The sequence below is a fragment of the Promicromonospora sp. CA-289599 genome, from assembly GCF_050936155.1.
Lineage (GTDB): Bacteria > Actinomycetota > Actinomycetes > Actinomycetales > Cellulomonadaceae > Promicromonospora.
Genome location: NZ_JBNJNI010000001.1, coordinates 343428 through 458770 on the forward strand (window position 1 = coordinate 343428; position 115343 = coordinate 458770).

At 70.1% G+C, this 115343-nt stretch carries 95 protein-coding genes and 4 pseudogenes (2 of these 99 cut by a window edge); 37 read left to right on the forward strand and 62 right to left on the reverse strand.

The window, feature by feature from the left end; translation table 11 throughout:
- The 4 genes from ACQEVI_RS01475 to dut all read right to left on the reverse strand — a co-directional run.
- A protein-coding gene (locus ACQEVI_RS01475; RefSeq protein ID WP_432893935.1) for a DUF3159 domain-containing protein crosses the window boundary here: on the reverse strand, positions 1–240 show its start. It extends 522 nt beyond the left edge of the window; the window shows 240 of its 762 coding nt (coding positions 1–240); its start codon is at positions 238–240; its stop codon lies off the left edge, out of view.
- A 43-nt stretch (positions 241–283) separates the two neighbouring features.
- On the reverse strand, positions 284–664 hold the full coding sequence (locus ACQEVI_RS01480; protein ID WP_377225539.1) for an OB-fold nucleic acid binding domain-containing protein: 381 nt from the start codon (positions 662–664) through the stop codon (positions 284–286).
- Positions 665–688: 24 nt separating this feature from the next.
- Positions 689–1414 carry a DUF3710 domain-containing protein gene (locus ACQEVI_RS01485; protein ID WP_357502420.1) on the reverse strand — a complete coding sequence of 242 codons (726 nt, stop codon included), beginning with the start codon at positions 1412–1414 and terminating at the stop codon, positions 689–691.
- 140 nt (positions 1415–1554) lie between these two features.
- Positions 1555–2031 carry a dUTP diphosphatase gene (gene dut / locus ACQEVI_RS01490; protein ID WP_432893938.1) on the reverse strand — a complete coding sequence of 159 codons (477 nt, stop codon included), beginning with the start codon at positions 2029–2031 and terminating at the stop codon, positions 1555–1557.
- Positions 2032–2163: 132 nt separating this feature from the next.
- Here dut and ACQEVI_RS01495 point away from each other — a divergent pair, with 132 nt between their 5' ends.
- Entirely contained in the window at positions 2164–2610 is a 447-nt protein-coding gene (locus ACQEVI_RS01495) for a DUF3093 domain-containing protein (RefSeq protein WP_432893940.1), read from the forward strand.
- 76 nt (positions 2611–2686) lie between these two features.
- Here the strand turns inward: ACQEVI_RS01495 and ACQEVI_RS01500 are convergent, their stop codons facing one another.
- Positions 2687–2986: a DUF4193 domain-containing protein gene (locus ACQEVI_RS01500; protein WP_116675819.1), complete on the reverse strand. Its 300-nt coding sequence runs from the start codon at positions 2984–2986 to the stop codon at positions 2687–2689.
- A gap of 308 nt (positions 2987–3294) precedes the next feature.
- On the reverse strand, positions 3295–4158 hold the full coding sequence (locus ACQEVI_RS01505) for an inositol monophosphatase family protein (protein WP_432893942.1): 864 nt from the start codon (positions 4156–4158) through the stop codon (positions 3295–3297).
- A 121-nt stretch (positions 4159–4279) separates the two neighbouring features.
- On the opposite strand from ACQEVI_RS01505, the gene sepH reads away from it, so the two are divergent.
- Positions 4280–5449 carry a septation protein SepH gene (gene sepH / locus ACQEVI_RS01510; RefSeq protein ID WP_432893944.1) on the forward strand — a complete coding sequence of 390 codons (1170 nt, stop codon included), beginning with the start codon at positions 4280–4282 and terminating at the stop codon, positions 5447–5449.
- Positions 5450–5468: 19 nt separating this feature from the next.
- On the opposite strand, the gene ACQEVI_RS01515 is transcribed toward sepH, so the two are convergent.
- The 5 genes from ACQEVI_RS01515 to ACQEVI_RS01535 form a co-directional block, all read right to left on the reverse strand.
- Positions 5469–6275: a hypothetical protein gene (locus tag ACQEVI_RS01515; RefSeq protein WP_432893946.1), complete on the reverse strand. Its 807-nt coding sequence runs from the start codon at positions 6273–6275 to the stop codon at positions 5469–5471.
- Positions 6272–7141 (reverse strand): transporter substrate-binding domain-containing protein, encoded by an 870-nt coding sequence (locus tag ACQEVI_RS01520; protein ID WP_432893948.1) that lies wholly within the window; start codon positions 7139–7141, stop codon positions 6272–6274. Before ACQEVI_RS01520 ends, ACQEVI_RS01515 begins: the two co-directional genes overlap by 4 nt.
- Before the next feature lie 89 nt (positions 7142–7230).
- Positions 7231–7872 (reverse strand): thymidine kinase, encoded by a 642-nt coding sequence (locus tag ACQEVI_RS01525; RefSeq protein ID WP_432893950.1) that lies wholly within the window; start codon positions 7870–7872, stop codon positions 7231–7233.
- 23 nt (positions 7873–7895) lie between these two features.
- Complete coding sequence (locus ACQEVI_RS01530) at positions 7896–9089, reverse strand: alkaline phosphatase family protein (RefSeq protein WP_432893952.1); 1194 nt, start codon at positions 9087–9089, stop codon at positions 7896–7898.
- Positions 9086–9670: a DUF5998 family protein gene (locus ACQEVI_RS01535; RefSeq protein WP_432905749.1), complete on the reverse strand. Its 585-nt coding sequence runs from the start codon at positions 9668–9670 to the stop codon at positions 9086–9088. Before ACQEVI_RS01535 ends, ACQEVI_RS01530 begins: the two co-directional genes overlap by 4 nt.
- A 69-nt stretch (positions 9671–9739) precedes the next feature.
- Here ACQEVI_RS01535 and ACQEVI_RS01540 point away from each other — a divergent pair, with 69 nt between their 5' ends.
- Complete coding sequence (locus ACQEVI_RS01540) at positions 9740–12514, forward strand: GNAT family N-acetyltransferase (protein ID WP_432893954.1); 2775 nt, start codon at positions 9740–9742, stop codon at positions 12512–12514.
- 43 nt (positions 12515–12557) lie between these two features.
- Here the strand turns inward: ACQEVI_RS01540 and ACQEVI_RS01545 are convergent, their stop codons facing one another.
- Positions 12558–13013, reverse strand: a complete 456-nt coding sequence (locus ACQEVI_RS01545) for a hypothetical protein (protein ID WP_432893956.1) — start codon at positions 13011–13013, stop codon at positions 12558–12560.
- Between the two features lie 190 nt (positions 13014–13203).
- On the opposite strand from ACQEVI_RS01545, the gene ACQEVI_RS01550 reads away from it, so the two are divergent.
- The 3 genes from ACQEVI_RS01550 (at position 13204) to ACQEVI_RS01560 (ending at position 17418) form a co-directional block, all read left to right on the forward strand.
- The gene (locus ACQEVI_RS01550) at positions 13204–15681 is read left to right on the forward strand and encodes a DNA gyrase/topoisomerase IV subunit A (RefSeq protein WP_432893958.1); all 2478 of its coding nucleotides are present in this window, start codon (positions 13204–13206) and stop codon (positions 15679–15681) included.
- A 90-nt stretch (positions 15682–15771) separates the two neighbouring features.
- Positions 15772–16155, forward strand: coding sequence for a YciI family protein (locus ACQEVI_RS01555; protein ID WP_432893960.1), 384 nt, complete (start codon positions 15772–15774; stop codon positions 16153–16155).
- 12 nt (positions 16156–16167) lie between these two features.
- On the forward strand, positions 16168–17418 hold the full coding sequence (locus ACQEVI_RS01560) for a DUF6596 domain-containing protein (RefSeq protein ID WP_432893962.1): 1251 nt from the start codon (positions 16168–16170) through the stop codon (positions 17416–17418).
- Between the two features lie 88 nt (positions 17419–17506).
- Here the strand turns inward: ACQEVI_RS01560 and ACQEVI_RS01565 are convergent, their stop codons facing one another.
- Positions 17507–19306, reverse strand: a complete 1800-nt coding sequence (locus tag ACQEVI_RS01565; protein WP_432893964.1) for an HNH endonuclease — start codon at positions 19304–19306, stop codon at positions 17507–17509.
- Between the two features lie 197 nt (positions 19307–19503).
- Here ACQEVI_RS01565 and ACQEVI_RS01570 point away from each other — a divergent pair, with 197 nt between their 5' ends.
- Together ACQEVI_RS01570 and ACQEVI_RS01575 are read left to right on the forward strand one after the other, a co-directional pair.
- Positions 19504–19953: a GNAT family N-acetyltransferase gene (locus tag ACQEVI_RS01570; RefSeq protein WP_432893966.1), complete on the forward strand. Its 450-nt coding sequence runs from the start codon at positions 19504–19506 to the stop codon at positions 19951–19953.
- Positions 19950–20477, forward strand: coding sequence for an O-acetyl-ADP-ribose deacetylase (locus tag ACQEVI_RS01575; protein ID WP_432893968.1), 528 nt, complete (start codon positions 19950–19952; stop codon positions 20475–20477). Before ACQEVI_RS01570 ends, ACQEVI_RS01575 begins: the two co-directional genes overlap by 4 nt.
- A gap of 33 nt (positions 20478–20510) precedes the next feature.
- On the opposite strand, the gene ACQEVI_RS01580 is transcribed toward ACQEVI_RS01575, so the two are convergent.
- From ACQEVI_RS01580 to ACQEVI_RS01590, 3 genes are read right to left on the reverse strand one after another with little or no spacing between them, the layout of a single operon-like run.
- On the reverse strand, positions 20511–21200 hold the full coding sequence (locus ACQEVI_RS01580) for an HAD hydrolase-like protein (protein ID WP_432893970.1): 690 nt from the start codon (positions 21198–21200) through the stop codon (positions 20511–20513).
- A gap of 20 nt (positions 21201–21220) precedes the next feature.
- Positions 21221–22786 (reverse strand): multicopper oxidase family protein, encoded by a 1566-nt coding sequence (locus tag ACQEVI_RS01585; protein WP_432893972.1) that lies wholly within the window; start codon positions 22784–22786, stop codon positions 21221–21223.
- Positions 22783–23196 carry a hypothetical protein gene (locus ACQEVI_RS01590; protein ID WP_432893974.1) on the reverse strand — a complete coding sequence of 138 codons (414 nt, stop codon included), beginning with the start codon at positions 23194–23196 and terminating at the stop codon, positions 22783–22785. Before ACQEVI_RS01590 ends, ACQEVI_RS01585 begins: the two co-directional genes overlap by 4 nt.
- Positions 23197–23342: 146 nt before the next feature.
- On the opposite strand from ACQEVI_RS01590, the gene ACQEVI_RS01595 reads away from it, so the two are divergent.
- Both ACQEVI_RS01595 and ACQEVI_RS01600 read left to right on the forward strand, forming a co-directional pair.
- Positions 23343–24497, forward strand: coding sequence for a sensor histidine kinase (locus tag ACQEVI_RS01595; RefSeq protein WP_432893976.1), 1155 nt, complete (start codon positions 23343–23345; stop codon positions 24495–24497).
- A gap of 8 nt (positions 24498–24505) precedes the next feature.
- Positions 24506–25159: a response regulator transcription factor gene (locus tag ACQEVI_RS01600; protein WP_432905752.1), complete on the forward strand. Its 654-nt coding sequence runs from the start codon at positions 24506–24508 to the stop codon at positions 25157–25159.
- Positions 25160–25207: 48 nt separating this feature from the next.
- Here ACQEVI_RS01600 and fgd read toward each other — a convergent pair whose 3' ends face one another.
- Entirely contained in the window at positions 25208–26209 is a 1002-nt protein-coding gene (gene fgd, locus ACQEVI_RS01605; RefSeq protein ID WP_432893978.1) for a glucose-6-phosphate dehydrogenase (coenzyme-F420), read from the reverse strand.
- 216 nt (positions 26210–26425) lie between these two features.
- Between fgd and ACQEVI_RS01610 the strand changes: the two genes are divergently transcribed.
- Both ACQEVI_RS01610 and ACQEVI_RS01615 read left to right on the forward strand, forming a co-directional pair.
- A complete protein-coding gene (locus ACQEVI_RS01610; RefSeq protein WP_432893980.1) occupies positions 26426–27952 on the forward strand; it encodes a WXG100 family type VII secretion target in 1527 nt (508 codons plus the stop codon).
- Positions 27953–27979: 27 nt separating this feature from the next.
- Positions 27980–28576, forward strand: coding sequence for a hypothetical protein (locus ACQEVI_RS01615; protein WP_432893982.1), 597 nt, complete (start codon positions 27980–27982; stop codon positions 28574–28576).
- 6 nt (positions 28577–28582) lie between these two features.
- On the opposite strand, the gene ACQEVI_RS01620 is transcribed toward ACQEVI_RS01615, so the two are convergent.
- The 4 genes from ACQEVI_RS01620 to ACQEVI_RS01635 are packed head-to-tail and all read right to left on the reverse strand — an operon-like array spanning position 28583 to position 33940.
- Positions 28583–29530 (reverse strand): hydroxymethylglutaryl-CoA lyase, encoded by a 948-nt coding sequence (locus tag ACQEVI_RS01620; RefSeq protein WP_432893984.1) that lies wholly within the window; start codon positions 29528–29530, stop codon positions 28583–28585.
- Positions 29523–31463, reverse strand: coding sequence for a biotin carboxylase N-terminal domain-containing protein (locus ACQEVI_RS01625; protein WP_432905755.1), 1941 nt, complete (start codon positions 31461–31463; stop codon positions 29523–29525). Before ACQEVI_RS01625 ends, ACQEVI_RS01620 begins: the two co-directional genes overlap by 8 nt.
- Before the next feature lie 5 nt (positions 31464–31468).
- Positions 31469–33046, reverse strand: coding sequence for a carboxyl transferase domain-containing protein (locus tag ACQEVI_RS01630; RefSeq protein ID WP_432893986.1), 1578 nt, complete (start codon positions 33044–33046; stop codon positions 31469–31471).
- A 57-nt stretch (positions 33047–33103) separates the two neighbouring features.
- A complete protein-coding gene (locus ACQEVI_RS01635) occupies positions 33104–33940 on the reverse strand; it encodes a helix-turn-helix domain-containing protein (RefSeq protein WP_432893988.1) in 837 nt (278 codons plus the stop codon).
- 92 nt (positions 33941–34032) lie between these two features.
- Here ACQEVI_RS01635 and melA point away from each other — a divergent pair, with 92 nt between their 5' ends.
- On the forward strand, positions 34033–35451 hold the full coding sequence (gene melA / locus ACQEVI_RS01640) for an alpha-galactosidase (protein ID WP_432893990.1): 1419 nt from the start codon (positions 34033–34035) through the stop codon (positions 35449–35451).
- Between the two features lie 9 nt (positions 35452–35460).
- A complete protein-coding gene (locus ACQEVI_RS01645) occupies positions 35461–36078 on the forward strand; it encodes a TetR family transcriptional regulator (protein ID WP_432893992.1) in 618 nt (205 codons plus the stop codon).
- 61 nt (positions 36079–36139) lie between these two features.
- On the opposite strand, the gene ACQEVI_RS01650 is transcribed toward ACQEVI_RS01645, so the two are convergent.
- Positions 36140–37318, reverse strand: a complete 1179-nt coding sequence (locus ACQEVI_RS01650) for an acyl-CoA dehydrogenase family protein (RefSeq protein ID WP_432893994.1) — start codon at positions 37316–37318, stop codon at positions 36140–36142.
- A gap of 57 nt (positions 37319–37375) precedes the next feature.
- Between ACQEVI_RS01650 and ACQEVI_RS01655 the strand changes: the two genes are divergently transcribed.
- Together ACQEVI_RS01655 and ACQEVI_RS01660 are read left to right on the forward strand one after the other, a co-directional pair.
- Positions 37376–38170: an enoyl-CoA hydratase-related protein gene (locus ACQEVI_RS01655; RefSeq protein WP_432893996.1), complete on the forward strand. Its 795-nt coding sequence runs from the start codon at positions 37376–37378 to the stop codon at positions 38168–38170.
- 42 nt (positions 38171–38212) lie between these two features.
- Entirely contained in the window at positions 38213–39025 is an 813-nt protein-coding gene (locus ACQEVI_RS01660; RefSeq protein ID WP_432893998.1) for a TrmH family RNA methyltransferase, read from the forward strand.
- A 25-nt stretch (positions 39026–39050) separates the two neighbouring features.
- Here ACQEVI_RS01660 and ACQEVI_RS01665 read toward each other — a convergent pair whose 3' ends face one another.
- From ACQEVI_RS01665 to ACQEVI_RS01695, 7 genes are all read right to left on the reverse strand, one after another.
- Positions 39051–40178 (reverse strand): GNAT family N-acetyltransferase, encoded by a 1128-nt coding sequence (locus tag ACQEVI_RS01665; protein WP_432894000.1) that lies wholly within the window; start codon positions 40176–40178, stop codon positions 39051–39053.
- 8 nt (positions 40179–40186) lie between these two features.
- Positions 40187–41335 (reverse strand): GNAT family N-acetyltransferase, encoded by a 1149-nt coding sequence (locus ACQEVI_RS01670; RefSeq protein ID WP_432894002.1) that lies wholly within the window; start codon positions 41333–41335, stop codon positions 40187–40189.
- Between the two features lie 51 nt (positions 41336–41386).
- Complete coding sequence (locus ACQEVI_RS01675) at positions 41387–42199, reverse strand: DUF554 domain-containing protein (protein ID WP_432894004.1); 813 nt, start codon at positions 42197–42199, stop codon at positions 41387–41389.
- Between the two features lie 9 nt (positions 42200–42208).
- Entirely contained in the window at positions 42209–43351 is a 1143-nt protein-coding gene (locus tag ACQEVI_RS01680; protein ID WP_432894006.1) for a serine hydrolase domain-containing protein, read from the reverse strand.
- 109 nt (positions 43352–43460) lie between these two features.
- Positions 43461–44240: an SDR family NAD(P)-dependent oxidoreductase gene (locus tag ACQEVI_RS01685; protein WP_432894008.1), complete on the reverse strand. Its 780-nt coding sequence runs from the start codon at positions 44238–44240 to the stop codon at positions 43461–43463.
- Between the two features lie 34 nt (positions 44241–44274).
- The gene (locus ACQEVI_RS01690; RefSeq protein ID WP_432894010.1) at positions 44275–44625 is read right to left on the reverse strand and encodes a HepT-like ribonuclease domain-containing protein; all 351 of its coding nucleotides are present in this window, start codon (positions 44623–44625) and stop codon (positions 44275–44277) included.
- Positions 44622–45059, reverse strand: coding sequence for a helix-turn-helix domain-containing protein (locus ACQEVI_RS01695; protein WP_432894012.1), 438 nt, complete (start codon positions 45057–45059; stop codon positions 44622–44624). The genes ACQEVI_RS01690 and ACQEVI_RS01695 overlap by 4 nt, the downstream gene beginning before the upstream one ends.
- A gap of 178 nt (positions 45060–45237) precedes the next feature.
- On the opposite strand from ACQEVI_RS01695, the gene metH reads away from it, so the two are divergent.
- A complete protein-coding gene (metH, locus tag ACQEVI_RS01700) occupies positions 45238–48765 on the forward strand; it encodes a methionine synthase (RefSeq protein ID WP_432905758.1) in 3528 nt (1175 codons plus the stop codon).
- A gap of 787 nt (positions 48766–49552) precedes the next feature.
- Positions 49553–50377, forward strand: a complete 825-nt coding sequence (locus ACQEVI_RS01705; RefSeq protein WP_432894014.1) for a transposase family protein — start codon at positions 49553–49555, stop codon at positions 50375–50377.
- Here the strand turns inward: ACQEVI_RS01705 and ACQEVI_RS01710 are convergent.
- The 7 genes and pseudogenes from ACQEVI_RS01710 to ACQEVI_RS01740 form a co-directional block, all read right to left on the reverse strand.
- Entirely contained in the window at positions 50359–51102 is a 744-nt protein-coding gene (locus ACQEVI_RS01710; RefSeq protein ID WP_432894016.1) for a hypothetical protein, read from the reverse strand. The two genes, ACQEVI_RS01705 and ACQEVI_RS01710, sit on opposite strands and share 19 nt — an antisense overlap.
- A 253-nt stretch (positions 51103–51355) precedes the next feature.
- Positions 51356–51547, reverse strand: coding sequence for a LuxR C-terminal-related transcriptional regulator (locus tag ACQEVI_RS01715; protein ID WP_432894018.1), 192 nt, complete (start codon positions 51545–51547; stop codon positions 51356–51358).
- Positions 51547–52026, reverse strand: a complete 480-nt coding sequence (locus ACQEVI_RS01720) for a response regulator (protein WP_432905761.1) — start codon at positions 52024–52026, stop codon at positions 51547–51549. Before ACQEVI_RS01720 ends, ACQEVI_RS01715 begins: the two co-directional genes overlap by 1 nt.
- A 5-nt stretch (positions 52027–52031) precedes the next feature.
- Positions 52032–52604, reverse strand: a complete 573-nt coding sequence (locus ACQEVI_RS01725) for a sensor histidine kinase (protein WP_432894020.1) — start codon at positions 52602–52604, stop codon at positions 52032–52034.
- Between the two features lie 189 nt (positions 52605–52793).
- Positions 52794–53261: pseudogene (locus ACQEVI_RS01730) on the reverse strand (transposase); the annotation flags it as partial.
- 240 nt (positions 53262–53501) lie between these two features.
- The gene (locus ACQEVI_RS01735) at positions 53502–54182 is read right to left on the reverse strand and encodes a hypothetical protein (protein WP_432894022.1); all 681 of its coding nucleotides are present in this window, start codon (positions 54180–54182) and stop codon (positions 53502–53504) included.
- A gap of 413 nt (positions 54183–54595) precedes the next feature.
- Positions 54596–55846, reverse strand: a complete 1251-nt coding sequence (locus tag ACQEVI_RS01740) for a M20 metallopeptidase family protein (RefSeq protein WP_432894024.1) — start codon at positions 55844–55846, stop codon at positions 54596–54598.
- Positions 55847–56023: 177 nt separating this feature from the next.
- On the opposite strand from ACQEVI_RS01740, the gene ACQEVI_RS01745 reads away from it, so the two are divergent.
- The 4 genes from ACQEVI_RS01745 (at position 56024) to ACQEVI_RS01760 (ending at position 60730) form a co-directional block, all read left to right on the forward strand.
- On the forward strand, positions 56024–57058 hold the full coding sequence (locus tag ACQEVI_RS01745) for a hypothetical protein (protein ID WP_432894026.1): 1035 nt from the start codon (positions 56024–56026) through the stop codon (positions 57056–57058).
- A 163-nt stretch (positions 57059–57221) separates the two neighbouring features.
- Complete coding sequence (locus ACQEVI_RS01750; protein ID WP_432894028.1) at positions 57222–58571, forward strand: hypothetical protein; 1350 nt, start codon at positions 57222–57224, stop codon at positions 58569–58571.
- Positions 58572–58585: 14 nt separating this feature from the next.
- Positions 58586–59443: a phosphotransferase family protein gene (locus tag ACQEVI_RS01755; RefSeq protein WP_432894030.1), complete on the forward strand. Its 858-nt coding sequence runs from the start codon at positions 58586–58588 to the stop codon at positions 59441–59443.
- 144 nt (positions 59444–59587) lie between these two features.
- Positions 59588–60730 (forward strand): HAD family hydrolase, encoded by a 1143-nt coding sequence (locus tag ACQEVI_RS01760; protein ID WP_432894032.1) that lies wholly within the window; start codon positions 59588–59590, stop codon positions 60728–60730.
- 129 nt (positions 60731–60859) lie between these two features.
- Here the strand turns inward: ACQEVI_RS01760 and ACQEVI_RS01765 are convergent, their stop codons facing one another.
- The 4 genes from ACQEVI_RS01765 to ACQEVI_RS01780 all read right to left on the reverse strand — a co-directional run bounded on the left by ACQEVI_RS01765 (position 60860) and on the right by ACQEVI_RS01780 (position 72741).
- Positions 60860–61300 carry a hypothetical protein gene (locus ACQEVI_RS01765; protein ID WP_432894034.1) on the reverse strand — a complete coding sequence of 147 codons (441 nt, stop codon included), beginning with the start codon at positions 61298–61300 and terminating at the stop codon, positions 60860–60862.
- A gap of 107 nt (positions 61301–61407) precedes the next feature.
- Positions 61408–61851 carry a DUF4262 domain-containing protein gene (locus ACQEVI_RS01770; protein WP_432894036.1) on the reverse strand — a complete coding sequence of 148 codons (444 nt, stop codon included), beginning with the start codon at positions 61849–61851 and terminating at the stop codon, positions 61408–61410.
- A 115-nt stretch (positions 61852–61966) separates the two neighbouring features.
- Complete coding sequence (locus ACQEVI_RS01775; protein ID WP_432894038.1) at positions 61967–68923, reverse strand: RHS repeat-associated core domain-containing protein; 6957 nt, start codon at positions 68921–68923, stop codon at positions 61967–61969.
- Between the two features lie 62 nt (positions 68924–68985).
- The gene (locus ACQEVI_RS01780) at positions 68986–72741 is read right to left on the reverse strand and encodes a LamG-like jellyroll fold domain-containing protein (protein ID WP_432894040.1); all 3756 of its coding nucleotides are present in this window, start codon (positions 72739–72741) and stop codon (positions 68986–68988) included.
- A gap of 66 nt (positions 72742–72807) precedes the next feature.
- On the opposite strand from ACQEVI_RS01780, the gene ACQEVI_RS01785 reads away from it, so the two are divergent.
- Entirely contained in the window at positions 72808–73650 is an 843-nt protein-coding gene (locus ACQEVI_RS01785) for a GIY-YIG nuclease family protein (RefSeq protein ID WP_432894042.1), read from the forward strand.
- Positions 73651–73976: 326 nt separating this feature from the next.
- On the opposite strand, the gene ACQEVI_RS01790 is transcribed toward ACQEVI_RS01785, so the two are convergent.
- A complete protein-coding gene (locus ACQEVI_RS01790) occupies positions 73977–74672 on the reverse strand; it encodes a hypothetical protein (protein ID WP_432894044.1) in 696 nt (231 codons plus the stop codon).
- Between the two features lie 42 nt (positions 74673–74714).
- Positions 74715–74906, reverse strand: a complete 192-nt coding sequence (locus tag ACQEVI_RS01795; protein WP_432894046.1) for a hypothetical protein — start codon at positions 74904–74906, stop codon at positions 74715–74717.
- A gap of 42 nt (positions 74907–74948) precedes the next feature.
- On the opposite strand from ACQEVI_RS01795, the gene ACQEVI_RS01800 reads away from it, so the two are divergent.
- The 3 genes from ACQEVI_RS01800 to ACQEVI_RS01810 are packed head-to-tail and all read left to right on the forward strand — an operon-like array spanning position 74949 to position 76632.
- Positions 74949–75626 carry a TetR/AcrR family transcriptional regulator gene (locus tag ACQEVI_RS01800; RefSeq protein ID WP_432894048.1) on the forward strand — a complete coding sequence of 226 codons (678 nt, stop codon included), beginning with the start codon at positions 74949–74951 and terminating at the stop codon, positions 75624–75626.
- Complete coding sequence (locus ACQEVI_RS01805; protein WP_432894050.1) at positions 75623–76444, forward strand: class I SAM-dependent methyltransferase; 822 nt, start codon at positions 75623–75625, stop codon at positions 76442–76444. Before ACQEVI_RS01800 ends, ACQEVI_RS01805 begins: the two co-directional genes overlap by 4 nt.
- Positions 76445–76455: 11 nt before the next feature.
- Complete coding sequence (locus tag ACQEVI_RS01810; RefSeq protein WP_432906154.1) at positions 76456–76632, forward strand: hypothetical protein; 177 nt, start codon at positions 76456–76458, stop codon at positions 76630–76632.
- Positions 76633–76827: 195 nt separating this feature from the next.
- Here the strand turns inward: ACQEVI_RS01810 and ACQEVI_RS01815 are convergent.
- A pseudogene (locus ACQEVI_RS01815) lies at positions 76828–77049 on the reverse strand (GNAT family N-acetyltransferase); the annotation flags it as partial.
- Complete coding sequence (locus ACQEVI_RS01820; RefSeq protein WP_432894052.1) at positions 76974–77486, reverse strand: CGNR zinc finger domain-containing protein; 513 nt, start codon at positions 77484–77486, stop codon at positions 76974–76976. The pseudogene ACQEVI_RS01815 and the gene ACQEVI_RS01820, both read right to left, overlap by 76 nt.
- Before the next feature lie 84 nt (positions 77487–77570).
- On the opposite strand from ACQEVI_RS01820, the gene ACQEVI_RS01825 reads away from it, so the two are divergent.
- Positions 77571–78440, forward strand: a complete 870-nt coding sequence (locus tag ACQEVI_RS01825; RefSeq protein WP_432894054.1) for an alpha/beta fold hydrolase — start codon at positions 77571–77573, stop codon at positions 78438–78440.
- A gap of 66 nt (positions 78441–78506) precedes the next feature.
- Here ACQEVI_RS01825 and ACQEVI_RS01830 read toward each other — a convergent pair whose 3' ends face one another.
- A complete protein-coding gene (locus tag ACQEVI_RS01830; protein WP_432894056.1) occupies positions 78507–79151 on the reverse strand; it encodes a TetR/AcrR family transcriptional regulator in 645 nt (214 codons plus the stop codon).
- 90 nt (positions 79152–79241) lie between these two features.
- Between ACQEVI_RS01830 and ACQEVI_RS01835 the strand changes: the two genes are divergently transcribed.
- The 8 genes from ACQEVI_RS01835 to ACQEVI_RS01870 all read left to right on the forward strand — a co-directional run bounded on the left by ACQEVI_RS01835 (position 79242) and on the right by ACQEVI_RS01870 (position 92218).
- Positions 79242–80201 carry a ketopantoate reductase family protein gene (locus ACQEVI_RS01835; RefSeq protein WP_432894058.1) on the forward strand — a complete coding sequence of 320 codons (960 nt, stop codon included), beginning with the start codon at positions 79242–79244 and terminating at the stop codon, positions 80199–80201.
- A gap of 293 nt (positions 80202–80494) precedes the next feature.
- A complete protein-coding gene (locus ACQEVI_RS01840; RefSeq protein ID WP_432894060.1) occupies positions 80495–81235 on the forward strand; it encodes a DUF899 family protein in 741 nt (246 codons plus the stop codon).
- 49 nt (positions 81236–81284) lie between these two features.
- Positions 81285–82187, forward strand: a complete 903-nt coding sequence (locus ACQEVI_RS01845; protein WP_432894062.1) for a helix-turn-helix transcriptional regulator — start codon at positions 81285–81287, stop codon at positions 82185–82187.
- Positions 82188–82409: 222 nt separating this feature from the next.
- Positions 82410–83546: an MFS transporter gene (locus ACQEVI_RS01850; protein ID WP_432894064.1), complete on the forward strand. Its 1137-nt coding sequence runs from the start codon at positions 82410–82412 to the stop codon at positions 83544–83546.
- Positions 83547–83586: 40 nt separating this feature from the next.
- Entirely contained in the window at positions 83587–84963 is a 1377-nt protein-coding gene (locus ACQEVI_RS01855; RefSeq protein WP_432894066.1) for an NAD-dependent succinate-semialdehyde dehydrogenase, read from the forward strand.
- Positions 84964–85128: 165 nt separating this feature from the next.
- Positions 85129–90912, forward strand: coding sequence for a hypothetical protein (locus ACQEVI_RS01860; RefSeq protein ID WP_432894068.1), 5784 nt, complete (start codon positions 85129–85131; stop codon positions 90910–90912).
- A gap of 89 nt (positions 90913–91001) precedes the next feature.
- Complete coding sequence (locus ACQEVI_RS01865; RefSeq protein WP_432894070.1) at positions 91002–91358, forward strand: hypothetical protein; 357 nt, start codon at positions 91002–91004, stop codon at positions 91356–91358.
- A gap of 59 nt (positions 91359–91417) precedes the next feature.
- Entirely contained in the window at positions 91418–92218 is an 801-nt protein-coding gene (locus ACQEVI_RS01870; RefSeq protein ID WP_432894072.1) for a hypothetical protein, read from the forward strand.
- Positions 92219–92260: 42 nt separating this feature from the next.
- On the opposite strand, the gene ACQEVI_RS01875 is transcribed toward ACQEVI_RS01870, so the two are convergent.
- Together ACQEVI_RS01875 and ACQEVI_RS01880 are read right to left on the reverse strand one after the other, a co-directional pair.
- Positions 92261–92812, reverse strand: coding sequence for a hypothetical protein (locus ACQEVI_RS01875; protein ID WP_432894074.1), 552 nt, complete (start codon positions 92810–92812; stop codon positions 92261–92263).
- Positions 92809–95406: a hypothetical protein gene (locus tag ACQEVI_RS01880; protein WP_432894076.1), complete on the reverse strand. Its 2598-nt coding sequence runs from the start codon at positions 95404–95406 to the stop codon at positions 92809–92811. The genes ACQEVI_RS01875 and ACQEVI_RS01880 overlap by 4 nt, the downstream gene beginning before the upstream one ends.
- Before the next feature lie 232 nt (positions 95407–95638).
- On the opposite strand from ACQEVI_RS01880, the gene ACQEVI_RS01885 reads away from it, so the two are divergent.
- Positions 95639–96610: a hypothetical protein gene (locus tag ACQEVI_RS01885; protein ID WP_432894078.1), complete on the forward strand. Its 972-nt coding sequence runs from the start codon at positions 95639–95641 to the stop codon at positions 96608–96610.
- 48 nt (positions 96611–96658) lie between these two features.
- Here the strand turns inward: ACQEVI_RS01885 and ACQEVI_RS01890 are convergent, their stop codons facing one another.
- The 11 genes and pseudogenes from ACQEVI_RS01890 to ACQEVI_RS01940 all read right to left on the reverse strand — a co-directional run bounded on the left by ACQEVI_RS01890 (position 96659) and on the right by ACQEVI_RS01940 (position 109144).
- Positions 96659–99028, reverse strand: a complete 2370-nt coding sequence (locus tag ACQEVI_RS01890; RefSeq protein ID WP_432905763.1) for a carbohydrate-binding protein — start codon at positions 99026–99028, stop codon at positions 96659–96661.
- Positions 99029–99031: 3 nt separating this feature from the next.
- Positions 99032–100522, reverse strand: a pseudogene (locus tag ACQEVI_RS01895) (glycoside hydrolase domain-containing protein); the annotation flags it as partial.
- Positions 100523–101356 (reverse strand): annotated as a pseudogene (locus ACQEVI_RS01900) (hypothetical protein); the annotation flags it as partial. It lies immediately after the preceding pseudogene.
- Positions 101357–101384: 28 nt separating this feature from the next.
- A complete protein-coding gene (locus tag ACQEVI_RS01905) occupies positions 101385–102467 on the reverse strand; it encodes a COG1470 family protein (RefSeq protein ID WP_432894080.1) in 1083 nt (360 codons plus the stop codon).
- 86 nt (positions 102468–102553) lie between these two features.
- A complete protein-coding gene (locus tag ACQEVI_RS01910; RefSeq protein WP_432894082.1) occupies positions 102554–103165 on the reverse strand; it encodes a hypothetical protein in 612 nt (203 codons plus the stop codon).
- Between the two features lie 71 nt (positions 103166–103236).
- Entirely contained in the window at positions 103237–105876 is a 2640-nt protein-coding gene (locus ACQEVI_RS01915; RefSeq protein WP_432894084.1) for a fibronectin type III domain-containing protein, read from the reverse strand.
- A 291-nt stretch (positions 105877–106167) separates the two neighbouring features.
- Complete coding sequence (locus tag ACQEVI_RS01920; RefSeq protein ID WP_432894086.1) at positions 106168–106809, reverse strand: hypothetical protein; 642 nt, start codon at positions 106807–106809, stop codon at positions 106168–106170.
- A 99-nt stretch (positions 106810–106908) separates the two neighbouring features.
- Entirely contained in the window at positions 106909–107124 is a 216-nt protein-coding gene (locus ACQEVI_RS01925) for a helix-turn-helix domain-containing protein (RefSeq protein WP_432894088.1), read from the reverse strand.
- Positions 107124–107621 carry a DUF2975 domain-containing protein gene (locus ACQEVI_RS01930; RefSeq protein WP_432894090.1) on the reverse strand — a complete coding sequence of 166 codons (498 nt, stop codon included), beginning with the start codon at positions 107619–107621 and terminating at the stop codon, positions 107124–107126. Before ACQEVI_RS01930 ends, ACQEVI_RS01925 begins: the two co-directional genes overlap by 1 nt.
- A 114-nt stretch (positions 107622–107735) precedes the next feature.
- Complete coding sequence (locus ACQEVI_RS01935) at positions 107736–108164, reverse strand: hypothetical protein (protein WP_432894092.1); 429 nt, start codon at positions 108162–108164, stop codon at positions 107736–107738.
- A 122-nt stretch (positions 108165–108286) separates the two neighbouring features.
- Positions 108287–109144 carry an SDR family NAD(P)-dependent oxidoreductase gene (locus ACQEVI_RS01940; protein WP_432894094.1) on the reverse strand — a complete coding sequence of 286 codons (858 nt, stop codon included), beginning with the start codon at positions 109142–109144 and terminating at the stop codon, positions 108287–108289.
- A gap of 59 nt (positions 109145–109203) precedes the next feature.
- On the opposite strand from ACQEVI_RS01940, the gene ACQEVI_RS01945 reads away from it, so the two are divergent.
- Positions 109204–109878 carry a TetR family transcriptional regulator gene (locus tag ACQEVI_RS01945; RefSeq protein WP_432894096.1) on the forward strand — a complete coding sequence of 225 codons (675 nt, stop codon included), beginning with the start codon at positions 109204–109206 and terminating at the stop codon, positions 109876–109878.
- 25 nt (positions 109879–109903) lie between these two features.
- On the opposite strand, the gene ACQEVI_RS01950 is transcribed toward ACQEVI_RS01945, so the two are convergent.
- The 4 genes from ACQEVI_RS01950 to ACQEVI_RS01965 form a co-directional block, all read right to left on the reverse strand.
- Entirely contained in the window at positions 109904–110695 is a 792-nt protein-coding gene (locus ACQEVI_RS01950; protein WP_432894098.1) for a YdcF family protein, read from the reverse strand.
- A 35-nt stretch (positions 110696–110730) separates the two neighbouring features.
- Positions 110731–112458 carry a carbohydrate-binding protein gene (locus ACQEVI_RS01955; protein ID WP_432894100.1) on the reverse strand — a complete coding sequence of 576 codons (1728 nt, stop codon included), beginning with the start codon at positions 112456–112458 and terminating at the stop codon, positions 110731–110733.
- A gap of 123 nt (positions 112459–112581) precedes the next feature.
- Complete coding sequence (locus ACQEVI_RS01960) at positions 112582–113400, reverse strand: LacI family DNA-binding transcriptional regulator (RefSeq protein WP_432894102.1); 819 nt, start codon at positions 113398–113400, stop codon at positions 112582–112584.
- Positions 113397–115343, reverse strand: partial view of a GDSL-type esterase/lipase family protein gene (locus ACQEVI_RS01965; protein ID WP_432894104.1) — the 3' portion only. It continues 1659 nt past the right edge of the window; the window shows 1947 of its 3606 coding nt (coding positions 1660–3606); the start codon falls outside the window, past its right edge — the gene reads right to left on this strand; the stop codon is at positions 113397–113399. Before ACQEVI_RS01965 ends, ACQEVI_RS01960 begins: the two co-directional genes overlap by 4 nt.

The window sequence follows — 115343 nt, forward strand, 5'->3', positions numbered from 1 at the left end:
GACGACCGACGCGACGAGCGGGATCATCAGGTTCGGGGTGAAGATCACGAACGCGACCACGAACACCAGGCCGGGCAGCACCGCCTCCACCAGGCCGCGCACACCGCCGATGGCCTGGGCCGCCGAGAACTCCTCGCCGGTGAGGGCGCGCATGCCGCGCGCGGGTGCCTGGTCGGGCTGCTGCTGCTCGGACTCCTGCTCGGACTGCTGGGGCACGTCGGGACGTGCGGGTTCGCTCATGGGGCTCATTCTGCCGTGCTCGCCGGGGTGCTGATCGCCCCGGTCACTCACCGGGCCGGGGCCGCAGCTCGTAGCGCGGGTTGAACATGGTGCGCCGCCCGTCGACGTCGCACACCATGCCCTCGACGCGGATGCGCCGGCCCGGCTCGATGCCGTCGATGGTCCGCCGGCCGAGCCAGACGAGGTCCAGCGCGCCGGAACCGTCGAACAGCTCGGCCTCGACGGTGGGCACACCCTCCCGCGGCCGCAGGACCACCGAGCGCAGGACACCGGCCACCTTGCCGCGGGACCGGACCGGCACGGACGCGACCGCCGCGCAGCCCACGTTCCGGGAGGCGTCCGCACGCTCCTCGATGTCGCGGACCTGCTCGTTGGAGGCCAGCGACTCCGCTATGCGGGACGCGAGGCTCGAGCGCAGAGACATCAGTGGTTCACCTCGTCACCAGTCTCATCCGATCTGCGTGATCTCGGGGCCACGGCGCAGCGGGTCGAAGTCAGACATCTGCGGTACCGCGCCCTCCGGCCCGGCAGCGGGTGCTGCCTGCTCCGCACCATCCTTGCGTGCGGACTTCGGCAGCGCCAGGGGCAGCAGGTCACGAGGCGGTCGCGGGCTCTGGTCGCGCACCACGACGATGTTCGCGAACACCGACTCGAGCGCCTTGGCCGCCTCGGCGTCCAGGGCGGCCTTGCCCGCGAGCACACCGCGGATGAACCAGCGCGGCCCGTCCACCCCGATGAACCGCGCGGGACGCTGCCCGGCCTGACCGTCCGGACCCTTCACGGGCATCCGGACCAGCAGCTCGCGCCCGAACACACCGGGCACGTCGTCGACGATCCCGCCCTGCCCGCTCACGGACTGTGCGATCTCGTGCCGGATCTCGTCCCAGATGCCCTCGGTGCGCGGCGCGGCGAACGCCTGGATCTGGAGGTTCGACCCCTCCAGCGCGGCCGTCACCCCCGTCACCTTCTGCGTCTTCTTGTCGATCTCCATGCGGAGCTCGAGACCCGGCATCACCGGCAGCCAGATGGCGCCGAGGTCGACGCGAGGACCCATCTCCCCCACCTGCGACCGGTCGAAGGGTCCGTGCGGCCGCTTCTGCTGCTCGGCCTCCACCGACGCCCACTCGACCGGTGCGGGCTCATTCGCCGTGCCTCGTCGGCTGAACAGACCCACAGCCACGCTCCTTCGTAGTTCGTCGTCCTGCGTGCGCGATCGATTGCGGCACACAGCAGCGTTATCCGCTCGTTACTTACAGACTAGACCCGTTCGGGGCGGTACCGGTACGGAAGTCGGGACGGCTCGGGAGCCGGCGTTCAGCGCCCCGCGAAACCGCCGCTGGAGCCGAAGCCACCCTCGCCCCGGTGCGAGCCCGGAAGCGTCTCGGCGGGCAGGAACCGCGCCCGCTCGACCTTCTGGATGACGAGCTGCGCCACGCGGTCGCCACGCACCAGCTTCACGGCCTCGGTGACGTCGGTGTTGAGCAGCGTCACCTTGATCTCGCCGCGGTAGCCCGCGTCGACGGTCCCGGGGGCGTTCACGATGGTGACACCGTGCTTCGTGGCCAGTCCCGACCGGGGGTGCACGAACGCCGCGTAGCCGTCCGGCAGGGCGATCGAGACGCCGGTGGGTACCAGCACCCGGCCCTGCGGCGGGATCTCGACGTCGATGGTGGTCACCAGGTCAGCGCCGGCGTCGCCGGGGTGCGCGTAGGAGGGGACGGGAACGTCGTCGAGCAGGCGGATGAGCACGTCTACCGTGCTGTCGTCGCCGCTTGGCACTGGGGTGGGCACGCCGGAAGAGTACGCCACCTCGGCGCGCACCGCCGCAAGAGGGGCCGGTTGGCGCTCCGGCAGTTCTCGCGCGGTGCTGCGGCAGTGCTCGGGCAGTGCTCGGGCAGTGCTCGGGGCTGGGATGATGTCCTCATGACGGCGACCACCCTCACCTTCCACGAGCGTCTTCTGCCCGGTCCCGGTGGCTGGCTCGGCACGGTCGGTCTGGGCGCCATCGCGGCGATCGCGCTGTGGCCGGTGCACGCGACGGCGGCGATCGTCGTCGGGCTGCTGGTGTGCCTGGGATCGGCGACCGCCCTGGCCGCCACGGCGCCCGTCGTGGAGGTGTCCGACGGCGTCCTGCGGGCCGGCAGCGCCCGGATCCCGGTCGCCCTGCTCGGCCCCGCCCAGGCCCTGGACGTCGCCGCGATGCGGCACGAGCTGGGCCCCGGTCTCGACGGGCGCGCGTACGTCTGCCTGCGCGCATGGGCCCGGACCGGGGTGCGGGTCGCCCTCGACGACCCGGCGGACCCCACCCCCTACTGGCTCATCTCGACACGGCGGCCGCAGCTGCTCGTGGAGGCGCTGGGAACCGCCTGAGCCCGGACACGACGAAGGCTGCCACGCACTTGCATGACAGCCCGGTCGTGTCGTCAGTGCCGAACGCCTGGTGGAATCAGGCGGCGCACTCCGTGCAGATCATCTGGCCGGCCTTCTCGTAGGCCAGCTGACTGCGGTGGTGCACGAGGAAGCAGCTGGAGCACGTGAACTCGTCCGCCTGTCGCGGCAGCACGCGAACGGCGAGCTCCTCGCCGGACAGGTCGGCCCCCGGGAGCTCGAAGCCCTCGGCAGCCTCGGTCTCGTCCTCGTCCACAACGCCCGAGGACTTGTCGGAGCGACGAGCCTGCAGCTCCTGGATCGAATCCTGCTCGACATCCTCATCGGTCTTACGTGGGGCGTCGTAGTCAGTTGCCATGTGGTGTTCTCCGTCGGTAGTGGTCGCGCCGGAAGGTTTCGGGTCATCCGGGTTCGACGCCGCCCCGGCCGGGTCACCGCAAGCGCCGTCGAACGGCGTCCGTTGCGGGTGTACGCGCTGATAATGCACACGGCCCCGGATTTGTTCCCGAGTCGGCCCACGGATTGTGCACCATTTCGCATCGGTGCGCTACATCTGTCGGTGTAACCCCGGTCACGTATGCTCTGACCTGCGTCGATATACCGATTTTTGCCTTTGGAGCCGGTTCAGCCGACACATCTCCCCGCGATACCGGGCCAGGAAAAGGATCACCCGATCTCGGGCGAGCTCGCACCATCTGCGTCGGCCGCCTCGAGGAGCTCGGCCAGCTGTGCGACAAGCTCGGCCGGACCCGCCACCGTCATGGCGCTGGTGGCCGGCTCGCCGCGCAGCCCCGTCACGACCGCACCCGCCTCGGTGGCCACCACTGCCCCGGCCGCCATGTCCCACGGGTTGAGCCCACGCTCGTAGTACAGGTCGAGCGAGCCGTCCGCCAGGAGGCAGAGGTCGATGGCGGCCGAGCCGAGCCGTCGGATGTCCCGGATCTTCGGCAGCACCTGCGCCAGCACCTGCGCCTGGTGGGACCGGCGGGCGGCGTCGTACCCGAAGCCCGTGCCGACCAGGGATGCGCCCAGCGACGTAGGGGCACCCGCCCGGATCGGCTCGCCGTCGCGGGTCGCGCCCTCGCCGAGCCCCGCCGACCACGTGCGGCCGTCGGCCACGCTGTGCACGCAGCCGGCCAGGACCGTCCACGAGGCGGGTTCCGGCGGGCCTGCCACCACAGCCACCGACACGGCCCAGGAGGCGACCCCGTAGAGGTAGTTCACGGTGCCGTCGATCGGGTCGAGCACCCACGTGAGGCCGCTCGTGCCCGCCACGTCGTCGCCCTCCTCGCCCAGGATCGCGTCGTCGGGCCGCTCGGCGGCGATCATCTCGCGCAGCAGGTCCTCCGAGGCGCGGTCCATGACGGTCACCGGGTCGACGTCGCTCGACTTGGTGGCCGCGACGACCACGCGTTCCGGTCTACCCTCACGGACCAGGGCACCGGCAGCTGTCGCGAGGCGGACGGCGAGGTCGCGGAGGGCGGTGACGGTGACGCCGTCGGGCAGCTCGGGCAGTGCGGGTGAGATCACGCACCCATCCTGCCGCACCTGCCCGGCGGCCGACTATCCGGCGGCGCACCGACGCGCCTGCGCCGCTGGGCCGCCCTGCGGTGGCAGGCTCGGCCCACAGGACTACCCCGGGAGGACTGGCATGGACGAGCTGGAGCTGGTACGGCTGCACGAGGACGGTGAACGACTCGTCCTTGCTGCGCGCGACGGCGCCCAGAGCACCCTGCCCATCACCGACGCCCTGCGTGCCGCGATCCGCGGAGACCGCCCACGAACCGAGTCGATCCGCGCCCAGGAGGCGTCTTCGCTGCGTCCCCGCGAGATCCAGGAGCGCCTGCGCGCGGGCGAGACGTGCGAGATGCTCGCCGAGGCCTCCGGCCTGCCGATCGAGCACGTGCGGCGCTTCGAGTACGCCGTCCTCTCCGAGCGGGAGCACTCGATCGCGCGTGTGCGGGCCAAGTCCGTCCTGACGGACGACGGCGGCGCCACGACCCTGGGCGAGATCGCCGACGACCGGCTCCGCTCGCGCGGCGTGCGGCCCGCCGACGCCCGGTGGACCGCTACCCGCGAGGGCACCCACCCGTGGACCGTGCAGGTCGAGTTCGAGGCCGCCGACCGCCCCCGCCTGGCCCGCTGGTCCCTGGAGCCGCGCGGCGGCTTCGTGACGGCGCTCGACGACGAGGCGCGCTGGCTGGGCCTCCCGGAGGAGGACGAGCGCCCGGCCATCGCCGGGGTGTCGCCCCTGCCGCCGCACCGGAGCAACCACCCGTCGTCCCGGTCGACGCCGCCCGATCAGGACGACACCGACCTGCTGCTCGACAACCTGTCGGAGCGGCGGGGGCAGCGGCCCGCCCGCAGACTCACCCCGGACAACGACCTGCCGGACATGATGGAGCTCGACCTCGACGGCCCTGCCGGCACGGACGGCCCCGACGGGCCGCCGGCCGAGGAGCCCGAGCCGGACCTGGAGCCCTCTGCCGCCGTGGTGGACATCGGTGCGCGGCGCGGCGGGTCCCGCCCCCGCATGCCCTCGCCTCTCGTGCCGGACTCCCCCGCCGACCTCGAGTGGGAGGGGCCCAGCCAGTGGGAGATCGAGGCGCCGCGGCCCGGCCCGGGGCACGGGTCTGACGCCGGTCCGGCGGCGGAGGCCCCGCCCGCCGACCACCCCGCGCCCCCGGCCGAGCCGGAGCCGGTCCCGGAGAAGCCCCCGGCCGAGCAGTCCAAGCGCCCGACGGCGAAGCGCGGCCGCAAGTCGCGCGCGCAGGTGCCGAGCTGGGACGAGATCGTGTTCGGGTCGCGTCCGGAGGTCTGACGGTCTCGGTGGTGCCGCGTCAGTCGTGCAGCACGGCCCGCGTCACGGTCAGCGACACGCTGCACGCCAGGTCGTCGTGCCGCTGGTCGACCTCGGCCAGGACGTGCACCGCGCTGGTGCCGCCGCCGATCGGGACGTCGACAGGCTTGCCCGACGAGCCCCGGACCGCGACGCGCGGGACGTTGTCGACGACCGGCGTCAGGACGATCTCGGCACCGGCGACGCAGGACCCGGTCGCCGCCGGGTTGTGCAGCACGGGCAGGAACGTGACGTGCCCCCGCTGCGGCGGGTCTCCCGGCAGGCTGATCCGGAGCTGGGTGCAGTCGGCGGCCGGCGCGCCGGTGCCCTCCTCGGTACGGCGCTCACCGTCGACGTAGCAGTCGGTGAGGCCGACGGGAGGGCCCTCGGCGGCGGGCTCCTCGGACACGGCGGTCACCCGGATGTCGCCGGTGACGGGGATCGAGGACGCCGAGGTGTAGTACCACGTCAGGTACGTCGCGGCGGCGAGAATGATGACCAGGCCGGCGACGGTGGACCTCGGCCGCGCGGTGAGGACCGCGGCGAACCGGCTCCCCCAGCCGGGACCGTCGTCGCCGGCGCGGTGGGTCTGGATCTCCTGGACCCCCTGCCGCACGGCGAGGCAGATGCTCACGTAGCTCAGCAGCATCGCCGCGGCGTCGATCGACGACCGGCCGTCCGACGGCTCGAGGACGAACGCGACGACGCAGACCACGCCGCCCGCGACGAAGATGGTGAGGTCCCCGCGCCGGCTGCGCGGCTTCGCGGAGCGTTCGGCCGCGAGCGCCGGGTCGCCGGGTCCGGTCACGGCTCGGCGTCCGGGTCGGGGCACTCGGTGAGGTCCCCGTCGTCGGGCTTGAAGTCCGCCGGGTCGAGGTGGTCGGGGAAGTTGTTCTCGAAGGCCCGCACCCACCAGCCGCTGATCAGCGACTCCAGGATGGCGTCGTTCAGGAACGCGCACAGCTCGGCGTCGCCGTGGTCGATCCCGATGCCGTAGAGCTCGGCGTTGCCGAACTGCTCGTCGGGCAGCACCCGCAGGCCGCCGTACTCCTCGGCATAGCCGTACAGGAGGAGCTGGTCGGTCGAGACAGCGTCGACGGTGCCGTCCAGGAGCTTCTGGGTGCAGACCCCGAACCCCTCCTCCTGGACCGCGACGATGCCCGCGAGGTTCTCGTTCATCTGGCTCCACGACGTGCTGCTCCGGGCCGCGCAGACCTTCTTGCCCGCGAGGTCCGCGGCGGACTCGATGCCGGAGTCCGAGCGGACCAGCACGCCCTGCTTCGTCTTCATGTACGGGCCGGCGAAGGAGATGTCCTCCTTGCGCTCGTCGGTGATCGAGTAGCTCCCGATGACGATGTCGGCGCCGTCCTCGTCCTGCAGCTCTCCCTCGCGCTGTGTGGTGCCGAGGTTCTGCTCGACCACGTTCAGCCCGCAGTAGCTGCCCAGCCACTGGGCGAGGTCGTAGTCGAACCCGCCGCGCGTGGAGTCCGTCTGCTGGAAGTTCAGCCCGGGCTGGTCGCTGTGCATCCCGATGACGACCCGTCCCTGCACGCCGAGGAGCGATGCGCACTCCTCGTGCGTCTCGGACTCGGGGTCCGGGCCGCACCCGCTCGCGACGACGAGCGTCGCCACACACGTGAGTGCGATGAGGGCTCGCCTGCCGGCCGTCGCCATGTGCGACAAAATATCATTTGAGTGATTTGCGGCGCATCAATGAGGTGATTTGTGCGCGCGATCGACGGGTGGTCGGAGGGCCGGACCGATCAGACCCAGAGCGACTCGTCGGCCGAACGCCGCCGTGCGGTGAGCGCCGTCATGCGGCGCATGTGGTGGCGGCGGCACAGCACCTCGTAGGCGACGTCGGCGGACTCGAACGGGCCGACGTCGCCGATCACCACCTGTTCGCCCTCGGTGACCATCGCGCCGTCGACCGTGCGCGCGTTGTGCGTGGCGCGCGCGCCGCACCAGCACAGGGACTGCACCTGGAGCACGTCTATCCGGTCGGCGAGCTCGATGAGCCGGGCGGAGCCGGGGAACAGCCGGGTGCGGAAGTCGGTGGTGATGCCGAACGCGAAGATGTCGATCTCCATCTCGTCGACGAGCCTGGCGAGCTGCTCCACCTGCTCGGGCGAGTAGAACTGCGCCTCGTCGCACACGAGGTAGTCGACCGCCTCGCCGCCGGCGCGCCGGCCGCTGATCTCCACCCAGAAGTCGGTGTCGTCGGTCACCTCGTGGGCGGCGACCTCCAGGCCCAGCCGGCTGGAGACCCTGGCCTCCCCCGCCCGGTCACCACGGCTGAAGATCAGCCCCTCGCGCCCGCGGGCGCGATAGTTGTGGTCCGTCTGAAGGGCGAGGGTGGACTTCCCGGAGTCCATGGTCCCGGAGAAGAAGACGAGCTCGGCCACTGTTCCCTACCTCAGGTCTCGACTCAGGCGACTGCTGTGAGCAGGGGTACGAGCATCTCGTGCGGCGTCAGCGAGCCGTGCACGCCGGGCAGGGCGCGCGCGTTCGCGGAGTGGACGCGCGAGTCGACGACGGTGGCGGCGCCGGTCATCGCGACCACCACGTCCCCGATCGCCGGGAGCACGTGCTCGGCGACCGGCCCGAACCAGCCGCCCGCCACGGCGTCGTCCCGCAGCAGGACGACCGCGTGCTCGCCCAGCCGCTCGGCCCACCGCCGTGCGACGTCCGCCGGGTCGGTGCCCTGGTCGGCGTAGACGTGCAGGGCGCGCGGCTCTCCCCCGACCAGCGCGACGCCGGGGTTCAGCGCCGGGTCGGAGGCGACGTCCCACTGGATGCTCAGGTCGGCCTTGATCTGGCCGTGGTCCGCGGTGACCACCACGAGGGTGCCCCGGGGGACGCTGCGCATCAGCCGGCTCAGCTCGCGGTCCGTGGACTCCAGCGCGTCGCCCCACTGCCACGAGTCCCAGCCGTGGCCGTGCCCCGTCTTGTCGACGTCGCCCTGGTACAGGTAGACGAGGCGCTGCGCCTCACCGGGTTGCCGGAGCGCCGTGACCGTGGCGTCGACGCGCTGCTCGAAGGTCTCGGCGGCGACGTAGGCCGGGCCGCGCAAGGCTGCCTGCGTCATGCCGGACCCAGCGAACTTGCCCGGGCCGGGCGCCGTGACCCGCGTGCCCGCCGCGGCGAGCGCCTCGAAGACCGTGGGCTCGCGCTGCAGGTCGGCCGGGTCGCCGAGCTCCTTCCACTGCACCAGGGACGCCAGCCGGCCGGTCGCCGGGTTGCGCTGCGTGTAGCCGAGCATGCCGGTACGGCCCGGGGCGGTGCCCGTGCCGAGGGTGCTCAGGCCCGCCGCCGTCGTGGAGGGGAAGCTGGACGTGAGCGTCGCGGCGGACTCGTCCCGCTCGCGCAGGAGCCCGCGCAGGAACGGCGCGTGCCCGCCGCGTTCGGCGAGGTTGCGGATCCCGAGCCCGTCGACCAGGACGACGACCACGCGGTCGGCGTCGGGCAGACCGAGGGCCGTGCGACAGCCGGCCGCGGTGAGGCCGGTGGCGGTGGTGAGGTCGTGGCCCAGGGCGCCCGCCACGGCGGGCATGACCGCGGCGAGGCTCGTGGTGTCGTAGGACGGCGCGACCAGGCCGTCAGGGAGGTCCGGTACGGTCACTTCGGCGCGGACGTCGCCCGGGACAGGGCGCGCGCGAAGCCGACGGCGGCGCGGACCGCGGCGTCGCCCTCCGCCTCGCTGGACACGCGGACCACCACGTCGTCGGGCGTGACCTGGCCGGTCAGACCGTGGTCGGCGGTGCAGTTCGGGTCCACGCACGTGGCGGGCTCGAGGTCGACGCGCGACACGGCGCCCCAGCCGATCGCGAGGGTGACCTCACGCGTCGCCGCACGCTTCGGGTACCGCTCCGGGTCCGCGATCACGTGGGTGAGCGCCACGGAGCGGATCTCGCGCACCGGCACGACCTCCGTGGTGGCCGACGCGGATCCGGGCCGCTCCGGATCCTCTCCAGCGTGGTCGTCCACGTGCGCGGTGACCAGGCGGGTCGGCGTCAGCACCAGGACGGTGAGGTGCCTGCGCACCTCCGAGTCGAAGGTGGTCTCCGCCTGCACGAGGTGGGCGACGACCTCCTCGTCGGCTAGTGCGACGGAGAGCACGTCCGCGACGAGCTCCGGGTAGTAGCCGGCCCGGTGCAGATGGGCGGTCAGGTCGTCACGGGCATCGGTAGGGGCATGGGGCACGGTTGGCATCATCCCATCCGTGTCGCGCTCAGGTCCACACGCGCTGCTCCGGTCGTTAGCCTTGGTCCCGTGGACCAGCCAGAACGGGCCGAGCAACGGGTGGGCACCGTCCGCCTGCCGTACTCGACGGAGTATCCGGTCGAGTGGGAGGCCGACGTGGTGCTGCGCGACGGCTCCACGACACACGTGCGCCCCATCCGCCCGGAGGACTCCGACGCGCTCCAGCGCTTCCAGATGGCCCAGTCGGAGCGCTCGACCTATCTCCGGTTCTTCGCCGCGCTGCAGCGCATCCCCGACCGCATGCTCACCCAGCTCGTCACCGTGGACCACGTCAGCCGGGCGGCGCTGGTCGCCGTCCGCCCGGGTACTGCGCAGGAGGCCGAGGACATCGTCGGCGTCACGCGCTACGACGTGATCGACGACCGGCCCGGGCGCCGCACCGCCGAGGTCGCTTTCAACATCGCGGACTCCCTCCAGGGACAGGGTCTCGGCTCGGTGCTGCTGGAGCACATCGCCGCCGCGGCACGCGAGCGGGGTGTGCACCGGTTCATCGCCGAGGTGCTGCCCCAGAACCGGGCGATGCTCGGCGTGTTCCGGGAGGCGGGCTACGCCGTCGAGCAGCACCTGGACGACGGCGTCGTCACCGTCTCCGTGGACCTCGACCCGACCGACCGGTCCCGCGAGGTCATGGCGGACCGCGAGCACCGCACCGAGGCGCGGTCCATGCAGGGGCTGCTCTCGGCCCGGCGCGTGCTGCTGGTCGGCCCGGCGCAGGGCGGCACCGTCGACGAGCTGCTCGCCGCCCGTGTCCGCGAGGCGCACGCCGCCGATCCCGGCGACACCGAGCTGCTCGTACTGGGCGACGACGTGTCCTGGGCGGACCTCGGAAAGGGCGGGCCGGGCGGGGCCGGATCCGGCGAGAACGCCCAGGTCGACCTCGCGATCGTCGCCGCGCCCCCGGACGAGGTGATCGACGCGGTGCGGCACCTGCGCGGCACGGGCGCGCGCGGCGTCGTCGTCCTGTCGGCCGGCTGGGCCGAGACGGGACCCGAGGGTGTGGCCCGCCGCCGCGAGCTGCTGCGCACCGCGCACACCGAGGGCATGCGGGTGGTCGGCCCGGCCAGCTACGGCCTGCTCACGAACGTGCCGGGCGCGAGCCTGCGCGCGAGCCTCGCGCTCACCGCCCCCCGGCCCGGCCGCGTGGGCCTGTTCAGCCAGAGCTCACCCGTCGCCGTCACGGCCGCCGAGACGGTCAAGCGGCGCGGGCTCGGGCTCTCCACGCTCGTCTCGGCGGGGCACCGGGCCGACGTGTCGGGCAACGACGTCATGCAGTACTGGCAGGACGACCCGCACACCGACGTCGCCTGCCTGTACCTCGAGACGCTCGGCAACCCCCGCAAGTTCTCGCGGATCGCCCGGCGCCTGGCGCAGGTCAAGCCCGTGATCGTGGTCGTGGCGGGCCGCCACGGGAGCGTCGTCCCGCCCGGGCACACCGTGCGCGCCACGCGTGCGCCGCGGCGGATGCTCGACGAGGTGCTGCGGCAGTCCGGCGTGATCCGCGCGGAGAACACGCACCAGCTCATGGACGTCGCCCAGGTGCTGGCGCACCAGCCACTCCCCTCCGGCGGCCGGGTGGGGATCCTCGCGAGCTCGCCGTCGCTGGCGGCGCTCGTGGCCGACGCCGTCGCCGCGGCGGGCCTCACCGTCGTCGGGCCGCCGGACCCGCTCTCAGCCAGTGCCCCCGACGACGAGATCGCCGCGGCCGTCGACGCCCTGTACGCGCCCGGCGCGTGCGACGCCGTGGTCGTGGTGTCCGTGCCCGTGGTGCTGCCGCGCACCGACGCGATAGCCCGCGCCGTTGCCGAGGCCGCCGCTCGCACGGGCCGCACCACCGTCGTCAGCGCGCTGGGCCTGCACGGCATGCCCGACGAGCTGGCGGCGAGCACCGACGGCCGCGAGATCCGGATCCCCGCGTTCTCGACGCCCGAGGACGCCGTCTGGGCCCTCGGCGCGGTGGTGCGCTACGCGCAGTGGCGAACCCAGGACCACGGCACGCCGGTGCGGCCCGCACTGCGGGAGGGCATGTCCGACGGCGCCGCGCGGGCCCAGGCGCGCACGCTCGTCGAGGCTCTGCTCGTCGAGGAGCCGGCCGGCGCGGTGCTGGACCAGGCGACCGCCACCGAGCTGCTGGCCTGCTACGGGCTCACCCTGTGGGGCTCACGGAGCGTGCGCACGGCCTCCGACGCGGTCACCGCCGCCGAGGACCTGGGCTGGCCGGTGGCGCTCAAGATCGCCGCACCCGCGCTGCGGCACCGGGCGGACCTGGGCGGCGTGCGCCTCGACATCGCCGACGCCGAGGACCTGCGGGAGGACGCCGAGCGGATGCTCGCGGCGGCGGCGTCCCTGCTCCCGGCGCCCGACCCGATGCTCGAGGTGCAGGCGATGGCACCCGCCGGCGTGGCGTGCGTGGTGCGTTCGGTCGAGGACGAGCTGTTCGGCCCGGTGGTGTCCTTCGGGCTGGCGGGCGACGCCGTCGACCTGCTCGACGACGTGACGCACGGTGTGCCGCCCCTGACCGACGTCGACGTGGCGCGCATGGTGCGCGGCGTCCGCGCGGCCCCGCGCCTGTTCGGCTACCAGGGGGCGCCCGCCGCCGACGTCGCGGCGCTCGAGGACGTGCTGGCGCGGGTCTCCGTCATGGCGGAGGATCTGCCGGAGCTCGCCTCCCTGGAGCTGTACCCCGTGGCGGTCGCGGAGCGCGGCGCGGCGGTGCTGCACGCGACGATCCGCCTGCGGCCGGCGGAGCGCCGGACGGACGCGCCGCGGCGGGCGCTGCCGGGGTAGGTGGTCGCTGCCAGGGTTGGCGGGCGCTGCCGGGTTGGCGGGATCAGCGGATCAGCACCATGCCGACGAGCAGCATCACCGCGAAGCCGACGAGCACCAGGCGCTGCCTGCGGTTCGGGCCAGAGGCGGTAAGGATCGCGGCGACCGCCGGTCCCGTCGCGAGCATCAGCCACGCGCCGGGCGCCGGGGCGACGTTCGCCGACACCGCGGCCACGGCGACGACCACCAGGCCGTGCACCACGCCGAGCCCCAGCCGCATCGAGACGACCACGTGCAGCACGGCGGCGATCACCGCCAGGCCCGCCCACATGGTGATGCCCTCCTCGAGGCAGCCCCACTCCTGCTCCGCGCACTGCCAGGACTGCATCCACCAGGTCACCAGGGCGCCCAGCACCATGACGGGCACCACGCTGAGCCCGGCGACGCCGTAGGCCAGCCCGATGCGGACCAGCCAGCCCGGCAGGGTGGTCGACCTGCTGAGCAGCGGCATTTCGGGCATAGCTGAATAGTGCCAGGTGGAGCGGGGAATGTGCACATGCTCAGCCGATGACCTGGCTGGACGTCCGAACGGTGCTTCCCGGCGTGCTCGCCGGAGTGTGAGCGGCCGGAGTGTCGGCGGCGCGGGGTACCGTTTGCCTGTTCGATCCACCCCCAGATTCCAGCCCCAGATTCCAGGAGCCCCACGAACCATGGCGCGCAAGCCGTCGCAGCCGCTCGACGAGAGCGAGATCCACGAGAAGGTCGTGGACATCGACGTCGCCTCGGAGATGGAGGCCTCGTTCCTCGAGTACGCCTACTCCGTCATCTACTCGCGGGCCCTCCCGGACGCGCGCGACGGCCTCAAGCCGGTCCAGCGCCGCATCCTCTACATGATGTCGGACATGGGGCTGCGCCCCGACCGCGCACACGTGAAGTCGTCGCGTGTGGTGGGCGAGGTGATGGGAAAGCTCCACCCGCACGGTGACGCCCCCATCTACGACGCCCTGGTGCGGCTCGCGCAGAGCTTCTCGCTGCGGCTCCCGCTCGTGGACGGGCACGGCAACTTCGGTTCGCTCGACGACGGTCCCGCCGCGCCCCGGTACACGGAGGCACGCCTTGCGGCGTCGTCGATGGCGATGACCACGGGGCTCGACGAGAACGTCGTGGACTTCGTGCCGAACTACGACAACAAGCTCACCCAGCCCGAGGTGCTGCCCTCCGCGATCCCGAACCTGCTGGTCAACGGCGCGTCCGGCATCGCGGTCGGTATGGCCACGAACATGGCCCCGCACAATCTCGTCGAGGTCGTCGCGGCGGCGCAGCACCTGATCAAGAACCCCGGGGCCACGCTCGAGGACCTGCAGCGGTTCGTCCCGGGCCCGGACCTGCCGACGGGCGGCAAGATCGTCGGCCTCGAGGGTGTGCGCGACGCGTACCGCACGGGTCGCGGCAGCTTCCGCACCCGGGCCACCGCACGGATCGAGAGCGTGACCCCGCGCCGCAAGGGCATCGTCATCACCGAGCTGCCCTACCTGGTGGGCCCGGAGAAGGTGGTCGAGAAGATCGCCGACGGCGTCAAGGCCAAGCGCATCCAGGGCGTCACCAACGTGCAGGACCTCACGGACCGCACGCACGGGATGCGCCTGGTCATCGAGGTCAAGACCGGTTTCGACCCCGACGCCGTGCTGGAGCAGCTGTACCGTGCCACGCCGCTCGAGGACTCGTTCGGCATCAACAACGTGGCCCTCGTCGACGGCCAGCCGCGCACGCTCGGCCTGGTCGAGATGCTGCGGGTCTGGGTGGACCACCGCATCTCGGTGGTCCGGCGCCGGTCGCAGTACCGCCTGGACAAGCGCCTCGAGCGGCTGCACCTGGTGGACGGCCTGCTCGTCGCGATCGTCGACATCGACGAGGTCATCCAGGTGATCCGGTCGTCCGACGACGCCGGCATCGCCCGCGACCGGCTGCGCGAGGTCTTCGACCTGTCCGAGCCCCAGGCGTCGTACATCCTGGACCTCCAGCTGCGCCGGCTGACCAAGTTCTCCCGCATCGAGCTGGAGAAGGAGGCCGAGGAGCTGCGCCGCGAGATCGCCGAGCTGGAGCAGATCCTCGGCGACGAGAAGCTCCTGCGCCGCGTCGTCAGCACCGAGATGAGCGAGGTGGCCAAGACGTACGGCACCCCGCGCCGCACCGTGCTGCTCGACTCCGCCGGCGGCTCCGTCGGCTCGGTGGCCGAGGCCCCGGCGAACGGGCGCAAGAAGACCGTCGAACCCATCGACCTGCAGATCAAGGACCTCCCGACCCGCGTGCTGCTGTCCGCGACGGGCCTGCTGGCCCGCCTCCCGGACGACGTCCCGGTGTCGCGCGAGGGCAACCGTGCGGCGCACGACGCCCTGCGGGGTGACACCGCCGCGACGACCCGGGGTCAGGTCGGTCTGGTGACCTCGGCCGGCCGCATGCTGCGCATCTCCGTGCTCGACCTGCCCTCGCTGCCGCCGACCGACGGCGCGCCGTCGCTGTCCGGCGGTATCCCGGTCAGCGAGCTCGTGGAGCTGGAGCCCGGCGAGACCGTGCGGGCCGTCACCGCGCTCGGCCCGGACGCGCCGACCATCGCCGTCGGCACCGCGCAGGGCATCGTGAAGCGGATAGCGCCGTCGGACGCCCCGGCGAAGGGCGACGAGTGGCCGGTGATCGGGCTCAAGGACGGCGACACCGTGGTGGGCGCCGCGGTCGTGACGGACGACGACGAGCTGGTCTTCGTGGCCGACGACTCGTCGCTGCTGCACTTCCCTGCCTCGTCCGTGCGGCCGCAGGGCCGGGCCGCGGGCGGCATGGCGGGGATCAAGCTGGCCGCGGACCGGAAGGTGGTGTTCTTCGGCGCGGTCCCGGCCGGGGTCGACGCCACGGTGGTGACCGTCGCCGGGGCCGGCGACGCACTGCCGGGGATCGAGCCGGGCGCCGGCAAGGTGACGCCGTTCTCGCTGTACCCGGGCAAGGGGCGTGCGACGGGCGGTGTGCGGTCCCAGCGGCTGCTCAAGGGCGAGGACGGACTCATCCTGGCCTGGGTGGGCGCCACTCCCCCGCGGGCGCTCGGCGCAGGCGGGCAGCCGGTCGAGCTGCCCGAGGTGGACGAACGGCGCGACGGGTCCGGGACCCCGATCGCGGTGCCGATCGCGGTGATCGGCTGACCTGGCGAGAGTAGTTTCGTGGGAGGTGTCGATTCCGGCGCGGCTCGCCCGTCCAAGGCGTGTCAACATCCCACGAACGAGGAGCTCGACATGACCGACACCTGGATGTTCCTGATCCGCGAGTCCGACTGGGACTCGGACGCCTACCTCCCCAAGGACGGCGGTCAGGTCCCGGACCTGTCCGAGGACGAGGACATGGCCGCGCACCAGCGCTTCAGCGAGGCGGTGGCCGAGCTCGGCGCCAAGATCACCGGCAGCAACGCCCTGCAGAACGCCAAGTACGGCGGCTGGGTGGCAGCCGGCAAGGACGGCGCCGAGCCGGTCTACACCGACGCCCCGTTCACCGACACCAACGAGGTCATCACCGGCTACTACGAGGTCGAGTGCGACGAGGCCACCGCGCGCAAGATCGCGGCGCTGGTACCGAGCAGCAACGTCGTCGAGTGGCGCAAGGTCCTGAACTTCGGTTCCTAGGGGCACCCCTCAGTGCCGATCGACCCCGCGGCGTTCCGCACCGCCTGGCCTCAGGTGGTGCGGTCGCTCGCCGTGACGACGCGCAGCCTGGACTCCGGTGAGGAGTACGCCGCGGAGGCGTTCGCGCGGGCCGCGGCCCAGCCCGACGGCGCCATCGACGACCTGGTCGCCTGGTGCGTCCAGGTCGGGCGCCGGACGTGGCTCGACGCGGTGCGGCACCAGACGGTGTTCACGCGGCTCCAGCCCCAGATCGCTCGCCCGGAGGTGGCCGCCGTGGACGTGCCGACCGACCCGGGCGCGCCCGGCGGTGACCTCGACGACCGGCTCGCGCTGCTCTTCGTCGCGTGCGACGACGCGCTCCCCTCCGGCGCACAGCTCGTCCTGGCGATGCGGGTGGTCTGCGGCCTCACCATCCGGCAGATCGCTGCCCACCTCGGCATCGCGGAGGCGACCGCGGCGGCACGGCTCACGCGCGCCAAGTCAGCGCTGGCCAGGGCCCGCGGCGAGTTCGCCGTGCCGGACCGCGCCGCACGGGCCGCACGGCTGCCCGTCGTGCTCGCGTGCGTGGCGGGCCTGTTCACCGTGGGGCAACGGGACGGGATCGAGCCCGCCGACGCCACGCAGGACCCGGCCCGCGACGCGCTGACGCTCGCCGAGGCCCTCGTCGCGGAGTACCCGGACGACCCCGAGGTGCTCGGCCTGCGCGCCGTGTGCCGCCTCGGCCTGGCCAGGCGCCCGGGCCGCGTACGCGACGGCGTCGCGCTCCCGATCGACGAGGTGGACCGTTCGGCGTGGGACCAGCGGCTCCTGTCGGCGGGCCTCGACGACGCCACGGCGGCGACCACCGCCGACGGAACGGATCTCGGGTTTCCGGGCCGCTTCGCGCTGGAGGCCGCGATCTCGGGGGTGCATGCCGCGGCCCGTACGGCGGCGGACACGGACTGGGTCCGGCTGGCTCAGCTCTACGACGCGTTGCTGCGGGTCTGGCCGTCGCCGGCGACCCGGGTCGCGCGCCTCGTCGTGCTCGGCCGGATCGCTCTGCGCGACGGCGGTGCTGGTGCTGGTGTCAGCGCGATCGAGCGTGAGCTCGAGGAGCTGGTCGCCGACGGGCCGCCGTACGCCGCCCGGGATGCGAGCCTCGCCCTCGCCGACCTCGCCCGCCACTCCGGCCGGACCGACGACGCGGCCGCTCGCTACCGCGAGCTGCTGGACGCGATCCCGGCAGGCCCGCTGCGGGAGTTCTGCCGTCGGCACGCCGGGTAGTTGCGAACGCTGGCCCGTGCCGGGTGGGCAGACGCAGGGCTCGCGCGGGTGCGGGGATCGCCCGCCGGCGACGTCAACGCGGGTCTTGTCAGAACGGCGGTTCGTCGGCACCGCTTATGGCACCGGGTTCGGTGGTCCGGTAGGGGCGGGGTAGGTGCTTCCCCGTGAGGGCGCGCAGGGTGAGGTCGTGGCTGGTGTCGGGGTCGATCTCGTCGATCTCGATGTGGGTGTCCAGCACGGTCGGTGGCCGGGTGTGGGTGCGTCCGGTCGGTGTGGTCCAGGTGGTGATCCCGGTCAGGGGGTCGCGGACGACGCCCCAGCCGGCGTGGGTCTTGAGCAGGTGGTGCTTGCGGCACAGGGGTTGCAGGTTCTGTGCGCGGGTCTGCCCGGGAGCACCACCTGTGTTGTTGCTGTCGCGGACGGGGTCGTCGTTCTTGTGGTGGTCGAAGGGTTGGATGTGGTCGAGGTCGCATCCGGTGGCGGCGGTGTCGCACCATCCGAAGGTGCAGGTCTCGTCTCTGGCTTCGACGGCTGCGCGGAGGACTTTGCCGGGTTGGTAGGTAGTGGTGGAGTAGTCGGTCAGGATTCCGGTGACGGGGTCGGTGAGCAGGCGTTGCCAGGTCGCGTCCTGCGCGATGATGCGTGCGGTCTCGGCGGGGATAGGGCCGTACCCGGCGAGGTGTCCAGGTGCGTCGTCCAGGCCGAGCAGGGCGCTGGCGGGGATGGTGACGCGGACCACGGGCCGGGTGGGTGTGACCCGCACCGGCCGCACGATCTCCTGCACGATCTGCTGCACGACGGGTGCCCTGCCGCCGCAGGTGCATACGGGAGAGTCGGCTACGTCAGCTGTCGCGTCAGATGTCGCGTCGCTGATCCCCGTGGTGTCGGTCTCGGTGGGGGTGAGGCGGTCGGCGGGTAGGAGGCGGCCGGTGACGATGCCGGTCAGGGAGTCGGCGCGTAGCTGGCTCAGGGTGCGGTCCTCGCCGGTGGTGTGGCGGAGCTGGTGGGCCATGTCGTCCACGACGCCCCAGACTGCTGCGGCGTCGGTCGCGGGCAGGTAGGCGGACAGCCAGCCCATGTCGTTCTCCGCCCGGTCCACGTGCACGCTACGGCGGGCCGTCTCCGTGTTCGTGGTCTCGGCGGCGCCGTGCCGGTTCTTGGCGAAGGTGAGCATCCGGGCCTGTAGCCATCTCCACGTCCGTCGTGGTGCCTGGGGCAGGAACCGGTTGATGGCTTCGGTGCGTTCGGCCACGGTCAGCTGGGCGGCGGAGCGCAGCAGGGTGTGTGCCTTGCGTGCGTCGATCCGCCCGGCCAGGAGGGCTTGGATGACGGTGGGGTGCTGGGTGCCGGACTCGGCCCGGACCACGACCTCGCTCGCCTCGGGCTCGGTGACCACGAGTTCGTTGGTGACCTGTCCGACCAGCGAGTTGTGTGCCAGCGGGTGACTCTCGCGCGTGGAACGCTCGGCCAGGACACGGGCTTGTATGCCTGCGGACCAGGACTGCAGCCGGCCGGACGCGATCATCAGGTCGCCCAGGGCGTCGTCCGACAGGTCGGCCAGCGGGCCCGTACCCAGCGCGTCACCGGGCACGCCCGGGTCCGCGTGTGCTTCGGGGTGGGGGCCGAGGTTGCCGGCCAGGTCGATCGCCTCGGCCACCACCCGCGCCAGCCTTGGGCCCGGTGCACCCCGCAGTGCCTGCCGCAGGACCTCCTCCGGCCACAGGAACACGGGAATCGTGTCGGGAGGCCAGTCCGGCCCAGGATCCGGCATCTCGTCCGGCCCCGACCCCACACCCGTGTCCGCCCCCTGATCCCAGGCCTGGTGGTCCACAGCAGGCTCGTCCAGGAGCGCGCCGGCCATGCCGTCGTCAGACAGTCCCTCGCGCATGCAGCACACTCCTCACCCGGGTCAAGTAATTTATAAGGCTAACTGTTCACGCCATAGCTGCGGACATACGTTCGACTCTAGCCTCCACCACTGACATCCGCCCGGCCTTCTGCCACCCGCGTAAGAGATGAGGACGTGCGGTCGCGGAGCGCTATTTCCCTCGGCCGGTGTCGGTGACCAGTGGTTGACTCCGGACCATGAACGACGCGACCTACGAGTTCTCCACGGACCCGGCCCGCATCGACGCCGCGCGCGTCCACGAGCTCGTCTCCCGCTACACCTACTGGGCGAAGGACCGCCCGCGCGGTGTGATGGACGCCGCCATCGCGGGCTCCCGGCCCTACGGCGTCTACCGCCGCGACACCGGTGCGCAGGTGGCGTTCGCGCGTGTGGTGACCGACGGCGTGACGTTCGCCTGGCTCGCCGACGTCATCGTGGACCCGGACCTGCGCGGGCAGGGCATCGGCAAACTCCTGGTTGCGGGGGTGGTCGCCGACATCGAGCCGCTGGGCCTGCGCCGCACGCTCCTCGCAACGGCCGACGCCCACGGCCTCTACGAGCAGTTCGGCTGGCGGCCGGTCAACGACGGGTTCAAGTGGATGGAACGCACGGGAACCGGAGCCGTCACACAGGGAGCAGGCGCATGACGATTTCCGTCGAGATCGGTGACCTGACCCGCGTGGAGGCGGATGCGATCGTCAACGCCGCGAACTCCCTGCTGCTGGGCGGCGGCGGGGTCGACGGCGCCATCCACGCCGCCGCCTGGCCACGCCTCCTCGAGGCGTGCCGGCGACTGCGCAACACCACCCACCGGGACGGCCTGGACGTGGGCGACGCCGTCGCGACCCCTGCGTTCGACCTGCCGGCCTCGTGGGTGATCCACACCGTCGGGCCGAACCTGCATCGCGGCCAGGACGATCCGGCCCGGCTCGCGTCGTGCTTCGCCAGCTCGCTCGACGCCGCCGCCGAGCTGGACGCCCGGTCGATCGCCTTCCCTGCGGTGAGCGCGGGTGCCTACGGCTGGCCCGTCACCGACGTCGCACGCATCGCCGTCACGACCTGTCGCACCTGGCTCGCCGAGCATCCGGACGCCAGTCCCCAGGAGGTGCGGTTCGTGGTCCTCGACGAGCGGTCGCGGGACGTGTTCGACGAGGCGCTCGGTGCGGAATGACGACCCGCACACTGGAGTCGGCCGGCGGGCGGGTCAGCTCGTGAGCAGCTTGGCCAGCTCCGCCGGCGTCGCCGCGAGCGCCACGGCGCCGGCGGCCTCCAGCTCGCCGGGTGCCGCGTAGCCCCAGGTGACGCCGATGGTCGGGACGTCGTGGTGGGCGGCGGCGTGCACGTCGTGCTCACGGTCACCCACCATCACCGTCTGCCCGACGTCGGCACCGAGGGCCACCGCGTGGGCCAGCGCGCGCTCCACGACGACCTCCTTGCCCTCCACGAGTCCGACCGCCTCGCCTGCGGCGCCGTGGACACCGTCGAGTCCGCCCTCCAGGTAGCGGTCGAGCCCGAAGTGCTCGACGATCTGCCGCGCGTAGTGCTCCGGCTTGGCAGTAGCGACCAGGAGCGTCACCCCGGCGTCGCGCAGCTCGGTCAGCGCTTCCGGGAAGCCGGGGACGACGGAGTTGTCGAACATGCCGTGCACCTCGAAGTCGCGGCGGTAGGCGGCGATCGCGGCACCGGCGTCGGCGTCGGACAGCCCGATACCGGTCATGCTCGCTCCCAGCGGTGGGCCGACGAACGTCCGTAGGACGGCGTCGGTGGGGACGTCGAGTCCGGCGTCGGCGAACCCGACGCGCAGGGACGCGATGATGCCGGGGGCCGAGTCGGTGAGGGTGCCGTCGAGGTCGAGCAGGACGTGCGTGATGCGGCGCGGGAGGGAGAGGGTCACCTGCCGAGCGTGCCACACGTTCAGTGGTGCCCCGCGTGGGCGTCCGCGTCGTCACTGTCCGCGTCGCTGTGCGCGTCCCCGTGCCCGTCCCCGTGCCCGTCCCCGTGCCCGTCGGGCGGCGTCCCCGCCTCCTGCCCCGGTCCGACGACCACGAACTGCCCCATCATCCCCTCGTCCTCGTGCAGCAGCATGTGGCAGTGGAACATGTAGGGCACCTCGGGGTCCGCGTAGTCGTCGAACCGCATGAGCAGCCGGTAGGTGCGGTTCGGTTCGAGGTACACGGTGTCCTTGGGTCCGGCCAGCTCGGGCGGCGGTGCGTCGCCGTCGACGGACAGGATGCGGAACTGCACGTCGTGCACGTGGAAGCTGTGGGGCATCGGCACGGTGCTGCGCACCTCCCAGATCTCCGTGTCGCCCTCGGTGACGACCTCGTCGATGCGGCCCATGTCCATCCGGCGCCCGTTGATCTGGCGGTCGTCGAGCTCGAACGTGCGCGTCACCTTAGCGGAGTCCTCGTGCAGCGCGTCCCGCGCGGCGTGGACGGACGGCTCCCAGGCCGGCTCCGGTGATGGCGTGAGCTCGTCGGCGGCCCGGAGCTCCAGCACGTCGAACGCGTCGTTGCCGCCCATCGCGAACGGGACGACGACGCCGCCCAGGTCAGCCTCGAACGAGTGCAGGCGTGTGGTCTCGCCCGGCTCCAGCTCGACGACGACCTCGGCGCGCTCGCCGGGGGCGAGCCGTACCTGCTCGAGGGTCACCGGGTCGTCGAGCAGCCCGCCGTCGGTCGCGACGAGCTCCAGGTCCCGGTCCTGGAACCCGAGCTGGTAGGTCCGCGCGGTCGACCCGTTGAGCAGGCGCAGCCGCACGCGCTCGGTGGTGACCTCGTGGTACGCACCCACGGTGCCGTTGGCCAGGACGGTCCCGCCCAGCGTGCCGGGCTCGCTGCCGTCGTCCGAGAGCTCCAGCTGACCGTCGTCGTCGAACACCTTGTCCTGCACGATCACCGGCACGTCGTCGACGCCGTACTCCTGCGGCAGGGCGGCGGCGCGCGAGACGTCGTCGTCCAGGAGGAACATGCCCGCCAGGCCGCGGTAGACGTGCTTCTCCGTGGCGCCGTGCGGGTGCGGGTGGTACCAGAGGCTGGCCGCGGGCTGGTCGATCTCCCAGGTGGGGCGCCAGGTGGCGCCCGGTTCGACCTCCTGGTGCGGCCCACCGTCCATCGCGGCAGGCAGGTGCATGCCGTGCCAGTGCACACTGGTCGGCTCGCCGAGCTCGTTCGTGACCTCGACGGCGACCCGCTCCCCGCGCTCGGCACGCAGCGTCGGCCCGAGATAGGAGCCGTTGAAGCCCCATGTCTCGGTCCGGACGCCCGGCCGGAACTCGGTAGTGCCCTCCTGCGCGGTGAGCTCGAAGACCCGCGTGCCGTCCACCGTCCGTGACGGCGCGAGCGGCGGGACGGCCAGCTCGTTCGTGAACTCCGTCTCGTCGACGGGTGTGACCGAGCCGGGGATCGCGCCGCAGCCGGCGAGCGCGAGGACGAGCACGAGGGCGGCAGGGCCCGCCGCCAGGGCGCCGGCCCGCCTCATCGGCCGGCCCCGCGCAGACGCTGCACGCCGGCCGCGACCAGACCAGCGAGCAGACCCACGAAGGTGTCGACGAGCAGTGCCGGGATCATGGTCCACGCGGGCTCGACGCCCGAGCCGCCGGGCCCGCCGAAGCCGGCGAGCGCCGGGACGAGCTGCCCCAGCGCGACGCCGACGAGCCCGTAGGCCAGGCCGGTCAGCGTGAGGGTGAGCACGGGCCGGGGCACGCGGCCCAGGCCGACGACGCCGATCCACACGGCGGCGGTGGTGCCGATGATCGCGAACGCCCGGGGCGCGCCCGTGCCGAGCACGCCGGTGAGGCCGGTCAGCGGCCAGAGCAGGGCCAGCGCGGAGAGGCCGGCGACCACCGCCCACGGGACGGCGGGCTGCGGGGGAAGGTGCTGAGATGTCATGCCTCGACGGTGCCCGCCGGGGCACCTGTCCCACATCGGCCCTGGATCGTCTCCCGGTGTCGCCCGGAGGCGACACAAACCCTGACTTCGCGGCCGGAGGGCTCCGGGACGATGCCTCAGGGCCAGCCCGTCCGTAGGGTGACGGTGTGTCCGAGAGCCGTCCGTCCGAACCGGGTGCCGCCCCGCGTGCCGTCGACCCGCGCGTCACCGACGTCGTCCTGGCGCTCGCCATGGCCCTGGTGGTCGCCGTGGTCATCGCCGCGGACCCCGCCGCCGTGCGGCACGCGGGCCCCGGGGCGTATCTGTTCGCCGTTGGTTTCGGGGCGCTGGTCCTGCTGCGACGCCGGGTGCCGCGCACCATGCTCGTGATCACGGTGCTCGCCGTGTTCGTCTACTACACGCTCCAGTTCGCGCCGATCGGCATGGCGCTGCCCGCGATCGCGGCGCTGTACTCGGCGGCGGAGATGCGGCGTACCGGCTGGGCCATCGGCGCGGGCACCGCGCTGATCGCGGTCTCGACCTACTACCGGACGGTGGGCAACACCCCCGAGGAGGCCCTGGCGCCGTACGAGCTCGTCACCGACGTCGCGCTGGTCGCGGCGGCGATCGCGCTCGGGGTGGCCGTCCGCCTCTCGCGGGAGGCACGCGGGCACGAGGCGCGCACTGCCGAGCAGCGCCTGCAGGCGGAGCGCCTGCGCATCGCCCGGGACCTGCACGACGTCGTCGGGCACAACCTGTCGGTGATCGCCCTGCACTCCGGCGTGGCCGCGGAGGCCGTCGGCCGGGACGACGACGCGGCCCGGCGCGCGCTCGGGCACGTGCGCGAGGCGACGTCGGGCACGCTGCACGAGCTGCGGTCGACGGTCCGGCTGCTGCGCGGGCCCATGGGCGGGCCCGACTCCGCGCCGACCGGCCTGGCGGGCGTCGACACCCTTGCCGCCTCGGCCCGTGCGGCCGGACTCGTGGTCGAGGTCAGGCTGGACGTACCCGCCGGGACCCTCGACGGAGCCGTCGACGCCGCCGCCTACCGGGTGGTCCAGGAGTCGCTCACCAACGTGCTGCGGCACGCCAAGGCCGGCCGCGTCGTGGTCTCCGCGCGGGCAGCCGGCGGCCGCCTGGTCCTCCGGGTGGCCGACGACGGCCGAGGTGCCGGCCCGGGCCTCGTGCCCGGCACCGGGATCTCCGGCATGCGCGAACGCGTCGCCCTGCTCGGCGGCACCCTCACCACGGACGACGCGCCCGGCGGCGGCTTCGTCGTGGCCGCCGATCTGCCCCTCCGGCTGGAGACGGGAGAAGCATGACCGGCCCACTGATCCGCACGGTCCTGGTGGACGACCAGGAGCTCGTGCGCGCGGGGCTGCGCGCCCTGGCGGAGAGCGAGGGCGACATCGCCGTCGTCGGGGAGGCCGCCGACGGGCAGGCCGGGGTGTCCCGCGTGCGGGAGCTACGGCCCGACGTCGTGCTCATGGACATCCGGATGCCGCGCCTGGACGGCCTGGCCGCGACCCGGGAGATCGTCGCCGATCCTGACCTGGCGGACGTACGGGTGCTGATCCTGACCACGTTCGACGAGGACGAGCACGTCTTCGAGGCGATCCGGTCCGGCGCCGCCGGCTACCTGCTCAAGGACGTCGCGCCGGCCGAGCTGCGCCGCGCCGTCCGCGTGGTCGCGGCGGGCGAGTCGCTGCTCGACCCGGGTGTGACGGCCACCGTGCTGCGCGCGGTCGCGGCCGCCCCGGCGCCCCGGACCGACGACCGCCGGCTCGCCGGGCTCACCGAACGCGAGCGCGAGGTGCTGCAGCAGCTCGGCCGAGGGCTGACGAACGACGAGATCGCCCGCGAGCTCTACCTCAGCCCAGCCACCGCACGCACCTACGTGAGCCGGCTGCTCGCCAAGCTCGGCGCCCGGGACCGTGCGGCGCTGGTGATCCTCGCCTACGAGACGGGGCTCGTGCGGCCCTGAGCCGCACGGGTCTCGTCCGGTCAGGCCGGGGTCAGAGCGCCCTGTAGATCACAGCGCCTTGAGACGCGGCAGCACGTCCTCGCTGAACTGGGTGAGGAACCGCTCCTGGTCCTGGCCGGGACCGTGCACCACGAGGTGGTTCAGGCCGGCGTCGACGTAGGGCTTGATCTGCTCGACGGCCTGCTCCGGGTCGGACGCGACGATCCAGCGCTTCGCCACCTGCTCGATCGGCAGCTCGTCCGCCAGCTGTTCCATCTCGGTGGCCGAGGTGACGCTGTGCTTCTGCTCGGGGGTGAGCGACAGCGGCGCCCAGAACCGGGTGTTCTCCAGCGCGGCGGCCGGGTCGCGGTCGTACGAGATCTTGATCTCGATCATCTTGTCGACCTGCGCGACGTCGCGCTCCGCCTTGGCCGCACCCTCGGCGACCGCGGGCAGCAGCTTCTCCGTGTACAGGTCCATGCCCTTGCCGGAGGTGCAGATGAAGCCGTCGCCCGCGCGCCCGGCGTACCTGGCCACGAGCGGGCCGCCCGCCGCGACGTAGACGGGCACGGGGTTCTCGGGCCGGTCGTAGATCTGGGCGCCGACCAGCTCGAAGTAGTCGCCCTTGAAGTCCACGGAGTCCTCGGTCCAGAGCGCCCGCATGAGCTGCACCGCCTCGCGCAGCCGCGCGAACCGCTCCTTGAACTCGGGCCACTCGCGGCCCGAGACGGCGATCTCGTTCAGGGCCTCGCCCGTCCCGACGCCGAGGATCACGCGGTTCTCGGTCAGCAGCGCCAGGCTCGCGAACGTCTGGGCGATGACGGCGGGGTTGTAGCGGAACGTCGGGGTCAGCACGCTAGTGCCGAGCTGGATGCGCGAGGTGCGCTCCCCCGCCGCGGCGAGCCAGGCGAGGGCCGACGGCGCATGGCCACCCTCGTGCCGCCACGGCAGGAAGTGGTCGGAGACCATCGCGCTGTCCAGTCCCACCTCCTCGGCGCGTACTGCGAGCTCAACCAGCTCGCGCGGCCCGAACTGCTCGGCGGACGCCTTGTACCCAATCTTCAGAGTCACGTCTGAGACCCTACGCTCGATCGCCGACGTACGAGGCCCGTCGTCGCGCACGTCACATCGGGCCTGCTCAGGCGCTCGACCAAGGGCTCAGGCACCATGGGCAGGTCTACCCATGGCGCCCCGGATCGGATCCGGCTACCTTCGGGCTGCCGGGGGCAACCGGCCAAGGGCCTACCGGATCACCGGTATGCGGCGGACCGGCGGAGCGGGGTGACCATGGGCGAGCTGTGGGGCGCGGACATCGCCCAGCTGAGGGCGCTCGCCACCGCCATGCGGGACAACACGCAGACCCTCGAGACGGCACGCGCCCAGGTGGACGCGCTGATGGACGACGTGGACTGGTTCGGCCCCAGCGGCCAGGAGTTCCGCGAGCTGTGGTCGAGCGTGCACCGCGCGAACATGTCTGCGGCGATCGACACGCTCACCGAGGCCGGAGACACGCTGGACCGGAACGCCGACAGCCAGGAGCGCACCAGCGAGGACGCCGGGCTCGCCGGGGCCGGCTCCGGCACGACCGGCACCGGCACCAGCTCAGCGGCGGGCGAAGCTCCGGGTGGTCCCGGCGCCCAGGTCGCCACGGCTCCCCTCACTCCCGAGGAGTACACGGGCCTCTCGACCGCGGAACGCGAGGAGTGGCTGGCGACCGCCACCGACGAGCAGGTCGCCGCCCTCCTGGCCGCGATGGAGGCCCAGGGGCTGTACCCGGGACCGGACGCCGGTCCCGTCGCCAGCGAGCACTGGACCCGGCAGGCGGCCCAAGACGCCGGCATCGACTATCTCGAGTGGGACCCCAGCCAGGGCGCGCAGGCCAACCGCGAGAACATCGAGGCCGTCTACGAGTACTACGCCCAGCTCTACCTCGAGAACCCGGACCTGCAGTGGGCGGGGATGGCGGCGATGATCGGGCCGTCGTTCGCCGCGGGCTTCCAGGACCTGGCCATGTTCCGGGACATCGCACAGGGCTTCGAGGTCGGGGGCGAGGTGCTCCAGCACCTGCCCAACGGACTTCCCCAGGGCGTCCTGATCGAGCAGATCGCCGCGTTGACCGACGAGGACCTGCGCTTCTACGAGACGACCTTCCTGGAGATGCAGCAGGAGATCTTCGCCGACCAGGCTTCCATGCACGCCGCCTACGAGCACGGCGGCCTGGCGGAGATCGAGCGGATGTACGACTCCGGCGCCATCGACGAGGCGACGTACGACTCGTGGGTGGACATCGACTCGGGCGATCCCACGCGCGTCACCGAGGGCAACACCCAGTTCCTGGACCGCGAGCAGAACCAGATCATCGCCGACGACTACGACGAGATGCGGAACCACCCGGTGACCGGCGAGGCGATGACCTACATGATGACTCTCGTCGGTGAGGCGTCGATCCCCGGCACGCAGACGTTCGGCGAGTACAACCCGCTGACGGTCACCGTGGAGACTCCCGGGCCCGAGAACATCGGCATCCCGTTCACCGACGTGTCGTTCGACAACCCCACGCAGGGGTCGGTCTCGGTCAGCACTCCGCTGCCGAACGGCAACATCTCGGATGCCGCGCAGCGCTGGGACTACGTCTCCAACGACACGCTGCCCGCGTACCAGGACCTGATCGCGAACGACCCGGCTCGCGCCGAGGAGATCCTCCGGACCGACGTCTCCGAGCGCATCGAGGGCTACCGGCTCACCAACCCGGACCGGCTCGGCCGCATCGTCGAGGACCTCGCGACGGACTGGAGCGTCGATGTCGACCAGTGACGCCTCGCCTCGTGACAAGGTGGACCAATGTCCGTACGACAGGTGATCCTCGCGGCGGCCACCGTCCTCGCCCTCGCGGCGACGACCGGCTGCACCGTCAGCGTCGGCGGCGGCCGGGACGACGACGGCGCCCAGCTATTCGGAGAGGGGAACAGCATGCAGTGGGACCTGACACAGCCGCTCGAGGCGGAGGCTCTGGGGCTCCCGGAGAACAAGCGGGTGGAGGTCGCCGTGCCCGACGACGCCACCGTCAGCCTGACCCTCCCGACCGGAACATGGTCGGGGCGTACCGAGCAGATGGCGGTGAGCACCCGGCACGGCTACGTGGACTCCGTCGACGTGTTCTGGACCGAGGCCGACGGACAGGCGGCAGCCGACCGGATGGCGGCGGACGCCGGCCTGCTCGGCGTCGACGCCACCAAGGTCGCCGAATGGGCCGAGACCGCGAGGTGGGCCGAGACCGCCGACATCAACCGGTCCCGGACTGACGCCAACTACAACGGCGCGGCCGGTGAGGTGTCCACGGCGATCAAGCCCAGCATGGCCGTGGGCGACGGCCCGGGCACGCCGGTCCGGCTCTGGTACAAGTTCTACGTCCGCGACGTGGTCGAGACGGCAGGCTGAGCAGGGCTAACCCCGCAGTGCCTGCAGTACCCGGCTAGGCGACGGGCGCCCCAGGTGCCCCTCCAGCCAGGTCCCGGTCTCGACCAGGCGCGGCATGGAGACGCCGGTGGTGATCCCGAGCCCGTCGAGCATCCAGAGCAGGTCCTCCGTGGCGAGGTTCCCCGTCGCCGACTCCGCGTACGGGCACCCGCCGAGCCCGCCCGCCGACGTGTCGAACGTCGTCACGCCGTGCCGGAGCGCGGCGGCGACGTTGCCGAGCGCCTGGCCGTAGGTGTCGTGGGCGTGCAGCGCCAGCACGCCGTCCGGCATGCCCGCGGCGTTCAGGGCGTCCAGGAGCGCGACGACGTGCCCCGGCGTCCCGACGCCGATCGTGTCGCCGAGCGAGAGCTGCTCCGCCCCGAGGTCCATGAGCCGCTTGCCCGCCGCGACCACCTGGTCCAGGGGCACGTCGCCCTCCCACGGGTCGCCGAAGCACATCGACACGTAGGCCCGCACGCGCATCCCCGCCGCGCGGGCCCGGGTCATGACCGGCTCGAACATGGCCCACTGCTCGTCCAGGGAACGGTTCAGGTTCCGCCGCGCGAAGGTGTCGGTGGCGCTGGCGAACACGGCGATGTGCCGCAGCCCCAGGTCGTAGGCCCGCTCCAGGCCACGCTCGTTCGGCACCAGCACCGGCAGGTCGCGGGCGCGGTCGCCGAGCCGGTCCACGAGCGCGGCGAGCACCTCCTCCGCGTCGGCCAGCTGGGGCACCCAGCGCGGGTGCACGAGACTCGTGGCCTCGACGTACGGCAGGCCGGCGTCGAGCAGGCGCTCGACCAGGCCCACCTTCACCGCCGCCGGGACCACCGCCTTCTCGTTCTGCAGGCCGTCGCGCGGGCCCACCTCGTAGATGGTCACGCGGTCGGGCAGGCTCGGGTCGGGTACCACCTGGGGGCGCCGGAGCTGCTCAGGCATCGCTCTCCCTCTCCGTCTCAGGGTCCATCTCGAAGAGCACCTGCCGCGCCGCCACCTGGTCGCCGGCGGCTGCCCGGACGCGGACCACGCCGTCCGCCGGCGCCAGGAGCGCCACCTCCATCTTCATCGCCTCCAGCACCCCGAGCGCCTGCCCGGCGACCACCGGGTCGCCGTCCCGCACCTCGACGCGGGCCAGCGTGCCGGGCATCGCGGCGAGCACCACGCCGTCGGACAGCTCGGCCACCGCGACACTCGAGGCACCCGGGCGGACGAACCGGAACGTGTGCCCACGGGTGCTCACCTCGACCGACCGAGGACCGACGTCCACCGTGAACCGCGCGGTCACACCGTCCAGGGCGAGCAGCCCGTCGCCCACGAGCCTGCACGACGTCGGCGGCTCGCCCGCGCGACGCACCTCGCCCCGGGCGGTGCTCACACGGAGCACCGCGTCGTCCAGCTCGACCCAGGTGTCGGCGGGCGGCCCGCCGAGGCGCCACCCGTCTCCGCCGTCGGCTGCCGCAGCCGCCGCGACGGTCCAGGCTGCCGCCGCCATGGCGGACGCCGGGTCCGGGGCGGGCAGCGGGTGGGCGTCCAGCCACGCGGTGTGCACCTCGCCGTCGCGGAACGCGTCCGAGGCCGCGAGCGCCCGCACGAACCCGGTGTTGGTGACCAGGCCGCCGATCGCTGTCGCGTCGAGGGCCGCGACGAGGCCGTGCCGGGCGGCCTCGCGGTCGGCGCCGCGGGCGATGATCTTGCCGACCATGGGGTCGTAGGCGGCGGGGACGACGGTCCGGTCCTCGATGCCGGCCTCGACGCGAACGCCGGTCGAGACCTCCGGCCACCGCACCCGTGTAGCCGTCCCGGCCTGGGGCAGGAACCCGCCGAACGCGTCCTCGGCGTAGATCCGCGCCTCGATCGCGTGGCCGGTGACGGCGACGTCGTCCTGGGCGAAGCCGAGCGGTTCCCCCGCTGCCACGCGGAGCTGCTGCTCGACGAGGTCGAGGCGTTCGCCGCGCACCGTGACGACCTCCTCGGTGACGGGGTGCTCGACCTGAAGACGGGTGTTCATCTCGAGGAACCAAGCGCCGCCCCCATCCACCTCCACCAGGAACTCCGCCGTCCCGACCCCCGTGTACCCGACCTCCCGGGCCAGCCGGACGGCCCACCCGTGCAGCGCGTCGCGCAGGGCCGGGTCGAGGTCGGGTGCGGGAGCCTCCTCCAGGACCTTCTGGTGGCGGCGCTGGGCGGAGCAGTCGCGCTCGTGCAGGTGCAGGACGTTGCCGTGCTCGTCGGCGAGGATCTGCACCTCGACGTGCCTGCCGCGTTCGACGTACCGCTCCAGGAGGACCGTGTCGTCGCCGAACGCGGCGGCGGCCTCGCGGCGGGCGGCGGCGATCGAGGACTCGAGCTCCTCCTGGCTGCGCACGATCCGCATGCCCTTGCCGCCACCGCCTGCGGCGGCCTTCACCAGGAGCGGGAACCCACCGTTGGTCGAGCTTGTCGAGACCCCGGTTCCGGCGGGATCGACCACCGACAGCGCCAGCATCGGCACGCCCGCGGCTTCGGCGATCTTCCGCGAGGTGTCCTTGCGCCCCATGGCGTCCATCGCGTCGGGCGGCGGTCCCACCCAGGTCAGCCCGGCGCCGATGACGGCGCGCGCGAAGTCGGCCTGCTCGGACAGGAACCCGTAGCCGGGGTGGACGGCGTCGGCGCCGGTCTCCTTCGCGGCCGCGAGCAGGGCGGGGATCGACAGGTAGGACTCGGCGGCGGAGGTCGGTCCGATGCGGACGGCGACGTCGGCGGCGCGGGTGTGCGGCGCGGCGACGTCGGCGTCGGAGTAGACGGCGACCGTGCGCAGGCCGAGGCGGCGCGCGGTGTGGATGATCCGCAGGGCGATCTCGCCGCGGTTGGCGATCAGGAGGGTGTTGGGCATGTCGGTCACATCCGGAAGATGCCGTAGGACGGCTCGGCGATCGGGGCGTTCGCGGCGGCGGCCAGGCCGAGCGCGAGGACGCGGCGGGTGTCGGCGGGGTCGATCACGCCGTCGTCCCAGAGGCGGGCGGTGGCGTAGTAGGGGTTGCCCTGGGTCTCGTACTGGGCGCGGATCGGGTCCTTGAACGCCTCGACCTGCTCGGGCGGGGCGTCGGCGAGGTCGCGCTGCACGGTCGCGAGGACCGACGCCGCCTGCTCGCCGCCCATGACGGAGATGCGGGCACCGGGCCACATCCACAGGAACCGGGGGTCGTAGGCGCGGCCGCTCATGCCGTAGTTCCCGGCGCCGAACGAGCCGCCGAGCACCACCGTGAACCGCGGCACCGACGTGCAGGCCACGGCGGTGACGAGCTTGGCGCCGTCCTTGGCGATGCCGCGGTGCTCGTACTCCTTGCCGACCATGAACCCGGCGATGTTCTGCAGGAACACGAGCGGGATGCGCCGCTGGTCGCAGAGCTGCACGAAGTGCGCGCCCTTGAGCGCCGACTCGGAGAACAAGATGCCGTTGTTCGCGATGATCCCGACCTGGTACCCGTCGATGCGGGCGAACGCGCAGACCAGGGTCTCGCCGTACCGGGCCTTGAACTCGGTGAGCTGCGAGCCGTCGACGATGCGGCGGATCACGTCGCGCACGTCGTACGGCGTGCGCGGGTCGGCGGGGACGTCGTAGAGGCCGTCGGGGTCGAGCTCCGGTTCCTCGGGCACCACCCGCTCCAGGCTCGGGGGTCGCGCTGAGCCGGTGGAAGTGCCGGTGGTGGTGCCGATGATCTTGCGGACGATGCGCAGGGCGTGCACGTCGTCGTCGGCCAGGTGGTCCGCGACGCCCGACGTCGTGGTGTGCACCAGTCCCCCGCCGAGCTCCTCCGCCGTGACGATCTCGCCCGTGGCGGCCTGCACCAGGGGCGGCCCGCCGAGGAAGATCGTGCCCTCGTCGCGCACGATGACCGCCTCGTCGCTCATCGCCGGCACGTACGCGCCGCCCGCGGTGCACGAGCCCATGACCGCGGCGACCTGCGGGATCCCCCGGGCGGAGAGGTTGGCCTGGTTGTAGAAGATGCGGCCGAAGTGCTCCCGGTCGGGGAACACCTCGTCCTGCATCGGCAGGTACGCGCCGCCGGAGTCCACCAGGTAGATGCAGGGCAGGTGGTTCTCGGCGGCGACCTGCTGTGCGCGCAGGTGCTTCTTCACCGTCATCGGGTAGTAGGTGCCGCCCTTGACGGTGGCGTCGTTGGCGACGATCACGCACTCGCGCCCCGCGACCCTGCCGATCCCCGTGACGATGCCGGCGCTCGGCACCGCCCACTCGCCGCCGTACATGTCGTAGGCCGCGAGCGCCCCGATCTCCAGGAACGCGGACCCTGGGTCGAGCAGCCGGTCCACGCGGTCGCGGGCGAGCAGCTTGCCGCGGGTCGTGTGCTTCTCGCGCGCCGCGGCCGATCCGCCCTCGCGCACGCGCGCGAGGCGGTCGCGCAGCTGCGCGGTGAGGGTGCGGAGGTCCGTTCCAACGGCGGTGTTGATGGCCACGTGTCGCAGCATAGTCCGCTGGTTAATGATCGTTAACCCCTGGCGCGCGGTTCGGCCTCAGCGGAAGGTGCGGCGGTAGGTGCCCGGGGCCGTGCCGCACACCTGCCGGAAGGTGTCGTAGAAGCTGCTCTGCGCGGCGAACCCGGACGCGTGCGCGATCTCGGCGGTGGTGCGGTCCGAGGTGATGAGCAGCCGTTGCGCCTCCGCGACGCGGCACCGCGCGATGTACGTGCCGACCGTCGTGCCGACTACCCGCTTGAAGAGCGTCATCGCGTGGCTCGGGCTCAGGTGGACGGCGCGGGCCACGTCGGCGGCGGTGATCGGCGACCGGTAGTGCTCGGCCACGAACTGGGCCATCGCGGCGGCACGCCCGGCGGCCCCGGCCCGGGGGTCCGGCGTCGTCCGAACCTCCGTGTCGTCCTGCGCCGCACGGGTCAGGACCCGACGCACGAACGCCTGGGCCTCGAGCATGACGACGGTGCCGTACCCGCCGTCCTGCACGTCGTGACGCCAGCTCTCGAAGAGGGCTGCGACGTCCCGCACCAGGGCGGACGTCGGCACGACGACGGGCCGCGCCCGCAACAGGACCGCCATCTGCTCGGTCGGCAGCGCCCAGCTCAGTACCTCGGTGAGCGGGATGTGCACCCAGGACACGTCGGTCGCGGGCGCGGCGGGCTCCACGAGCTGGTGCGGGGTCCCGCCCCAGAACAGCGCCACCTCGCCCGCCTCCACCCGCAGGAACGAGCCGCCGAAGAGGTACTCGAGCCGGCCCGCGTGCACCAGGTTGAGCTCCAGGTCGTCGTGCCGGTGCGGCCGCAGCATCACCGGCGGCGCGCCCCGCTGCACCCACAAGGCGGGTTCGTTCAGCTCCACCTCGTCGTCCGCGAGCACCATGAGCGGGAGCATAGGGCCGGACCGGAGGATCCCGGAGAGTCGGGCCACGCAGCCGGAGGTGTGACCGCCATCCTCTGACCTAGCGTCGCCGTATGGCTCATTCTCCCAAGATCACCATCATCGGCGCCGGTGGCTTCGTCTTCCCGTTGCGCCTCATCGGCGACCTGCTCAGCTTCCCGGCGCTGCGCGGCGCCACCCTCAGCCTCATGGACCTCGACGCCGGCCGCCTCGACCGGGTGGCGACGGCAACCCGGGAGCTCGTGGCGCACCACGGCCTGCCCACGGTGGTCGAGCAGACCACCGACCGCCGCGAAGCCCTGCGCGACGCCGACTTCGTGATCATCACGTTCCAGGTGGGCGGCGTGGAGTCCTACCGGCACGACGTCGAGATCCCGCGGCGCTACGGCGTCGACCAGCCGGTCGGGGACACCGTCGGCCCGGGCGGCGTCTTCCGGTTCCTGCGTTCCGTGCCTGCCTACCAGGCCATCGCCGCTGATGCCCTCGAGGTGTGCCCGGACGCCCAGTTCATCAACTACGCCAACCCGATGGCCATGGCCACCGCGTACCTCAACGCGCTCGGGCTGCGCACCGTGGGCCTGTGCCACAGCGTGCAGGGGACGACCCGGATGCTCGCGCGCACGCTGGGCGTGCCGTACGACGAGGTGTCCTTCCGCTGCGCCGGCATCAACCACCAGGCGTGGATCGTCGACTTCCGGCGCGGCACCGAGGACCTCTACCCGCGCCTGCGCGAGCTGATGAAAGAGCGCCACCAGCCTGCTCGCGCGGCGTCCGGCCTGCTGTCCGACGACGGCGACCACTCCGCGGAGGCCCTCGCCGCCAGCGACTACGAGGGCGGCAACGAGCAGGTACGCACCTCGCTGATGAACCACTTCGGCTACTTCGAGACGGAGTCCAGCCACCACGCGTCGGAGTACGTGCCGTACTTCCGCAAGGACGACGCCACCACCCTCGAGTACATCCCGGAGCGCTGGGACTACTACGAGATCTGCGCCGCGCACGACGAGCAGGGCGACGTCGACGAGCAGCTCGAACGCCTCAAGGCGGACCTGAGCCCGTCCGTCGAGTACGGGGCGTCCATCGTGAACGCCGTGGTCACCGGGGTACCTGCGGTCGTGTACGGCAATGTGCCCAACGCGGGCCGGGTCATCACCAACCTGCCCGACGACGCCTGCGTCGAGGTGGCCTGCCTGGTCGACGCGGGCGGCGTGCAGCCGACGTCGTTCGGCGACCTGCCGCCCCAGCTCGCGGCGATCAACCGCACGAACACCAACGTGCAGACGCTCGCCGTCCGCGCGGCGCTGACCGGCGACGTCGAGCACGTGCACCACGCCGTCGCGCTGGACCCGCTCACGTCCGCGCACTGCACGCTGGAGCAGATCCGCGCCATGACGGACGAGCTGCTCGCCGCGCACGCGGCGCTGCTGCCGACGGCCCTGACGGGAGCGCTGACGGGACAGCCGGCGGGACAGCTCGCGGAGGCCCGCTCATAGACTGCTCGCGTGACCCCGCGCAGGCAGCAGATCCTGAGCACGGCAGCCGACCTGTTCGCCGCCCGTGGCTTCCACGGCGTCTCCATGGGAGACATCGGGGCGGCCGTGGGCGTCTCCGGCCCCGCCCTGTACAAACACTTCGCGGGCAAGGAGGACATTCTCGGGCAGTGCCTGCTGCACGCCTCCGACCAGCTCCTCGCCGGTGCCCGTGAGCTGCTGTCCGACGGCGGGGCGCGCTCCGCCGTCGGGCAACCAGCGGTTGCTGGTGCCCAGCCCGTCGAGGCTGCCGGGGCCGAGGCCGCGCTGGAGGCCCTGATCGCCAGGCACGCCGACTTCGCGCTCGACAACCCGGCGCTGATCGTCGTGCAGGAGCGGGAGTGGGCCGCGCTCGGGGCCGAGTCGCAGGCGCAGGTCCGCAAGCGCCAGCTCGCCTACGTCGACGTGTGGTGCGACGCACTGGGGCCGCTGCGCCCGGACCTGTCGGCCCCGCAGGCGCGCGCGGCGGTCCAGGCGGCGTTCGGCCTCCTGAACTCGACCCCGCACAGCGCCCGCATCGGCCGCCCCGCCATGCACGCTCTGCTGACAAGCATGGCCCGCTCGGCCCTCCTCCCCACCCGAGACCGTTGAGTGCTGGCCATTTGCGGTCTCGAAACGTTCCGAGACCGCAGATAGCCAGCACTCAACGGGTTTACTCGACCGGGAGGCCCAGGCCTCTCGCTATCAGCATGCGTTGGAGCTCTGAGGTGCCCTCGCCTATCTCCAGGACCTTGGCGTCGCGGTAGAAGCGGGCGATGGGGCCGTCCTCCATGACGCCGTAGCCGCCGAACACCTGCGCCGCGATCCGCGTGGCCGTCACGGCGGACTCCGTGGCGTACAGCTTGGCGACGGACGACGCCCGCCGGAACTCGTCGAGCGGCGCGCCCTCGTCCTTGAGCGCAGCGGCCCGGTAGGTGAGCGCCCGGCTCGCCTGGAGCATCACCTCGATGTCCGCGATCTGGAAGGCGACGCCCTGCTTGCGGCCGATCGGACCACCGAACGTGGGGCGCACGCCGGCGTGCTCCACCGTGAGGTCCAGCATGGCCTGGATGCAGCCGGTGGCCAGGGCCGCGACGGCGACCCGGCCCGTGTTGAGGCAGATCATGAGCTGCTTGAAGCCGTTGCCCCGCTCGCCCAGCAGGTGGGCCTCGGGGACGCGCACGTCCTCGAACCGCAGGGCGTGGGTGTCGACGGCGCGCCAGCTCATCTTGTCGTGCAGGGGCTCGACGACGAACCCCGGGGTGTCGGTCGGGACGATGACGGCGCTGAGCTCCGGCCGGCCGTCGGGCAGGGTGCCCGTGCGCGCCGCGACGGTGCAGACGCTGGTGATCGGGGTGCCGGAGTTGGTGATGAACTGCTTGGCGCCGTTGACGACCCACTCGCCGTCCACAAGCTCGGCGGTGGTGGACATGGCGTTGGCGTCGCTGCCCGCGCCGGGTTCGGTGAGGCCGAAGGCGCCGAGGGTGCGGCCGGCCACGAGGTCCGGCAGCCACCTGTTCTTCTGCTCGTCGGTGCCGTAGGCCAGCAGGGTTCCCACCCCGAGGCCGACGCCGGCCCCGAGCGTGATGCCCACCGACTGGTCCACGCGGCCGATCTCCTCGACGGCGATGCTGAGCCCGGTGAGCCCGAGGTCGGACCCGCCGTATTCCTCAGGGGCGGTCAGGCCGAACAGGCCCAGCTGTCCCATCTGGTGCACCAGCTCGACGGGCAGGCGACTCTCCCTGTCCCAGCGGCCGATGTGGGGCGCGATCTCGCGGTCGGCGAACTCCCGTACCGCGTCCCGGAGCTTGGTGTGCCCCGGGTTCTCTGGTGAGGTATGCATGTTAGGCATGCCACAGAGGTTAACCACCATTAACCTCATCGCGCCAGGCCCACCGGAGGACTTCCTATGCCCGACCAAAGCCAGGTCACCTACGACGTCGTAGCGCTCGACCTGCCGGAAACCCTGCCGGACGACCGGACGGACGACCGGACGGCGTCCTACGCCCGGATCACGCTCGACAGCCCGGAGCGCCGCAACGCCCTCTCGCACGCCCTGCTCGACCAGCTCCGGGCCGCGCTGAACCGTGCCGCGTACGACGACGTCCACGCGGTGGTCCTGGCCGCCGAGGGCCCCGCGTTCTGCTCGGGCGCCGACCTCACCGAGGCGCTGCGCGACGGCATGACCGACTCCGCGCGACGCCTCGCCGAGGTGCTGCGCACGATCCTCGCGCTGCCGAAACCCGTGGTGGCACGCGTGCACGGGCCGGTGCGAGCGGGCGGGATCGGGCTGGTCGCCGCGTGCGACGTCGCGATCAGCGCCGACCACATCACCTACGCCTTCACCGAGGCGCGCCTCGCGCTGGCGCCCGCCGTCATCTCGCTCGCGGTGCTCCCGCGGATGACGCCGCGGGCGGCGTCGCGCACGTTCCTGACCGGTGCGCCGTTCACCGCCGCCGAGGCCGCGGACTGGGGTCTGGTCACCCAGTCGGTCCCGCTGGACACGCTCGACCGGGAGGTCGACGCGGTGCTCGCCGAGCTCGCCGCTGCCGACCCGCAGGGCCTCACCGCCACCAAGGAGCTGCTCAACGCGGACGTGCTCACCCGGTTCGACGGACAAGTGGACCGGGCGGTGACGACGTCCGCGCAGCTGTTCAGCTCCGAGCGCGGGCGGGCCGCGATGGGGCGGCTGCTGCGGCGCTGACCAAGAAACGGCGCTGACCAAGAAACAGTGTTGGATGGGGGCGTGGCCATACGGATCTCCTCGCGCAACGCACGCTTCCAGCAGCTCGAGACGCTGCTCACCAACCGCAACAAGCGGCACCGCGCCGCCGAGTTCATCGTGCAGGGCGTGCGGCCCATCACCATGGCCGTGGAGCACGGCTGGGAGGTCCGCTCGCTCCTGTACGACGCCGAGCGCCACCTCTCGCAGTGGGCCCGGGGCGTGCTCGCGGCCCACCCCCACGTCGAGCACGTCAAGATGGCGCCCGACCTGCTCGCCGAGCTCGCGGAGAAGGACGAGGCCGAGCTGCTCGCCGTCGTCGCGATGCGGCCCGACGACCTGGACCGGATAGAGGCCGGGCCCGACTTCCTCGGGGTCGTGTTCGACCGCCCCACGCAGCCGGGCAACATCGGTGCGGTGATCCGCTCGGCGGACGCGTTCGGGGCCGACTGCGTGATCACGACCGGCCACGCCGCCGACGCCTACGACCCCAAGTCGGTGCGGGCCACCACCGGGTCCTTCTTCGCGACGCCGGTGGTGCGGGCGCCGTCGTCCGCCGAGGTCATGGAGTGGGTGACCGCGCGGCGCGCCGCAGGCCTACCCCTGGTGGTGGTCGCGACCGACGAGCACGGCGACGGCGACATCTCCGGGTACGACCTCACCCAGCCGGTCCTGCTCCTGGTCGGCAGCGAGACGACCGGGCTGACCCGCGCGTGGCTCGACGCGGCGGACGTGACCCTGAGCATCCCGATGACGGGCTCGGCGAGCTCGCTCAACGCGGCGAACGCGGCGACGGTCGTGCTCTACGAGGCCCGCCGCCAGCGCCTCGCGAAGTAGCCCGCGGGTCAGAGCTCTATCGAGGCTAGAGCTCTATCGAATACATGCGGGAGCCCGTCGTCTTGGTGTAGCCGAGGCTCGCGTACAGCCCGTGGGCCCCGCTCGGGTTGGCCGTGTCGACGTCGAGCGCCGCGTACTGCATACCGTCGGCGGCGAACGCCCGCATGCCGGCGGCGAGCGTCGCGAGGGCGATCTTGCGGCCCCGGTAGGCACGGCGCGCGCCGAGCATGTCCGTGTACCCGAACGAGTACCCGCGCACCGCGAAGTCCTCGGTGTACCGGGCGGCGATCTCGTAGCCCACCACCAGCGGCTCTCCGGCCCTCAGGGCCGCGGCGGTGTCGGGGTCGGTGTCGGGCGAGGCGAGCAGGGCGTCGACGTCCGGCGCGTCGTCGACCACGACGAACGACCACTCCGGCGCGAAGCCGGCGCGCTGCTTCCACTGCTCGCGAGTCTGCGGCTGGCTGCCCCAGTGGTCACGGAAGGCGTCGTTGTGCGCCAGGCGGGTGGCCTCGTCCAGGTCGGTGGACCACGGCACGAGCCGCAGCGAGCCGGTCAGGGCGACGTCGGGCACGGGTGCCGCGTCCGGCCCGGTCAGCGGCCGCGCCAGGTCGGAGTAGTAGCGGCGCACGCCGAACCCGGCCCGCTCATAGAGCCGGTGCTTGGACGCGGGCACGTCGTCCTCGGCGAACACGCCGATGCGGCCGGGCACGTCCTTGCCCGACGCCGCGAGCATCTGCCGGGCGCGGCCCGTCCCCCAGGCCAGCAGCTCCCGGCCGATGCCCTCACCGCGGCGGTCGGGGTGCACGCCTCCCCAGCAGAACGCGCGGACCGCCGTCACGTCACCGGGCGGGCTGTCGACCTGGGCCCAGGCGACGAGGGCACCGTCGTCGGCCGGATCGGTGGAGAACCCGAGCAGGGAGTCCGCCGTCATGTCGCGCCAGGCCCCCTCGAAGATCTCCTCGATCTCCTCCAGGGTCTCGACGTACGGCTCGGCGTCGGCCCGGGCGATGAGGTTGCGCAGCGCGAGCCAGGTCGGTGCGTCCTCGCGGGTGGCGGCGCGCCAGGTCAGGCCGCCGGCCGTGGGGATCGTCAGGGTCGCCGGCGCCGCGGCGCGCTCGGCGATCGGGGCGAGGGTCGGGGTCTCGGTGCTCATGGTGGTCCTCACAGTTCGATCGTGTGCAGGGTGGAGCCGTCGCTCTTCGTGTAGCCCAGCCGGGCGTACAGGGCGGGCGCACCGGTCGGGTTGTCGGTGTCGACGTCCAGCTCGGCGCGCTGCATGCCGTCGGCGGCGTAGACGTGCATCGCGTGCGTCAGCAGGGCGGCAGCGATGCGGCGTCCGCGGTACGCGCGGCGCACGCCGAGCAGCCCCGTGTAGCCCGCCGTGTAGCCCTGCGACTCCCAGTCGTGCTCGTACCGCTCGCCCAGGTGCAGCCCGACGACGTACGGCGTGCCCGGTGGCACCGTCGTGTCGCCGGGCTGCTCGTGCTCGGACCCCTCGTAGCGCACCGACTCGTCGATCACGACGAACGACCACTGCGGGGCGAACGCGCTGCGGAACGCCCGCCAGGACTCGGCGGTGCGCGGCTGGCTGCCCCAGTGGTCCCGGAAGGCGTCGTTGCGGGCCAGCCGCGTCGCGTCCTCCAGTGCGTCGGACCACGGCACCAGCCGCAGCGGCGGCTCCAGCCCGATCGCGGGCACCGGCGTACTCAGGTCGCGCAGCAGGTTGGCGTAGTACCGCATCGGCTCGTACCCCGCGGCGCGCAGCAGGTCGTGGCGCTCGGGCGGGTCGACGTCGCAGACGTGCGCGGCGATCCGTCCCGGCAGCCCGGCCACCTCGGGGTCGGCACCCAGCGCCGCGAGCGCCTGCCGAGCGCGTCCCGTACCCCAGGCGAGCAGCTCGGTGCCGATGCCCTCGCCGCGGCGGGTGGGGTGCACTCCCCCGGTGACGCCGGTGCGCAGGAGGCTGACGCCGGTGGTGGGATAGCGCTCGACCAGCGCGTGGGCGAGCATCGTGCCATCGGCGTCGAGGCCCACCAGGCTGTCGGTGACGGCGTCGAACACGGGAGCATCGAAGATCTCCTCGACCTCGCCGGACGAGGTGAACCAGTCGCGGCCGTCGGCCTTCTCGACCGCGTTCATGAGCTCCGTGAGCGCGGGGACGTCCGCACGCGTCCAGGGCCGCCAGGTCAGGTCGCCCGCCGTGGGGGCGGGCAGCGCACGGGCCGCCGCTGCGCGTTCGGCGATCGAGGCGGGCGCCGGGCCGGACACGGGGTCAGGCACGGCGGACAGGCCGGACGGATGCGTGGACATACGGCCACGCTAGGCGACCGGCCCGCGCCGGGCACGGGATTTTGCGGGTGGTCAGCGCAGCGCGATCACGAGCTGCGTCAGCAGGGGTGCCACGAGCAGGGCGGGCAGCAGGTCACCCACCGGGATCTGCTTGATGTGCAGCAGCCGCAGGCCGATGCCCACCAGCATGAGGCCGCCCGTCGCGGTGAGGGCGGCGATGTGGGCGTCGGGCAGCACCGACCCGAGCAGCACGCCGGCCAGCGTCACCAGCCCCTGGACAACCGCCACCGACACCGCGGACAGCAGCACCCCGATCCCGAACGAGGACGCGAACGCGAGCGCCGCGAAGCCGTCGAGCACGGACTTCAGCAGGAGCTGGTCGATACCGCGGCCGAGGCCGTCGGACAGCGATCCGAGGATGGCGAGCGGCCCGACGCAGAACAGCAGGGACGCGGTGAGCCACCCCTCGATGAACCGTTCGCGCGCCGTCTCGTCCTGGCCGGTCTCGGTGGCGTCGACGAGCACCGGACGCCGGGACGTGCGCGCGCCGTCGGACCGTCGGCCCAGCCAGCCCTGGATCGTGCCCGCCAGCGCTTCGAGGCGGGTCTCGATCCGCAGCAGCGAGCCGGCGATGCCGCCGATCAGCAGGGAGCCGAGCACGATCAGCACGGGGGCGCCGCTGCCCGTGGCCGCGACGAAAGCGGCGTCGGTGACCGCCATCGCGGACAGCGCGGCGACGAGCAAGGTCACCAGGCCGAGGATGTCGGTCACCACCGCATGGGTGCGCTGGGGCAGCCGGTGCCCCACGGCCATGCCCAGCAGCGACCCGACGACGATCGTCCCGACATTGATCAGCGTGCCCAGCCCGGGGAGATCGACGTTCACCGCGCGAGCCTAACCGTCGGCCGCGGCCTCCCCTGTCTTCGCCAGCCGCTCGAAGAGCGCGGAGGTGATGCCGCCGCCGTCCTCGCCCAGGTCCCAGCCGTCTCCCGCTGACCGGTTGGCCACCCAGAACACGAACGTGTCGCCCGCCGGGTCGCGGGCGATCTCCCCGTAGGACCAGCCGTTGCCCCCGTTGTGCCACAGGATGCTCGGGTCCTCCGGGTCGTCGACGACCCAGCCGTAGGCGTAGTAGGTCTCGTCGGGCTCCTCGCGCACCCGCGCCTCGAACAGCTCGCGCTTGGCGTCGTCGTCGAGGACGACGTCGTCGAGCAGCGCGACGTGCCAGCGGAACATGTCGCGGGGCGTGGAGAGCAGGCCGCCGTTGCCGCGGAGGTTCCAGTACGGACCGTCGTCGGCCCAGGGCTGTTCGAGCGGTGTGCCGTGGGTGCGCCCCTCGGCGTCGTACTGGTCGGCCACCTGCGCCTTCGACCAGTCGGGCAGCACGTAGCCCGTGCTGGTCATGCCGGCCGGCGCGAACAGGTGCTCGGCGAGGTAGGCCTCGTAGTCCTGGCCGGACGCCTCCTCGACGACGGCGGTCAGCAGGCTGTAGCCGACGTTCGAGTACAGGTACGTCGTGCCGGGGCGCGACAGCAGCTCGGAGCCGAGTGCATCGCGCAGGAAGGCGTCGCGGGTCAGCGGGTCGTCGTCGGACCCGAGCGAGTCGAGGAACCCCGACGAGTGGGTCAGCAGCTGCTCGATCGTGACGGACCGCTTGTCCGCCGGGACGTCCGGGAGGTGGTCCGCGAGCGGGTCGGAGAACTTGAGCAGGCCGTCCATGTCCAGCCGCACGATCGCGGCGGCGGTGAACTGCTTGGTCATCGACCCGATGTCGAGGACGGTGTCGCAGCCCGCCTGCTCCCCGGACGCCGCGTCCGGGTCGCCCCAGCCCTGGCACAGGTCCATCGTCGTGCCCCGGCCGGCGACGAGAGCGCCGCTGGAGCCGGGCGGGAGGCCGTCGCCCAGGATCGACTCGGTCGACTCGGTCGGCCCCGGTGAGGCGGTCTGCCCGCCGACGCCGGGACTGTCGGAGCTGTCGGAGCCGCTGCACCCGGCGAGGACCGTCAGCACGGCGAGCACCGCCAGGCCGCGTATCATCCGTCGTCCGTGTGCTGCGGGTCTTGCCTGGTTGGCGCGCGTCGTCGTCACGACCGTCATTGTTCTGGTCGGGGGCACCCTGCGCACCGAAAGACCCGGCGCACCACGATCAGTGCACCGAGAAGCCGCCGTCGACGAACAGCGAGTGGCCCGTCACGTACCCGGAGGACGCGCTCGCGAGGAAGACGGCGGCGCCCGCGAAGTCCTCGGGCACGCCGTTGCGGCCCACGGTGGTGCGGGCGGCGAGCGCCGTGATCTTCTCGGCGTCGTCCTGGAGGCGCTGGTTCAGGGGCGTCAGGACAAACCCGGGCACGAGCGTGTTGGCGGTGACGCCGCGCGACGACCAGGCCTCGGACTGGGAGCGCGCGAGGGATTCGAGGCCGCCCTTGGAGACGCCGTAGGCGCCGCTGTCGACGAACGAGCGGTGCGCCTGCTGCGAGGAGATGTGGATGAGGCGTCCGAAACCCCGCTCGGCCATGCCGGGCGCGAACCGCTGTCCGAGCAGGAACGGCGCCTCGAGGTTGACGGTCATGGTGACGTCCCAGATCGCCTGGTCGACCTCGCCCAGGTGCGGGCGCAGGTTGATGCCCGCGCTGTTGACGAGGATGTCGGGCTCCCCCGCGGCCGCGGCGATGCCGTCGGTGGCGGCGTGGACGCCGTCGCGGGTGGACAGGTCGGCGACCACCGTCTCGACGGCGCAGCCGCGCTCCCGCAGGCCGGCCGCGACGTCGTCGAGCCGCTCGGCGCCCCGGGCCACGAGCACGGTGCGCGCCCCGGCCCGCGCCAGGGCCTCGGCGATGGCCCGCCCGATGCCGGAGCTGCCACCGGTCACCACGGCGGTGCGGCCCTGAAGGGAGAACAGGGAGGCGAGGTAGTCGTGCGTCGTCATGGCCGGACGGTACCCGAGCCGTCGGCACCGGATCTCACGATTCGAGCAACTCGCGCACTCGGGCCGATACCACCGGGACATGGTCCGCGAGGATCTCCCAGATGATCTCGAAGTCCACGACGTCATACCCGTGCGCGACGAAGTTCCGCGTGTCCTTCAGGTTGCGTAGCTCCAGTTCTGCGTGAGCCTCCACGAATCCCGGCACCTTGCGATCGAGGCGCGCCACCACCTCACCGAGCCGGACGAGCAGGTCCTCTCCCGCGTAACGCAAGAACTCGTCCTGGTCGAAGGCCGGCTTTCCTCGACGCACCAAACGAGCGACGGCGTCGGCGTGCAGGAGGAGATCGTCCAGCAACTGGATCGCGCGCGGGTCAGACTCCGTCACAGCGGTACGGCTTCGTCGAGGATTCGCCGGTGCCGTTCCTGGAGCCCGCCTTCGCTCACCACGTCGACGTGCACCCCGAGCAGGGCTTCGAGCTCCGGTGCGATCCGCCCGAACGTCCATGCCGCACCCCGTGGGACGACCACGAGAACGTCCAGGTCACTCTCCGACGTGTCCTCGCCGCGAGCCACCGAGCCGAAGACCCGCGGGAGCAGGGCGCCGTGCCGGGCGATGATCGCACGAACCTCCGCGCGATGCTCGTCGAGCACACGGGACGGTCGCCTCATCGCGTGCCGGATGCGTTCCACCATCGCCGGAGACACGGCGCGGCGCCCCGACTCGTAGGCGGACAGGTTCGACTGCGCGATGCCGACCAGCTCGGCGAGCTGCTTCTGCGTGAGGCCCGCAGCCTCGCGCTCTGCGCGAAGATCACCCATGAGGCTCAATTTATCATTGATAACTGTCGCGTGTATCTGCCCGGAGTCGTCCGCCCGCCGGTCGGCCAGCACGCGGGTGTCAGGTGCGACGTACGCTGCCGAGGTGACCGCACTCCCCGCCGCTGTGCCCGCCGAACTGCCCGTACTCGCCGAGCGTTCCGCCGCCCTGCTGGACGCCATGCGCACGCGCGTGGTCGTGGCTGACGGCGCCATGGGCACGATGATCCAGGCGGCGAACCCGACGCTGGAGGACTACGAGGGTCTGGAGGGCTGCAACGAGATCCTGACGGTCTCGCGGCCGGACATCATCGCGGGCGTGCACGACGCGTTCCTCGAGGTCGGCGTGGACGCCATCGAGTCGAACACGTTCGGCGCCAACTGGTCGAACCTCTCGGACTACGGCATCGACGACCGCATCCGCGAGCTGGCCCGCAAGGGTGCGGCGATCGCCCGCGAGCGCGCCGACGCGCACGCGACGCCGGACAAGCCGCGCTGGGTGCTGGGCTCGATGGGCCCGGGCACCAAGCTGCCGTCGCTGGGGCACACCACCTACGCGCACCTGCGCGACACGTTCGCGGAGCAGGCCGCGGGCCTGATCGAGGGCGGCGCGGACGCGCTGCTGATCGAGACCAGCCAGGACCTGCTGCAGGCCAAGGCCGCGGTGACGGGCTGCCGGCAGGCGATGGCCGACGTCGGGCGGCGGGTCGCGATCATCGTGTCCGTGACCGTGGAGACCACCGGGACCATGCTCATGGGCTCGGAGATCGGCGCCGCGCTGGTGGCGCTGCAGGCGCTGGGCATCGACTCGATAGGTATGAACTGCGCGACCGGCCCGGAGCAGATGAGCGAGCACCTGCGGCACCTGTCGCAGCACGCGGAGATCCCGGTGGCGTGCATGCCGAACGCGGGCCTGCCGGTGCTGGGGCCGAACGGCGCCTCCTACCCGCTCACCCCGGAGGAGCTCGCCGCCGCGCACACGCAGTTCGCGCGCGAGTTCGGCCTGGGTCTGGTGGGCGGCTGCTGCGGTACGACGCCGGAGCACATGCGCCTGGTCGTCGAGGCCGTGGGCGGACGTCCCGTGGCGGAGCGCGCGCCGGTGCGCGAGAACGCCGTCGCCTCGCTGTACTCGGCGACGGACCTGCGGCAGGAGACGAGCTTCCTCGCGATCGGCGAGCGCACCAACGCCAACGGCTCCAAGGCGTTCCGTGAGGCGATGCTGGAGAGCCGCTGGGACGACGTCGTCGACATCGCCCGGGCGCAGACGCGCGACGGCGCGCACCTGCTGGACGTGTGCGTGGACTACGTGGGGCGCGACGGCGTGGAGGACGTCCGGGCTGTGGTCTCGCGCCTGGCCTCGGCATCGACTCTCCCCCTGGTCATCGACTCCACCGAGCCCGCGGTGATCCGCGCGGGCCTGGAGCTGCTGGGCGGCCGCGGCGTTGTGAACTCCGTGAACTTCGAGGACGGCGAGGGGCCGACGTCGCGCTTCGGGCGGATCATGCCTGCGGTGGTGGAGCACGGCGCCGCCGTCGTCGCGCTGACCATCGACGAGGAGGGTCAGGCGCGCACCGCCGACCACAAGGTCGCCATCGCCTCGCGGCTGATCGACACCCTCGTGGGCGAGTGGGGCATGCGCGTCGACGACATCATCGTCGATGCCCTGACCTTCCCCATCGCCACGGGCCAGGAGGAGACCAGGCGCGACGGGATCGAGACCATCGAGGCGATCCGTCGCATCACCCAGAAGTACCCCGGCGTGCACACCACGCTGGGTGTCTCGAACGTGTCGTTCGGGCTGAACCCGGCGGCGCGGGCGGTGCTGAACTCGGTTTTCCTGCACGAGGCGACGGCGGCCGGGCTGGACTCGGCGATCGTGCACGCGGCGAAGATCCTGCCGCTGTCCTCGATCCCGGACGAGCAGCGGCAGACGGCGCTGGACCTGGTGTGGGACCGGCGCGAGTGGGACGGTGACGGCAACCTCACCTACGACCCGCTGTCGAAGCTGCTCGACCTGTTCGAGGGTGTCGACGCCGGGGCGATCCGGGACGCCCGGGCCGCTGAGCTGGCTGGGCTGCCCGTGGGTGAGCGCCTCGCGCGACGGATCATCGACGGCGCCCGCAAGGGGCTGGAGCCGGACCTCGACGAGGCGCTCGGCGACGGCATGAAGGCGCTAGACATCGTCAACGACCACCTGCTGGAGGGCATGAAGGTGGTCGGCGAGCTCTTCGGCAAGGGCGAGATGCAGCTGCCGTTCGTGCTGCAGTCGGCGGAGGTGATGAAGGCCGCCGTCGCGCTGCTGGAGCCGCACATGGAGAAGGTCGAGGGCGACCAGACCAAGGGCACGATCGTGCTGGCGACCGTGCGCGGCGACGTGCACGACATCGGCAAGAACCTCGTGGACATCATCCTGACGAACAACGGCTACAAGGTGGTGAACATCGGCATCAAGCAGCCGGTGAGCGCCATGATCGACGCCGCGATCGAGCACGACGCCGACGTCATCGGCATGTCGGGGCTGCTGGTGAAGTCGACGGTGGTGATGAAGGAGAACCTGGAAGAGCTGGCCTCCCGCGGGTACGACAAGCGGTGGCCGGTGCTGCTGGGCGGGGCCGCGCTGACGCGGACGTATGTCGAGGACGACCTGGCTTCTGCTTTTCCGGGCGTTGTGCGGTACGCGAAGGACGCGTTCGAGGGGCTCCGGCTCATGGAGCCCTTGGTGCGCGTCGCACGAGGGGCTGCGCCCGACGACGTCGGGCTGCCGGCACTGAAGAAGCGGCGGCACGCGGTGGTGACGGTGACACAGACGGCTGTCGAGGACCTGCCTGCTCGGTCTGACGTCGCGGCCGACAACCCGGTGCCCGACCCGCCGTTCTGGGGGACGCGGATCGTGAAGGGTGTGCAGCTCTCCGAGTACGCCGCGTTCCTGGACGAGCGGGCTACGTTCATGGGCCAGTGGGGGCTCAAGCCGGGGCGGTCCTCGGATGGCGCGTCGTATGAGGAGCTGGTCGAGACCGAGGGGCGGCCGCGGCTCGCGGAGTGGATGGACCGGATCCGGACGGACCAGATCATGGACCCGACTGTTGTCTACGGGTACTTCCCCGTGTGGTCGGAGGGGAACGACGTCGTGGTGGCGCACCACGGGGAGCTCTCCGGGATCGGGGCGCCCGACGGCGGGTCCGGTGGTGCTGTCGGGTCTGAACGGCTGCGGTTCCACTTCCCGCGGCAGCGTCGGGACCGGCACCTGTGTCTTGCTGACTTCGTTCGGCCTCGGGAGTGGGTCGAGGAGACCGGGCGGTTCGATGTGCTGCCGGTGCAGCTGGTGACTGTCGGGGACACTGTTTCCGCGCACACCGGTCGGCTCTTTGAGGCCAACAAGTACAGGGAATACATGGAGCTGCACGGGCTGTCGGTGCAGCTGACCGAGGCGCTTGCCGAGTTCTGGCATGCGCGGGTGCGGGCCGAGCTCGGGTTCGCCGCAGAGGAGCCTGCCGGGGTCGAGGGGATGTTCAAGCTGGAGTACCGCGGGGCGCGGTTCTCGCTGGGGTATCCCGCGTGTCCCGAGATGGAGGACCGGCACAAGGTGGTGGAGCTGCTGCGGCCGGAGCGGGTCGGGGTGACGCTTTCCGAGGAGCTGCAGCTGCATCCGGAGCAGTCGACGGATGCGTTCGTGTTCCACCACCCGGAGGCTAAGTACTTCTCTGTGTGACTTCTGGGGTGATGATCGTCCGACCACGTCAAGCCTGTTCTGACTGGTCAGAGCTTCGGGCAGACTCCCGTAGCTCCCGTATCTGAACGTCGCTGGACGTCCCTCAGCGGACCAAAGCGTGTCATAAACGTGTCAGGATCGCGCTCGTCGGGCGCGAAGCTCTGATCGTGACACGGTTTGGCTCTCTGACCAGCGCAAATCGGTGCGAGCTTGGCACGAATTGGGTCCCGACCTGGGGGTATTGCGTGGTCCTGAACTCCGGCCCCTGCCGGCCGTCCTGCTGGTACTGGCGGACGACGGTGACCGCGGGGCCACTGCGACCCGCACGACGCCCCTCACGCTAAGAGTTACGACCGCAGCGGAGCAATTTACTTCGATCGCCGAAGTGGGTGCAGACGAAAGGCCGCTCCCCCGAGAGGAAGCGGCTTTTCGTGGCAGCAACCCGGAAAACTATCGGCACGGTCGTGCTACTGCCTGGCAGTACTGCAAACGGCCCCGCGTACGCCCTACGGTGCCTGCCCCTTGAGCCCGCGCAGGTTCATCCGGGCCACACCACCGCATGCCGCGACCCCCTCGTTCCCTAGCCCGATCCCTGCGGCCAGGTCCACGATGAGGGGGCCAGCGCGACAGGCCTGTTCGCGCGCGCTCGGCCGACGGCGCTACTTAGAGCCCTATTCAGGGGCGTCGAGGGTCTTATGAGTGCTTCACGTCCTGACCTGCGTCGTTGCTGGTCAGGGGCAAGTTTCGGCAGGTAGCGCAACGGCCCTTGCGTTCGGTTGGATCCAGGTTGTCTACGCCAGGTTCCGAGCCGATCGAAGGGCCGATGCGCTACAAGAGTACTTGCGGGCTGACGCCTGCCCAGACGACCGAGCTGATCGCCCGCGCATGGCAGGTCCACCAGAACCGGCCACCGGATCAGAGGTACGACTTCGTGCTGCCGTTCGGCACAGCGGTGACGCTGGTGCTCCTCAAAGCGCGGCACAACCTCGCTCAGCAGCTGACCGGAGACCTGTTCGGCATCTCTCAGGCCACGGTCTCGCGGATCTGGCGGTACCTACTGCCGCTGCTCGGACAGGTCACCGCACTGGACCGCACCCGTCTGGCCGACGCACTGGCGCGCGGGACGGTGCTGGTCGACGGCACCCCGATCCCGACCGGCAACCGTGCCGGGACCGGGACGACGAACTTCAACGCCAAGCACAAGAAGCAGGCGCTGGGCGTTCAGGTCGCGGCCTTCCGAGACGGGACACTGGCCGACGTCTCCGTGCCCGTACGCGGCTCCCGGCACGACTCGCGGGCCCTGGACGAGGTCGGATGGGCCGGCCAAATCACCACCGCCCGGGCCGAGCGCGTGGTCGCGGTGCTGGCCGACACCGCCTACGTCAAGCACACCCGCCTGACCCCGCGCAAGAAGACCACCGGCATCCCACGCAGCACCGCTGACAAAGCATGGAACCGGCACATCGCCAGCCTCCGAGCACCGGTCGAACGCGCGATCGCCCTGCTCAAACAGTGGAAGATCCTCTCAGCCGGCTACCGCGGCCGACTGGCCGAACTACCAAGCATCATCCACATGATCACCAACCTGGAGTTCTACCGACTCACGCGCTGAATAGGGCTCTTAGTGAACCTGCCGTCGCCAATCACAATGTCAGGCCTGTTATTCATCGCATCCGAGTCCTCCTCCAGGACTGACATGGTGATTGTGATGTAACTAGCACTGGCCAAACTCAGCTTCACCTCATGAACCTCACCGTATCGAATCGTGACGCTTTCGATGATGGATCCGTCCGAGTGCGCGATTTCGACCGTTGCTGTGTACGCGGGCGCCGTGCCCTCACTCAACATCACGTCCGCTTGAAATGTAGTCAGCCCGGAGGGAACCTTGAAGTCTAGAGACTTTGTTTGCGTGTTAAAATAGCTGGGCGTGAAAACGATGCTTCTGCTGTATACTTTTTCATCCATCTGAACGACTTCTTCGTCTGCATAATTCCCGTAGCTTCCACCAATGGGCTCGATGTCCGTCAGATACCGCACGCTGACCTCAGTGGAGATCTTGCTCGGCGACTCGTCGAGCACGCTAGGTTCGGGCGAGAAGGTCGGATCCGCGTCTCCCCCGAACGAATCAGTTGGTGTTGGTGTAGGCGGGTGAAAAGTCTCGCCTTGGCCCTGCACTGCAGTGGTGGACGACGGAGTGCCACCCTCAGGCGTTCCGCTTTGAGGCAAAATACCTGGCAGAACTTGGATCGCCGCAGCCAGAATCCCGGCAATCACGAGAGCAACTGCGCCGATCCAGGCAGCCGTGACTACGTTGTCTCTTTCTACGTCTCTTTCCACGTCGCCCCTCGGGTCAAAGAAGCCTATGCAGCTGGAATGGGCAGTTCATCTGCAGCGGATAGGCGCTGCAGCCGTTCAGCTCGCGTGCCCGGGCAAGCTCGACAGCACGGGATATCTGAGGATCGACCGTACAACCAGTGACCGGTGAGCGGTCCGACATCGCTGGGTGAAGTCGATGGCAGCCTGGTGAGTCGGTGGGTGAACACGCCAGCACCCCCGCATATGTAAGGAACCGCTAAACACCGCGAACAGGTCACAGTGCGGCGAAGGATCGCTGGGTCATCGTCGTGGCCGGACCAAACCCGCGTCGTAGGCGAAGATGATGGCCGCGGCCCGGTCCCGGGCGCCGAGCTTTGTTGAAGAGCGCGCGGACGTGGGTCTTGATCATGGTCTCGGCGAGGTAGAGCTCGTCAGCGATCTCGCGGTTGGAGGCACCGCGCGCCATCAGCCGCAGGACGTCGAGCTCGCGGCCGGTGAGCGCGTCGAGCCGGCTGTCGTAGTGAGCCGGCGGGCGGTTCGACCGGCGGTAGGAGTCGAGGATGGTCCGAGGAGGGAGCCGTCGATCCAGGTCCCGCCGGAGGCGACCGTCCGGACCGCCTCGATCAGGTTCTCGGCGGTGGCGGACTTCAGCTCGAACCCCGCGGCGCCCGCGTCGACCGCGGACCACAGCGCCTCGTCGTCGTCGAACGTCGTCAGGATGCAGACCGGTGGTCCGTCGGCGGCCCGGAGCCGGCGCATCGCCTCGATCTCGTCGACGCCTGGCATGCGCACGTCCATGCACACGCCGTCGGGCGTGTGCCGGGCGACGGCCAGGGCGACGTCGCCGCCGTCGCCGCGCTCGACGACCGCGCTGATGTCCGGCTGGCTGCGCAGGATCAGCCCGAGCCTCGCGCGCACCATCGGCTGGTCGTCGACCAGGAACATCCGGATCACGCGGCGGACCCGACGAGCCGGCGGGGCAGGCGTGCCTCGACCGCCCAGTGGTCGCGGTCGGGGCCGGCGAGGAAGGTGCCGTCGATGGCGGCCACCCGGTGCTCCAGGCCCGCCAGCCCGAGGCCGGCGTCCGCGTGCGGGGTGGCCGGGCCGAGCGTGTTCTCGATCCGTACGGTGATCGTCTCGAGGTCACCATCGATCCGGATGGCCGCCTCGGGCGCGGGTGCGTGCTTGGCGACGTTCGTCAGTGTCTCGCGCAGCACGCCGTGCAGCACGAGGCAAGGTGCGGTCGAGACGTCGTCCAGGTCGCGGGCGACGTCGAGGTCGATGCGCATGCCCGCCTCGCGGTACCTGGCCACCAGCCGGTCCACCTCCTCCGCCTCGGCGGGCGAGGACGCGAGGTTCAGCCGCGCACCCGATAGGTGCAGCAGGACGACGCTGAAGCTGTGCCCCACGAGGTCGTGCAGGTCACGTGCCATGCGTTGACGGTCCTCGGCGACAGCGGTCTCGGCCAGCCTGGTGCAGGTGCGGTCCAGCTCCTCGATCAGCGCCCACTGCTGCCCGACCACGTGCCTTGGTTATACCGACGGTTTGCACCAGCAGGAGTCCTGGGAGGTTCGTGGAGTATCGCCACTGCGTCGACGACACGTGGACCCACATCCGGTGCCACCTGCCGGCGCGGCTGTCCCCTCCGGGGCAGGGTTTGCCGTAAGCACCTGGCAGGATTCGCGGCATGACACCGCGTCTTCAGAGAGCACCGGCTCGTCGGTCAGGGCGAGGGTCTGCATCCAGGCAGTGAGCTCGCCGGCCAGCGCGACGATCGCGCACCAGATCCGGTTGGCGTCGAACGAGGTCAGCGGCAGGTTGGCCAGTCCGGCTTCCTTGGCGCAGCGGATCCGGTCCTCGCAGCGGGCCCGGCGGCGGTGCCGTAGCTCGAACTGGGTGCCGGTGCCGCCGGGGGTGGTGTTGGTCGCGAACGCGGTGATCCGCATGCCGTCGACGTCCTGGAACCGCAGCTGGGCTCCGGGGTGAGGGCGTTCCTTGCGTGCGATGACGCGTATCCCAGGCGGCCATGAGGTCAGGTCCATCAGCCCGGTCAGTTCGGCGACCCAGGCCCCGTCGCGGACCTGGTCGTGGGCGTCGCAGGCCTCGGTCCACACGTTCTGCGGGATCTGAGCGAGCAGGTCCGGGGTGTTCTCCGGGAGCGTGAACCCGACGCTGTAGGACCATCACCTCGGAGAACATCGACACGGCGCGCTCGGTCGCCAGCATATGCAAGTACCAACCGCGCTCAGCGATCAGAGGTAGGACCGCGCCAGAATCTGCCGAGCCGCCCCAGCAGCGCACACCACGACGTACAGGACACCGTTCACACCGCGTGACGACACCGGCTGGCCAATGGCTGTCCGGCGATCACTCCGGTCACCGCGAGATCATGCCCTGAGGCCGGAGGCCGCCTTGCTGAGCTACGGGTTCTCCGGGTACTGGGGGCGCTTCCTCTTGAGCTTGGCCAGGTCGCTGAGATCGATACCGGTGACCTTTGCGTACTGCCTGGACCAGTCAGCGACTGCGTGCCGGAAGAGGTAGTCGGGGCGATGGCCCGCCGGCTCCTCGCCTCGGTCCCACAGTTTGGCGACAGCCGCCCGCTCCAGTATCTGATCGCCGCTCTGGCGAGCCAGAAGGATGGCCTTAGCAAGCCGCGCCGGTTCGTTGTTGGTTGGCGTGAAGGACCAGACCTCGCCTCGGTGAACATGGGCGTCCGCCAGTAGCAGCAGCCCGAGGTCGTGGGGTTCGCGGACGAAGTGCAGAGAGGGCGGGCCGTAGCGAGTGACGCTGGCAGTGACCTCCGGCGCAAGCGAGGCGCTGCCCGCCGGCCAGTGATAGCAGGCGGCTGGAGGGGTGTCGGTCGGACTTGAGCTGCCGGATGGCGAGGGGTGGTCTACCCGGATGCTCACTCCGCCGAAGAGGTCCATCCGCTCACCAAGGCCGGTGTAGTCCGTGTGGACCAGCCAGCCGAAGGCCGACCGGTCGTAGTGTTCCTTCCAGATCGAAAGTGTGGAGCGCAGGCTTCCTTGGACGAACGTCAGGTTGCCGCCATCGATGTTGGCAGGAGTCATTCCGAGCAGCTCAGTGAACTGATCGGCCATCCTGCGCATCGTCCAGGGTCGCGTCACAAAGGCATGGTATGCAGTGCGCACTGACCGCAGGATCGGACACCACGGCTCCCACCGATCAGTGGTCACTGTCGCTGGCAGCCGCGGCCGACGCCGTCGTGATCTTGCGCGGCCACCCTGGTGACGCACATGGCTGGGGTGACGGGATGGTCAACGGTGATCCCCGCACCCGAGACAGCCTCTGGATGGGCGTCGGCCAAGCGCTTGCCTGTCTCGCGGACCCGTCCGTGCTCGCCGCGGACTCGCCCGGCCCAGACGAACGGTTCGACCCCGGGACGTTCCTGCGCGAACGGGCACGCTAACCGGACGGCGGCACACCGGTCACTCTCCACTGCGCGTCGTCCTGTGTGAAGGGCATTCTGAGCAGAACGCCCCGGCACCTTGGCTCAGCCCCGTGCAGCCGCCAACTTTGTCAAAGTCGTAACCGCCAGCTCCGCGAGCGCCGCCGCCTGTTCCCCGAGTACGGAGTCATCGAACCGGACAACCGCGGAATGGTTGGACGGCGCACCCTCCGCGGGGACGTCATCGGGCCGAGCCCCGAGCTGGATGAAGCACCCCGGCACTCGCTCCAGGACGTAGGAGAAGTCCTCCGCGCCCATGATCGGATTGGGCCGCACAAAGACCCGGTCAGCCCCGTACATGCCCGCCAGGACGGTCTTCGCGTGGTCCCACATGTCGGCGTCGTTCACCGTCACCGGATACTCCGGTTGGAAGCCGACGTCGGCCGTGCAGCCATGCGCGCCCGCTACGCCTGCGACGAGCCGTGGTAGTTCGACTGCCAACTGCTCAAGCGATGCCTTCGACAGGGTGCGCACGGACGCTACGAGCCGAGCGGTGGACGGGATGACGTTGGACGCCGTTCCCGCGTGCAACTCCCCCACCGTGATCACCACCGGGTCGAACACGTTGATCCGGCGGGTCGTGTACGACTGCAACGCCATGACGACTTCGGCCGCGACCGTCACCGGGTCGACCGACATCCATGGCGAGGAGCCATGACCACCCCTGCCATGAACAGTCACGTTCAGGACGCTGTTGCCGGCCCAGGCGGGACCCGCTCTGGAGACGAAGAGACCCTTGTTGTACAGGCCGGTGACATGGATGCCGAACGCAGCATCGACACCCGCGCCGGCCGCATCCAGGACGCCCTCCTCGATCATCGGGAGTGCTCCCCCGGGCCCCTCTTCGCCGGGCTGGAACATGAAGACGACGTTCCCTGCGAGCTCGCTCTTCCTGGCGCTGAGCAGACGTGCAGCCCCGACCAGGCCGGCCACGTGCAGATCGTGCCCGCACGCGTGCATCGTGCCGGTGGTCGCGGCGAACGGCTCACCCGAGTCCTCCATGATCGGCAGACCGTCCATGTCACCGCGCAGCAACACCGTTGGCCCCTGGAGATCCCCACGCAGGACGGCGACCACCGAGCTGAGCCCGGCACCGACTGTGATCTCCAGCGGCAGCCCGTCCAGCGCCTCAAGTACCGCCGCCTGCGTTCTAGGCAGATGCAGTCCGACCTCGGGGTGCTGATGGATCCGCCGTCGTAGGGCAACCAGGTCGTCGAGAATCAGTGCCGCATCTTCCACAAAGCCCACGCTGTCAGTTCTCCAATCAAGTGTTGCCTGTTTCGCCGGGCCGCTCACGTCTGTCCTCCCGTGCGTCCCGACTGGGCCCCGGGAGCGTGGTCGGCGTCGCGAAACTTGCTGAGAGCCTAAACGGCCAGAGCGCCCACGAGGCAGAGTGGTCGAGGCCTATCAGGGTGTGGGCACATCCGTCGCATGCCTGGTGTTCAAGCGGTGCTGTCAGGCACGATCGCGGCCATGCGCATCCTCATCCTCGGCGGCACCTGGTTCCTTGGTCGTGAACTCGCGCAGAGCGCGCTCGCCCGGGGATGGGCGGTGACGTCGTTCACCCGCGGCCGCAGCGGTCTGCCGCCTGAAGGTGTCGAGCACATCATCGGTGACCGCAGGAACGCGGATGATCTTCGGCGGCTGCGCGAAAGGGGACCGTGGGACGCGACCGTCGACACCTCCGCCTACGAACCAGGGGACGTGAACCACGCGCTTGCAGAACTTGGGGACCGCGTGGGTCTCTACGTGCTGCTGTCGACGGTGTCGGCCTACCGGGACTGGCCGGATCGTCCCGTCGACGAGACGGATGACCTGTGGCCGTCGCGCATGGACGCACGTGAGTCGGACCCGGATGTGGCCGGACTGCCCGGGCCTTTCCAGTACGGAACCCTCAAGGCGGGATGCGAGCTCGCAGCGACGGCTGCGCCAGGAGGTGCCCTGATCCTGCGCCCCGGGGTAATCCTCGGTCCAGGGGAGTACACCGGTCGGATGCTCTCCCTCTTCGAACACGCACAGCGCAACGGGGCGTGGCTCCTGCCTCCCAGGGAACCTGAGGTCCAGCCGGTCGACGTACGCGATGTCGCGCGGTTTGCCCTCGACCAGATCGCGGCAGCGCGGACCGGCATCTACAACCTGACAGCTCCGTTCGGGCACGCCACCTATGGCGATCTGATCGATGCGTGCCTCGAAGCCACCGATGGAACTGCGACTCCGGTCCACGCGAACGACGCGTGGCTCATCGAACAGGGGGTACGCCAGTGGACGGAGATCCCTCTGTGGCGAACCAACCCCGGGACGTGGCAGGTCGACGGCGCCAAGGCGGCGGCAGCCGGGTTCGCGTGCAGGCCCCTGCGGGAGACCGTCCTCGACACCTGGGCCGGCTACCAGAAGCAGCAGCCGGTGTATCACCCGCGACAGGACGAGCACGGTATGGAGCCTGCCCGCGAGGAACACCTGGTCACGCTATGGAGCGATCGCGCCGGAGGCGGCGCCATCCGCGAGTAGTCGGGTGCACTCCATCCATCGCTTGACGGCATTCTGGACAGCATCTCCGGCATTCTGACGTGGCGCCTGCCATCGTGCCTCGGACGTCACTACGCTGGTGAAGCACTGCACGCCCGGATGCGCGCATTGGTACCACCACGAGACAGCCGGCGAAGGGGAAGCCGTGGCCAACGGGCACTTGCGCCGACGCCGCGAGGCGATCACGTCGCCGTCGCGCAGCGGTCTGCCTATGACACGTGCCGAGCTAGCCGCTGCGGTCAACCAGTACGTCTGGAAGACGACAGGCATGCACTGCCATCTCGACGCTGACACCCTCGCTCGCTACGAGCGCGGACAGATCCGCTGGCCAGGCGCGATGTACCGCGACGGCTTACGTGCTGTGCTCGGCGTCGAAACGGACGCCGATCTCGGGTTCTTCCCGACGCGTCGGGGCAAGACCGCCGTCCCGACTGGTCAGGCACTTGCCCGCCAGGCTGTTGCTCCTGATGAGCTGGCCGAGCCCGTGAATCGACGCCAGTTTCTGCAAACGCTGACGGCCGCAGGCATGACTGCATCCTTGGATAGCTTCGCGCGCGAGCTCGATCTGCTCACTCCCGCTCAGGTCGTATCCGAGGCAGATATCGCACGGCTGCGAGCGGCCGGCGAGTTCTTCACGTCGTGGGCCCACATCCATGGCGGACAGGAGATTGGGCAGGCCGTCTCTGCTGAGATGTCCCGCACTGTTGACCTTCTCAAGACCTCGTGTCCGCCCCGACTCAAGGCGAAGTTGCTCACGGCCGTCGGGCAGCTCGGTGTGGCGACCGGGTCGCTGCTCTTTGATGCGCATCAGCACCCGCTGTCCGAAAGGATCTTGGCGTTTGCGACGGCCTGCGCGGAAGAGGGCAACGACTGGAACCTGCGCGCGAAGGCCCTTTCGTGGCGAGCGCGCCAGGCGGTCTGGGTCGGCGATGTGGATGGAGGCCTGACGTTCGCGCAGCTGGGTCTCGTGCGCCCTGACCGCCTGACGCCGACCGAGCGGGCGATGCTGCACACCGCTGTGGCTCGCGCCCACGGGCGGCTCGGTGACATACCGGCCACGCTCCGTGCAATTGGAGACGCAGACGACGCGTTCGCCGACGCCGACCCTGCGAACGACGTCCCATGGATGGCGTACTACGACCACGCCCAGCACTCCGGCGACACCGGCCATGCTCTCTACGAGTTGGCGGTCCACGGTGTGCACATCGAAGAAGCAAGCGATCGACTCGCGACCGCGGTAGCCAACCACCCCGACATCTACATTCGGTCACGTTCGTTCTCGGGGTTCAAGCTCGCGGCGCTCACCATGCACTCCGGTGACCCGCACGAAGCAGTCCAGGTTGCCCAGAATGCAGTTCGTGACGCGGCAGGCGTGCGATCGCAGCGCGTGCGGCGTACCGCTCTGGAGATCGTCGCGCCAGCTGGACGCCACCGTACGAACGAAATTGTCGCTCCGCTGCTCGCCGACCTGAGAACCGTTGGTACCGCCGCGTGACGACGGCTCGTCAGATGCTCGACGATGCTTGCGCCCAGGTCGGGCTATCGTCCGTCGGCGCCGTGCGTCTTCGTGACGGTGAGAACCAGGTCTACCGCTTGCCAGGCAGCGTCGTAGTCCGCATCAACAAACCCGGCCAGGAGAGTGTCGCCATCCGCGAGGTCTTCCTCGGCCGCTGGCTCAACGGCAACGGTCTCCGCGCAGTCGATCCGCTTGCGGTCGCACAACCCGTCGTCGTCGCCGGCCACCCCGTGACCTTTTGGCATGAGCTACCGCCGCAACGCCCTGGAACACCGCGACAGGTAGCGAAGGTCCTCAAACAACTCCACGCTCTGCCCGTCCTCGATGAGCTCAAGGAGCACAAGGTCGCGCCGTTCGTCCGCCTCAACGAGCGAATTGCCGCCGCACAGTGGCTCTCCGACGACGACAGCGGCTGGCTGCGTGATCGACTTACGGGCCTCCAGGCTCGCTGGGACGACCGCCCGATAGGGCTGCCCGACGCCGTGATCCACGGCGACGCATGGGCCGGCAACATCGTCGATGTCGAGGGACAGGGCGTCACTTTGATGGACCTCGAGCGCTGCTCTGCTGGGCCGCCCGAGTGGGACCTGGCCTCTACGGCCTGCCGACTGACCAGCTACAGCACACTGACGGCCGCAGAATATGCTCAGTACTGCGACGCTTACGGCGCGGACGTCACCCGATGGGCTGGGTTCGAACTTTTCCGCGACATCCGTGAGCTGCGGGTGACGTGCTTCGCCGCATACGTCGCTCAGTCGCGTTCCGAGCTCCGCGACAACGCATACGACCGCGTGAAGAGCCTGCGCGGCGGCAATGGCCCACGACCCTGGAAGTGGCAGCCGATCGGCTGACGCAGATTGCAGGTCCGGTGTCTTTCTGAATGCCGTCAATGCTCTCCCTGAATGCCCTCGTGCTTCGACCTTTGCGGATCAAGAGTTGTCGATAGCCCATTCGCGGGTGGAGGAAACGCCAGAGCACCGTCAGGGGATGCAGAAGTGACGACGACTGAGCAGAAGACACGGACCACGACCCAGCGTCTGGTCGCGCTCGACATCGACGGGACCCTCATCGGTCAGGACCGCAGAATCCCGCCGGGAACAGTCGCAGCTTTGGATCTGGTCCGGGCCGCAGGCCATCAGGTCGTCCTCGCAACCGGACGGTCTCTCATCGGCCTTGGACCCATAGCCACCAGGCTCGGCCTCGTCCAGGGATACGCGGTCTGCTCCAACGGCGCCGTGACCATCCGCCTCGACCCCACCATCCCGACGGGCTACGCGGTGATCGCCGCCAAGCAGTTCGACCCCAGCCCGGCGATCCGCCAAGCCCTCGAGATCGCACCAGACGCAAGAGTCGCCATCGAGGAAGTCGGCTGGGGCTGGCGGGTCAACACCGCGTTCGATCCAGGGCACCTCAACGGACCGCAGAAGAAGGTGCCGCTCTCAGACCTCGTTGCCGCGCCCGCATCACGCGTCGCGCTCCACTCCCACGGCATCCGCCATCACCACGACACCCTAAGCGCCACCGGAGTCACAGCCACTCCCGCCGGCCCGGACTGGCTGGACCTCACAGCTCCGGGAACCAGCAAGGCCGCAGCACTGGAAGCGATCCGCACACGCCTCGGCGTCCCGACAGCACAGACGGTCGCCGTCGGAGACGGGATGAACGATCTCGAGATGCTCGCCTGGGCCGCGCGATCCGTCGCGATGGGCCACGCCCCCGCCGTCGTGCAAGCCGCAGCCGACGAGGTCACCGGGACCATCGAGCAGAGCGGCGCGGTCGCCGTCCTGCACTCCCTGCTACCGCCCGGCGTCGACGTCGGCTCCCTGTCACCGCTGGCGGCCCAGCTCGCGACCGCCGTCCTCACCGCGCCCGGGGCCGTGACGATCGTGCGGATCTGGCACGAGACCGGGACCGGACTCTCCCGCTGCGAGATCTGGACACTGCGGGAGGGCGCCTGGGTTCGGCACGCCCCGGTCCCCGCCGGAACCGGAGTGACGATGCGCGCGATCGAGAGGGCAGTGGGAGAAGCTGGGCTCACCTATCCACGAGGTGATGAAGGACGCCGCCGCGCCCACTGGCGTGCCTCGGTCCTCCATGACGGCCCCGCTGGGTTCGACCTGCCTCTGGGACTCACATGATGCCCGCGTGCTTGGTGTCTGACCGACTTGGCGTGGCCCGCCAACCGAAGGCTAAGTACTTCTCGGTGTGACCTGGCATTCAGAAACGAGCGGGCGATGCCATGTCTCGGACTAGGCCCTCCCACACATTTAGCCAGCAGAAAATGTGACAATCGGCCCATCGTCAGAGCTGATCACTTTCACATCAAAAACCCGATCAGGAAATTGGGCGCGCAAGGCAGCCACCCAGGTGCTTGAGATGCGTTCAGCAACGGCATCCAGAACACGGCGCTCTTCCTCAGTATCCTCCGACTCGACGATCGCCCAAACCCTCAACTGGTTCAGCGTGGCCTCAATTTTCTGATTATTGCCGGAGAGACTGACCTTCCACTGCCGGAAATTTGACTCCTCAAACACCCGGTCCCAGAGTACGCAACCGTCTACCTCAATAAAGCGAGGCCAGAAGATTCTAGATAACGCCAGCAAAATTGCGAGATCACCGTTGTAGTTGACATAGTCAACATAGTCAACGACACCTCCCCAATCTTCCGACCAGGACTTTATCTTCGAAAATTCCATCGGATCGTCCATCCACATCCGCAGCCTTCAACCTTGGTGGCACCCAGCTCAGGAATTCAGTCTTCTTCCAGCGGGCGCCAGCACGGCAAGCAGCTGGCTACCTGTCCTCCATGGCGAGCTCAGCCGAGAACTTGACGCCCAGCAAGGCGTGTGTCGAATGACGGTTCTGTTGGAAATAGCCCAGCTCGATCGGGCCAGAGAATCTGCAGGGCGCTCAAGCTTGATTTTCCAGCAAACTCAGTCGCGTGACGCATATTGTCGCGAATGAAAGCCTGCTGGACACCGGCGATCAACACGTCGAAATTTTCTAGTACGCCAGCCAGTCGATCCCCCTCGTGAACGACCAAACCATCGACCACGCGACCCGCCACCTCAGTCAGAATCTGAGTCGAGACGCCGTGCGGCAGTCCAGCAACGACGAACTCAGGGTGGCTGATCGACACAGTCAAACCGACCGTGTAGGCGAAGTCCGGGGCGTCACCTTCGTCGTCAAACACCCAGAGCACGCTGAAGCCATGCTTTTCCACATCATGGACGAGTTTGAGCTCTACTTCTGACGTCATTTCACTCTCCATAAAGTCTGGTCTCCGACGACTCGTGTTCCAGCCAGTAAACCAACCCCGAGCCACCCCTGAGACTCATCTAGCATCGCGAGGCGCTTATATCAGCCGACACAAGCTAGAAAGGCGGAATTCCTGCACCTGCCCCAGGTGTATTCCCCCAATCGCCCCACAGTCCTTCCCACGAGCGCGGCCCCTTGACAGCACTGTTGCACGTGCGACAGAGCACCTGCCCGTTCGAGGGATCCCCCGAACCGCCTTGATTCTTAGCCACGATGTGGTCTACTGCAGCTTCGTTTTCGGGTGGAGTAACTCCCTTGCGAGACTGTTTGGCTGGAACAGTCTGGACGCCGCAGAGAGCACATTCCATGCCCTGAGATCGCACTTCCCGTTTGCCCACAGGAGTGAAGTCCATGTACGGACGGCTATTTGGTGCACCGCCGGGAATCCGACATTCTTTAGGGTTCGTATTGTGGTTAAGCAGGTCAGTTCGGCCGATGCCGGTGGCGACGTAATAGTTGTGCCAGCCGGAGACAGTGAGATTGTAGACCTTCGCGATCTCGCTGCTCGTTGCAACGGCTTCGACCTTGACAGCAGTTCCCGCACTGGTTCGAAGCCAGCTTCCGGCGTCCAGCTCGCCTGCCTCGACCCACTCCCGAAGGCGTGGCTCCCAAAAGGGGTGTCCCGTCGTTGCGGTGACGGACGCCTCGTCGCCGTTCTCCGCACGAACAGTCAACTTGACGAGATGTTTTTCACCCTCGCCAGCGACCAGCCCCACGACTTCTTGGGACTCCGATTCGCCTGTGAAGTCGTTTGTGGCCAGTACTTCACTGCCGATTTCCAGTTCTTCAATCGGTTTGGTAGTACCGTCAGCCATCACAACCTTGGTGCCTGCCACAAACGAGTTGATGGTACAGGCCGCACCAGCCTGACTCAGGATCTTGCGAGCAGATTTTTGTTGCTTGTAGAAGCTGATGGCGCCATCGACGATCTTGCCGAGGGCCTTGATGGCCTTGATGCCCTTGCCCACGGGCAGGATGCCGATGGCGAGCATCGCGCAGGAAGCAACATCCTTGCCGAGGCAGCCCATCAGGTCGTTCCACCCGACGAAGTCCTTCAGGGCCTCCCAGCCGAGCTCGACGGCGACATCGGTGATGGACTTGTTCAACACCTCCCGAGCCTTGGCCGCGATCTCGGCCTCGGTCGGGCCGGACGTAGCCGCACCGGGGTTGCCGGCGTTGCCGGCCGACCCGCCGGTGATCCCCGGACCGGGGCTGCGCACCATGGCAGCGGTCGCCTGCATCGCTGCCTGGGTGGGTGACTGCCCCTGCGTGAAGACCGTCTCGGTCGTCGCGCCACCGGTATCGATCCCGTCGACCTGCTGCCACCCGTCTCCGAAGTCGCAGAACGCTCCGTCCAGCATGACCCCGCCCCCGGGGCACAGCCCGGTGGGGTCCGACAGGGTGACGGGGTTGTTGTTGGAGTAGGAGTACCCGTGGATCTGCTGCGGGTCGGTCAGGTCCATGATCGGGTCGAGCGAGATGAACCGACCCAGCCTTGGGTCGTATTCACGCGCACCGAGAGAGACCAGTCCTGTGGACTCACGGTCGTCGTACCCACCGACGAAACCGCGCGATGACGCCCAGTCACTGGGCGCGACCGCGGTCCCGCGATCCTGCCCGAAAGGCGTGGTACGGCGCTGGGTGATCGCCATGTCGGCGGCGTCGATCATGAGCTGACCGGTGCCGTGGTGATCGGCCATGACGAACGTGACCGCACCAGTGTCGTCGACGACGGCGGTGTGCCCGCCGCCGATGTCGATGTACCGGGTCGCCTTCGCGACCGTGGGTTCCGCACTGGTCACGGTGATCTCGGTGTGCCCGAGGTACAGCGTCGACTCGGTAGACCCGTCGGCGTTGGTGTTGCGGGAGATCAGACGGTTGCCGTCGGCGTCATAGGTGTACTGCGCGCCGCTGTCGTCGGCGTTGGTTACCTCCGCCACCCGGGACTCAGGTGTCCAGGCCAGAGTCTGGGTGTCTCCGCCGATCTGCCGGCTGGTCGTGCGTCCGACCGCGTCGTAGGTGTACTGCTCCACCGACTCGACCCGGGGCAGGTTTCCGGAAGCCGGCTGCACCTGGTTCACGCTGGTGGCGGTGTGCGGCTGGGCGGGGTCGTAGTTGTACGTACGGTCAGTCAGGCGCTGACCGCCGCCGGAGTGCAGGGTCTCCGTCAGGCGGGAACCCACGGTGTCATAGCTGTACTCATGCCAGTACTGGCCCGGCCCACCGATGAGCCCGGCGTTCGAGGCAGCCTTACCGCTGGCCGCACAGTCGGCGTCATTGGTGTTCTGCGTCCAGGCGTCGGTGATCCGGTTCAGGTAGTCCAGGTCGAAGCACTGCACGTCTGTGCCGGTACGTGACACGTCCGCAAGGGACGTGATGTTGCCGGCGTCGTCGTAGCTGTAGGTCTCTGACCGGTCCACGCCGGGCTGGCCGAACCGGTCGACCCGGTAGTTGGACAACCTCTGGGTGCCGTACTCGTAGGTGTTGGTGGCCTGGACCTGGGCACCTGCGTTGGCGGACATCGTGTGCTGCAAGGGCTTGCCGACCCAGTCGTACGCGGTCGTCGCGGTCAGCCCCCACTGGCCGTGCACGGCGGTGACCCAGCTGGTCGCCTCGTCGTACGAGAAGGAGACGGACTCTCCCGGCCTGTCTCCGGCGGCGGGTAGTCCCACCGAGGCGATGTTGCCGGCCGCGGTGTAGCTGGTGTTGGTGATGTAGTTGCCCGCCAGCTCTCCCTCGGCCGAAGGAATCTGGGTCACGGTGCGGGTAGGCCGGTACAACCGGTCGTAGCCCACGTTACGAGTGACGTACTCCTGGCCGTTCTCGTGCCGGATCGACTGAGCAAGATAGCCCTTGGCCCCGGAGACCGTGTCGTAGATCCACGACGCACGCAGCGTCCCGGACGCGGTGCCCTCACGCAGCTCGGTCTGGCGACCGAGCCCGTCGTACACATTGACGAGAGTCTCGTCCTCGGCGTTGGTCGTCGAGACGACCCGTCCGAAGTCGTCGTAGCTGGTGTCGGTCTGCCCGGCGTCCGGGTCGTCCGTCTGGATCTGACGCCCACGCTGGTCGTAGGTGTACTCCCAGAGGTTGTCGGCCGGGTCGGTGACCGTCGCGAGCTGGTCCCGGCTCGTGTAGGTGTACCGGGTGGTGTCGAACCCTGTCGTGGCCTCGGGTGTCGCGGTGGCCGGGTCGTGATGCTGGCGCAGCTGGACCACTCGCCCACGGGCGTCGACCACAGTCGTGGTCGCGGTGGCGCCGGTCGGGGGAATCACCGTGGTGCGGTCACCGCGGTAGACGGCACGAGTAGTGGCCAGCACCTCACCGCCGTCGCTGTCCGTCGACATGACCTTGCTCAGCGTGTTCCTACCCAGGCCGTCGTAGCTGTGCCGGGTCTGCGTCTCGACCAACGACTGCTTGTACGGGTCGAACAGCCGGCCACCGGTGGCGCTGGTGGTGTAGTAGTCCGCGTAGGCGAGCTTGACCAGACCGCGCGCGTCGTACTTGGTGTCGGACAGGATCATCCCGCCCTCCAGGCCGGGGTCCTGGGTCTGGCGGGGGCGCAGCAGCCCGTCGTACAACGTCCACGAGGTGGCGCGGCGGTCCCCGTCGTCGTCCAGCGTCGTGGTCCCGACCGCTACCGGCCGAGACGCCTGGACCTGATAGGTGAACTCCACCGACGGTGTCAGGTTCGAGGTCCGGTCCGCCAGCCAGACCTTGCTCGTACGCCCCAGAGCGTCATAGGCGACCACGGTGGACTTCGTGTTCGTGTCGGTCACCAAGGTCGGACCACCGCGCACCGGGTCCAGGCGCGTGGTCGTGGTCAGCGCCGAGTCCGCGTCGTCCGGTTTCGCAGGCGGGGTCGTCTCGACCATCTTCGTCGCGAATCCGGTGCTCGGGGTGTAGGCCGTGGTCGAGGTGTGCCCGTCCGAGCGCGCCGTCCGGGTGAGCGTCGCGTTGCCGTTCGAGCCCGCACTCAGGTCGGCCGACACGTCCGTGAGCTTGATGGGACGACCGTAGGTGTCGAAGCCCGCCGACGCCTCGACGTAGTGCCGCGTCGTACCTTCGACGCGGGTCAGGTCCGCGGTCCGCGTGATCCGTCCGCGCACCGGAGCCGTCCCGTAGTTCTGACCGTCATAGGCGTAGCGGGTGTCGTTGATGACCTGCGCGGCGGTCGGAGTCGCGCCGCACCCGGCAGCCCAAGCCTGCTTGCGCTTGTGCATGCCCAGGATGTTCTTGGTCGTATTGGTCACGTACGTGATCGTCGAGCACCGGTCGTCGGTGGCCGTGCTGGTGTCGCCCTGATCAGCGACCTGCGTAATCCGCCCGGCTACCTCGTCATAGGACGTCTGCGTCTGGGTGGTGCGCCACGGCGCACCCCCGGCTCCGAGGCTGGTGAAACCCCGGGTCTGAGCGGTGCGGGAGAACCCGGACCGGATCGTGCCCCAGTCCCGCTCGCTGATGCCGGTCTGGTGCCACCACGGGCGGTTGACCGACTTGGACACCACGGCGCCGCCAGGTCCGGTGAAGGACGCGGTCTTATAGGCGAAACCAGCCCAGTACGGCTGGTCGACGATCGGGTTACCCTCGCCCGATTCGAGAGTGACCTCTTCCGATTTCGTGCCGCCGGTGGGAGTCGCACGGTCGCCGTGCATGCCGCGCAGGAACCAGTGGTCGGTCTGGGACACCCGCTGCGTCACGCTGCCTGTCTTGACGCGCACGTGTCCGTAGCCACGCCAGTCGGACCAGGTCTTCTCCTCGTCGGGGATGAGCCCGGTGGACTCGTCCCAGTGCCATGCACCACCGCCGAGGTACTCGTAGGTGGTCAGCATGTCGTCACCGCCGCCGGTACGGTCCGTGGTGGTCACCCCGGTCACGACGTACTTGTTGAACCAGTCCGTGATCGCCGGCCGAACCTCGCCCTGCGAGCGGATCTGCGGGAAGCATCGCGAGGTGTTGGTCTGCGGTGTCAGCACATTGCTCGCGTCACAGGCCTCAGCGGAGTACCCGACGTCGACCTGCCCACCGACCTCGTCCTGAACGGTCGAAAGTCGTGCCTTGATGAAGGGGTCGCGGCCATCACCGACGCGGTCGAGCCGGTTGACCAGCTGCGTATACCCAAGCTTGACCGGATCCAGCGCGGCCGTGGTGGCACCCTCGGGTCCGGTGTGCCCGGTGCGACGGATGGAGGACAGCAGCAGCTGGTAGTCCGCGTCAGCGGTGCCCCACTCGTGGGCCAGCGCCCAGGAGTCCACGTCCTTCCACGCGGACGAGACGTAGACCTGGGTCTTGATCCCGGTCATCCGCTCACGGGTCCAGAACGACGGCGATGTGCGTCCCTCATCGCACGTGGCGCCGGCGTTGCAGTTCAGGTCCCACGGCACGTCGTGCCATCCGTTCGGCGCTGCGTTGATGTCGGAGCACTGGCCTGATCCGTCGCTCAGGCACCGCTGCGCGTACGTGAACGACACCTTGCCCAGGGGCTGTGCCGCGCCAGTGCCGACCAGGTCGTCGCCCCGCAGTCCGTACTCGATCTTCGTCAGGGTGCCACCGCGGTGGTACGCGGTGTCCGCCGCCGGGTCGCCGAGCTTGCCGTACCTGTTGCTCTGCCGGTCGTAGTGGTAGGTGATCTTGTTCCCGGCCGCGTCGATCGCGTAGTCCAGGTTCCACCGCCACGCCTGATTACAGATCTTTCCCGAGCTGGTGTTGCAGGGATCGCCTGCCTTGTTCCCGACGACCGGCACAGTCCAGGTGGAGTTGGTGACCGGGTCGCCCGACGCCCATCCCGGCAGCCGGTGATAACCGAAGAAGTACTGGGTCCCGTTCGGCGTGATGACCTTCCAATACTCGCCGTCGTTGTCTCCGTTGGCTCGCGCGGTATCGGTCAGCCGCTCGATCTGCGTGCCGTCGTCGTTCTGCAGGCGCCACGTGTTCGAACCGGCAGGTACAAGCTCACCGGCCGCGCCGTTGAAGCTGATGAAGGCGTTGTCGTAGTCCCAGCACTGGTCACCGATGGCGTTGCCGTCGGCATTCTTCACGTCGTCCAGAGCACACGACTTGTACTTGCGCTCGATGTAGCCGGGCCACAGGTCGAACCCGTCCCCGACCAGGGAGCCCTGGTTGTTCGTGGAAGACGTGCGCCCGTCCACGCCACCGGAGGAGTAGGACAGCCCCAGCGTCGGAACGAAGGAGCCCGGCACGTCCGGGGCGGTCATCGGGTAGTTCCACGAGAACGACCCTGAGCGCAGGTCTGTCGACCAGGTGTTCGACGGCGACAACGACGTCGCACCGAACGAACCAGAGTCACCGGACACGCTCGCGGCAACAGCCAGCACCACCGGCGAACCGTCTGCCGGTACCTCCACCTGCTCGGCGACGAGCGTGTCGTCGCCCGTGCGGTTCGTCGCGCCGACAGGCTGACCGGTGGAGCACTCAGCCTTCTGTGGCGTGTCCACGGCGCACGCGGGGAGCTGGAGAAGTGTCAGCCGCTCGTCCCATGACCCACCATGCAGTCCGGCGAAGGCTGAGTAATCCACCGCGACGTCCACCACGTCCGCCGCAGGCTTCGTCACGTCGGTCTTGCTCGCGCCGGCTTTGGCTGAACTCGGGGCAGACAACGCGACCAGCAGCTGACCACGCTGCTCGCTCTTCTCAAGGTCCTCGTCGGTGATCACGTTGACGGCGACCTGACCGGTGCCGCCGGTCTTGGAACGCTCTGCCTTGATCACCTGGACGGGCAGCCCACCGACCGTCGTCATCTCCGTGGGCTTGATGTTCTCGGCCGCGGTGCCGATGTCGACCGCACCACGCCCGCCGTCAGGCAGTTCAGCCTGACGCACGTCGGGGGCGACCGGGTCGGGCAGTGTCTTCGTGGACGGCTTGGTGAAGTCCGCACCGGCGACGTCGATACCAGGCGAGCCTGGGCTGACGCCGTCGTCCGTGGGCCGGGCGGCGCCCTGCGGGACCGCGACGAACAATGTCGCTACCAGGGCACCGATCGTAGTGAAGGCCATGCCCTGCAACACGCTGCGCACCGAGCGAGTGGCTGCATTCAGGCTGATGGTCTGGTTGTTCATCACTGCCCCTCCCCGGGAACCGCCGTGTCGCGTTCGTTCGTGTCAGCGAGCTCGTTGATCTGCCACTGCTGCAAGGCACCGGTGAACAGCCACACGTCATCGATCACACCAGGCCACTCGCCGACCCGAACCCCGTCATCGACGGTTCTGCCCAGGTAGAGCCGGGCAGGCGGGTCGGTCAGCACAACGCCCTCGGCCGGCCCCGTTCCGTCGTCCCCCGCGTCGTCGATGCTCTCGCCGTTGACGTACAGCCGCAGACGCTTGGACGGCGCGTCCCACGTCACCGCGATATGGAACAGGCTGTACGCGAAGGGATTCGCTCCGTCCACCACAGTTCGCACCGGCGCGCTCGTGGCGTCCTTTGCCCTGGCCTGCAGTTCCCAGCGCACCACGCCCAGGCCCGTCTCCGGGTCCGGGTAAGGAACCGCCTGCACCTGAATCAGGTCCTCCTTAGCGCCGGACAAGGACAAGAACGTCATCGGCGGCCCGTCCGGCGCCGGCGCCGCGGGCAACCCCCCATAGCCGGCAACTGTGAATGACTTGCCCCAGTCCAGCGGCACGCCCCCTCCCGGTGTGATCGCCGCCCCAGGAAGCGCTCCGTCCTTGGTCAGGACAAGGTTGTGCTCACCGACGACCCCGAAGTCCGCCTCCACACCGGCGGACCCGTTCAGCAGCAGGTCAGGAGCGCCGGGTACCTCGTTCAGAGCCCGCGTCGGTGCGCTCGATTCGTCCAGCTGGGAGAAGGTCCAACGGGAGGTGACCTCCGGTGCAGCAGCCGAGGCGAGCTGCGCGGCCTCGTACTCGGACACTGCCCGCGTGTAGGTCCGCACTTGGTCAACCACTCCGTCCACGAACGAGTCCGGCGCAGCCGAGCCGTACTTCGCACCGCCGATCATGATCGGCCCGGTCGAGGCGAATCCGTTCGCCGCGCGGGGAGCGCTTCCGACGCCGTTGACGTACAGCCGCACTGTGCGCGTGATGTTGTTGTGCACACCGACCAGGTGGGTCCATTCACCTGATCTGACCGGGGCGTCCGAGATTGCGACGACCGGCCTCGCGTCTGGCGCGTCACCGTCGTACATCCCGAACATCCAACGACCCTGGGTCGCCTGGTAGTACAGCTTGAAACCTTGCTTGTGCGTGGCAGCCTGTGAGACCACGATCGACCCCGGGTGCGGCAACGTGTCCAGCTTCACCCAGGCCTCGACCGAGAAGGTGTTCTCCGTGTTTACCCGTCCCACAGTTGACGTCACGTAGTCACCGGCTCCGTCCAGTGCCAACGCCGACCCAGAGACCGAGTCCTCGTCCGTGACGTGCGCATTGCCAGCGGCTGTGTATACCGAGCCACCCTCGTCGAACGTCCACTGACCGCTCGGCGGTGCACCAGCGCCCACACGGAACAAGTACGTCCGGACGTCTGAGGGATTGCCAGCCGCGTCGAACGCCTGCACGGTCACCCGATGCACGCCTGTGTTCTGCGGGTTCACCCACACGTACGGCGAGGAAGCTGGTCGCTCCTGAGTCGCCTGCGGGTTCTGGTTGATTCCGTACCGGTACTTGACCACGTCAGAACTTGTCGAGGTGAAGTTGAACCGACCGCTGTGCCCCACCCCGCGATGCCACGGGTCCTCAGGATCTTCCGGATCCGACTCCGGGTAAGCGGTCGATGAGACCTTCGGTGCCGCGGGCCTGGTCGGGTCATAGGTGAAGAAGCACCCATCCGACCACGGGCTGTACGCCTTGCCGTCGTAGACCCGGACCGTCCATGCTGACGTGCCACCGCCCACGGGGACATTGGAGGGCATCGCTACGGAGAACGCCGACCCCGACGCCTTTCCCGTCGAGGGCACCAGCCCCGAGGACCAGTACTGCTTCCACGCCCCACCGATCCAGTCCTGGAGCCGGAACTCGACCTTGATCTTGTCACCGTCGTCGTCGTTCGCCCGCGCCACAACCAACTTGCCCTTGGTCCGGAAGATCGCCGGATCGCCGTGCGGAGCACACAACCCGCCGTACTCCAGGCTCATCGCCTTGGTCGAGACCTTGTCCGGCGGCACGTTGTACTGGACACGCAGGTAGGCGTTCTTCGAGAACTTCTTCCAGTGGTTCTTGTCGGTCTCGCTGTCGGCCAGCAGACCGAGGGTCACCTGACTCCCGTTCGCGTCCGCCCGGTCCTGGATCAGCCCCCTGATCGGAAACTCGGCAGTAGCTGCCGGGGCACAACCAGCCTGGCTGCCCCCGTAGTTGAAGCTCTCGGTCCGGACCTTCGCGATGTGGAACCCCGAGGTCGTGACCGTGTTCCACGTCGTGTTCTGGTTGATCGAGTTGGTGTGGTAAAGGTCAACGGGGCGGTCCGAGCACACGGCCGAGTGCGTGTTGGGAACGTTGAACGACGCGCTCAAGATGTCCCTACCCCGATAGGCGGAGATGTCGAACTGCCAGTACAGGCGATAGGTCGACCCGTCACTGCAGGCGATCCACCCCCGACAGGTACCCAGCCCCTCGGTCGAAGCCCCCTTGAACTGCCAGTACGACTGCGTCGGATACACCTTGTTCGGCCCCGTCCACGCCGTGGGCTTCTTCGTCAGCCACTGCGGGTCCACCACGATCGGGAACGCCGCCTCAGGGTCCTCCAGCAGATCCTGGTCCGGCACCAGGCTCAGCTCGTCGCCAGCCGGCGAGACCTCCACCTCTACCGAAGCCACCCGCCCCTGCCCGGAACCATCCTCACCCGGCCCGTCGCTGCTTGAACCGCCCGTCGCGATGACGTTTTCAGCAGTCCTTTGCGCACCAACGGAGTCATTGCCAGCACGGCCCGACTCTTCCTCGAGCGACCCGGCTTCCCACATCGAGGCCGGAGGCGTCACGAACACCGCAGAACCAGTACTCTCGTCGACCGCCTCAAGCCCGCCCTCGGGCGCCACAACGACGTCCAGGCCCTCGCCAGCCATACCGAAGGTGATCTCGTCCAGGGCGGTGGAAGCAGCAGCTTCGGGAGTCTTCACGATCAGGTGGGACGCGAATCCGTCCTCCGTCGCGAGCATCCGCAGATCTACCCCCTGGATGACCTCGGGGTAGACCGCGCTCGCCCCATCCAGAACCGGCGTCGGCAGGTCACCCCCTGGCCAGGACAGTTCAACTGCCCGACCGTGCCGGGACATCCGCACCAACGCGTCGTCACCGCCCGTGGAGAACTCAAGGCCGACGGTCGACACGACGGGCCGCACCGCTCCGTCTTCGACGGCCAGATCTGTGTCGACCTGCGCCCACCCCTCATCCGTCCGAGCCCAGCGTGGGACCGCATACGAGGTCTCTTGCAGCGTCCCGTCCGGCAACGCGAAGACCTCACGGCTCTCGCCACGCTTCGACAACAGCTCGACCGGCTCGCCAGTCGCGGCTGCCTCCTCCAACGCACGCAGGAGCGAGGAACGCTCCGGGTCCTGCCCTGTCCCCTCAAGAGCGAGAGACGGTTCAACCGGTCCCGGATCGGCCTCGTCGGCGAGCGCCACGGTCGAGCCGCTCATGACCAGTGCACCGACAGCCAGCACACCGACCAGCCCGCGCACTTGCCGACGCATCCTCACACCCAGGAACCCTCGCACCGTCGCCCTCACCCCTCGCCTACTTTTGCCAGAACGCAAGGAACATAGCGGACGCGCAGGGCCGAACTTGACCAAAGCTGGCGGCAGGGCGGGTGAATTCTTCACTGAGAGACGGATCAAGCCACGCTGCCTGGCCCCGCTGATGGCCTGCATGCGGTGGGACGTGTGATGGCAGCCATCTCCCCCATCGGCAAGTGCTCCCGTGCAAGATGAGGGCCTATGAAGCCACCTGTTCGCCGTGCGGGCGATCTTGATCTCGGGCACGTCGTCCTCGCCGCCGGCGTCGAGCTCGAGTCCACCATCGCCATTCGACACACCTATAACCCAGATGGGCTCCAGGGCCCTCAGGACCTCGAACCCGAGAAGGTTCACGCGTACACACGTCGCCAGGGCCTCCGGAAGTTCCCCACCGACCCACCTGCGTGCTGGCTGGTGTTCATTACCGACGGGGGCCTGCGCTCGCGCTTCCTCACCGCCTATGAAAACCGTGGCGAGGTCGACGCCGAGCGGACAGCGACCGACCGCTACTTCGACCTGCAGCCGTCAGACCTACTGGTCACGCTGCGCGATCGCCTCGTGATCCAGTGGTCCAGGGACGCTGTCAACTGGGTCAAGCGCGGCACCGCGGCAGCACAGTTCACGATCCTTGAGATTGCAGACCCGGCTGAAGTCGCGTTTCCCGACTTCGACAAGGTCGTGATCGACTTCCCGACCTTGCTCGAAGTCGTCGAGAGCTCGCGCTACCGCGCCTGGCGGACCGCGCTCGCGTCAGTGCAGGGCATCTACCTCATCACCGACTCCCGCACGGGTAGGCACTACGTCGGCAAGGCAGACGGGGCCGAACGCATCCTCGGGCGCTGGGCCTCCTACGCACGCACTGGACACGGTGGAAACGCCGCCCTGATCGACCTCGCCGGACTCGACCTCGCCCACACACGAGACTTCCGGTTCAGCATCCTGCGTGTCTTCGGCCCTGATACGCCCAAGATCGACGTCGATGCCGCCGAGCTCCACTACAAGCGCGCCCTCATGACCCGAGAGTTCGGCTACAACCGCAACTGACTGGGGACTGCCCCAGGAACGGTTGACACGTCTGCCTTGATCAGTCGGGCCGCGACGGCCAGGGTCCGGTCAGCGGAGACGGTCTCGAACTCAATCGGCGGCATACGGCCCAGGCGGCGTTGCCAGCGACGGCGGTGGCAAGTCCTCTCGATCCAGGTCACGATCGCCAACCGGGGTTGCTCGCGGGTGGCCCAGGTGCTCTTGGCGACCTGCGCGATCGGTGTCTGCCCTTGACGGGCGACCGCGATCACGTCACAACGAAACTCGGGTGGTTAAGCCTTTGGCACAACAACATCCTTCCAGCACCGATCCCAAGCCGGTAAAGGTCAGATGTCAACCGTTCCGGGGGCAGTCCCCCACTCCCGCAGGTCCGCTCTGGCGGTCTCGACCTGTTGGAGAATCGACGCGAACTCTTCGTCGTCGAAATCCACGACTGACTCGAGATAGTCCGTACGCACCCGTTCAGCTTCTGCGATCCGCCACAGGATGTCCAGAAGCTGTCGCTGCTCACCCGCCGACCGCTTATCGGCTTGTGCGATCTGACGCAGAGCGTCTCTGTCCTCCCCGAGAAAGCGACTCCGAAGGACCTCCGGGGCAGCGAACTCCTCGATCTGCTGGACAGACTGCCGCGTCCTTCGGTCGCAGTAGATCGCGAGCGCCACAGTGGGAACCAGGTAGGCCAATGTGGCGCCCAAAGGTGAGATCAAGCCGGCATCAGTGCTCCCGCCAGAGAGCTCACTGGCGGATAACGCCACCGAGAGGAACACAACCGGCGACGCGCCCACGAGCGCATTCGCAAGGCGGGACCACCGATATCTGACACGAGCCGTCCGCTCGATCTCGTCGAAACCGGTCCGGATCCGCTCGACGACGAGCAGGTCTTGCCTCGGGTCGACGATGAATACGAACCGGTGGAGAGCGGCCCTGAGATCGCCCTCCAATTTCAGGATGCCCGGCTTCGCCATCACCCACGCCAGCGCAAGGAACCGTCCCGGGCGCGGAGCCCTCCACACGTGCTGCACAGCCGGACCCTATCGGCCGCGGCATCCAAGACTTGCCGTGAATCATCCGGAAAGTACTTGTGGGCGTTGACGGCTGTGCGACAGGTGGGTGGCGCGCACCCCTGCCGTCTGGGCGATCCCGGCCGCCCGGAACACGTGGTAGTCGCTCGTGACGAACGCCGTCGTGTACTCCGTGCCGAAGCGCGCGTCGCGCAACTCCTTCGCATAGACGAAGTTCTCGAAGATGCTGGCCAATACGCTTGACTTGTTACTAATACACTCGTACCGTCGATAGCCATGAACTCGATCTACGGCGAGGGCGACCGTCCTGCCGAGGACCTGACGCCACGCGCCAGAATCAGGGACGCTGCGCTCGTTCAGTTCGCCGAGCACGGCGTCAAGGGTGCGACGATGCGCGGCATCGCCGCGACAGCCGGGGTCTCCCTAGGACTGGTACAGCACCACTTCGGGTCGAAGGAGGCGCTGCGCCGGGCCTGCGACGAGGCGGTAGTCGAGGCATTCCGGCGCCGCCTGACGCGCAGTGCCGCCGACGGCAGGCTCGGCGAGCCAGGCCTGATGGCCGAGCTGTACGGCACCAGCGGTCCACTGCTGCGCTACCTCGCCCGCACGGCCGTCGACGGCTCACCCGGCGCGGCGGAGGTCTTCGACCAGCTCGCGGCGGGTGCCGCCGACTTCCTCAGCGGCACCTGGCCCGAACGGTTCCCTCCGGACTCGGACCAGCTCCGCGATACCGCGGCGGTCATGGCGGCGATGCACAGCGGCACGATCGTCCTGCACGACCACCTCGCCCGCCACCTCGGGGCAGATCCGCTCGACCACGCCGAGACCACGCGCGTCGGCACGGCGATGCTCGACCTCTACGCCGCTATGGGCGAGTTCGCCACCTCGACGACCGCCGAGCGCATCAAGTCCTTCGCCGCCGAGTACCGAGACGCGCCAGGAGAGCAGGCATGAAGACCCAGAGCATCGACCACCTCACGCCAATGCAGAAGACCCTCCTGATCACGCTGGGTGGCCGTGCGGCGGACGCCCTGTGGAAGCGCCCGATCCTGCACGACCCGCTCGCGACCGAGATCGTCGCCCACCTCGACCACGACACCTTGCGGCTGCCCATGGGGGTCCGCGAGGCGGTCGCCATCCGCTCACGGATGCTCGACCGGGCCGTGGCCCAGTTCGTGAGAAGTCACCCGGACGCCGTCGTCGTGGAGCTCGGTGCCGGGCTTGAGACACGCAGATACCGGGTCGATGCTCCACCCACGGTGGACTGGTACGACGTCGACTTCCCGGAGGTCACCGAGCTTCGCAAAAGCCTGCTGCCGCACCGCGACAACGTCCACGCGGTCGGCGTGTCCCTGCTCGACCCGCGGTGGGCGGACGCTATCCCGGGAGACCGACCCACGATCGTCGTCTCCGACGGCGTCCTCGGATTCCTCTCCGAGAACGACAACCGGCAGATCCTCACGACACTCACCGACCACTTCACCGCCGGCGGAGAGCTGGTCTTCAACGCATACACCAAGTTCGTCGCCCGGCAGAACGGCCGCTTCACCAAGATCGTCGGAATGCCCGCGGACTTCACCGGCTACGGCATCGACGACCCTCAGGACATCGTCGACCTCAACCCCGCACTCACGTTCGTCGAGGAGCTGTACGGCGACGCCGCGCCCGAGCGCGACGAGCTCAACCTCGCCTACCGCCTCATGTCACGGATCTTCGCCGCCTGGCCCGCCCAGGCCCGCCGCGGCGTCTGGATAGTCAACTACCGCTTCTAGGTTCCGGGCTCTTGCTTGTCGTCGGAGAAGGGGCGGCAGAAGGCCTCGGCTCCCTGTCACCGCTGGCAGCCGAGCTCGCGACCGCCGTCGCCACCGCGCACGGGGCCTCGACGATCGTGCGGGTCTGGCACGGGACCGGGGCCGGACTCTCCCGCTGCGAGATCTGGACGCTGCGCGACGGCGCCTGAGTGCGGCACGCCCAGGTCCCCGCCGGAACCGGAGCCACGATGCGCGCGATCGAGAGGGCCGCCAGAGAAGCCAGGCTCACCGGTCCGCGGCGACGGCAGTCCACTCGGGCGCAAGGACTGACCAGACCTGCTTGTCGTAGCGCACGTCCTGGTACGGCCTGCCTCGCGGCGCACCCCCTCGAGCGTCATACCGAGCCGCCTAGCCACTGCTGCGCTGCGCTCGTTGTCGGCCCGGCAGATCCATTCGGCGCGGTGCAGGCCGCGGACAGTCAGCGCCCAGTCGAGCAGCATCCCGGACGCAGCTGTGATCAGCCCGTGGCTCTCTGCCGGACCTCTCGCACTCAGTCCGCCGTCCGTGTGCGCTGGTAGTGGCGCCGAGCCTTGAACCGGTTGCCGCACAGTGCCATCGAGCACCATCGGGCGGTGTTCGCGTTGCTGCGGTCATGCAGGAACCGGCGGCAGTCGGGGTTCGCGCACGGTCGAAGACGCCCGGGCGATCGCTCGCCGATGGTCGCCCAGGCGAGCAGCGCCCGCGCCGCGGCCCGCTCGTCGGCGGGTGCCTGCAGCTCCCAGGTGATGGCGCCGTCGCGCAGGACGGGCCGCAGCGCGATCCGCTCGAGGTGCGCCTCCAGCGCCTCCACGCCAGCCGCTCCCCGGACGACGTCCTGGATCGCGTCGCGGACGTGCTTCAGTGCCGCAACCTCTCCCGCGTCGCCGGTCCCACCGTGCGCTACGGCCCAGCCCCGGCCCGTGCCCGGGTCCATGAGCTCGTCGGTCTGCTCGCCGTCGATGACCGGCGTCGTGTTCAGCAGGTCCAGCAGCAGGTCCTCGTCCGCTCGGGTCACCACGTCCACGCCTAACCTCCTTGATCGGTGTTGACAGGTTAGCACCGTCGGTGCTCTCATAACCAGACAACACCTATCGAGAGGGTTAGCATCATGGTCGCCATCCAGCACCGGTTCGTCGACGTCGAAGGACACCGGATCTTCTACCGCGAGGCGGGCCCCGCCGATGCGCCCACGGTCGTGCTGCTGCACGGCTACCCGACCAGCTCGCACATGTTCCGCAACCTCATCCCGAAGCTCGCCGAGGAGTACCACGTGGTGGCGCCCGACCACCTCGGGTTCGGGCTGTCCGACGCGCCCGGCGCCGACGAGTTCGACTACACCTTCGACGCTCTCGCCCGGATCACCGCCGGACTGCTCTCCGGCCTGGGCATCACGCGGTACGCGATCTACGTCCAGGACTACGGCGCCCCGATCGGGTGGCGGCTCGCGCTGGCGAACCCGTCCGCGATCACGGCGATCATCAGCCAGAACGGCAACGCGTACGCGGAAGGCTTCGTCGAGAGCTTCTGGACGGACGTGTGGGCCTACGCGACCGACCAGAACGAGCAGACCGAGGCCGCCATCCGGTTCGCGCTGACACGCGAGGCGATCCGCTGGCAGTACCTCCACGGCGTCCCCGAGCCCAGCCTGGTGGACCCCGGGACGTGGGAGCACGACCTCGCCCTGGTCTCCCGCCCGGGAAACGACCTGGTCCAGCTCCAGCTGTTCCGTGACTACGCGACGAACCCGCCGCTCTACCCCGCGGTACACGAGTACTTCCGCACCTCCCAGGTCCCGCTGCTGGCCGTCTGGGGCGAGCATGACGAGATCTTCGGCCCCGCCGGGGCCACGGCGTTCGCCCGGGACCTTCCGGACGCCCAGATCGAGCTGCTGCCCGGCGGGCACTTCCTGCTCGAGTCGCACCTCGACGACGTCGCCACGCTCATCCGCGACTTCCTGGCTACGGCTCTCGCCCGATAGCCGCGGCCTTCCTCGTCAACCACGGGACGGACGACGTGGAGGTCAGGATCCGGGGCCAGGAGCTGCTCACCGAGCTCCCGGTGCAGGAGGTCCTGACCGTACCCGCCGGCGAGGCCCGGGTGGCGCACTCCCCCCGCTTGGGCTGAGCACGCGCAACCCGTCCAGCAAGAGCGTGACGACGCCGTCGGCCTCCGCCCGCCAGCCCGGGCGGTGGTCGTGGGCCGCACCGATGCCGTGCAGCGCCATCATGACGGCACCCGCGTCCACATCGGCGCGGACCGTACCGTCCCGCACGGCGTCGGCCACCAGGTCGCCGACGGCGTCCTCCAACGCCCGACCGCCCTCGGCGAGCGCACCCGAGCGGGTGGCCATGAGTGTCGCCAGGGTCCGTGCGAGGCCCTGGTAGGTGTCCATGTGGTCGACCATGCCGCGCAGGAAGACCGCCAGGGCCTCCTGGGCGGGCAGCGTGGCCCGCAGCTCGCGGGCGCGCGCGCTGAGCGTGGCGACCTCCTCGTGGTAGACCGCCTCGGCCAGCGCCTCCCGGGTGGGGAAATGGCGGTACAGCGTGCCGGTACCCACCCCAGCCAGGCGCGCGAAGTCGTCGAAGCGCAGATCGAAGAAGTCCCCGGCGTCGAGAACCTCCCGGGCCGTGGCGAGCAGGGCCTCACGGTTGCGCCGGGCGTCGGCCCGCAGCGGCTTGGTGGCGTTCATGCGATACCTCCCGTTGACAAGTGGAGACGATCTCCATATCTTGGAAGTGGAGATGATCTCCAATTAGAGCCTAACCCATCGAGGTACAGCATGAAGATCCTGATGTTCGGACGAGGCGTGATCGCCACCGTCAACGGCTGGGCTCTGGAACGCGCCGGGCACGACGTCGAGTTCTACGTCCGTCCAGGCCGCGCCGCGGAGTACGGGGAGACGATCGACCTCGACCTGCTCGACACGCGGCGGCGGTTGCGGGGGCAGCGTGTCGTCGAGAAGTGGGCCGTGCGCTACCGCGAGGAGCTGGCGCCGGACCACGACTTCGACCTGATCGTGCTGAGCGTGCAGCACTACCGCCTTCCGGAGGCGGCGGCCTTCCTGGCTCCACGCATCGGCACGGCGACGGTGCTGGTCCTCAGCAACGTCTGGGCCGAGCCGCTGGACGCGATCGGTGACCTTCCTCCCGACCAGGTCGCGTGGGGCTTTCCGCAGTCCGGTGGCGGCTTCGGCGAGAACGGCGGGCTTCGCGCGGCGATACTGCCGTCGGTCATCCTCGGCACCTTCGGCACACCACCGACCGAACGCGAACGGAGCGTGCGCCGGCTGTTTCGCGACGCCGGGTTCCGGGTCCTGGAGCAGCCCGATCTCCGCGGCTGGTTGTGGATCCATTTCGTCATGGATGCCAGCCTGTACTCGCAGAGCCTGCGGCTGGGTTCGCTGGCCGACCTGGCCGGAGCACGACGGGACCTGCGCGAAGCGCTGCTGGCCGGCCGCGAGCTGCTGCCGCTCCTCGAGGCGCGTGGTGTCGACCTGCGGCGCCATCGAGGCGTCGTGCTGCCCATGCGCGCACCGACCTGGCTGACAGCCTCAGCGCTCGCCTGGCTGACCACGCACGTCACGCTGACGCGCCTGAGCTTCGAGGCGCACTCCGACGCCGAGGCCGAGGAGCCGCGGGCCGTCTGCCGGGACACCCTGGCGGAAGCGCGACGACTGGGCATCGCGGCACCGCGGCTGGAGGCGGTGGAACCGAGCTTCGCCCACGAGGGAGGAAGCTGACGCCGGCCAGGCGGCGTGCCATCCCACGCTCAGGCCGGCGGTGAAGGACGCCGCCGCGCCCACTGGCGTGCCTCGGTCCTCCTGGCCACTGAACCGGCTCGACACGGTGGATGGGAGCGTGTACGGCGAGGGGCGTAGGCAGGGGTACGTCGCCGGGCGGATGTGTCACCGTGAGTTGCCGTGCGACGTTCGGGAGACGCGCCCGGGGAGCGACGGGAGACGATGATGACGCAACGCGCCGTAGGTACCCGTGACCAGTGGATCTCACTGGCTGACCTGTTCGGAGGCCGATCATGAACGACCAGACGCCCGACCCGGCCCTCCCGCCAGTGGTCGACAGAAAGACCTGGCAGGAGGCGCGGGACGCACTGTTCGCACGAGAGAAGGCGCACACCCGCGAAGGGGACGCGATCGCGGCGGCGCGGCGGCGGCTCCCGATGGTCGAGGTCGACGCCGGCATCGAGGTGATCGGTCCAGACGGGCCGATCACGATCCTCGACGTCTTCGAAGGCCGCAAGCAGCTCATCGCATACTTCCACGCCTGGTGGCCCGGCCGGCCCGCCGCGGAGCAGTGCGAGGGCTGCACGTTCTTCAACTGCCAGGTACGCGAGCTGTCCTACCTCCACTCCCGCGACATCACGTACGCCACCCTCTGTAAAGGTCCGTACGAGGAGAGCGTCCGCTACCGGGACTTCATGGGCCTGGACATGCCGTGGTACTCGGCCGAGAAGACTGCGGCACAGCTCCTGGAGGGTCGCGACTGGCAGGTCCACCACCTCGTCTGCTACGTCCGCGACGGTGATCGGGTGTTCGAGACCTACTACACCGGCGGTCGCGGTGTCGAGGTCATGACCCCCACCCACGGGCTGCTGGACATGACCGTCTACGGACGCCAGGAGACCTGGGAGGACTCGCCCGAGGGCTGGCCTCAGCCCTGGAGCGACGAACCCGGCCGGGACCATTGGAGGACGAACGGACGGCCCATCGCCCAGTGGTCCCGTATCGAAGCCGGCCGCTCCGACGCACTCAGCTGAAGGGGGCCCGCCCGAGCAACGGAGGTACCGCGCCCGCCATACTGGGAGAATGACGACTCAGGAGGGCGATTGGCGCGAGCCCGCGGCCCCTCGGTCCGAGCTGAACGAGTTCCTGCGTAGCCGCCGAGCTCGTCTGCGGCCTGAGGATGTCGGCGTCCAGTCCTTCGGGCGGCGCCGACGGGTACCGGGCCTGCGCCGCGAGGAGATCTCCCAGCTCGCCGGCGTCTCGGTCGCCTACTACACCCGGCTCGAGCAGGGCAACGGTCAGAACGTGTCGGCCGAGATCCTCGAGTCGATCGCCAGGGCGCTGCGGCTCTCCGAGTCCGAACGCGCCCACCTGTTCCACCTGGCCAGGCCACGACCGGCGCAGACCGGCCAGCCTGGTCATCCGGCTCAGCCGCAGCGGGTGCGCGAGGACGTGGTGCAGCTCCTCGACCTGCTCGACGGCGTGCCGGCCTATGTCTGGGGCCGGCGCGGCGACATCCTCGCGTGGAACGACGCGGCCGCGGCCCTCTTCGACCCCTGGTTCGACCGGCCGGACCAGGACCGCAACTGGACAAGGATCGTCTTTCTCGACGCCCGGTCGCGGGACTTCTTCTTCGACTGGGAGAGCAAGGCCACCGAGGTGGTCTCCCAGCTCCGGCTCGACGCCGGTATGCATCCCCACGATCCCTTGGCCGTCGCTCTGGTGGCCGAGGCGCAGGAGAAGAGCCCCGATTTTCGCCGCATGTGGGCGAGTCACGACGTACAACGGTTCTCGCACGGCGAGCTGTGCGTACGTCACGACCGCGTGGGCGCTCTGTCCCTTCGGTACGAGACCCTGACGCTGCCCGACGACCACGAGCAGGCCGTGACGATGTATCGCGCCGAGCCAGGACCGGCCGTCGAGCTGCTTCGCCTGGTCACCGGTGTGGACCAGGGTCAGAGCCGCCGCCTTGCTCCTGGAACGTAGGCCGAGCGTGACCAGCAGGGGACGTCCTGGGTCGCAGCATGACCCTGCCAGTAGTAGGCACCGCGAACGTACGTAGACCAGGGCTCTGGGTAGCCGGCTGTGGGGATCACACACTGAGATCGAATCAGTGACGACCCCCAGGGAAAGACCATGACCAGTCTCACGACACCCACCCCCAGAACCGCCGGCGGACGCCGCCCGGCACCCGACAAGCTTCCAGGCATGGCTCTCTTCGGCCTGTTCCTCAGCGGCTTCGTCGGCATCCTGACCGAAGCCCTCCCTGCGGGGCTGCTCCCCGAGATGAGCCGCGCGCTCGACACCAGCGTGGCGCTCACGGGCCAGACCGTCACCATCTACGCCCTGGCGACCGCGATGGGCGCCATCCCGCTCGCCCGGCTCACCGCGGCCTGGCCGCGCAAGCGCGTCCTGCAGGTCGCGCTCCTCGTCGTCGCGGTCACGAACACGCTCACTGCCCTCTCCGACAGCTATGCCCTGACCATGGTCATCCGGTTCGTCGCCGGCCTCGGTACCGCCATGATCTGGCCGCTCCTCGGCGGATACGCCGCAGCGCTCGCACCGGAGGGCCGCCAGGGCCGCGCGGTCGCCATCGCCCTCGCCGGAACGCCGGTCTCGCTCGCTCTCGGCATCCCGCTGGGCACGGCGCTGGGCCACCTCGGCGGCTGGGAACTCGCGTTCTACGTCTCGACCGCACTCACCCTCGCGAACATCGCCTGGGTCCAGGCGACACTGCCTGGCATCCCGGGCAGGACCAGCGGTGAGCGCACTCAGTTGAGGGCGACGCTTCGGATCCCGGGGCTGCGGCTCATCCTGTTCGCGCTGGCGACCTACATGGTGGCGCACAACATCGTCTACACCTACGTCACGGACTACCTCGACGGCATCGGGATGGCCGAGCAGATCGGCTGGGTGCTCTTCGCCTTCGGCGCCACGTCAATCCTGAGCGTCGTCGTGGTCGGGGCGTACATCGACCAGCACCTGCGCGTCCTGACCATTGCAAGCACCTTCGTCCTGGCCGCCAGCATCCTCGCGCTCGCCCTGCTGTCGGGGGCACCTGTCCTCGTCTACGCAGCGGCGGCGGCCTGGGGCTTCGCCTTCGGCAGCTCGCCGAGCCTGTTCGTCGGCGCCGCGATCCGGGCCACCGGCCCCTCGTCCGATGTCGCGCAGGCCATCACGATCACCGTCTTCTCGGCCTCGATCGCGATCGGTGCGCTGGTCGGCGGTCTCCTGATCGCGGCACTCGGTACTGCGTCCATCACGTGGGTCGCGCTCGCTCTTCTTCTGGCCGCGGCAGTGGCGGTCCTGGCCGGGAAGAGGAATGCGTTCCCCGGCCGGGCATGACCTTTCACCTCGTCGAGTCCCATCGCACCAAGGAGGAGCCATGAGCTTCAGCACCATCAACCCGACGACCGGAGAGCTCGTGCGCGAGTTCCCCCTGCAGACGGACGCCGAGATCTTCGAGGCTCTGTCCGTCGCAGACCGGGTGTACCGCGAGGACTGGCACCTGCGGCCGGTCTCCGAGCGAGCGGAAATCGTGGGCCGTGCCGCCAAGATCCTCCGCGAGCGGCGTGACGAGTACGCGGCGCTGCCCGTGCTCGAGATGGGCAAGATCCAACGCTTCAGCGACTTCGAGATCGATCTGGTCGCGGACATCCTGGAGTACTACGCCACCCACGGGGAGCGGCTGCTCGCTGAGCATCCACTCCCCGACGAACCGGGGGCATCGCTGGTCGCGGAGCCCGTCGGCGTCGTCCTGGCGATCGAGCCCTGGAACTTCCCCTTCTACCAGGTGGTCCGGGTCGCCGCGCCGCAGCTGGTGGCCGGCAACGTGGTCATGATCAAGCACGCCGAGAACGTGCCCCAGAGCGCACTCGCCCTCGCGCGGCTCTTCGAGGAGGCTGGCGCTCCCCAGGGCGCCTACACGAACCTCTTCTGCAGCGTCGAGCAGGTCGCGACCCTGATCGACGACTTCCGGGTGCGTGGGGTGACCCTGACCGGAAGCGAACGGGCCGGGACCGCGGTCGGCGCACGAGCCGGCGCCAACCTGAAGAAGGTGGTGCTCGAGCTCGGTGGCAGCGACCCGGCACTGATCCTGGAGGGCGCACCGCTCGACCACGCCGTCGACCAGGTCGTCATGGGCCGGACCTACAACTCCGGGCAGGGCTGCGTGAACATCAAGCGCGTCATTGTCGTGGGCCAGGACCGAGGTCAACAGATGCTGGTGGCCCTGAAGGAGCGCTTCGCTGCGATCACGGTGGGCGACCCGACCGACGAGGCCACGCAGCTCGGCCCCGTGGTCAGCGAGCGAGCGCTGCAGGGTCTTCTCGGACAGATCGAGGCAGCGCGGGCGGCTGGCGCCACGATCGTGCACGGTGGCCACCGGGTCGACCGGCCGGGTTTCTTCCTCGAGCCGACCATCATCACCGACATCGGCCCGGACAACCCGCTCTACCAGCAGGAGGCCTTCGGGCCCGTGCTCTCCTTCTACGTCGTCGACACCGAGGAGCAGGCCATCCACCTGGCCAACGACACGAAGTACGGCCTGGGCGGCTACGTCTTCGACGCCGACGTCGAGCACGCCAAGGACGTCGCGGCGCGGATCGATTCCGGAATGGTCTACATCAACTCCTGCTTCGCCGACTCGCCCCGGCTGCCCTTCGGTGGCGTGAAGAACTCCGGTTTCGGCCGCGAGCTGTCCGAGCTCGGCATCGGCGAGTTCCTCAACCGCAAGCTCATCCGCATCGCCGACCAGGCCTGAACGCCCAATGCCCTGTACGCGTACGGGACGAGCTCTGCCTGCGAGCTTATTTTCCTTGTCGAGCCGATTGTCGCGAGTTACGTTTCATCCGCCCGGCCCAGCGGGTGATTTGCGCGAGATGCACCACGAGCCCAGTACTCCACCCACCCCAGATGGGAAGTCCTGATGGTCGCGTTGAAGCACAATGGCGTTGCTCTCTCTGCTGTCGTCGCCCTCCTCCTCGGACTCGGCGTCGCACCCGCCGCCGCGGCGCCGGATCCTGGTCCGACGCCGCAGGACGACGCCGTCACGGCGCTGGACTCGCCTGTCCTGCCGCAGGCCATCGAGGAAGTCCCGGCACTCGACCCCGGTCCGGACGGGGACGTGCTCGTCGAGCAGGTGCCGAACGGAGCCACCCAGCAGGTGGCGGCCCTTCCCGCGCTGGCGCCGGCGGCCGGTTCCCCGGACGTACCCATGGCGGCTGTCGAGCCCGAACCCGCGGTAGGCCCCGGCTCGGTGGCGCTCCCGACACGTCCGGCGCAGGAGCTGGTGGACGCGACGGCCGCCGACGCGCTGACGACGTTGGAAGCGGCAGGCCGCCTGAGCGACGGGCGACCGGACCTGGACGCGGTGGACCTGCAGCCGCAGATCGCGACCGCGACGCCCGCCGACGCGTCCCGGATCGCGACCCGGCTGGAGCTGGAGACCGCTCTGGCCGACGTCGAGCTGTCGGCGGACCTGGGCGTGGACCCGCTGGCGGTGCTGGAGGCGCTGCCCGACGGTATTCCCCGCGTGACGTACCGGGTGTGCTCGGAGTCGGAGACCCGGACCGTCTCGTGCACCATGCGGCTCCCGTTGGCCGTGCCGGCGATCGTCGACGCGACAGGTGATGGCACCCCGGACGTCCTGGCCGACCTGCTGCCCGCAGCCTCCCTCGACGACGTGTCCCTCGCCGTGGAGGAGCTCCTGGACGCTCAGGTGCTCCTCGACGACGCGCAGAGCCGGCTGACGAATCTGCTGGAGCTGATGGAGGACCCGGTCTGGCTCCTGCTCAACCCGTGGGCGCTCGTGGAGGTGCTGGAGCTCCGGGGCCTGGTCGAGGACCTGACCGGGACGGTGGCGGCGAAGACCGAGGCCCTGCTGAACGTCATCCACCTGGGCCTGGCGATGCTCGAGGTGCGGCTGCCGACGAGCGAGTTCGCGGGCGAGGACCTTCCGGCGCACGTGTGGGCCGTGTACGACATCCCGGGGGCGAAGCGCCTGTCGGTCGGGTTCGACGGCTACCGGCGAGGCACGTCCCTGTCGACGGCGACCCTGGGCCTGTTCACGTTCAGCCCGTTCAGCCTCCTTGCCGGCGAGCTCGACATCAACGCCCACCTCGCCCAGGTCGGCGCGGGCGAGGCGATGGCCGTGACGGCGGGCTTCTCCACCGTCGCGGACACGGAGGAGGGTGAGGCCGTCGACCCGACTGTGGCGAGTGCCCAGTTCTCCCCGGTGCCGACACTGTTCAGCGTGGATGTCGAGGTCAAACCGGCCACGGAGGAGCACGACCAGACCGCCGTCGTCGAGTCGTTGAGCACCACCGAGACCCGTCTGGACGCGCTCGTGCTGGCGAACGCCCGCACGAGCGACGCTCCGGAGGACAGATTCGTCCAGGCCGTGGTCGACCGGGTCCCGACGAAGGTACGGGCCGAGCTGACGTGGACCGGTGCGGGAGACCGCGCCGACCTGGCCTACGAGGCCGACTCGGTGATCTCCGGCCTCCTGTTCGCGGACCTCACCTACGCCGGCGGGACCGACCTGGTCCAGGCAACCCGGGCGACGGCGCAGGACCTCCCCGCGCAGGTCGACGCTGCACTGGCGACCGAGGAGTCGGGGTCCGTGGCGCTCGACTACGCGGCGTCGTCCCGGATGACCGGGATCGACGTCGCGTACTTCGACCTGGCGGGCGAGCTGGTGCTCCGCGGCGGCCTGGACGACATCCCCACGACGGTCTCGCTGCTGGCCGACGTCGCCTCCGGGCGGGCGCTGTTCGACGCGCCCGGAGCCCTCGGCGCGGCGTACGTGGACGCCTCCCAGGGGCTGGGTGAGTACCCGCCGGCCGACGGTGACCACGTGACCCTGGTGACCGATGATGCGGACCTGGGCGTCAGCGCGCGGGTCTCCGGGCTCGAGCTGGTCGACGCCTACTTCGACGACCATCCTCGCGTCACCACGGCGTTCGCTCCGGGCGGGCAGTCGTTCGACGCGGCAGGCAATCTCGACGGCGTGCACCGGGCACGCGCGCACATCTCCAACCTGCCCGCGGACGCGACCATCGACGTCTCGACCCAGGCCCAGCAGGTGCGGTACACCGCGAGCAGCGTCATCGACCGCGCGTCGATGGCCTACACCAACACCCAGGCGGGCCCGTCGGTCACCGCCGTCGTGCACGAGGTACCGGCGACCGTCGCCCTGGACTACACCCTGGGCGAGACGCCCAGGGTCGTGTACGAGGCGTCGAGCGAGGTGCCACGGGTCGACTTCTTCGCCAGCCCGCACCACGTCGCGGACCTGGACCCGACCGGTGACGAGTACGTCTCGGCGCTGATCGAGGACATCCCGGCCTCGATCGACGTCGGTATGGACTTCGGCGCCCAGCACCTCGAGGGCACCCTGTCCGCGACGCTCGGTGGGATCGACCTGACGGCCCGGCTCCCCGTAGGCGACCGTGTCTGGACGGCCGGCGCCGACCTGGAGGGCATCCCCACCCGGTTCGACGCCGACTGGGCCGACGGCACGGTGCGCGCGCGGGCACTGACCGGGACGATGAGCAGCATCGACCTGTTCGCCGCCAACCACGCCGACCACGTCGCGCCCGTAGGGCTGCGCCTGGCCGGTACCTACCACCAGCGCACAGGGAACATCGACGCCGCGGTGGCCACCCGCGACCTGACCCACGTCGAGTACGCCGACAACGGCGAGGCGCAGAGCTTCCGCCTGGAGACCGACACCGAGGGCGATCCCGTCTTCGTCGACGTCGACGCGCTCCTCACCGCCACGAACGGAGCGGACGACACGCGCCTGGCCCTGCTCGGCCGGGTCGACAACCTCCCCGCGATCATGGACGTCGTCTTCACCGGGGACCGGCTGACGTACACGGCGGACCGCCGGATCGGTCTGACGCTCGAAGCACGGCTGGGCAAGGTCGCCGCGCTGGACGGTCTGGGTGCGCCCCTGTACGACAACGGGGTCGCCGCCGTCGCGCAGACCTGCGCCACCGGTGCGGGCTGCGCCGCGGACGACTCGCCGTTCTGCACCGAGGACCGGGGATGCCTCGCCGTCGTCGGGACCATCTCCATGCAGGGGCTGCCGACGGAGGTGACGGCGGACCTCACCGCCCGGACGGTGCACCTGGCCGGGTACCAGCCGCCGTCGGACACCCTGCAGGCGTACGTGCGGCTGATCGGGATGATCGATGCCCTGCCGGACCTGCGCGCCGAGGCCACCCTCACGGGGCTGCCGGACGAGCTCGACCTCACGGTCGGGCCGGTCACGTTCGGTGACGGAACCATCGACGCCGGCTACACGGCCAGCGCACCGCTGGGTGCCCTGACCCTCAGGGCACAGGCCGCCACGACCTACGACGGCTTCCCGCACCTCCGGGCGCGGGGCGAGGTCTCCGGGCTCCCGCGGTCTCTCGCGATCACCTCCACGATCGCGGAGCGCACCGTCGCGACGATGACCAGCTCGGCGCCCGTCGACCGGATCGGCCTGGTCGTCACCGGGGCCTCCGATGGCTACCTCGACGCGGCCCTGACGGACGTGCCGGCCCGGGCCGAGATCGTGGTCGACACCGCCGCCGCGCGTGCCACGGGCACGGCGTCCGCGCCGCTCGGTGGCGTGACCGTCCTGGCGAACAACCTGCCCTACCAGGGTGACGAGTGGGCGGCGTGGCTCGACATCGAAGGTATCCCCGCGGGGTTCGAGGTCGCCTGGGGTGAGGGAGAGTTCGGGTTCAGGAGCACCGCGGGCGCCCTGACCCGCGCCACCGCCGCCGTGACGAACCATGCGGGCGCCCAGGCGCCGGACGGTTCGCACCTCGCCTTCCACTACGACGAGGCGAGCGGGCAGGTCGACGCCAGCGTCTCGGCGGCAGGAATCGAGCAGGCGACCTACTCGCGGAGCGGGCCGGACCAGGAGGCCGAGCTGCGCATGGCCGAGCAGGACGTCGCGCTCGACGGGAACCTCGTCCTGGTGGCCGGCGGTGTGGCGGACACCCAGCTCGCGCTCTCCGGCGTCCTGCACGCGCCGAACACCGTGCTGCTGACGATCGCCGAGGGGAAGTTCACCTACACGGCCGACACCAACACCGGACTTCTGCTGCAGGCCGAAGGCGGAAAGGTCGCCGCACTCGAGAACCTCGCCGACCGCGGCAAGCGCGGCGCGCCGCTGTTCGACAACGGGGTCGCCGCCCGCGCCACCACCTGTGCCGACGGGCCGGGGTGCTCGACGGACGTGGTTCCCGAGCTCTGCGACGCCGTCGACGGGTGCCTCGGCGCCGTCATGAACCTCAACCTCCAGGGCCTGCCCACCGCCGTCACGGTCGACGCCGCGCAGCAGACCGTCGACATCCGCGGCCTGCGCAACCCGGGCCAGCAGCTGCAGGTCTACGCGGAGGCGTTCGACGTCATCCCGGGTGTCCCCCGCGCGGAGGCGCTGCTCGATCTCTCGGGGATGCCGGACAACCTGGACGTCACCGTGGGTCCCTCGCGGTTCGGCGCGGGCGCGGACGGACGCGAGATCGAGCTGGGCTACACCGCGTCGGCGGACATCGGCGCCCTCGACGTCCGCGTCGAGGCCGATACGACCGACTACGGCGAGATGCGGGGCCAGGTGACCATCGGGGCCGTGCCGCAGTCGACGAACCTGCTGGTCGCCGTCGGCGAGGAGACGACCGTGACGACCACGCTCAGCAGCGCGCTGGACAGCCTGGAGATCAGGGCGACCGCCGTGGATGTACTCGGCGAGGGCTCCAACGGGTCGGCATTCCTCCAGCTCACGGACGTGCCCGCCGTCACAGGCCTGACGATCTCCGGCTTCGACGCGAGCGAGGGGTTCGCCGCCCCCACGCTGCGCTACACGGGCAAGGACGGGCAGGGCACGGGAGCCAGCACGCTGGACGGGCTCGTCGAGGTAGAGGCAGCCCTCATCCAGGGCATCCCCGTCGGGGAGCCGCTGCCGCTCACCGGGAACGCGGCCATCGAGTTCACGGATCTCGGGGCGACCTCCTCTGCGGTGCTGGAGGCAACCGGGGCACTGAGGCTGGAGTCGCAGCCCAGCACAGGAGAGCTCGCGGTACATGTCAAGGTCGAGACGGGCATCCAGCTGTCGTTCGACAAGGAACGGATCTGGGAGGACCGCTGTGATCCGAGCACAGCGCTCGTCATGGACGGGCACCTGAACCTGCCGACGGTGCGGGCCGACCTCCGGCTCGTGGCCGACTCGATCAGCGAGCTACGCCTCAGGCCCGACAGGACCGGAACGTGGGCGGCGATGGGTGTCGAAGGCGACTACGAAAGCCTGACGACCGACTTCGCCGAGATCCTGATCGTCCCGGACATCGATCTCGACCTCACGTACGAGCGCGACTGGATCCCCGACGTGACCGTGGGACTCGAGATCGGTCCGGAGGATGCCGTCAACGGAGTGATCCTCCACGTCTCGGACAACGACCGGCGCACCCTCGCGGGCGTCGTCGAGGTCCTCAACGTCCCGGTCCCCGTGTTCACGACGCCCGGGCGTCTCCGGGCGGAGAAGAACCACGCGGTGCTGTACGGAGCAGACGGTCAGCAGATGCTGAGCTACTGGCATCTCGACCCGTTCCCGGTGGACTGGGAGCACGACACGATCAGCGTTCTCATCCACACTGTGAACCAGCACGCCCTGAACCCGTTCGAGCCCGAGGAACCTGAGGAGCCCTGCGAGTGAGACGACGCATCGACACCCTTCTGGCACTTGCTGTCCTGCTCACTCTCGCGACGAGTTGTTCGGCGGGACGTGAACAGGGGTGCCAGGAGGTGTCGATCGCCGTCGCGGACGTCGCCACCGTCAGTCCGGAGGATCCGGTCGAGCTGGCCGCCACGATCCTCGCCGACGGCGCACCGGTCCCCGGTGCCGACGTGGCGTTCTTCGTCCATCACACGAGCGAGGACGGCGACGAGGAGGGCGGAGTCGCCGCGAACGCAGAGACGGACGCGGAGGGTGTCGCAACAATGCTGTTCGCCGGGTCCGCCGACCTGCCGGCGTTCAGCGACCAGACCGTCACTGGCTACAGCGCCGCGCTCGTGAGCAGCGACGGGAGATATTGCCGGTCCGGGAGCGAGGTCGCGAGCCTCGACGTGCCGTGCGCCGGGTCCGCCTGCGACGGCGGGTGAGACGAAGCACTTCTCGGTGTGCCCCGAGCCAGCGGGGTCCGTTCTGTCATCGTTTCCCCATGACGGACGCCAAGCTACCCGCCCATCCGGCGCCAAGTCCCACCCGCACCGCTCCACAGCAGACCCTCACGAAAGCTGACCCCGGCCGGCAGGGCGCCCTCGCCGCCGTCTTGCTACTCGTGATTGCGACGCTGCTGCTCACGATTGGATGGGGGGCCCTGGCCATGTACACGATGGATCAGGCTCAGGGCCTCAGGACGATCACGTGCTACTCCGTCGTCCCGATCGTGACGCTCGCCGCTGGGGCGATCTCGCTGGCCTCCCGTCCCCTGTGGACATTGGCGCTCGGGGGCATGGCGGCAAACCTCGTCGCCTTGATCGCGGTGGTCCTCGAAGATGGGGGGCTCGCCGAGTTCTATCAGGCACCGTTCGTCGAGTCACCGTCCGTGGTCGCCCTCGGTCTCCTCGCGGCCTCGATCGGCCTCGTCATCGCCAGGCCTGCGGCAAGTACGACGTCGGCACGCCGTGTCCTCGGCCTGGTCCTGATCACGGTCGGGGCCGTCCCGGCCGCCCTGACGAACAGCGCAGACCTCTTCGGGCTCGTGACACTGGCAGGAGGACTGCCGTGGGTCGCCGCAGGACTCATCGGGTCGCCCCACCGCACCACCCGCCTCGCCGGCGCGGCCCTGCCCGTGCTCGCCGCGGTGTTGTTCGTCGTCGTCATCGTGTTCGGCGACGAGGACGGCCTTGTCCAAGCCATCGCTATGTTCCTCTGCCTGCTCCCGCAGGCTCTTTCGCTCGTCGCCGCGGCTGTGGCCCTTGGAGCGGCCCGCGACCTGCCGTCGCCCGCAAGGGCCTGACCGCCCCGCACTCCCGAGCGCGTAGCTCCGGTGGAGCCCCTATCAGGCTCCCTCGGCGACCTCGCTGGCGAACGGGCCGGGATCGGCCAGCGCGTCCCAGTCGCCGAACTCGGGGACGTCGAGCCAGTGGGCGGAGACATCGAGGCCGGTGAGTTCCGTGACCTGCTTATCCCCGTTGACCTCCCATCTCTCGACCGTGCCGGTGCCATCGGGGTCTACGGTGACTTCGACACCTACTGTTGCCTGGCTCATCTCCCAGCGCTGCTGGTCGGTCAAGTAGACAAAGTCGACCACATTGGAGCGGAAGAGACGGCCCCGGATGATCTGGTAGTCGACCGCTCGCCAGATCGATCCCTGGCCGTCGTGGAACTCCAGGCGTGCGCCGCCCGCGACACCGCGGAGTCCCGCGATTCCCATGACCCAGCGCGGATTGACCAACCCGTCGCTGCCGATGGTCGACGACTCGACGACGTCGATGAACTCGTTGCGTTCAAACCTGTCGCGCGCCTGGCTCTCGTTGATCCACTCGTACCCCGCGATCGGACGACGGGTCAGGTCATTCCAACGAGTGCAGTAACGGACGGGTCCAGTCACGGGGTACCCCCAGGTGTAGGTGAGACGAGTTGCCGGATCGTGACGCCCATCTCGGTTGCATACTCGAGGACGTCTTGCGGGATCGGGGCGTTCTGCTCCGGGACGCCGAGCACCATCCTGCCTCGGAGCTGCTTGCCGATCGCGCTCGCGGTGAGCTGAGCCTTGTTCCCGTCGCTCGGAGCGATGACGAGGCTAGATTCACGTGGGTTGTACTTGTCGAGCAACTCGCGGATGTACCTCTTGACCGTGTCGGGTTGGACCTCGGCGAGCTGGGTCTCCTTGAGGGAGACGACCTCCCCCCTGGCCAGGGCATCTACGCGGTAACCCTTGAGGACCTCGCCGGTGGTGGGGTCGATCTTGTGGATCCAGATCTCCTTCGCGTCGAACAGGGGGTACATCTCGTGGTTGAAGGCACGGCCGTCGAGGATCGCGCGCATGTGATCGGGGATGCCGTCGGCCCGAGCCGCGTCGCGGTACCACGCAGCTTTCGCGGCATCGTCGGTGCCCCGTGGGAACGTGGACCAGATCTGGCCCATGCGTTTTTTCTGGGCAGCGGTCAGCTCGGCGAGCGCGTCGTACAGCTCATCGCCCGGCCCGAGTCCCTCGTCCCTGATCGTGCGTCTGGCGACGTTCAGGTCCCAGGCGGCCAGGTCGATCGCTCCGCGTTCTCCGCCCGACGCGAGGTCGGCGCGTAGTTGTGCCCGCCACAGGCCGGGGTCCGCCGCGATGTCGGCGACGGCGTACCGAATACTTTGCGCGGCCTTCGCACCCACGAAGTTCCCGGGCAGGAACGTCAGCACCGTGCCGAGGGTGTCCAGCGCGATCTGGGTCGGGGTGGCCGTGGTGAAGTAGTCCCGGATGGCGCCGCGCGGGTCGCGGGTCAGCGCTGCCAGGCCGTGGCCGTGGTCCAGACCCCACGTCAGGACCCCGGACAGCCCCAGGGCCAGGGCGAGCGACCCGCCCGAGAGCATGATGAGCGCGGCGGCCCCGGCGCCGATCGCGAGCTGCGTGATCAGCGGCTGGTCGTTCCACCAGTCGGCGAGCGAGTCCAGCACGCCGGCGAGCCAGAACGGCCCGTTGGTGTCGAGACTGTTGCCGATCTCGGCGGCGGTGACCGGCGCGAGGTCGAACGCTGCCCAGCCCAGCCCCGCCAGAACGGCCGAAGCGAACACGCGCCACACCCAAGGTCGGACGGGCCCGGCATGGTGCTCGTAGGCGAGCTCGCGGGCGGCACGTTGCGCGGCCACCACGACGGCCATCCGGGCCAGCGCCGCGCGCCGGGTCTCGCCCGGCGCCCGGGAGGCGGCGACAAGGACGTCGCGCAGGTCCCGCCCGGCCATCCAGGCCAGCAGCCCCGCCGCCTCGGCCAGGCCCGCGACCGGCCGGCCCACGGCGGGCAGCCCGGCGACCCGGTCACCCACCCGGGCCAGACCTGCGGCCAGCCGGGCCGGCGGCACGACCGCTCGCAGCGCGATCTCGGGATATCGGGCCAACCGTCGGGCATCGACCAGCACGGCTGCGACGAACAGGACAAGGAACACGGCCTGCCGTCCGTGACCGTGGCCGAGCCAGGACCACGGGACTCGTAGCCACCACGGCAGCGACGTCGTGGCTGGGTCGAGCCAGACCGGTGTCCCGTCCGCCGTCGTCAGCGACGCGAACAGGTCGTGCTGGGCGTTGAACATCGCATGGTCCGCGATCGCCGACCACAGCACCAGGACCGGAACCACGAGCACAGCCACCAGCACGGCGGGCTTGAGGACCCGGCCGGCCCGCGACCGGCGTCGTCGTGCCCGTCGCCAACCGGCCAGCGCGAGACCGAACGTCCCGGTGACCAGCGCGGTCATGACCGCATGCGAGCCGAAGGCACCGAACTCCCCGGTCATCTCGGTCGGCAGGGGCCACCACCCGAACCGCACCGCGTCGAACGGCAGTCCGTCGTCGTCCACCATCAGCTGCCCCAGCAGCCCCAGCCCGTCACCGGCGGTCTGCGACAACCGACGTAGTGTCTCCTCCGCCGCGAGGAACGCCGTACCGGACGCTACGCCGAGCAGCATCCAGTCGACCACCGCGAACCGGGCCACCCGCCGCGGCGCAAGCAGCGCCAACAGGGCCACAGGTACGAGCTTGCCGACCTCTTCGACGATCCCCGCGATCGCGACGGAGGCACCCACCGCGTCCACGCCCAGCTCCGGAGACAGGTCGATCCCCGCGACCTCGATGACCGGCGAGGCGACCGGCGCGATCCAGGTCGAGTACACGGCGATCAGGACCGACCAGGGCACGCAGACGGCGAAGAACCGCATGTACCCCGACCAGGTGAGCGTCTTGGTCCGCGCCAGCAGGAACCAGGCGACCGCGATCCACAAGCACCCGAGGTAGGCGCGCACGCTGGGCCGCACGTCGGGCATGAAGATCAGCAGGCCGGCCAGCCACACCAGGCCGACCCACAGTGCGACCGCGCGCAGGCGCTGCCAGCGCTGGTACAGCACCGGGTGCGCAGCCCACCAGCGAACCCGCCGCTCACCCCAGACCTGCCACCATTCCCGCGGCGCCGACACCGGCACCCCCACCGCCGACTGCATGACTGTCACAGCCCGGCCCCCCTCGCCTCGACCGCGCGCCATCGTAGGGCAGTTCGATCCGATTCACCCGGAAAGTACTGCTTGCGGGCAATGGCGGCTACGTGACTTGCAGGGTGTCGGAAGAGGGACCATCGTCGCCGGTCGGGGAGTTCTCCCCATCGCTGGTGGACGCCACCTGTGTGAGACTCCGGCGAGCCGGGTCGCGATCAGCGGCCCGGGTCCGGACCGTCGGAGGCAGACGATGAAGAAGTTGCTCAGCAGGCTCGCAGCCGTCGCAGGTGTGGTCGCGATGGCGACCGCCGCGACCGTCGTCGCGCCGCAGGACAAGGTCGCGACCCTCGCGACGGCGTCCGCCATCACGTGCCAGAGCGGCGGCGACGAATGGGCATCGCCGACGTACAAGAACAGCTTCACGGGGCGGATCGACGGCGACCACTACCTGACGAGCTACGTGCCGCAGTCGGTGACGACGTGGCACAACTGGAACGGCGGCACGGCGGACGTGTTCCTCGTCGCGATGTATCACAAGAACGGCGGGAACAGCCTCGTCTACGCGATGACGCCGGGCGGGAACGTGGTCGGCGGGTTCAAGATCAAGGAGACCCACGCCGGCGGCATCGCCATCCGGGGCAAGTACGCCTACATCACGGACGCGGACAACACGAAGGTCCGCCGCTACTCGCTGACCTCCGTTCGGAACGCGGTGGCGCAGCGCAGGACCAGCGCCGGGCGCATGCCGTACGTGGCCTACTACGGCACGCTGCAGAGCCTGGGCTATGCCGCAAGCTTCATGTACGCGCACGGCGGCAAGCTGTACGCCGGGAAGTTCAACTCGTCCTCACGCGACTGGATGTACCGGTACGACTTCGGTACGGACGGCCGGCTCTCGCGGGACACCGGTTGGGCGCGGCGTCAGGTGCCGCTCAAGACGCAGGGCCTCGTCGTGCAGAACGACCGCTACTTCTTCTCGACGTCGTGGGGCCGGGGCGTCCGCTCGAACGTCTACGTGACCACGCGGGACTACACGACGAACTTCGAGACGCAGGCACGGTCCCGGTGCTTCCAGGCACCACCGATGGCCGAGGGGATGGCTGTCTACCAGGGGAAGGTCTACCTGCTGTTCGAGAGCGGAGCGTCGAAGTACGACGACAGCAAGTGGCGAACCAAGAAGGTGCACGTCGCATCCGTCTCGAGGCTGGCCTCGCTGGTGTGAAAGCGCGCGGTCCGGACGGCGGGGACGATCCGCAGAGGCACCGGGATCTCATCCCGCGGCCGAATAGGAGGCCGTCCTGTCGGCCGTGACCGTCTCGTCACCGACCAGCCCGGTCACGGTGACCTTGACCTCGCCGGCCGGGATCGTCGCCTGGCGCGAGTTGATCGACACGTTCGCCGACGCTCCCGGCTGCACCGCGGTGAACGACCTCGAGCCATAAGGTGTCTCGACCTCCAGGTCGAGGGGGGTGTCCGCACCGTTCGTCACCGCGACGGACACGTACTGCTTCCCCGCCAGGGTGCGCGTCGTGGCGGACACCGACACCTGCCGGACGGCCCTCCACTCGAGCTGGCCCGCGGCGACGTCGAGGACGCGCTGCGCCTCGTCGGCCTCGTCCTGCGTCGTCCGGTCAGCCGCGGCGACCCGCTTCGCCTCGTCGAGCGCGGCACGGAAGACGGCGAAGTCGATGGAGACGTACCGGTCCTCGCGGGCGAGCAGCGGTTCGGCGTCGTCGATGGCCACGTTCAGGCCGGTGAGGTCGACCTCGGGGGCCTCCTGCGGCTGAGGGCCGAACTCGAACCACTGCAGGTTCGCGACGTAGTTGAACTCCTGACCCGAGACGGCGTCCGCCCGCATGACGACGATCAACCTGTGCGTGCCCGAGACCGGCTCGTCGAGCTCCGCCGTCGTCTCCACGTAGCTGCCCCACCCACCGGTTTTCGGCAGGTCGACGGTCCCGACTCTCGTCGTCTCGCTCACCTCGTCGAGGTAGAACTCGAGCCGGCGGTTGTCGCCCACACGGTCGTCGCGGGTGGAGGCGCTGACCGTGACCTGGGTGAGGGGGTCCTGGCCGAGGTCCCGGCCGTCGTAGGTCAGCCGGCCGCCGTCCCAGGTGCCACCGACGTTGCCGGCGGGCGGCTCACCGCCCTCCTTCTTCAGGCCGTTGCCGTTGTCGGCGTCATAGGTCTCGGCCTCGATCCGCACCGGTTCGGCCGTCTCGGGGCCGTCCTCGGCCGTCTTGAGGAACTGCACCCGGTCCAGGTTCGCGACCCACGAGTTCGGCTGGGACGGGTCGGGCGTACCACCGAAGACGAAGTAGATCCGGTTCGATCCGTCGAGCGCCTCGGGATCGTCGACCGTCGCCTCGGCGGTGACGTAGTCGTCCCACCCGTCGGTGAGCTCCAGCTCGACCCTGGCGGCGACGGGACCGTCCACGGCGCCGACGCGCACCTCGACATGCTCGTCCGTGGCACTGTCGCCGGGGTGGTTGGCGTAGCGCAGCTTGACGCGCTTCGGGAGCGTCCCCCCGAAGTCGATCCCGTCGTACGCGATCCAGGAACCGACCTGGACGCCGCCGATGTTGCCGCTCTCGGGGCTCAGCCGTCCGCCGGAGGAGTCGTCGAACTCCTCCGCCTCGAGCACCCGGTAGGGCGTGCCCGTGATCTGCAGAGCGTCCGCCGTCTTCGTGAGCCGGTCGAGCGCCGCCCGGAGGTCGTCGTCCGAGGTCGACTCGTTCGCGAGAGTCTCCGTCGCACCGTCGCGGGCTGTCTCGAAGGCGGAGAACGACGCCGAGGAGTACGCCCCGCGGACGACGAGCTCGGCCTCGGCCAGCAGCGCGCTCAGCTTCTCGCGCCACCGCTGATCCCGTTCGATCGCGACGGTCGCCAGGCCCGAGATCCCGTCGCCGCGGACGCTCGCCGCCGCCGTGCCGTCGAAGGCCGCGTCGGCGAAGTCCAGGCCGAAGGCCGCGCGCTGCGCGTCTCCGAGCGAACCGGTCAGCCGGAGCGTCGCCCGGTGCGCGTCGTCCAGGATCGCGGTCGCCGCCACGCCCTCGGGAAGACCGGGAAGCGCCAGGGCACCGTCTGCGACGAGATCACGCCCGTTCGCCCCCGCGAAGCGTGCGCCGTTCAGCGTGAGAGTCGCGGAGACGTCGACCGCGCCGTCCGCCGCTGCCTTGAGCCGGGTCGGGTCCATGTTCAGCGTCGGGTCCTCGAAGTCCACCCGGAACGCGAACTCGCGGGTGCCGGTCGAGGGCGCGCGCGAGAAGGCGTCGTCGGAGATGGCCACCGTGAGGTCGTCGATGCCGTCGAGCGCCCCGGAGTGTTCCGCCGAGCCCTCGAGCGACAGTCGCACGCGGCGGTCTCCCGTGCGCTCCGCGACGAGGGTCAGCCCTGCGGGCACGTTGTCGGCGGTGATGGCCTCCGCGAGACTGTCGCCGTCCGCACCCGCGAACGTGCCGTTCGCGAGCCTCAGGTCGATGCTGTCGCCGATCGTTCCGTCACCGGCCTGCGCCTCGGTGAACGTCCGCGACGACACCGAGATCGCGCCGATCGGGTCGTAGACCGAGCTGGGCAGCTCGTCGCTCAGCGACGGCGCCGCGGCCGAGTCGGCGGCCCAGTCGGAGGCATCCTCCCCCATCCGGAAGTCCAGCTCGCCCCCGGCGGTGAGCTGGTCGTACGTCAGCCAGGTGCGCTCGAACTCCTCGCCGTCCAGGCGTGCCGACTGGACGTAGTAGGAATCGGGCGACACCCCGTCCGCGGAGATGTCGAAGGTCCGGCCGGAGGGATGGCTGATCCGCACGTTCTCGAAGAACGGCGTGCCGATCTGGTACTCGTCGGATCCGGCGGCCACGGGGAACAGCCCCAGCGCGGCCGCGACGAAGGTGGACGACATCGTTCCGGTGTCGTTGTCCATGGTGGGCAGGAAGCCCTGCGGATCGTTCCGGAACACCTTCGTCTTCACGGGCGGGGTGAACTCGCCGCCACCTGAGGGCGCCTCGTGGGTACCGCCGGTCGCGATGTAGCGGTTCCACGTCTCCTGGGTGTAGATGCTCCGCACCCAGTGCTGGGTCTTCGCCGGGGCGCCCACGTAGTTGAACAGGTACGGCGCCTGCAGGTCGATCTCGTTCGCGTTGGCGTGCAGCATGCGCTTGCCGTCCTCGGGCGCATGCTCGCCGAACATGAAGCTGAGCGCCTCCCGCGCGGTCTCCTCGCCGCCCATCTTGTCGATGAGCCCGCCCATGTCGGCCGCGGCGTACCAGTGGTACTGCCACAGCGTGCCCTGGTAGAGGTTCGCGGCTTCGAACCGCTCGGGGTCCGCGTCGACCCAGGCGCCGTTCGCGTCCTTCGGGAAGATCAGTCCGGTCGTGGAGCCGTCGGCCAGGGTGACGGCGTTCGGCTTGAACAGGTTCGTCCAGTTGGCGGCGCGTAGGCGGTAGCTCTGCGCCTCGTCCGTCTTACCGAGCGCGTCGGCGATCGTCGCCATGGCCCAGTCGTCGTAGGAGGTACCGAGCGTGTCGTCGACCTCGTTCGCGATGTAGCCGCGGCGTTCGTTCGCCTCGTCGGCGTAGCCGCCCTGCGACTGCGAGACGAGGGCGGGCCAGGCCTGGGCGAGGCCGCGCAGCTGCGCGCCCTTGGCGATCGCGTCGGCGACGACGATCGCGGCGCGCTCGAACCGCACGGTGGGCACGGAGTGGGTGACGTTCGACAGCGAGCCCTTTCCGGTGCTCGCGAACGACCCGTAGAGATCGACGACCGACTGGGCCATGTCGCGGAACACCTCGGGGTAGCCGACCGCGAGGATCTCGTACTTGCGGAAGTCGTCCCAGAACCCCCAGCCGTCGTAGTGCGTGTAGCCGTCGGCCTGGTGCACCTCGCCGTCGAGGCCGCGGTACGTGCCGCTCGTGCTCGTCGCGTTCACCGGCGTCCCGAACATGCGGTACAGGTGCGTGTAGAACAGCGTCCGCAGCTCGCCGTCCGGATCGCTCGTGCCGGAGGCCGTCACGGCGAGCCGGCCGAGGATCTCGTTCCAGGCTGCCCGCGTCTCGTCGCGCACCTGCTCGAAGGAGCGGTCCCCCATCTCGGCGGCCAGGTCGGTCCTCGCCTGCTCGACGCTGATCGGGGAGACAGCCACCGTGAGCCCGACCTGCTGCCCCGCGTCCACGTCGAAGTCGAGGATCGCGCCGATGTCGGTGCCCTCGCGCAGCGGCTCCTGGGAGAGGTCACCGGAGCCGCCCCAGGTGCGCACGCCCGACGCCGGTGCCGTCGTCTCGACGTAGTAGTGCATCTGGTAGTCGTAGCCGTTGAAGTGGCCGGTAAAGTCGCCCGAGAGCGCGACGCGTCCGTCCTCCAGCGTCTCGTAGCCGAGCGTGGCACCCCTGCGGCTGGTGAAGTTGTTGCGCAGGTCGACGACGAGAGAGGCCGTTCCCGCCGCCGGGAAGGTGAAGCGGTCCTGTCCCGTGCGCACGTCGGTGGTCGCCTCGGCGCGGATCGCGCCGGCGTCGGTCGCGAGGTCGACGGCGTAGTACCCCGGCTCGGCCTCCTCGTCCGCGTGGCTGTAGTCCTTCGCGTACGTGCCCGTTCCCGGACGACTCGTGTACTCCTGATACGTCGGCACGACGAGGAGGTCGCCGCCGGCGCCCGATCCGCCCACGCCGTTGAGGTTGGTGTGCGTGAAGCCCGCGATCTGGTCCTCGGCGTGGTCGTAGCCGGAGTGCGAGCGGCCCGGAGTCGTCATCGGGTTGATCTTGACGATCGAGTTAGGCGCCTCCGCGCCGACGAGATCCTGGCCGAAGTCGTCCTCGGTCGAGACGAAGGGGTTGACGAGACCGGTGTAGTCGGTGCCGTCCGCCACCGCAGCGGCGGCGGGCGGTTCGGTGCCCGGGGAGACGCTGGAAAGACCGGCTCCGACCAGCGCGACGGCCGCGACCTGGGCGACCAGACGAAGGGAACGAGATGCGAGGGACATGACCAGTGGTTCTCCGGATCGGGTGGTGTCAGCTGTGGTGGTGCGGGACGGCCGCGGCGGCGGTCACGGCAGAGGCGCGGGCCTCGGCGAGCGCCTCTGCTCGGGCCTGCGCGACCAGCTCCTCGGTCCGTCGCTTCTCGCGACGACGGCGCCAGACGGCCCAGGCCGTCAGCAGCCCCGCGAGGATCAGGACGACGATCTGCGACCAGGGCATGGCGAGGACTGTTGTCTGCGCGCTCCCGCGCTCGGCGTCGTCGAACGAGAGCTCGTCGGAGATCGGTAGTGGCTGTGCCACCACGCTCACGTCGTAGGCGACGAGTGGCCAGGCGTCCGGGAAGCGGACGGTCCCGCGCCGCGTCTCCCCCGGCGCGATCTCGACGATCTCCTCGCCGCGCACGGTGAGCTCCCCGAGGCCGAACGGTCCGGACAGGGAGACCTCGGGCAGGGTGTTCAGGCGGGTGTTCCCCGTGTTCTCGAGCTCGTACTCGACGTCGACCGTGCCCGCTTCGAAGGGATTCGCCTCGCCGCTGTAGGACGCCGCGGCCGTGAGGCCGAGCGCTGGTGCGAGCTCGCCCAGCACGCGCGTCATCACCCGGAAGCCCACCCGCGACTCGACCGCGACCTTGCCTCCGCCCGTCGAGTGCACGCTCGCGGCGACTCCCGCGGCGTGGTCGCCCGGTTCGGCGTCGTCCGGAACGGCCACCGTGAACGGCACGACCTCGGCTGCGCCCGCGGGGACGGTCACGCTCTGCGGCAGCTCGATCCACGTCCCGGCCGCGACCGACTCCTGGTCGGCGGGAAGCATGTTGAAGCGGCCCGTGTCGGTGAAGTATCCGTCAGCGGCGGACAGCCGGAACTCCACCGTGTCGTCGCCGTGGTTGACGACCACCATGTGCTCGGTGCGCGACCGGCCCGGATCCGCCGCCCACTCGACCCAGGCACGACCGTCCTCGCCGTTCTCGTCGCCCGGGCGAACCGACCATGTCACGACGTCGTCCGCTGCGGCGCTGGCCGGTGCGGCGCTGGCCGGTGCGGCGCTGGCCGGTGCGGCCACCAGCGCCGAGACGGCGACGAGCGCCAGGACGGCGAGCGGGGCGAGCGGGTTCTTCACGAGGTGAGCTCCTGAGATCGGGGCGGGGCGGCGCGCGCCGGGCGGGGAGCCGGAGGCGTGCTCCGGTCTCCCCGCCCGGCGTGCCGTCACTCGAACAGCGACAGGGTGATCGTCGAGGAGTAGCTGCCGGCCGCCACGTCCGCCGGGACCGCGAGCTCCAGGTCCGCGACCGCGCTGAACCTGCCGCCCCCGGCGTTGGCGTCGGCCGACTCCGCGAGGTACAGCAGCTCCTGGTCGGCCAGACCCGGCTGGGACGGAGCCACGTCGCCACCGACCTCGACGAAGGGCTCCCCCTCCCCCTCGCCCTCGACGAGCTGTGGCGACCAGCCGAGGTGGCTCGCCTCGATCGTGTTCCCGCCCTGCGCGTCGTGGAAGTCGCCGGCCGTGCCCATCACGTACCAGAAGGCGCCGTCCGGGACGTCTTCCGGCGCACGGGTGTCGGTCACCGTGACCTTCGGCAGCGTGCCCGTGAAGACGCGCTCCAGATCGGACGACTCACCCTCCGTGAGGGAGGTCGAGTCGCTCTCGACCGTCATCGCGAGGGATCCCGGGCCCGTGAGCGGCTCGATCTCGACGTCGACGTCGACGCTCCGGGTGTCCTTCTCGTCGTCGGCCATGGCCGCCGAGCCCGCCGACGCCAGCAGGGCGGCGCCGAAGGCGATCACGCTGCCGCGCAGCATGAGGGAGTTCTTGTTCACGTCGTTCTCTCCTAGTTCAAGGTTCTCTCGCGAGGCCGCACGGCGTCGCGCGATGATTCAGGGGCGACGGCTCAGCCGGCGGCCGGGTAGGAAGCCGTGGCCGAGGTGGTCACCGTCTCGCTGCCGATCCGTCCCGTGACGGTGACCGTCACGTCCCCGGCCGGGATCGCCGCCTCACGGGAGTTCATCGACACGCTCGCCGACTTCCCGGGCTGCACCGCGGCGAACGACTTGGATCCGTAGGCCGTCTCCACCACGGCATCCACCGGGGCGTCCTCGTTGTTCGTCACGACCGTCGACACGTACTGCGTGCCCGCCAGAGTGCGCGTCGCCACGTCCACCGACACGTCCAGGTCCGTCGTCGCGTCCGCCTTGGCGAGCACGACCTCGTCCACGACGCTGTTCACCGGCAGTGCGATGCCGTTGGCCTGGCTGCGCAGGGTGCGCACCGTCAGCGTCTCGTCGGTGACCTCGATCGCCGAGTAGTTGCGCACCTTCTCCTGGTTGATCACCGAGGCGAACCACGCTTCGGGTGCACGGGTGTCGTAGTACTTCGAGCCGCTGGCGGAGTTCGCCGTGATGTACAGCACCTCGCCGTCCTCGGCCTCGACGTGTTCCTGGCCGGCGACCTCGGTCGAGTCGGCGAGCTCGCCGTCCTTGATCAGGTAGCTGCGCGTGTAGTTGTGGTCGTGCCCCATCAGCACCATGTCGAAGCCCAGCTCCGAGATCTTCGCCGGCATGCTGTCGCGCCGGTCGATGATGTCGCCGTCGTTCGTGTGCGCGGCCACCGAGTAGATCGAGTGATGGAAGGCGAGCACCTTCCACTTGGCCCTGTGGCCCTGCTCCGCGACGACCTTCTCCATGAAGGCGTTGTGGGAGTCGAAGTCACGGCTGTTCGAGTTGATGTTGAGGAACAGCACGTCCTTGTAGAGGAACCAGTAGTCGCCGCCCGACGACGAGCCGTTGGACGCCGCGCCGGACTCCAGGTCCTCGTTCGGCACGTTGAAGTGCTGCTCGTACGCCTTCGACCCGACGTCGTGGTTGCCGTTGGTCACCACCAGCGGAACGCTGCGGACCTGCTCCGGCTTCAGGAAGGTGTCGTACTCGGCCTCGCTCGGGGCGGTGTTGACCTGGTCGCCCGCCGAGAACAGCAGCTCGGCGTCCGGATACGTCCGGGTCGCGACGTCCAGCGTGTCGATCCAGCCTGCCTCGTCGCGGGCGAGGTTCCCGGAGGCACCCACCTGGGGGTCGCCGAAGAACAGGAAGGAGAAGTCGCCCGAGAAGTCCTGCGTGCGGAAGGTGTGGACGTCGGACCAGCCCGTCTCCTCGCTGCCGACGCGGTAGGCGTACTGCGTGTTCTCCTCGAGACCGTCGAGGGTGACGTCGCGGAAGAACTCACCGCTCGTGGTCTCGCCGCTCTTCGTCGCCGGGACCGTGCGGGCCGATGCGGGGAAGACGCCGTCGACGACGTCCGCCGCCTCCGCGAGCTGCGCGCCCTGCGGCACGTCGACGTTCGAGTACCAGGTGAGGTTGCGCTCGGCCTGGGTGGCGCCGACGTGGAGGGCGAGGTCCGCGATCTCCGGTGCGGGGGCCGGGCCCGTCGGGGCCAGCGACGTCAGGTCGAAGTAGATGTCGCTGCTGGTCTCGCGGTCCTGGTACAGCGCGACGGCGATGGTGTTCGCACCGGGATCGAGCACGTCCGCCGGGATCGTGAACGTGCTGGTCAGCGGGTCACCGTTGCTCGCGCCGGCGTAGGTCAGGTTCTGGTTCGCGGCCTCGTCCACGCGGTCGTCCACGAACCCGGCGACCTTCTCGCCGTTGACGTAGACGCGCGCGGCGTCGTCGTAGGTGATCTCTCCCTGCAGCGACTCGAGCTGCGCGAGCTGCCCGTCCGAGATCTCGAACTCGTTGCGGAGGTGGTAGGTCGGCACGGTGTTCTGCGAGCCGGCCGGCGTGTACCGCAGCAGCGTGTTCGCGACGAAGCCGCCGCCGAGATCCGCGGACCCCCGCTTCGATCCGAAGGGCCCGACGGCCTCCGTCCACGCGGAGTCGTCGAAGCCGGCCGTCGTCCAGGACAGCGAGCCGTCACCGGACGGATCCGTGCCGTCGTCGGAGTACTTCCAGGCGTCGGCGGTCGTGAGGAACGTCTCGGGCAGCGTCTCGGGGCCGAACTCGAGGTAGTCGAGGTTGCCCACGTAGTTCGGGTAGCTCGCGCTCTCGCCCGGCTTCGGGTCGACGTGCATGACGACGATCACCGTGTGCTCGCCGGAGACCTCCGTCAGCAGGTCCGCCGTCGTCGTGCCGTACGAGGCCCAGTCGCTGCCCGTCGTCTCCAGCTCGATGGTCGCGGCCTTGTTCTCGTCGGTCTTCTCGTCGAGGTAGACGTCGACCGACGGGTTCACCCCGCTGCGGCTCTCGTTGACGACGTAGCGCGTCGTCAGCGTGGACAGCGGGGTGGCACCGAGGTCGACGTCGTCGAACCAGATCTCGGCGCCGTCGTAGGTGTTCTTCACGCGCGATCCGCCCGAGGCACCGCCATCCGGCTCGATGCCGGTGTTCATCACCCGGCCGTCGATCACGTCGCCGTTGTTGTTGCCCGTGTAGGTCTCGGCCTCGATGCGGACCGACGCCGCGGCGGCCTCCGCGGACGGAGCGGTGGAGGACTCGTCCGCCGCCGTGGCGGGGACCGAGGCTGCGAGTGCTCCAGCCATCAGCGAGAGGAGGGCGAAGCCTGCCAGCCCACGCCGCCCGTTCCTGTGCTTACGCGGATCGCCGACCGGAGTCGGCGACGCTGTGGTCATCAGCAAGAGGTCACACGCCAATCTTTGGTTCCATACAGCGGGACGGGAGCGCATCAAGGACGCGCCCGGCCGTCACCCTGCTCGCCCCACATGACCCGGTCGAGACCGGCCGATGAACAACAGATGCCACGCAGGGGAAAGATGACAACGCTGTCCTTCCCGAGACCGACGCGCTCAGATACCGACGCGCCGGTCCGAAGCTCAGCCGAGGCGCAGCACAGCGCCGGTCATGCCGTCCTGGATGCTCGCCAGTCCCGCTTCGAACGCATCCTCGCCGCGCTCCTCGGTGATGCTCGCGTCGTCGAGCTCTCCGTCAGGGCCGGCCGCGGATCCACGAGAGGTCGCACCGTCCCAGACCACGGCGGTGACGTTGCCGGTCGGCTCGGCCAGCTGCGCGCCGACGACGAGGAACTGCTGGTCGAGACTCTGTGCGCTCTCGAAGCCGAAGACATCCACGACGCCGCCGCCAAGACCGACGATCAGGTCCGGCCGCTCGCCGAGAGCCCGATCGAGGGCCGCGCCGACCGGATCCTCGCCCTCCTCGTCGACGGGAAACTCCCGCAGGCTCGCGCCGTTGGCGGAGGCGACTGCCCTGGCGGCCGACAGCAGCGCCACGGAGGCCGCCGAGGTGTCGGGAACGATCGCGGCGATCCGGTACCCGTCCAGACCGGAGACGGATGCGGGCAGTGTCGCCTCGATCGTCCGCCCCGGCTCCGGCACGATCTCGTACGCGGCACCCGTCGGCCCGGGCACCGCGTCCTCCTCGCTCACCGAGCACCCCGACGACAGCGCGACCAGGGCCACGAGCACCGCAACGCCACGCCTGCTTCGTCCATGCGTCACCGCCGCAGTGAAGCCCAGCGCGATGATGTATCGGTAGCCATCAGGTGTCCGGCCGGCGAACGCACGCTCAAGGCGTGTCGGGGTGGAGCGGCGTGGTCATCACGCGCCGTCGTCGGGGACCCACCGCAGCACATCTCCCGGCTGGCAGTCGAGAACCTGACAGATCGCGTCGAGCGTCGAGAACCGGACCGCCTTCGCACGGCCGTTCTTGAGCACCGACACGTTGGCCGGGCTCAGGCCGATCGCATCGGCGAAGTCGCCGACCGACATCTTCCGCTTCGCCAGGAGCACGTCTATCTCGACGACGATCGCCATCAGAGCACGCCGTCCAGCTCGGTCTGCGCGTCCGTCGCTCGCCCGACGAGCCGATGGGTCACGAACACGACACCGAGCAGTGCGATGCCGACCAGACATCCCAGAGCGCTCGCCATCCACAGCCCCAGCTCCCCCATGCCGTCGTCGGGCGTCGGGAGCCCCACGAAGGTCAGGTACAGGAAGAGACCGCTGGTGAGCAATGTCGCGACGCCGATCGCCGCGCCGATCGTAATCACCCAGCGTTGCGTGCCCGGCCGGAAGAAGGTGCCCGCCTCGGCGCGGAGCACGAGGACCCAGAGGGCCACGAGCGACACCTGCGCGCAGGCGATGAACGCGATGCCGGCCGCGAGGAGCGGGGCACGATAGGGCTCGTACGGGGGAAAGTTGCTGACCTCGCCGGCGGCGATCCCGGGCAGGATCACGACCTGGGCGAACAGGCTGATGGCGATCCCGCTGAAGATCAGCAGTGTGAGCATGTTGAAGACTATGCGACTCATGCAGCGATTATCGGTAGCAATCGCTCGATAGTCAATCGATTACTGGTGAAAGTCGATCGATGGGAACGGCTCCCGACCGTGGACGCCGGGAGCCGCTCCGTCCTCCAGGATCGCTCAGCCGGTGACGGCCAGGCGCGGCGACGCCTCACCGGGAGCCGCCGGCACCGGACGAGGCTCCGCCCGGTCGGTGGGCTCCGGCCGTGACTCGCCACGGCCCGTGGAGGGTGCCGGCGAGGGAGCGGTGCTCGGCTCGGCCCTGACGTCCGTCGGGGCTGACGGCACCGGCGACGCCTCTGCGGCGGGCTCGGGAGCGGCGTCGGACGGCGCCGGCACGCGCGCGTCCTCCGTGGAAGTAGCCGGCGCCGCCGACGGCGGGTCCGACACCGCCGCGCTCGCCGTCGTGCAGGCCGTGGCCAGCAGCACGACGGCGAGCGCGCTGCCCGCGGCGGCGACGCCCCGCGAGGCGGTGCTCCAGACCGTACGGGGACGCCGGGCCGGGTTGGAGCGGACGGACGGGTTCGATGAGTTTCGGTTGAGAGTCACACAGCGTTCAATGTCCAGCGGTGCGGGGAGCATGACGCCTCCAGGCCGTGACGTGATTCATACGAGCCGGGTGTCATGGTGCGGCATTGCCGGACACCGGCCGGTCGCACGCTCGTGCCGCGTCAGGCCGGAAGCTCGACCGGGAACGGCTCCGCGAAGTCCGCCGAGCGGCTCACGGCAGCCCATCGGAGGTTCGACTCCAGCAGACCGCGGTCCTGCGCGACGGACATCTCGGTGGCGTTCACACCGAGCGGCAGGTTGGCCGGCAGGTCGTCCCGCTTGGCCAGCGCGACGAGGATCTGCGCGGCCCGGTCGGGATCTCCGGCCGCGCCGGCACCACCCTGGCGCATGTGCGCGTTCATCGCGCCGACGGTGGACTCGTACCCGGCGGGAGCGTCGTGCACGGCCATGGAGGCGCCGGCCCAGTCGGTCGCGAACCCGCTCGGCTCGACGACGAGCACCTTGACGCCGAACGGCGCCGTCTCGACGCGGAGCACTCGGCTGAAGCCGTCGATGGCGAACTTCGCCGCCTGGTAGGACGCGATGCCCGGCGAGCCGCCGACCCGTCCGCCCGTCGACGAGAACTGGACCACGAGGCCGCCACCCTGCTCGCGGAGCAGCGGGATCGCCGCCTTGGAGACGTTGTAGACACCCCAGAAGTTGGTCTCGAACTGGGTGCGGAAGTCGGCGTCGTCGGTGGTCTCGATCGGCGACACGTTGGCGTAGCCCGCGTTGTTGACGATCACGTCGATCCGGCCGAAGTGGGCCGCGGCCTCGGCGAGCGCGGCGCGGGCCTCCGCCTGGTCGGTCACGTCGAGCCGGAGCGGGAGCACCCGCTCGCCGTACTCGGCCACGAGGTCGTCGAGCTGTTCGGGCCGCCGCGCGGTGGCGGCCACCCGGTCGCCGGCGGTCAGCGCGGCGACAGCGAGGGAGCGGCCGAGGCCGCGGGAGGAACCGGTGATGAACCATGTCTGCTGCATACGTTTAATAAAACACCGTTGCCCTAACTTGCGCAACCCTGTTGCGCTAAGATGTGACCATGACGACTTCCGGGGACTTCCAGCGAGCGCGCTCCCCCGAGGCCAAGCTCGTCCGCGAGGCGGCCATCCTCGACGCAGCCCGCCGTCTCGGCGCCGAGCGCGGCATCCGGGAGGTCACGCTGACCGACATCGCCGACGCCGTCGGCATGCACAAGTCCGCGATGCTGCGGTACTTCGAGACGCGCGAGGAGATCTTCCTGCGGCTCACCGCCGAGGGCTGGCGGGACTGGGCCCCGGCATTGGCCGAGCGGCTGCGCGCCCTCGAGCAGCCCGACCCGGACGCCGTCGCCGCGGCCTTCGCGGCGACGCTCGCCTCCCGCCCCATGTTCTGCGACCTGCTCGCGCAGACGCCGCTGAACCTGGAGCGGAACGTGTCGGTCGAGAAGGTGCGCGAGTTCAAGCTCACGACCGGCGAGGGCCTTGGCCACATCGTGCCCGCCGTCCGCGCAGCGCTGCCCGGCCTGACGGAGCAGGACGGCGTCGACCTCGTCGCGGCGTCGACCTCCATGGCCGGCACGTTCCACCAGATCGCCACACCGGGGCCGGACGTCGCCGCGCTCTACCGCTCCGACCCCCGGCTCGCGCACGCCCTGGTCGACGTCGAACCACGGCTGGTCCGGATCCTCAGGGCGATGCTGCGCGGTCTGGCCGGACGGCGGCCCGGCGCGGCCTGACCGGCTCGCAGCAGGCCTCGGGCTGTCACCGCCCCGTCACGACGAACTTCGTGATGGCCAGAGACTCCCGCACGTAGTCGACGGGGACCTCGTACCACGGTGTGTCCGCGTGCAGGTGGGTGGCGCGCACCCCTGCCGCCTGGGCGATCCCGGCCGCCCGGAACACGTGGTAGTCGCTCGTGACGAACGCCGTCGTGTACTCCGTGCCGAAGTGTCCGTCGAGCAGCTCCTTCGCGTAGACGAAGTTCTCGAAGGTGCTGGTCGACCGCCCCTCCTGGACGATCCGGTGCTCTGCGACCCCGCGGGCGACCAGGTACCGCTCCATCGCGAGCGCCTCGCTGACACTTTCTCCGGGCGGCAGACCTCCGGCGACCACGATGACGGCGTCCGGGTTCGCGACGGCGTAGTCGACGGTCACGTCGAGCCGGGCGCGGAGCGCCGGTGTCACGTCGCCGTCCTTGACGGCCGTCCCCAGGACCACAACAGCGTCCTCCTCCGGCGATGCCGTGTCCATCCGGCCGAGGACCGCAAGACAGGCGAAGACGAGGAGCATCAGCGCAGTGAGGCTCGGGACGAGGATCCGAAGCCACCGGGCCCGCCCGGTCACGGGCCGGGTCCTGTGCCGGGAGAGCCCGTGGAGCACGTACAGGAGGCCGACCACGAAGGTCGCGACGATGCCGGTGTGCATGCTGCTCACGAACAGCACGACCAGGGCGTCGAGGATCAGGACCACGCCGACGAACACCCAGAGGACCGCAGCCAGCCGAGCACCTCTGGATGGTCGCCGCAGGTCGAGGGCATCGCCGGCGTGCGTCATGGTCGCAGTGTCCCAGCCGACCGGCGGGGCCCTGGTCAGGGACGGGCGTCGTCCACCAGCTGCCACGGCCCACGACGGTCGCCGGGCTCCTGGTTACGGGTCCACCACTTCGCCGCGTAGGCGCGGCCGTCATGGGAGACCACCGAGCCGGCCTCGAAGATGCGGGATGAGGTCCACTGCGCGACGCCGTCGCGCTCCACGATCTCCTGCCACGGGCCGTACGGGGCGCCGGGCTCCTGGTTGCGCGTCCACCAGCCTGCCCGCCAGGTCGAGCCCGCGGACGAGACCTCGTCGCCCGCCGTGTAGACCGCCGACCTGTCCCAGGCGGGAGCGGCCGGCGCGCAGCCGTCGTCGCAGATGCTGAACGACGCCAGAACGGCCTTGTGGTCGGACGGCCAGACGGCGTCCGGCGTGAGGATCACGTCGGCGCTGTCGTCCTCGACGCGCTCGTCGCGCACGATCGTCGACTGCGGGCCGACGACCGCGGCGTCGTCGATGGAGACACGCTCGTCGGGCGTGACGAAGACGTAGTCGATGCGGTCGCGCTCGTCGGCCTCCGGCGCCCAGGTGAGGTCCGACGTCGGGAAGAGCGGGTTGTCCGACGGCCACGTGCTGCCGGGGTTGGCGACGGGGTCGGGGTAGACCTCGCGGAAGGCGTCGACCAGTCCCCCGTCGAGCAGCGTCTGCGTCGTCTGCCAGGGAATGACGACGCCGTTGTGGTCCTGCAGGTCGGCGGTCGCCTCGGTCCAGTCCTGCACCGACGGCTCGTTGAAGTCGCCGCCGATGACGGCGATCCGGCCCGCGGCGCGCTCGGCCGCGATGTCCTCGACCAGCACCGCGGCGGTCGCCGGGCGGCCCGACTGCCGGTTGGCCTCGAGGATGTCGTCCACGTCCGTGACCGGCGCGGGCAGCTGGTTCCACGTGTCCCAGCCGTCCGGCCAGTCACCCCCGATCGCGCCCCCGTACCCGCGCGGCAGATAGGTGGCGTACCAGCGGTACTCCAGGTGGCCGCCGTAGGCCACGACCTCGGTCCCGTTGACGTCGAGCACGGCCTTGGTCCACCACCGGTCCACGGTGCTGGACTCCAGGATCGGGTAGCGCGACACGATGCCGGTGTCGGTGGCGGTGAGGTGGTCGTACCCGAGGAGCGCCGCGACCTGTTCCGGCGTGTCGCCCTGCTCGGGCAGGAACGTGACGTCGACGTCGGTCTCGCGGATGACGTCGGCGATCTCCCGGGCGCCGTCGTCGATCTGCGTACCACCGTGCCAGACGTTGAAGCTGAGCACGTTGAGCTCGCTCACTCCGTCGACCTCGGGCTTCGGCTCCGCGGGCGGCACGGTCCCGGCGGCCTCGACGGTGAGGTCGACCGGGCCGGCGAGCACGTCGTAGCCGTCGTCCTCCAGCAGGTAGACGTCGTAGTCGCCCGCACCGATCGACGCGGCGTTGTGCGTCCAGCCGTCCCGGTCGCCCGGGCCCCAGGTGACCGTTCCCGTCGCCTCAGGGACGTACCGCCAGTCGAGCGATGCCGGCCCCCCGGGCACCGCCCCGTCGCGGTAGATGCCGATCCAGTTGCGCTCGTGGACAGCCTCACCGGCGTCGAACGTGACGGTGACGGAACCGTCGGTGCCGATCGCCGCCCGGTCGAGGGTGAGGGCGGGCTCGGCGGCCGAGGCCGCGGGCGCGATCGCGAGCCCGGCGAGGACAGCGCCGGTCCCGACGGTCGCGAGGAGGCCTCGGAGGGTACGTGCTCGTACGGATGACATCTGCGGTGTGCTCCCCGGCTCGGAATGCGTGCGGAGCGAGGCTACGAGACGTGCGTGACCTGTCAATGGCCGACGGGTGAACACGCCTGGACCGCGACTTGGCCGCCGATGACCACCGCGGACTCACGAGGTCGATTCGCGCGCGATGACTGTGAACGGAGCGGTGAACTGGTTGGGCGGCAGGGCACGGTCCTCGATACGAGAGATGACCAGGTCGAGGGCGCGCGCGGCCATCCAGCGATGGTCGGCGGCGACGGTCGAGAGGGCGGGAACGCAGTGCTCGGACTGGCGGATGCCGTCGAACCCGATGACGCGGACGTCGTCGGGCACGGCCACGCCGCGGTCGTGCAGCCCGCGCATGATTCCGATCGCGACGATGTCGGTGAGCGCGACGACGCCGTCGATGCCGCGGTCGAAGTCGGCGATCCGCTGGCCGGCGCAGCGGCCGCCCTGGAGCGAGAAGGACTCGAGAACGATCCGGAGGTCCGGGTCGGGGCGGATGCCATGACGCTCGAGGGCGGTGCGATAGCCGTTGTAGCGACGCGTCGCCACCGTGAGTCGGTCGAGCTCCGGCCCGGTGACGACCGCGATCCGGCGGCAGCCCCGCGCGATGAGATGCTCGGTGGCGGCTGCGGCGCCCGCCTCGTTCGGCATCATGATGTGGTCGAACCGGCCACCCAGATCCTGTTCGCCGAGCATGGTGATGGGGTAACCCTTGGTAGGCCAGGACGGGTCGAACTCGACCGCGGCCAGGATGAGTCCGTCCAGGTGGAGGGAGCGCGACTGGGAGACAGCTGCGGCCTCCCGCGCCGCGACGCCGTAGGTCTGCTCGATCGCGATCTCCCAGCCCCGGTGCTCGGCCTCCTCGACGAAGAGATCGGCGAGCATCCCGTAGTAGGGGTTCTCGATCTGAGGCACGGCCAGACCGATGACGGGTCTCATCGCGCCTTCCTCTGCGACCGCACCACGTCGCCCAGAGCCTCGGTAAGCACCGGCACGTAGAAGCGCGTCATGCCTGCGATGTTGGGGTGCGTTCCCGATCCGCCCGTGCCAGGGTAACCGCCGATGAGACCGTCGAACGTGTAGTTGACGCGTTGGGCCTGGTCACGGGTGTCGAACGTGGTGTCGGCGAAGACGTCGGCGACGGTCACACCCCACTTCTCGGCGGCTTGAAGCGTCACGTCACGAACCGCGAGCTGGGTGCCCCAGTCACGTGATCCGAGCTTGTGGGCCGCGACGTAGACGATCCGGGCGCTGGGCCACTTCGATCGCATCTCGTACACCGTCGCCTCGAAGGCGCCCGCATACGTACCGGACTCGAAGCCTGCCGGATCGAACGTCTCGCTGACCGATCCGACGGCGCGGCCCGCCTTGAAGATGGCCTCGGCGTCGTTGGTCCCGCCGTCGAAGACGACCAGGTCCGGCGACGTCGCTCTCGCCGCGCGGACCTGCTGCCGGACGGTTCCGGCCGGGTACCCGGCCTCCATGACCGTCGCGCCGTTCCGGGCGTACTTGGTCAGGGAGAAACCTTCGCGCTCCGCCACCAGGTTCACGAACCCGCGCGCGTACGCGTGCCCGGCGACGATGCTGTCGCCGAAGGCGTACACGGACCTGCCCTCGAGGTCCCCCTCGGCCGGGTGCGCCGGGCGCCGGAGCAGGACGTTGTCGACGGACTGCGGGCCGGTGCCGTAGTAGTTGGCCGCGACCAGACGGTCGAGGTTGGTGGCCGAGACCTGTCCCGTGCCGGACGCGAGCACACGAGGCGACGCCTCACGCGTCGAGACGGTGTATTGCACGGTCCCCACCGTGAAGTCCATGTGCAGGTCGACCGTGTGCCACTTGGTGCGGTCGAACGCGGTCCTCGTCCACGCCGGGTTCAGCCGGTCCGGCGCAGCACTCGAGTCCGACGCCGGTCCGGTGACGGCGTAGCGGAGCTCGGAGCCCGTGGCCGCGAGCCCGAAGGCAAGGTTGCCTGCCGAGTCACGCAGCTCCAGGCCGGTCTTCATCCCGCTGCTGGTGATCCCCGTCTTCCAGTCGAAGCTGAGGTCGAGCGTCCGCTGGTCGCGCACCGCGGCGGCGAACGGTGCGACCGCTGTCGTGTAGTTGGCCATCCCCTCGGTGAGACGGAGGACTCCGTCGACCACCCGCGCACGGTCACCGAAGCCGAAGTTCCGCGGATCCGTCTGGGTGTCGAAGGCTTCGTCGATGTACGTGATCGCGGCATTCGTGGTCTGGCCAGGCCGCGTCGTGTACTCGAACGCACCGACCTCCGGACCGTCGCCGACGGGTACGGACGTCCCCGCCAGGTCGTGGCCGCCGTCGTCGGCGACGGGGACCCCCATGTCGATGAACGGCGACTCCGCCGTGAGGGCGTACGCACCGGCCTCCTCCAGCCGCGGACCGGACGTCTCGTCACCGTAGGGTCCCGCGAAGCCGGGATCAACGAAGCGCGGGTCGCCCGTCAGAGCCGACGGGTCGCTCGACGGGGCGCTCAGCGCAGGGCTGTACGCGTTGTTCTCGTACGTCAGCCGGGAGTTCTCGGCGAACGATGCCCCGCGGCTCGACGCGAAGACATTGTTGGTGAGTGTCACGGTGCCGCTGTTGCTACCGGAGACCATGTTCGGTGCCTCGCTGCTGACGAACGTGTTGTTGTAAACGTGCGCCACGGAGCCCGAGGTCTGCGACATGTGCAGGTTCCACCGCTCGCTGCCCGTCACGACGTTGTACCGGACGACCGCCGAGCCGAACGGATGGTTGCCGCTGCACGCGCACAGCAGGATGCCGTCCCCGTTGCCGTGCAGGTAGTTGTACTGGAAGAGCTGGTTCGTCGTCGCGATGTCAGGGTCCATCCCGTTGGCGTCCGCGCTGCCCTGTGCCCACTTGGT

Bases quoted from the DNA above. Each gene is read 5' to 3' on its own strand.
- ACQEVI_RS01480 (WP_377225539.1), bottom strand. From the start codon at position 664: ATGTCTCTGCGCTCGAGCCTCGCGTCCCGCATAGCGGAGTCGCTGGCC.
- ACQEVI_RS01495 (WP_432893940.1), top strand. From the start codon at position 2,164: ATGACGGCGACCACCCTCACCTTCCACGAGCGTCTTCTGCCCGGTCCC.
- ACQEVI_RS01500 (WP_116675819.1), bottom strand. From the start codon at position 2,986: ATGGCAACTGACTACGACGCCCCACGTAAGACCGATGAGGATGTCGAG.
- sepH (WP_432893944.1), top strand. From the start codon at position 4,280: ATGGACGAGCTGGAGCTGGTACGGCTGCACGAGGACGGTGAACGACTC.
- ACQEVI_RS01520 (WP_432893948.1), bottom strand. From the start codon at position 7,141: ATGGCGACGGCCGGCAGGCGAGCCCTCATCGCACTCACGTGTGTGGCG.
- ACQEVI_RS01545 (WP_432893956.1), bottom strand. From the start codon at position 13,013: ATGCCCGAAATGCCGCTGCTCAGCAGGTCGACCACCCTGCCGGGCTGG.
- ACQEVI_RS01550 (WP_432893958.1), top strand. From the start codon at position 13,204: ATGGCGCGCAAGCCGTCGCAGCCGCTCGACGAGAGCGAGATCCACGAG.
- ACQEVI_RS01555 (WP_432893960.1), top strand. From the start codon at position 15,772: ATGACCGACACCTGGATGTTCCTGATCCGCGAGTCCGACTGGGACTCG.
- ACQEVI_RS01565 (WP_432893964.1), bottom strand. From the start codon at position 19,306: ATGCGCGAGGGACTGTCTGACGACGGCATGGCCGGCGCGCTCCTGGAC.
- ACQEVI_RS01570 (WP_432893966.1), top strand. From the start codon at position 19,504: ATGAACGACGCGACCTACGAGTTCTCCACGGACCCGGCCCGCATCGAC.
- ACQEVI_RS01575 (WP_432893968.1), top strand. From the start codon at position 19,950: ATGACGATTTCCGTCGAGATCGGTGACCTGACCCGCGTGGAGGCGGAT.
- ACQEVI_RS01585 (WP_432893972.1), bottom strand. From the start codon at position 22,786: ATGAGGCGGGCCGGCGCCCTGGCGGCGGGCCCTGCCGCCCTCGTGCTC.
- ACQEVI_RS01590 (WP_432893974.1), bottom strand. From the start codon at position 23,196: ATGACATCTCAGCACCTTCCCCCGCAGCCCGCCGTCCCGTGGGCGGTG.
- ACQEVI_RS01610 (WP_432893980.1), top strand. From the start codon at position 26,426: ATGGGCGAGCTGTGGGGCGCGGACATCGCCCAGCTGAGGGCGCTCGCC.
- ACQEVI_RS01615 (WP_432893982.1), top strand. From the start codon at position 27,980: ATGTCCGTACGACAGGTGATCCTCGCGGCGGCCACCGTCCTCGCCCTC.
- ACQEVI_RS01620 (WP_432893984.1), bottom strand. From the start codon at position 29,530: ATGCCTGAGCAGCTCCGGCGCCCCCAGGTGGTACCCGACCCGAGCCTG.
- ACQEVI_RS01625 (WP_432905755.1), bottom strand. From the start codon at position 31,463: ATGCCCAACACCCTCCTGATCGCCAACCGCGGCGAGATCGCCCTGCGG.
- ACQEVI_RS01635 (WP_432893988.1), bottom strand. From the start codon at position 33,940: ATGGTGCTCGCGGACGACGAGGTGGAGCTGAACGAACCCGCCTTGTGG.
- melA (WP_432893990.1), top strand. From the start codon at position 34,033: ATGGCTCATTCTCCCAAGATCACCATCATCGGCGCCGGTGGCTTCGTC.
- ACQEVI_RS01650 (WP_432893994.1), bottom strand. From the start codon at position 37,318: ATGCCTAACATGCATACCTCACCAGAGAACCCGGGGCACACCAAGCTC.
- ACQEVI_RS01655 (WP_432893996.1), top strand. From the start codon at position 37,376: ATGCCCGACCAAAGCCAGGTCACCTACGACGTCGTAGCGCTCGACCTG.
- ACQEVI_RS01665 (WP_432894000.1), bottom strand. From the start codon at position 40,178: ATGAGCACCGAGACCCCGACCCTCGCCCCGATCGCCGAGCGCGCCGCG.
- ACQEVI_RS01670 (WP_432894002.1), bottom strand. From the start codon at position 41,335: ATGTCCACGCATCCGTCCGGCCTGTCCGCCGTGCCTGACCCCGTGTCC.
- ACQEVI_RS01680 (WP_432894006.1), bottom strand. From the start codon at position 43,351: ATGATACGCGGCCTGGCGGTGCTCGCCGTGCTGACGGTCCTCGCCGGG.
- ACQEVI_RS01685 (WP_432894008.1), bottom strand. From the start codon at position 44,240: ATGACGACGCACGACTACCTCGCCTCCCTGTTCTCCCTTCAGGGCCGC.
- ACQEVI_RS01695 (WP_432894012.1), bottom strand. From the start codon at position 45,059: ATGGGTGATCTTCGCGCAGAGCGCGAGGCTGCGGGCCTCACGCAGAAG.
- metH (WP_432905758.1), top strand. From the start codon at position 45,238: ATGCGCACGCGCGTGGTCGTGGCTGACGGCGCCATGGGCACGATGATC.
- ACQEVI_RS01715 (WP_432894018.1), bottom strand. From the start codon at position 51,547: ATGGCGCGCGGTGCCTCCAACCGCGAGATCGCTGACGAGCTCTACCTC.
- ACQEVI_RS01720 (WP_432905761.1), bottom strand. From the start codon at position 52,026: ATGTTCCTGGTCGACGACCAGCCGATGGTGCGCGCGAGGCTCGGGCTG.
- ACQEVI_RS01735 (WP_432894022.1), bottom strand. From the start codon at position 54,182: ATGGCCGATCAGTTCACTGAGCTGCTCGGAATGACTCCTGCCAACATC.
- ACQEVI_RS01745 (WP_432894026.1), top strand. From the start codon at position 56,024: ATGCGCATCCTCATCCTCGGCGGCACCTGGTTCCTTGGTCGTGAACTC.
- ACQEVI_RS01755 (WP_432894030.1), top strand. From the start codon at position 58,586: ATGCTCGACGATGCTTGCGCCCAGGTCGGGCTATCGTCCGTCGGCGCC.
- ACQEVI_RS01765 (WP_432894034.1), bottom strand. From the start codon at position 61,300: ATGGACGATCCGATGGAATTTTCGAAGATAAAGTCCTGGTCGGAAGAT.
- ACQEVI_RS01770 (WP_432894036.1), bottom strand. From the start codon at position 61,851: ATGACGTCAGAAGTAGAGCTCAAACTCGTCCATGATGTGGAAAAGCAT.
- ACQEVI_RS01775 (WP_432894038.1), bottom strand. From the start codon at position 68,923: ATGGCCTTCACTACGATCGGTGCCCTGGTAGCGACATTGTTCGTCGCG.
- ACQEVI_RS01780 (WP_432894040.1), bottom strand. From the start codon at position 72,741: ATGCAGGCCATCAGCGGGGCCAGGCAGCGTGGCTTGATCCGTCTCTCA.
- ACQEVI_RS01785 (WP_432894042.1), top strand. From the start codon at position 72,808: ATGAAGCCACCTGTTCGCCGTGCGGGCGATCTTGATCTCGGGCACGTC.
- ACQEVI_RS01800 (WP_432894048.1), top strand. From the start codon at position 74,949: ATGAACTCGATCTACGGCGAGGGCGACCGTCCTGCCGAGGACCTGACG.
- ACQEVI_RS01805 (WP_432894050.1), top strand. From the start codon at position 75,623: ATGAAGACCCAGAGCATCGACCACCTCACGCCAATGCAGAAGACCCTC.
- ACQEVI_RS01825 (WP_432894054.1), top strand. From the start codon at position 77,571: ATGGTCGCCATCCAGCACCGGTTCGTCGACGTCGAAGGACACCGGATC.
- ACQEVI_RS01830 (WP_432894056.1), bottom strand. From the start codon at position 79,151: ATGAACGCCACCAAGCCGCTGCGGGCCGACGCCCGGCGCAACCGTGAG.
- ACQEVI_RS01835 (WP_432894058.1), top strand. From the start codon at position 79,242: ATGAAGATCCTGATGTTCGGACGAGGCGTGATCGCCACCGTCAACGGC.
- ACQEVI_RS01840 (WP_432894060.1), top strand. From the start codon at position 80,495: ATGAACGACCAGACGCCCGACCCGGCCCTCCCGCCAGTGGTCGACAGA.
- ACQEVI_RS01845 (WP_432894062.1), top strand. From the start codon at position 81,285: ATGACGACTCAGGAGGGCGATTGGCGCGAGCCCGCGGCCCCTCGGTCC.
- ACQEVI_RS01850 (WP_432894064.1), top strand. From the start codon at position 82,410: ATGGCTCTCTTCGGCCTGTTCCTCAGCGGCTTCGTCGGCATCCTGACC.
- ACQEVI_RS01855 (WP_432894066.1), top strand. From the start codon at position 83,587: ATGAGCTTCAGCACCATCAACCCGACGACCGGAGAGCTCGTGCGCGAG.
- ACQEVI_RS01860 (WP_432894068.1), top strand. From the start codon at position 85,129: ATGGTCGCGTTGAAGCACAATGGCGTTGCTCTCTCTGCTGTCGTCGCC.
- ACQEVI_RS01870 (WP_432894072.1), top strand. From the start codon at position 91,418: ATGACGGACGCCAAGCTACCCGCCCATCCGGCGCCAAGTCCCACCCGC.
- ACQEVI_RS01885 (WP_432894078.1), top strand. From the start codon at position 95,639: ATGAAGAAGTTGCTCAGCAGGCTCGCAGCCGTCGCAGGTGTGGTCGCG.
- ACQEVI_RS01890 (WP_432905763.1), bottom strand. From the start codon at position 99,028: ATGGGGGAGGATGCCTCCGACTGGGCCGCCGACTCGGCCGCGGCGCCG.
- ACQEVI_RS01915 (WP_432894084.1), bottom strand. From the start codon at position 105,876: ATGGCTGGAGCACTCGCAGCCTCGGTCCCCGCCACGGCGGCGGACGAG.
- ACQEVI_RS01925 (WP_432894088.1), bottom strand. From the start codon at position 107,124: ATGGCGATCGTCGTCGAGATAGACGTGCTCCTGGCGAAGCGGAAGATG.
- ACQEVI_RS01930 (WP_432894090.1), bottom strand. From the start codon at position 107,621: ATGAGTCGCATAGTCTTCAACATGCTCACACTGCTGATCTTCAGCGGG.
- ACQEVI_RS01940 (WP_432894094.1), bottom strand. From the start codon at position 109,144: ATGCAGCAGACATGGTTCATCACCGGTTCCTCCCGCGGCCTCGGCCGC.
- ACQEVI_RS01945 (WP_432894096.1), top strand. From the start codon at position 109,204: ATGACGACTTCCGGGGACTTCCAGCGAGCGCGCTCCCCCGAGGCCAAG.
- ACQEVI_RS01950 (WP_432894098.1), bottom strand. From the start codon at position 110,695: ATGACGCACGCCGGCGATGCCCTCGACCTGCGGCGACCATCCAGAGGT.
- ACQEVI_RS01955 (WP_432894100.1), bottom strand. From the start codon at position 112,458: ATGTCATCCGTACGAGCACGTACCCTCCGAGGCCTCCTCGCGACCGTC.
- ACQEVI_RS01960 (WP_432894102.1), bottom strand. From the start codon at position 113,400: ATGAGACCCGTCATCGGTCTGGCCGTGCCTCAGATCGAGAACCCCTAC.